The sequence below is a fragment of the Paenibacillus sp. Y301 genome (assembly GCF_059445505.1).
In genome coordinates this window covers 115344-230686 of the sequence record NZ_JCAIUL010000004.1, presented here as the reverse complement: position 1 = coordinate 230686, position 115343 = coordinate 115344, and the positions used below count along the sequence as shown (strand labels likewise).

The 115343-nt window shown below is 41.3% G+C and carries 105 protein-coding genes, 1 tRNA gene, 1 pseudogene and 4 riboswitches (2 of these 111 cut by a window edge); of the genes and pseudogenes, 41 read left to right on the top strand and 66 right to left on the bottom strand.

Annotated elements, in window-relative coordinates; genetic code table 11:
- The 3 genes and pseudogenes from AC1D69_RS09530 to AC1D69_RS09520 form a co-directional block, all read left to right on the top strand.
- Window positions 1-1542, top strand: the 3' portion of a protein-coding gene (locus tag AC1D69_RS09530; protein ID WP_495455906.1) for an ATP-dependent helicase. The gene continues 543 nt to the left of window position 1, outside the view; the window shows 1542 of its 2085 coding nt (coding positions 544-2085); the start codon falls outside the window, past its left edge; it ends in the stop codon at window positions 1540-1542.
- A gap of 174 nt (window positions 1543-1716) precedes the next feature.
- Window positions 1717-2067: a hypothetical protein gene (locus AC1D69_RS09525; RefSeq protein WP_495455905.1), complete on the top strand. Its 351-nt coding sequence runs from the start codon at window positions 1717-1719 to the stop codon at window positions 2065-2067.
- Between the two features lie 223 nt (window positions 2068-2290).
- Window positions 2291-3009, top strand: a pseudogene (locus tag AC1D69_RS09520) (GTP pyrophosphokinase).
- 355 nt (window positions 3010-3364) lie between these two features.
- On the opposite strand, the gene AC1D69_RS09515 reads toward AC1D69_RS09520, so the two are convergent.
- The 3 genes from AC1D69_RS09515 to AC1D69_RS09505 all read right to left on the bottom strand — a co-directional run bounded on the left by AC1D69_RS09515 (window position 3365) and on the right by AC1D69_RS09505 (window position 8164).
- The gene (locus tag AC1D69_RS09515; protein ID WP_495455904.1) at window positions 3365-4216 is read right to left on the bottom strand and encodes a M15 family metallopeptidase; all 852 of its coding nucleotides are present in this window, start codon (window positions 4214-4216) and stop codon (window positions 3365-3367) included.
- Window positions 4217-4291: 75 nt separating this feature from the next.
- On the bottom strand, window positions 4292-5014 hold the full coding sequence (locus AC1D69_RS09510) for a hypothetical protein (protein ID WP_495455903.1): 723 nt from the start codon (window positions 5012-5014) through the stop codon (window positions 4292-4294).
- Window positions 5015-5074: 60 nt separating this feature from the next.
- Window positions 5075-8164, bottom strand: a complete 3090-nt coding sequence (locus AC1D69_RS09505; RefSeq protein WP_495455902.1) for a DEAD/DEAH box helicase — start codon at window positions 8162-8164, stop codon at window positions 5075-5077.
- Between the two features lie 518 nt (window positions 8165-8682).
- Between AC1D69_RS09505 and AC1D69_RS09500 the strand changes: the two genes are divergently transcribed.
- A complete protein-coding gene (locus AC1D69_RS09500) occupies window positions 8683-9441 on the top strand; it encodes a TspO-related membrane protein (protein ID WP_495455901.1) in 759 nt (252 codons plus the stop codon).
- A 334-nt stretch (window positions 9442-9775) separates the two neighbouring features.
- On the opposite strand, the gene AC1D69_RS09495 is transcribed toward AC1D69_RS09500, so the two are convergent.
- The 4 genes from AC1D69_RS09495 to AC1D69_RS09480 all read right to left on the bottom strand — a co-directional run bounded on the left by AC1D69_RS09495 (window position 9776) and on the right by AC1D69_RS09480 (window position 13745).
- Complete coding sequence (locus AC1D69_RS09495) at window positions 9776-10156, bottom strand: RidA family protein (RefSeq protein WP_495455900.1); 381 nt, start codon at window positions 10154-10156, stop codon at window positions 9776-9778.
- A gap of 56 nt (window positions 10157-10212) precedes the next feature.
- Entirely contained in the window at window positions 10213-10881 is a 669-nt protein-coding gene (locus tag AC1D69_RS09490; RefSeq protein ID WP_495455899.1) for an NAD(P)H-binding protein, read from the bottom strand.
- A 127-nt stretch (window positions 10882-11008) separates the two neighbouring features.
- Entirely contained in the window at window positions 11009-12313 is a 1305-nt protein-coding gene (locus AC1D69_RS09485) for an MFS transporter (RefSeq protein WP_495456065.1), read from the bottom strand.
- A 31-nt stretch (window positions 12314-12344) separates the two neighbouring features.
- Window positions 12345-13745, bottom strand: coding sequence for a sensor histidine kinase (locus tag AC1D69_RS09480; RefSeq protein WP_495455898.1), 1401 nt, complete (start codon window positions 13743-13745; stop codon window positions 12345-12347).
- Window positions 13746-13975: 230 nt separating this feature from the next.
- On the opposite strand from AC1D69_RS09480, the gene AC1D69_RS09475 reads away from it, so the two are divergent.
- The 5 genes from AC1D69_RS09475 to AC1D69_RS09455 all read left to right on the top strand — a co-directional run bounded on the left by AC1D69_RS09475 (window position 13976) and on the right by AC1D69_RS09455 (window position 19455).
- Window positions 13976-14629 carry a phosphatase PAP2 family protein gene (locus AC1D69_RS09475; RefSeq protein WP_495455897.1) on the top strand — a complete coding sequence of 218 codons (654 nt, stop codon included), beginning with the start codon at window positions 13976-13978 and terminating at the stop codon, window positions 14627-14629.
- Window positions 14630-14931: 302 nt separating this feature from the next.
- A complete protein-coding gene (locus tag AC1D69_RS09470) occupies window positions 14932-15834 on the top strand; it encodes an FMN-binding protein (protein WP_495455896.1) in 903 nt (300 codons plus the stop codon).
- 78 nt (window positions 15835-15912) lie between these two features.
- Window positions 15913-17787 (top strand): NAD(P)/FAD-dependent oxidoreductase, encoded by a 1875-nt coding sequence (locus AC1D69_RS09465; protein WP_495455895.1) that lies wholly within the window; start codon window positions 15913-15915, stop codon window positions 17785-17787.
- A 224-nt stretch (window positions 17788-18011) separates the two neighbouring features.
- A complete protein-coding gene (locus tag AC1D69_RS09460) occupies window positions 18012-18470 on the top strand; it encodes a hypothetical protein (protein ID WP_495455894.1) in 459 nt (152 codons plus the stop codon).
- A 4-nt stretch (window positions 18471-18474) separates the two neighbouring features.
- On the top strand, window positions 18475-19455 hold the full coding sequence (locus AC1D69_RS09455) for a polyprenyl synthetase family protein (protein WP_495455893.1): 981 nt from the start codon (window positions 18475-18477) through the stop codon (window positions 19453-19455).
- Between the two features lie 172 nt (window positions 19456-19627).
- Here AC1D69_RS09455 and AC1D69_RS09450 read toward each other — a convergent pair whose 3' ends face one another.
- The 7 genes from AC1D69_RS09450 to AC1D69_RS09420 form a co-directional block, all read right to left on the bottom strand.
- On the bottom strand, window positions 19628-20500 hold the full coding sequence (locus tag AC1D69_RS09450) for a UbiA-like polyprenyltransferase (protein ID WP_495455892.1): 873 nt from the start codon (window positions 20498-20500) through the stop codon (window positions 19628-19630).
- Window positions 20501-20520: 20 nt separating this feature from the next.
- Entirely contained in the window at window positions 20521-21858 is a 1338-nt protein-coding gene (locus AC1D69_RS09445) for an aspartate aminotransferase family protein (RefSeq protein ID WP_495455891.1), read from the bottom strand.
- Between the two features lie 67 nt (window positions 21859-21925).
- Window positions 21926-23854 carry a peptidase U32 family protein gene (locus tag AC1D69_RS09440; RefSeq protein ID WP_495455890.1) on the bottom strand — a complete coding sequence of 643 codons (1929 nt, stop codon included), beginning with the start codon at window positions 23852-23854 and terminating at the stop codon, window positions 21926-21928.
- A gap of 33 nt (window positions 23855-23887) precedes the next feature.
- Window positions 23888-24718, bottom strand: a complete 831-nt coding sequence (locus tag AC1D69_RS09435) for an energy-coupling factor transporter transmembrane component T family protein (RefSeq protein WP_495455889.1) — start codon at window positions 24716-24718, stop codon at window positions 23888-23890.
- Complete coding sequence (locus AC1D69_RS09430; RefSeq protein WP_495456064.1) at window positions 24708-25601, bottom strand: energy-coupling factor transporter ATPase; 894 nt, start codon at window positions 25599-25601, stop codon at window positions 24708-24710. Before AC1D69_RS09430 ends, AC1D69_RS09435 begins: the two co-directional genes overlap by 11 nt.
- A complete protein-coding gene (locus tag AC1D69_RS09425) occupies window positions 25577-27022 on the bottom strand; it encodes a Gx transporter family protein (RefSeq protein ID WP_495455888.1) in 1446 nt (481 codons plus the stop codon). The genes AC1D69_RS09430 and AC1D69_RS09425 overlap by 25 nt, the downstream gene beginning before the upstream one ends.
- Window positions 27006-27398, bottom strand: a complete 393-nt coding sequence (locus AC1D69_RS09420; protein ID WP_495455887.1) for a NusG domain II-containing protein — start codon at window positions 27396-27398, stop codon at window positions 27006-27008. Before AC1D69_RS09420 ends, AC1D69_RS09425 begins: the two co-directional genes overlap by 17 nt.
- An 841-nt stretch (window positions 27399-28239) precedes the next feature.
- On the opposite strand from AC1D69_RS09420, the gene AC1D69_RS09415 reads away from it, so the two are divergent.
- Entirely contained in the window at window positions 28240-28578 is a 339-nt protein-coding gene (locus AC1D69_RS09415; RefSeq protein WP_495455886.1) for a L,D-transpeptidase, read from the top strand.
- Between the two features lie 24 nt (window positions 28579-28602).
- Here the strand turns inward: AC1D69_RS09415 and AC1D69_RS09410 are convergent, their stop codons facing one another.
- Complete coding sequence (locus AC1D69_RS09410) at window positions 28603-29418, bottom strand: squalene/phytoene synthase family protein (RefSeq protein WP_495455885.1); 816 nt, start codon at window positions 29416-29418, stop codon at window positions 28603-28605.
- Between the two features lie 317 nt (window positions 29419-29735).
- Between AC1D69_RS09410 and AC1D69_RS09405 the strand changes: the two genes are divergently transcribed.
- A complete protein-coding gene (locus AC1D69_RS09405; protein ID WP_495455884.1) occupies window positions 29736-30317 on the top strand; it encodes a YitT family protein in 582 nt (193 codons plus the stop codon).
- A 109-nt stretch (window positions 30318-30426) separates the two neighbouring features.
- On the opposite strand, the gene spoVAE is transcribed toward AC1D69_RS09405, so the two are convergent.
- Genes spoVAE through AC1D69_RS09385 form a run of 4 tightly spaced genes read right to left on the bottom strand, consistent with a single transcriptional unit; the run spans window position 30427 to window position 33161 of the window.
- A complete protein-coding gene (spoVAE, locus tag AC1D69_RS09400) occupies window positions 30427-30777 on the bottom strand; it encodes a stage V sporulation protein AE (RefSeq protein ID WP_495455883.1) in 351 nt (116 codons plus the stop codon).
- Window positions 30774-31793 carry a stage V sporulation protein AD gene (spoVAD, locus tag AC1D69_RS09395; protein ID WP_495455882.1) on the bottom strand — a complete coding sequence of 340 codons (1020 nt, stop codon included), beginning with the start codon at window positions 31791-31793 and terminating at the stop codon, window positions 30774-30776. The genes spoVAE and spoVAD overlap by 4 nt, the downstream gene beginning before the upstream one ends.
- Window position 31794: 1 nt before the next feature.
- A complete protein-coding gene (spoVAC, locus tag AC1D69_RS09390; protein ID WP_495455881.1) occupies window positions 31795-32274 on the bottom strand; it encodes a stage V sporulation protein AC in 480 nt (159 codons plus the stop codon).
- 26 nt (window positions 32275-32300) lie between these two features.
- Window positions 32301-33161, bottom strand: coding sequence for a DUF421 domain-containing protein (locus tag AC1D69_RS09385; RefSeq protein WP_495455880.1), 861 nt, complete (start codon window positions 33159-33161; stop codon window positions 32301-32303).
- Window positions 33162-33350: 189 nt separating this feature from the next.
- On the opposite strand from AC1D69_RS09385, the gene AC1D69_RS09380 reads away from it, so the two are divergent.
- Window positions 33351-33557 (top strand): DUF1657 domain-containing protein, encoded by a 207-nt coding sequence (locus AC1D69_RS09380; RefSeq protein WP_495455879.1) that lies wholly within the window; start codon window positions 33351-33353, stop codon window positions 33555-33557.
- A gap of 364 nt (window positions 33558-33921) precedes the next feature.
- Here the strand turns inward: AC1D69_RS09380 and AC1D69_RS09375 are convergent, their stop codons facing one another.
- From AC1D69_RS09375 to AC1D69_RS09330, 10 genes are all read right to left on the bottom strand, one after another.
- The gene (locus AC1D69_RS09375; protein ID WP_495455878.1) at window positions 33922-34107 is read right to left on the bottom strand and encodes a hypothetical protein; all 186 of its coding nucleotides are present in this window, start codon (window positions 34105-34107) and stop codon (window positions 33922-33924) included.
- A 194-nt stretch (window positions 34108-34301) separates the two neighbouring features.
- The gene (locus AC1D69_RS09370) at window positions 34302-36617 is read right to left on the bottom strand and encodes a histidine kinase (RefSeq protein WP_495455877.1); all 2316 of its coding nucleotides are present in this window, start codon (window positions 36615-36617) and stop codon (window positions 34302-34304) included.
- Window positions 36618-36725: 108 nt separating this feature from the next.
- Window positions 36726-37322 carry a potassium-transporting ATPase subunit KdpC gene (gene kdpC / locus AC1D69_RS09365; protein ID WP_495455876.1) on the bottom strand — a complete coding sequence of 199 codons (597 nt, stop codon included), beginning with the start codon at window positions 37320-37322 and terminating at the stop codon, window positions 36726-36728.
- Window positions 37323-37389: 67 nt separating this feature from the next.
- Window positions 37390-39420, bottom strand: a complete 2031-nt coding sequence (gene kdpB, locus AC1D69_RS09360; RefSeq protein WP_495455875.1) for a potassium-transporting ATPase subunit KdpB — start codon at window positions 39418-39420, stop codon at window positions 37390-37392.
- A 17-nt stretch (window positions 39421-39437) separates the two neighbouring features.
- Window positions 39438-41117 (bottom strand): potassium-transporting ATPase subunit KdpA, encoded by a 1680-nt coding sequence (gene kdpA / locus AC1D69_RS09355; RefSeq protein ID WP_495455874.1) that lies wholly within the window; start codon window positions 41115-41117, stop codon window positions 39438-39440.
- Between the two features lie 46 nt (window positions 41118-41163).
- Complete coding sequence (gene kdpF / locus AC1D69_RS09350) at window positions 41164-41241, bottom strand: K(+)-transporting ATPase subunit F (RefSeq protein ID WP_495456063.1); 78 nt, start codon at window positions 41239-41241, stop codon at window positions 41164-41166.
- Between the two features lie 152 nt (window positions 41242-41393).
- The gene (locus AC1D69_RS09345) at window positions 41394-41789 is read right to left on the bottom strand and encodes a hypothetical protein (RefSeq protein WP_495455873.1); all 396 of its coding nucleotides are present in this window, start codon (window positions 41787-41789) and stop codon (window positions 41394-41396) included.
- 123 nt (window positions 41790-41912) lie between these two features.
- Window positions 41913-42096: riboswitch (cyclic di-AMP (ydaO/yuaA leader) on the bottom strand.
- Between the two features lie 131 nt (window positions 42097-42227).
- Window positions 42228-42424, bottom strand: a riboswitch (cyclic di-AMP (ydaO/yuaA leader).
- A gap of 292 nt (window positions 42425-42716) precedes the next feature.
- The gene (locus tag AC1D69_RS09340) at window positions 42717-43634 is read right to left on the bottom strand and encodes a hypothetical protein (protein ID WP_495455872.1); all 918 of its coding nucleotides are present in this window, start codon (window positions 43632-43634) and stop codon (window positions 42717-42719) included.
- 246 nt (window positions 43635-43880) lie between these two features.
- A tRNA-Thr gene (locus AC1D69_RS09335) sits at window positions 43881-43952 on the bottom strand.
- A gap of 74 nt (window positions 43953-44026) precedes the next feature.
- Complete coding sequence (locus tag AC1D69_RS09330; RefSeq protein ID WP_495455871.1) at window positions 44027-44329, bottom strand: MTH1187 family thiamine-binding protein; 303 nt, start codon at window positions 44327-44329, stop codon at window positions 44027-44029.
- A gap of 225 nt (window positions 44330-44554) precedes the next feature.
- Window positions 44555-44814, top strand: a riboswitch (cobalamin riboswitch).
- Window positions 44815-44994: 180 nt separating this feature from the next.
- Here AC1D69_RS09330 and AC1D69_RS09325 point away from each other — a divergent pair.
- The 4 genes from AC1D69_RS09325 (at window position 44995) to AC1D69_RS09310 (ending at window position 51310) form a co-directional block, all read left to right on the top strand.
- Entirely contained in the window at window positions 44995-46968 is a 1974-nt protein-coding gene (locus AC1D69_RS09325; protein ID WP_495455870.1) for an anaerobic ribonucleoside triphosphate reductase, read from the top strand.
- Window positions 46965-47465 (top strand): anaerobic ribonucleoside-triphosphate reductase activating protein, encoded by a 501-nt coding sequence (gene nrdG, locus AC1D69_RS09320; RefSeq protein ID WP_495455869.1) that lies wholly within the window; start codon window positions 46965-46967, stop codon window positions 47463-47465. Before AC1D69_RS09325 ends, nrdG begins: the two co-directional genes overlap by 4 nt.
- A 51-nt stretch (window positions 47466-47516) precedes the next feature.
- Window positions 47517-49850 carry a ribonucleoside-diphosphate reductase subunit alpha gene (locus tag AC1D69_RS09315; RefSeq protein WP_495455868.1) on the top strand — a complete coding sequence of 778 codons (2334 nt, stop codon included), beginning with the start codon at window positions 47517-47519 and terminating at the stop codon, window positions 49848-49850.
- A 428-nt stretch (window positions 49851-50278) separates the two neighbouring features.
- Window positions 50279-51310, top strand: a complete 1032-nt coding sequence (locus tag AC1D69_RS09310; protein ID WP_495455867.1) for a ribonucleotide-diphosphate reductase subunit beta — start codon at window positions 50279-50281, stop codon at window positions 51308-51310.
- Window positions 51311-51591: 281 nt separating this feature from the next.
- Here the strand turns inward: AC1D69_RS09310 and AC1D69_RS09305 are convergent, their stop codons facing one another.
- From AC1D69_RS09305 to AC1D69_RS09295, 3 genes are all read right to left on the bottom strand, one after another.
- Window positions 51592-51993: a hypothetical protein gene (locus tag AC1D69_RS09305; protein ID WP_495455866.1), complete on the bottom strand. Its 402-nt coding sequence runs from the start codon at window positions 51991-51993 to the stop codon at window positions 51592-51594.
- 133 nt (window positions 51994-52126) lie between these two features.
- Window positions 52127-52696: an NADPH-dependent FMN reductase gene (ssuE, locus tag AC1D69_RS09300; protein ID WP_495455865.1), complete on the bottom strand. Its 570-nt coding sequence runs from the start codon at window positions 52694-52696 to the stop codon at window positions 52127-52129.
- A gap of 649 nt (window positions 52697-53345) precedes the next feature.
- Window positions 53346-54251: a hypothetical protein gene (locus tag AC1D69_RS09295; RefSeq protein ID WP_495455864.1), complete on the bottom strand. Its 906-nt coding sequence runs from the start codon at window positions 54249-54251 to the stop codon at window positions 53346-53348.
- A gap of 378 nt (window positions 54252-54629) precedes the next feature.
- On the opposite strand from AC1D69_RS09295, the gene serS reads away from it, so the two are divergent.
- Window positions 54630-55928, top strand: a complete 1299-nt coding sequence (gene serS, locus AC1D69_RS09290; protein WP_495455863.1) for a serine--tRNA ligase — start codon at window positions 54630-54632, stop codon at window positions 55926-55928.
- Window positions 55929-56192: 264 nt separating this feature from the next.
- On the opposite strand, the gene AC1D69_RS09285 is transcribed toward serS, so the two are convergent.
- Window positions 56193-56396, bottom strand: coding sequence for a hypothetical protein (locus tag AC1D69_RS09285; protein WP_495455862.1), 204 nt, complete (start codon window positions 56394-56396; stop codon window positions 56193-56195).
- Window positions 56397-56724: 328 nt separating this feature from the next.
- Between AC1D69_RS09285 and AC1D69_RS09280 the strand changes: the two genes are divergently transcribed.
- The gene (locus AC1D69_RS09280) at window positions 56725-57153 is read left to right on the top strand and encodes a hypothetical protein (protein WP_495455861.1); all 429 of its coding nucleotides are present in this window, start codon (window positions 56725-56727) and stop codon (window positions 57151-57153) included.
- 68 nt (window positions 57154-57221) lie between these two features.
- Here the strand turns inward: AC1D69_RS09280 and AC1D69_RS09275 are convergent, their stop codons facing one another.
- Window positions 57222-58847, bottom strand: a complete 1626-nt coding sequence (locus AC1D69_RS09275) for an NAD(P)H-hydrate dehydratase (protein WP_495455860.1) — start codon at window positions 58845-58847, stop codon at window positions 57222-57224.
- Window positions 58848-58883: 36 nt separating this feature from the next.
- Window positions 58884-59525: an NAD(P)-dependent oxidoreductase gene (locus AC1D69_RS09270; protein WP_495455859.1), complete on the bottom strand. Its 642-nt coding sequence runs from the start codon at window positions 59523-59525 to the stop codon at window positions 58884-58886.
- A 531-nt stretch (window positions 59526-60056) separates the two neighbouring features.
- Here AC1D69_RS09270 and AC1D69_RS09265 point away from each other — a divergent pair.
- Window positions 60057-60995, top strand: coding sequence for a hypothetical protein (locus AC1D69_RS09265; RefSeq protein ID WP_495455858.1), 939 nt, complete (start codon window positions 60057-60059; stop codon window positions 60993-60995).
- Window positions 60996-61113: 118 nt separating this feature from the next.
- Here the strand turns inward: AC1D69_RS09265 and AC1D69_RS09260 are convergent, their stop codons facing one another.
- From AC1D69_RS09260 to AC1D69_RS09245, 4 genes are all read right to left on the bottom strand, one after another.
- A complete protein-coding gene (locus AC1D69_RS09260) occupies window positions 61114-61338 on the bottom strand; it encodes a YezD family protein (RefSeq protein WP_495455857.1) in 225 nt (74 codons plus the stop codon).
- A 127-nt stretch (window positions 61339-61465) separates the two neighbouring features.
- Window positions 61466-62329 (bottom strand): sulfate ABC transporter permease subunit CysW, encoded by an 864-nt coding sequence (gene cysW / locus AC1D69_RS09255; protein ID WP_495455856.1) that lies wholly within the window; start codon window positions 62327-62329, stop codon window positions 61466-61468.
- A gap of 48 nt (window positions 62330-62377) precedes the next feature.
- Window positions 62378-63211, bottom strand: coding sequence for a sulfate ABC transporter permease subunit CysT (cysT, locus tag AC1D69_RS09250; protein ID WP_495455855.1), 834 nt, complete (start codon window positions 63209-63211; stop codon window positions 62378-62380).
- Between the two features lie 60 nt (window positions 63212-63271).
- Window positions 63272-64351, bottom strand: a complete 1080-nt coding sequence (locus tag AC1D69_RS09245; RefSeq protein ID WP_495455854.1) for a sulfate ABC transporter substrate-binding protein — start codon at window positions 64349-64351, stop codon at window positions 63272-63274.
- A 370-nt stretch (window positions 64352-64721) separates the two neighbouring features.
- On the opposite strand from AC1D69_RS09245, the gene AC1D69_RS09240 reads away from it, so the two are divergent.
- Window positions 64722-65657 carry an ArsR/SmtB family transcription factor gene (locus AC1D69_RS09240; protein ID WP_495455853.1) on the top strand — a complete coding sequence of 312 codons (936 nt, stop codon included), beginning with the start codon at window positions 64722-64724 and terminating at the stop codon, window positions 65655-65657.
- 127 nt (window positions 65658-65784) lie between these two features.
- Here AC1D69_RS09240 and arfA read toward each other — a convergent pair whose 3' ends face one another.
- The 3 genes from arfA to AC1D69_RS09225 all read right to left on the bottom strand — a co-directional run bounded on the left by arfA (window position 65785) and on the right by AC1D69_RS09225 (window position 69184).
- A complete protein-coding gene (arfA, locus tag AC1D69_RS09235; protein WP_495455852.1) occupies window positions 65785-67299 on the bottom strand; it encodes an arabinosylfuranosidase ArfA in 1515 nt (504 codons plus the stop codon).
- Between the two features lie 204 nt (window positions 67300-67503).
- The gene (locus AC1D69_RS09230) at window positions 67504-68565 is read right to left on the bottom strand and encodes a lactonase family protein (RefSeq protein WP_495455851.1); all 1062 of its coding nucleotides are present in this window, start codon (window positions 68563-68565) and stop codon (window positions 67504-67506) included.
- Window positions 68566-68758: 193 nt separating this feature from the next.
- Window positions 68759-69184, bottom strand: a complete 426-nt coding sequence (locus tag AC1D69_RS09225; protein WP_495455850.1) for an Rrf2 family transcriptional regulator — start codon at window positions 69182-69184, stop codon at window positions 68759-68761.
- Window positions 69185-69600: 416 nt separating this feature from the next.
- Between AC1D69_RS09225 and AC1D69_RS09220 the strand changes: the two genes are divergently transcribed.
- Window positions 69601-70092 (top strand): CcdC family protein, encoded by a 492-nt coding sequence (locus AC1D69_RS09220; RefSeq protein WP_495455849.1) that lies wholly within the window; start codon window positions 69601-69603, stop codon window positions 70090-70092.
- A 169-nt stretch (window positions 70093-70261) separates the two neighbouring features.
- On the top strand, window positions 70262-71215 hold the full coding sequence (locus tag AC1D69_RS09215; RefSeq protein ID WP_495455848.1) for an L-lactate dehydrogenase: 954 nt from the start codon (window positions 70262-70264) through the stop codon (window positions 71213-71215).
- A gap of 85 nt (window positions 71216-71300) precedes the next feature.
- Here the strand turns inward: AC1D69_RS09215 and AC1D69_RS09210 are convergent, their stop codons facing one another.
- The 5 genes from AC1D69_RS09210 to AC1D69_RS09190 all read right to left on the bottom strand — a co-directional run bounded on the left by AC1D69_RS09210 (window position 71301) and on the right by AC1D69_RS09190 (window position 75817).
- Entirely contained in the window at window positions 71301-72032 is a 732-nt protein-coding gene (locus tag AC1D69_RS09210; protein ID WP_495455847.1) for an ABC transporter permease, read from the bottom strand.
- Window positions 72033-72746 carry an ABC transporter permease gene (locus AC1D69_RS09205; protein WP_495456062.1) on the bottom strand — a complete coding sequence of 238 codons (714 nt, stop codon included), beginning with the start codon at window positions 72744-72746 and terminating at the stop codon, window positions 72033-72035.
- Window positions 72746-73663, bottom strand: coding sequence for an ABC transporter ATP-binding protein (locus AC1D69_RS09200; RefSeq protein ID WP_495455846.1), 918 nt, complete (start codon window positions 73661-73663; stop codon window positions 72746-72748). The genes AC1D69_RS09205 and AC1D69_RS09200 overlap by 1 nt, the downstream gene beginning before the upstream one ends.
- A gap of 82 nt (window positions 73664-73745) precedes the next feature.
- The gene (locus tag AC1D69_RS09195) at window positions 73746-75146 is read right to left on the bottom strand and encodes a sensor histidine kinase (RefSeq protein ID WP_495455845.1); all 1401 of its coding nucleotides are present in this window, start codon (window positions 75144-75146) and stop codon (window positions 73746-73748) included.
- Window positions 75143-75817, bottom strand: a complete 675-nt coding sequence (locus AC1D69_RS09190; RefSeq protein WP_495455844.1) for a response regulator transcription factor — start codon at window positions 75815-75817, stop codon at window positions 75143-75145. Before AC1D69_RS09190 ends, AC1D69_RS09195 begins: the two co-directional genes overlap by 4 nt.
- 241 nt (window positions 75818-76058) lie before the next feature.
- Between AC1D69_RS09190 and AC1D69_RS09185 the strand changes: the two genes are divergently transcribed.
- Window positions 76059-77807: an alpha-glycosidase gene (locus AC1D69_RS09185; protein ID WP_495456061.1), complete on the top strand. Its 1749-nt coding sequence runs from the start codon at window positions 76059-76061 to the stop codon at window positions 77805-77807.
- A 177-nt stretch (window positions 77808-77984) separates the two neighbouring features.
- On the opposite strand, the gene AC1D69_RS09180 is transcribed toward AC1D69_RS09185, so the two are convergent.
- The 4 genes from AC1D69_RS09180 to AC1D69_RS09165 all read right to left on the bottom strand — a co-directional run bounded on the left by AC1D69_RS09180 (window position 77985) and on the right by AC1D69_RS09165 (window position 83547).
- A complete protein-coding gene (locus AC1D69_RS09180) occupies window positions 77985-78830 on the bottom strand; it encodes a sugar ABC transporter permease (protein WP_495455843.1) in 846 nt (281 codons plus the stop codon).
- Window positions 78827-80128, bottom strand: coding sequence for a carbohydrate ABC transporter permease (locus AC1D69_RS09175; protein WP_495455842.1), 1302 nt, complete (start codon window positions 80126-80128; stop codon window positions 78827-78829). Before AC1D69_RS09175 ends, AC1D69_RS09180 begins: the two co-directional genes overlap by 4 nt.
- Window positions 80129-80221: 93 nt before the next feature.
- Entirely contained in the window at window positions 80222-81538 is a 1317-nt protein-coding gene (locus AC1D69_RS09170; RefSeq protein WP_495455841.1) for a sugar ABC transporter substrate-binding protein, read from the bottom strand.
- A 290-nt stretch (window positions 81539-81828) separates the two neighbouring features.
- Window positions 81829-83547, bottom strand: coding sequence for an alpha-amylase family glycosyl hydrolase (locus AC1D69_RS09165; protein WP_495455840.1), 1719 nt, complete (start codon window positions 83545-83547; stop codon window positions 81829-81831).
- Between the two features lie 321 nt (window positions 83548-83868).
- Between AC1D69_RS09165 and AC1D69_RS09160 the strand changes: the two genes are divergently transcribed.
- From AC1D69_RS09160 to AC1D69_RS09150, 3 genes are all read left to right on the top strand, one after another.
- Window positions 83869-84915, top strand: coding sequence for a LacI family DNA-binding transcriptional regulator (locus AC1D69_RS09160; protein ID WP_495455839.1), 1047 nt, complete (start codon window positions 83869-83871; stop codon window positions 84913-84915).
- A 128-nt stretch (window positions 84916-85043) separates the two neighbouring features.
- Window positions 85044-85718 carry a beta-phosphoglucomutase gene (gene pgmB / locus AC1D69_RS09155; protein ID WP_495455838.1) on the top strand — a complete coding sequence of 225 codons (675 nt, stop codon included), beginning with the start codon at window positions 85044-85046 and terminating at the stop codon, window positions 85716-85718.
- A gap of 82 nt (window positions 85719-85800) precedes the next feature.
- Entirely contained in the window at window positions 85801-88104 is a 2304-nt protein-coding gene (locus AC1D69_RS09150; protein WP_495455837.1) for a glycoside hydrolase family 65 protein, read from the top strand.
- Window positions 88105-88253: 149 nt separating this feature from the next.
- Here AC1D69_RS09150 and AC1D69_RS09145 read toward each other — a convergent pair whose 3' ends face one another.
- Window positions 88254-89288: an EAL domain-containing protein gene (locus tag AC1D69_RS09145; RefSeq protein WP_495455836.1), complete on the bottom strand. Its 1035-nt coding sequence runs from the start codon at window positions 89286-89288 to the stop codon at window positions 88254-88256.
- Window positions 89289-89436: 148 nt separating this feature from the next.
- Window positions 89437-89853 carry a pyridoxamine 5'-phosphate oxidase family protein gene (locus tag AC1D69_RS09140; protein ID WP_495455835.1) on the bottom strand — a complete coding sequence of 139 codons (417 nt, stop codon included), beginning with the start codon at window positions 89851-89853 and terminating at the stop codon, window positions 89437-89439.
- 176 nt (window positions 89854-90029) lie between these two features.
- Window positions 90030-90141: riboswitch (TPP riboswitch) on the top strand.
- A gap of 107 nt (window positions 90142-90248) precedes the next feature.
- Here AC1D69_RS09140 and AC1D69_RS09135 point away from each other — a divergent pair.
- The 4 genes from AC1D69_RS09135 to AC1D69_RS09120 are packed head-to-tail and all read left to right on the top strand — an operon-like array spanning window position 90249 to window position 93276.
- Window positions 90249-91298 (top strand): ABC transporter substrate-binding protein, encoded by a 1050-nt coding sequence (locus tag AC1D69_RS09135; protein WP_495455834.1) that lies wholly within the window; start codon window positions 90249-90251, stop codon window positions 91296-91298.
- Window positions 91299-91351: 53 nt separating this feature from the next.
- Window positions 91352-91645, top strand: coding sequence for a thiamine-binding protein (locus AC1D69_RS09130; protein WP_495455833.1), 294 nt, complete (start codon window positions 91352-91354; stop codon window positions 91643-91645).
- Window positions 91642-92403: an ABC transporter permease gene (locus tag AC1D69_RS09125; RefSeq protein ID WP_495455832.1), complete on the top strand. Its 762-nt coding sequence runs from the start codon at window positions 91642-91644 to the stop codon at window positions 92401-92403. Before AC1D69_RS09130 ends, AC1D69_RS09125 begins: the two co-directional genes overlap by 4 nt.
- Window positions 92404-92436: 33 nt before the next feature.
- A complete protein-coding gene (locus tag AC1D69_RS09120; RefSeq protein WP_495456060.1) occupies window positions 92437-93276 on the top strand; it encodes an ABC transporter ATP-binding protein in 840 nt (279 codons plus the stop codon).
- 20 nt (window positions 93277-93296) lie between these two features.
- On the opposite strand, the gene AC1D69_RS09115 is transcribed toward AC1D69_RS09120, so the two are convergent.
- The gene (locus tag AC1D69_RS09115) at window positions 93297-93896 is read right to left on the bottom strand and encodes a TVP38/TMEM64 family protein (protein WP_495455831.1); all 600 of its coding nucleotides are present in this window, start codon (window positions 93894-93896) and stop codon (window positions 93297-93299) included.
- Window positions 93897-93979: 83 nt separating this feature from the next.
- Here AC1D69_RS09115 and AC1D69_RS09110 point away from each other — a divergent pair, with 83 nt between their 5' ends.
- The gene (locus tag AC1D69_RS09110) at window positions 93980-94777 is read left to right on the top strand and encodes a TatD family hydrolase (protein ID WP_495455830.1); all 798 of its coding nucleotides are present in this window, start codon (window positions 93980-93982) and stop codon (window positions 94775-94777) included.
- Between the two features lie 11 nt (window positions 94778-94788).
- Here AC1D69_RS09110 and nfsA read toward each other — a convergent pair whose 3' ends face one another.
- From nfsA to AC1D69_RS09090, 4 genes are all read right to left on the bottom strand, one after another.
- On the bottom strand, window positions 94789-95544 hold the full coding sequence (gene nfsA, locus AC1D69_RS09105) for an oxygen-insensitive NADPH nitroreductase (protein WP_495455829.1): 756 nt from the start codon (window positions 95542-95544) through the stop codon (window positions 94789-94791).
- Window positions 95545-95608: 64 nt separating this feature from the next.
- On the bottom strand, window positions 95609-98047 hold the full coding sequence (locus AC1D69_RS09100) for a heavy metal translocating P-type ATPase (protein ID WP_495455828.1): 2439 nt from the start codon (window positions 98045-98047) through the stop codon (window positions 95609-95611).
- Window positions 98048-98225: 178 nt separating this feature from the next.
- Window positions 98226-98426, bottom strand: coding sequence for a copper ion binding protein (locus AC1D69_RS09095; protein ID WP_495455827.1), 201 nt, complete (start codon window positions 98424-98426; stop codon window positions 98226-98228).
- Between the two features lie 36 nt (window positions 98427-98462).
- Window positions 98463-98825, bottom strand: a complete 363-nt coding sequence (locus AC1D69_RS09090) for a metal-sensitive transcriptional regulator (RefSeq protein WP_495455826.1) — start codon at window positions 98823-98825, stop codon at window positions 98463-98465.
- Window positions 98826-99067: 242 nt separating this feature from the next.
- On the opposite strand from AC1D69_RS09090, the gene AC1D69_RS09085 reads away from it, so the two are divergent.
- Complete coding sequence (locus tag AC1D69_RS09085) at window positions 99068-100906, top strand: bifunctional diguanylate cyclase/phosphohydrolase (protein ID WP_495455825.1); 1839 nt, start codon at window positions 99068-99070, stop codon at window positions 100904-100906.
- Window positions 100907-100970: 64 nt separating this feature from the next.
- Here AC1D69_RS09085 and AC1D69_RS09080 read toward each other — a convergent pair whose 3' ends face one another.
- Complete coding sequence (locus AC1D69_RS09080) at window positions 100971-101141, bottom strand: hypothetical protein (RefSeq protein WP_495455824.1); 171 nt, start codon at window positions 101139-101141, stop codon at window positions 100971-100973.
- A 184-nt stretch (window positions 101142-101325) separates the two neighbouring features.
- Window positions 101326-102693, bottom strand: coding sequence for an MATE family efflux transporter (locus AC1D69_RS09075; RefSeq protein WP_495455823.1), 1368 nt, complete (start codon window positions 102691-102693; stop codon window positions 101326-101328).
- A gap of 222 nt (window positions 102694-102915) precedes the next feature.
- Here AC1D69_RS09075 and AC1D69_RS09070 point away from each other — a divergent pair, with 222 nt between their 5' ends.
- Window positions 102916-104553 (top strand): copper resistance CopC/CopD family protein, encoded by a 1638-nt coding sequence (locus AC1D69_RS09070; protein ID WP_495455822.1) that lies wholly within the window; start codon window positions 102916-102918, stop codon window positions 104551-104553.
- Window positions 104554-104604: 51 nt separating this feature from the next.
- Entirely contained in the window at window positions 104605-105309 is a 705-nt protein-coding gene (locus AC1D69_RS09065; protein WP_495455821.1) for a YcnI family copper-binding membrane protein, read from the top strand.
- Window positions 105310-105419: 110 nt separating this feature from the next.
- Here the strand turns inward: AC1D69_RS09065 and AC1D69_RS09060 are convergent, their stop codons facing one another.
- Together AC1D69_RS09060 and AC1D69_RS09055 are read right to left on the bottom strand one after the other, a co-directional pair.
- Window positions 105420-105650, bottom strand: coding sequence for a cold-shock protein (locus tag AC1D69_RS09060; RefSeq protein ID WP_495455820.1), 231 nt, complete (start codon window positions 105648-105650; stop codon window positions 105420-105422).
- Between the two features lie 156 nt (window positions 105651-105806).
- Window positions 105807-106007: a cold-shock protein gene (locus tag AC1D69_RS09055; RefSeq protein WP_036651712.1), complete on the bottom strand. Its 201-nt coding sequence runs from the start codon at window positions 106005-106007 to the stop codon at window positions 105807-105809.
- A 399-nt stretch (window positions 106008-106406) separates the two neighbouring features.
- Between AC1D69_RS09055 and AC1D69_RS09050 the strand changes: the two genes are divergently transcribed.
- The 6 genes from AC1D69_RS09050 (at window position 106407) to murG (ending at window position 111265) form a co-directional block, all read left to right on the top strand.
- Window positions 106407-107135 carry an amino acid ABC transporter ATP-binding protein gene (locus AC1D69_RS09050; RefSeq protein WP_495456059.1) on the top strand — a complete coding sequence of 243 codons (729 nt, stop codon included), beginning with the start codon at window positions 106407-106409 and terminating at the stop codon, window positions 107133-107135.
- A gap of 73 nt (window positions 107136-107208) precedes the next feature.
- Entirely contained in the window at window positions 107209-107970 is a 762-nt protein-coding gene (locus AC1D69_RS09045) for an ABC transporter substrate-binding protein (protein ID WP_495456058.1), read from the top strand.
- 82 nt (window positions 107971-108052) lie between these two features.
- Window positions 108053-108718, top strand: coding sequence for an amino acid ABC transporter permease (locus AC1D69_RS09040; protein WP_495455819.1), 666 nt, complete (start codon window positions 108053-108055; stop codon window positions 108716-108718).
- 33 nt (window positions 108719-108751) lie between these two features.
- Window positions 108752-109402 (top strand): amino acid ABC transporter permease, encoded by a 651-nt coding sequence (locus AC1D69_RS09035; protein WP_495455818.1) that lies wholly within the window; start codon window positions 108752-108754, stop codon window positions 109400-109402.
- A 197-nt stretch (window positions 109403-109599) separates the two neighbouring features.
- Window positions 109600-110085, top strand: coding sequence for a translation initiation factor IF-3 (gene infC, locus AC1D69_RS09030; RefSeq protein ID WP_495455817.1), 486 nt, complete (start codon window positions 109600-109602; stop codon window positions 110083-110085).
- A gap of 106 nt (window positions 110086-110191) precedes the next feature.
- On the top strand, window positions 110192-111265 hold the full coding sequence (murG, locus tag AC1D69_RS09025) for an undecaprenyldiphospho-muramoylpentapeptide beta-N-acetylglucosaminyltransferase (protein WP_495455816.1): 1074 nt from the start codon (window positions 110192-110194) through the stop codon (window positions 111263-111265).
- A 109-nt stretch (window positions 111266-111374) separates the two neighbouring features.
- Here murG and AC1D69_RS09020 read toward each other — a convergent pair whose 3' ends face one another.
- The 4 genes from AC1D69_RS09020 to AC1D69_RS09005 all read right to left on the bottom strand — a co-directional run bounded on the left by AC1D69_RS09020 (window position 111375) and on the right by AC1D69_RS09005 (window position 114618).
- Window positions 111375-112229: a YitT family protein gene (locus AC1D69_RS09020; protein WP_495455815.1), complete on the bottom strand. Its 855-nt coding sequence runs from the start codon at window positions 112227-112229 to the stop codon at window positions 111375-111377.
- 116 nt (window positions 112230-112345) lie between these two features.
- Complete coding sequence (locus AC1D69_RS09015) at window positions 112346-113593, bottom strand: cation:proton antiporter (protein ID WP_495455814.1); 1248 nt, start codon at window positions 113591-113593, stop codon at window positions 112346-112348.
- Window positions 113594-113597: 4 nt separating this feature from the next.
- Window positions 113598-114092, bottom strand: a complete 495-nt coding sequence (locus AC1D69_RS09010; RefSeq protein WP_495455813.1) for a cation:proton antiporter regulatory subunit — start codon at window positions 114090-114092, stop codon at window positions 113598-113600.
- Between the two features lie 154 nt (window positions 114093-114246).
- Window positions 114247-114618 carry a hypothetical protein gene (locus tag AC1D69_RS09005; protein WP_495455812.1) on the bottom strand — a complete coding sequence of 124 codons (372 nt, stop codon included), beginning with the start codon at window positions 114616-114618 and terminating at the stop codon, window positions 114247-114249.
- A 355-nt stretch (window positions 114619-114973) separates the two neighbouring features.
- Between AC1D69_RS09005 and AC1D69_RS09000 the strand changes: the two genes are divergently transcribed.
- Window positions 114974-115343: the 5' end (the start) of an LTA synthase family protein gene (locus AC1D69_RS09000; RefSeq protein WP_495455811.1), read on the top strand. It continues 1565 nt past the right edge of the window; the window shows 370 of its 1935 coding nt (coding positions 1-370); it begins with the start codon at window positions 114974-114976; its stop codon lies beyond the right edge, outside the window.

Here is a 115343-nt window from a genome sequence, read left to right as displayed (position 1 = left end):
CCTGAGACCCTCTTAGCCGCGTTATCCTCTTGGAAAATGAGCGGCGCTTGGCCATCTGATCTTCCATCCAACACCGAAGATGAAAGAAAGATCAAGAACATACTACTCACCTATGAGGAGTGGAAACAAGGACGCAACCAATGGGATTTCGATGATATTTTGTTACACACGTCTGAATTATTAAACAACTCTCATCGGTTGACGCAATTGCAATCGCGATTCACCTATATGATGGTCGATGAATTTCAAGATACCAATACAGTACAATACAACATGGTGCAGAAGTTATCTGAGGGACACCGCAACCTAATGGTTGTTGGAGATGATGATCAGACCATATACTCCTTTAACGGTGCACGTCAAGATTCCATTCTCGATTTCGATAAAGTCTATCCCGACGCCACGGTCATTTCGCTTCCCATTAACTATCGTAGTGATAGTCGCATTCTCGGTCTAGGTACAGCACTTATTACCCATAATGAATTCCGACGACCGAAACAACTTGTAGCTGCAGGATCTGTAGGGTTATCCCCCCACTACGCGTCGCCTGCTAATGTGGAGGAAGAAGCTGCTTTTGTAGCAGATCACATGGAAGAGCAAATACGACTTGGAGAAGTAGCCTACTCAGACATAGCTATCCTCCACCGTACAGCAGGTAGTAGCCGCGCCATGTTAGAACAACTGTTACTTCGTGGAATTCCTTTTGTCCAATATGGGAATAATACCGTATTCTATGATCAGAATCTGATCAAAACATTGATGGATCACCTAAGACTATCTTTAAATCCACGATGTAAAGAGGCCTATCAAAGCGCCCTTGGCCCACTCTATATTCCTCGTGAAGAGGGCATGAGTTATCTCACGGAACAAGAGCAGAGACAACCGAAGAAGTATCCTCTTATTCACCTATCGCGTTGGGATCGTCTTAAGCCCTTCCAACAAGATGCAGTCAAAGAAAGAATTCGATTAATTAAGAAACTTACGTCACTGAAGCCTGTGTATGCTATACAGGAGATGCGTAGACTGTTTTATGATAAGTATTTAGAAGCGGGAGATCCCTTGCTCCATACCCAATATAAAGAAACCATGACAGATGGTCTGGATGAACTTGAGAGTGCTGCTGCACGCTTTGATACCGTTGAGCAATTCATTGCTCATGCAGATGAATTAACATTAAGGCATCAACAAATGGAAGCTCTGCGTGACAGTGGTGGTGACACCGCTGTACAGCTAATGACCATTCATCGAGCCAAAGGAATGGAATTCCGCCAAGTTTATTGGATAGGCGCAAGCGAAGGAATTCTCCCGCATAGTACCGCATTAAAGGAACAAGTAACGCAAGAGATGAAGGCTACTCACCCACAGATGCTTGAATCGAAACTTGCTAAAGCAGCGCTTGAGGAAGAACGCCGACTAGCATACGTGGCCGTGACTCGTGCCAAAGAACGCCTGTATATTACATCACCCTTACATTACCATGGCAAAGCTGCCGAACCCTCACGTTTCTTGTTAGAGGCATTCGGTGTACTTCGTGCCAAGTAAACAAATATGCCTTCTATACGGTCTTATGAACTCATATATCACTACTTAGCTCTTGTTCAACATATGACGCGCTTGGTAGACGCTGTTTCAAATAGGCCGTGCATGTGTAAGACACAGTAAACCCATTCATAACGTTGTATTGTACAGCAGTATAGAATGAAGGAGGCTGTGTTTATGGAAACTTCCACTAAAACTTATTATGTATCTGTCCATCATCAGTTAATTCAGGATATTCCTAACGATTCCACAGAATTCACTGTGTTAATGAACAATGAAGAATTGGCACTACTACGCAATCAAATGAGTGAATTAGCTAAGGATGATGAATATTCCTTCAGACGTGCTTTCGTGCCCTATAAGTCAGCTGATCACGACGAGGCAACCCAACAGTTTGACGATAAAATATTAGAGGTCTATAAAGCCATTTATCGATATGGTGATCAGGTAACCAAGCAAACCATCACGGAGATGAATATACTGCCTAAGCTGAAGAATACGAATTATCACGATAAAGGATATGAATAATCTCCTTTTAACAAATAAAATGGATGTATCCAAATGAGGTTGAACATGTCCTATTTAAGGATGGCTCAGCCTTTTTTGGCTATAACTTTGCAGGAAATTCAGAGGATGATTTCTCTTTGTTTTTTTGCTAATCCCCTTCTTTTTCAGTTAAAATAGAATCATCACCATATTTTGAAGTATAGGAGAAGACCTATTGAAAGAACATGAAGGTAGTCAACTTGTGATGCGTCAGATCCATCTACAGGATATTGAAACAAGGGAATTAGACAACGAACTATTCCTCCAACTCGATGAATGGAACAAACTTCCTACGTTATATCAACTGGCTCTAGAAGAGCTACAGAATAAGATTAAGGTCATCAAGACAGAGCTGAAACAACTAGATGGTTACAGTCCTATTGAACATATTAAAGTGCGAATTAAAGAACCTAAGAGTATTCTTGAGAAAATGAAACGTAAGGGCTGTGACCTCACAGTTGATAATATGCTTAACTTAATCCATGACATTGCTGGTATGAGAATTGTATGCGCCTTCGTCAAAGATATTTATCTCCTTCTGGAGCACTTCAAACAACGTAGTGACATTCGTGTTCTAGAGGTCAAGGATTATATAGAACATCCGAAACCTAATGGTTATCAGAGTCTTCATATCATTCTAGCCGTGCCTCTCGTCCTATTAGAAGGAACCCGTTGGATGAAAGTAGAGATTCAGATGCGCACCTTGGCCATGGATTTCTGGGCAAGCATGGAACATATCTTATATTCTATAAGTATGACAAACAGGTACCTGAGCAGGTACACGTCGAGTTGAAAGAAGCTTCTGAAGCTGCCTATGCACTAGATCAGAAGATGCTTAGAATCCAGCAAGAGATTCTGTCAGATAAGAACAATCGGAGGTCCAAAGATATCATTCCTGTAGATAAACATTCTGACTTAACCTAACACGCATTATCTGTAAATAGTAGCAGCCATAAGTCATGAAAATGGCTAGGGGGCACCCCATTTTTCTGAGAGAACGCTCCGCGAACGGATCATTTCTCCAATCGCTGTGGTCTCCAAATTTCTGAATTGAAACGACTCAGCGGTTGAAATTCGGAGACCAAGGCGACCGCTACGCTTTTACGAAATGATTCCGTCCACTGCGCTAATTTATGTGGACCAAAGACGCCAAATAGCAGGTCAAGGACTACTACCTGCTATCTTTGTGTATCAGTATTTTTTTTAACAGTCGGCAACCTTATCAAAAGATTAATCTCTTTTGGGACAACCCCTTATTGAATATATGAATGGCTATTACTTAAAGTTTAATAAATGCATCATCGAAGTATTCTTCGATCGTTAATTCACTAGCGGCTAAATCAGGAGCTATATCTGTACCTACATATCGAATATGCCATGGTTCATATGCATAGCCTGTTTTCGCTTCATCACCTTCAGGATACCGGATCACGAATCCATACTCCGGAGCATGTTCTGCTAACCATTTGCCTTCTGAGGAGTCGCCAAAGTTCTCTTCTAACCCATTGCCAACACTTGGACTCGACACATCAATAGAAAGACCCGTCTGATGTTCGCTATTTCCAGGAATGGAAACAAGACGAGAGGCTTCTTCCTCTCCACTCTTACGAACCTTAGTATCATAAATAACCTTTTGTCGAGCATAAGAACGGTATCCCGATACAGCACGTAACTCAACACCCTCTGAATCTGCTCCAGCAAACAATTTCTCTAAAGCCTCAGCAGCTTCTTTACGCATAAATCGCTTCTCATTTGGTTCGTCAAAAGAGAAGGTAACATTCGGCTCTACCAAATCCTTCGGTTCATATCCTTCAGGCAGGGCCCGTTGTTTGTTCACGATAACCGTCATAGCTTCCGGATTCGTTACGACAGATTTCCCATCTGCCTCTTGAATCGTTGCCTGAAGCGAACTCTCACTTCGTAAGGCCATAACCGGGTCAGAGACTTGTCCCTCTGTAACTTCCTTTGAATCTCCCTGACCAGCCGGAGAAGCCTGGAGTGCTTGTCCTTCTTGTTGGGCGGATCCTCCTGTATCGGATTCGCATCCCGTTAGAAGTAGAATACCTGAAAGTATGAGCACCGGACCCAAAACGCGTATTCGACGTCTCTTTCTCCATGTCTGTATTTTCATTGATGATTCTCCTTTGATATCTTCTTGTCCTGTATATCATACATCACATGAACTTAATTCACACGTACTCTATTGTTATTTCTCCATTTGGCGACGGTGTTTTTCAGCTATGTCTGATGTCTTTTTCAAGATCATTCGAAGTGCCTTTTGGACGCCAGGAGACCCTGGCAACACGGAATTCCAGTCATCTGGATGAAGCTCAGAATCCTCAGGTGGGTTTAGATTTAACGTCACATCACGAAAGAGAGGACCCGGCTCATGCATGCGCCCTTGCTCAGCAGCCTCTGCTAACCATTCTCCTGGAGAAGGCCCACTCTTCCCCTTTTCCTCCATGAGGGATGCCTCCACTGCAGCAGTTTCCTTCGCATCCTGGAACGTTAACGATGACCAAGCACCAAACACACTAGACAGTAGCTCCTGACGTGGTAACCCCATTAAGCATAATCTCATGATTGGGTCCGTTAACAACTGTTGCCCAGCGTATTCACGCATGAACAATCCCTCTTCGCAGTTAGTTACACCACAAGTACAAGTCGTATCCTTCATCAATGTATCTGCTATTGAAGGCAGTATTCCGTTAAGCCATGAAGGAGTAATCCCTTTTATAAGATCATATAGATCATTAGGAGAATGCTGTAATTCAGCAAAGATCTCCTCTCGAATGAGGGGTGAACACAACGCTGTCGATATGTTCACCTCATGTGTGCTAGCTCCCTCTGATTCATCTTGTGCGTTAGCGATTGTCCCTTTCAACAAGCCTGGACGGGCATCTAGTACGACCTCTGCTATATCTGTCAAACCTATCCCCTCCTGCCGTTAATCACATTGTAGAGTAACTCTTCTTTAACTTGATCAGAGTTACATCCAGTCCTCACCCTGTAGAGCAATGAGATCCTTCAGATCTGAATCTGACATCTCTGTTAACCATGTCTCACCTGAACCTACCACTTGTTCAGAAAGAGCCTTCTTATTCTCAATAAGTTCATCAATCCGTTCTTCCAAAGTCCCCTGACAGATCAGCTTATGAACTTGCACATTCTTATGTTGTCCAATACGGAATACACGGTCTGTCGCTTGATTCTCTACCGCGGGATTCCACCAACGGTCATAATGAAGCACGTGGTTGGCGCGTGTCAGGTTAAGCCCTACGCCCCCTGCCTTCAACGAAAGCACGAAGAACGCAGGTCCTTCATCCTCTTGGAAAGCACGGACCATCTCATCTCGTTCTTGTTTCGGTACACCTCCGTGAAGAAATGAAGGTGCCTTACCATATCTTGCTGCTAGACGAGAAACAAGCAATTGTCCCATGGCGACATATTGAGTGAAGATTAGCGCAGATTCACCAATCTCTTCGATACTATCAAGCAACTCGAGTAGACGCTCCATTTTACCGGAAGCCTCCTGTTTGGTTACCCGACTCTCCTCTCTACCGAGAAGTTGTGGATGATCGCAGATTTGTTTCAACTTCGTAAGCGAAGATAACACTAAGCCTTTTCTAGCTATTCCTGTCTGCTGCTCAATCTGCACCAACATTTGATCAACGACCGCTTGATACATCGCTCCCTGAACATCTGTTAACGTACAGTAAGATTTAAGTTCAATCTTCTCAGGTAGATCCTTCGCAATATCCGGATCACTCTTGAGACGACGCAACATAAATGGTGCAACCAGTTTATGAAGTTCCTGTAAGTGTCCCTGCTCATCATCCCCCGTGTACCGATGCCGGAAGGACGACGATGTTCCTAGATAGCCAGGGTTTAAGAACTGAAAGATAGACCACAATTCACCCAATCGATTCTCCACAGGTGTACCCGTCATCGCAATCCGATGAGGAGCTGCCAATTTCATCACACTTTGAGCCTGCTTCGTCCGATAATTCTTAATGTACTGCGCTTCATCCAATACAATAGTTGACCACGATACCCGTGCCAAATCGCCGCCGTCTCTGCCGCATAAATGATATGTTGTCAGAATAACATCATGTTCTCCAGCCTCCCGAAGGAATTCATCTCCATGAAGCCGTCGATTTCCATGATGAATATAGATAGACAAATCCGGTGCGAAACGTTGTAACTCCCGCTGCCAGTTCCCAAGTAATGATGTAGGACAAACAATCAATACGGGATGCGTATGCTCAGCTATACGTTCTAGAAGGCAAGTAATGACCTGAACAGTCTTTCCTAATCCCATATCATCCGCTAGACATACTCCGAACCCTAGATCTCTCATCGCTGCTAGCCATTGGTATCCGCGCTCCTGATAAGGCCGTAAGACACCATGTAGTGACTCGGGTATGGGACGAACAGGTACACGGCGTGAACTGTTACTTTCTAGAAGAGAAGATAACATCCCCACTGTTTCCATACCCATGACGTTAAGACCCTTCCACATCCGATCATCGCCATCTTCAGCTGTGAGGTGCATCCAATCGGATATTTCCATCTGGCCTTTCTCATGTTTCTTAATATATCGCATAACTTGACGAATTTCTTTCAGATCCACTTCAATCCATTCGCCACGGAATTCTGCATAAGGAACATCAGACTCAGCTAATCTAGCCATTTCCTCAAGGGTAAGCGTTATTCCACCTAATGCAGCCTCTACTTCAAAAGAGACTAAATGCTCCATTCCTAATGAAACAGGAAGCCCTTCTCTGCTCTCCATCTCAGGCTGTACCATTTTGAGAGATAATCCTACACGACGACGTTCCCGGCTCCAACGTGAGGGTAGCTGAACAGTAACCCCTGCTGCAGTTAGTAACGGAACAGATTCCCGAACGAACACAAACAATTGTTCTGGCGTAAGTTCCATTCCGATTGGCGCTTGAACATGCAAGGCATTACGAATTTCGTCAGACACCAACGCGGCATCCCCAAGGGCCATGAGTAGTTGTTCCTGAACAGCTTCGTAATGTCTCCCACGAACTTCTAGATCTTTCTCTTTTCTACCCCAAATAAAACTTGAAGGTAGCCAAGTCCCGTAATCATCTTGAATCTCTGCCCAAAAGGAGACATACCATCGTTGCTCTTCCACAATACTTCTAGGCTCCATCCGTAATCCTAAATTTAGACGCCCCGTCTGTCGAGATTGCTCTTCTTCATTTCCGATCGCAGGAATGGAGGTTCCTCCAATTTTTGCAACAGTACTCGTTAATTCTTCGATTTCATCAGGTGATCCCTGCACGGATATATCGCGACTTACCGTCAATAATCCATCCCACCATAATTCAGACAGCGGTGAATGGCCTCTGCGGTAATTAGCCATATATCTTGTAAGTTTAGCTTCTAATCCTTGTACCACATCTTTAACCTCAATATGAATGATGGCACTAAGGAAGGAATGCAACACAGCAGCACCAGCTTCTTCTTTGGTTTCCGATCCCCCGAAAGCAGGCACACCAAATGCAAGTGGTGGCATCGAAGCAGCGAGTTGTAAGAAGATCTCTGCATCATGTTTATCCTTAAATTTAGGTTTCCATCGGGCCGTCACGACCTGTTCACCCGTCCGTCTGCGTGTGCCTGTTGTAACGAGTGGGGCTGTACCAGGGGCAATCCGACCATGAAGTATCAGATCCAGTGCGAACCGGGCTACTTTCACCCAGTAGCCCATTTCTGCGCCTGGTTGTATTCCCTGTGCCAAACAAGTTTCATCATCCCATGCAAGAAGCATAAAGAATGCATCCCGTGGAGAAAGAGCAAGACCCTCTAAAGTCCTACCCATTAACTGACGTCTTTCTCCCCGTTTATTGCTTGCTTTGGGGTTCGAATTCGAAGAAGGGTATCGGAGTTCTGCTAGGCGAAGTATTGCATTCGCAAATGGACGCGCTCCACCCTTCCATTCAAACTGTTTAACTACACGGCTCCAAGCATCTACTCTAGGTTCAGATACCTCACCGGAAAAACAAAAAAACACATCGCCTAGCCATACGCCATATAGCGGTTGATTCATCGTTGTCTCCTGTCGTTTCACTGCTCACATATTTTAATTACATCTTATACGAAAAAGGGAATATTTAAAAACTACTTCAAATCAGAACTAAGCAAATTATTCCCTTTTTCTTAAGATCTAATTACAATAATGCTACTTTTTATAAAAGAAATTCGTACGAGTTAAACTGACACTTACTTAGCGTTTTAAAAGTGTAAAAAAAAACACCCAAGTTTACTATCACAAAGGTGGATTTGTGGACTTTAGGTTCAAAACTGGAAATTAGCTATTTCAATTATGATTGTAATATAACCCCATTTACCACTGTTTATCATACCATACGCAAAGAAGCATTAACAACCGAACTTCGTTTCCTGCAGAAAATCTGTAACAAATGTTCCTCTATTTCATCTGTAAATATATATTTATATAATTTAGACAAGTTGAGTCTTATTATCCCTATTTAGGGTATATCTTAGAAGTAAGCAACGATACTACATATAACAATCCGTTGTTTATTAACAAGGAGGTTTATATTTATGCTCAAAAGAAATCCTTATAAGTGGTGGAACCTGATTGCATTTCTTGCCATGATTGTAATCAATGTTCTAGCTAACACCTCACTGCTGGGGGGCAAAACAACTGGCGAAATCTCAGATATGTATCCAACTTATATAACACCTGCTGGATACGCCTTTGCCATCTGGTCCGTCATTTATATCCTTTTAGCAGGATTCATTTATTATCAGTTCAGAAAAAATAATGAAAGCCGGGATTCGGTAAGGACCGTTGGTATATGGTTCATCATCAGTTGCATTCTTAATATCGTGTGGATTCTATTATGGCAGTATCTCTATATTGAACTATCCGTGATAGTCATGATACTCCTATTAATGACCCTTGGTGTCATATATCAACGCACACGGGGTATAGCTCATCCTACAAAAGGTGAATTCTGGTTCATTAAGTTGCCCTTCAGCCTATATTTAGGATGGATCAGTGTTGCAACGATATTAAATATTGCAATTTCTCTCACGAAACATAATTGGGGAGGATTCGGTCTAGACGATGTGACCTGGGCCATTATCATGTTATGTGTTGGAGGCATAATTGCTATACTCGTAAGCTATCCCTACCGTGACAGTGCTTTTCCTTTGGTCTTTGTATGGGCATATATCGCTATCGCGGTGAAACAACAAGATGTCGAATCAGTATTCCTCGCTGCATGTATTCTTGCTGGCATCCTGTTCTTGTATGCGATCTGGTTGTTCTTTATACGTAATCGGGATCGTGATTAGGGAAGATCGGGTTGTGCGATTACACCGCTGTTGGGAAGATCGGGTTGTGCGATTACACCGCTGTTGACATCGTATTCTCTTAATTAGACTAAAGTGGTTAGAATACGATCTCAAAGGCGGCCGCTCCGCTTTCCATCCCACAACCCTCTCTTCTTGCACGAGAACAACATCAACAGAACAACACCAACGGAACAACATCAACATCAAGGAACAACATCAACAGATATATTTGGCCGTTTCACTTGGCCATCATTAAATGCACAAAAAAAAGGCTGAATTACGCGGGAACACCAGCGTAATTCAGCTTTTTTAAACTACAGATACTATTTCAATACTATTTCTTTAATACTACTGCTTCGATCTCAACCAATGCATCTTTAGGAAGACGCGCAACCTCAACAGCACTACGTGCAGGGAACGGTTGTGAGAAGAATGAGCTATACACTTCGTTCATCGCAACAAAGTCATTCATATCTTTAAGGAAGACCGTTGTCTTCACGACTTGGTCCATTTCTGCTCCTGCAGCTTCTAGAATAGCCTTCAGGTTCTGAAGTGATTGACGTGTCTGTCCCTCAATACCCTGTCCAAATTCTCCAGTCGCTGGGTTAAGACCTAGTTGTCCTGATGTAAAAATAAATCCACCTGCTTCGATTGCTTGGCTATAAGGCCCGATTGCTCCTGGAGCAGATTCCGTTGAAATGGCTTGTTTACTCATAGTTGCATCCCCTCTCAATGTCGTTTATTTGTTAAGTGAAGATTACTTGATAATCTTTATTGTATCAGCCCAACTGTATAAATAACATCATTCGGATAAATATGTACTCCGGTCGGACCCGTTATCGCAATCCTCACCATCGCGTTTGCCACCACTTCTGCAGGTATTGCCCGATATTTAGCCGCTTTACCCCGGAAAAGAAAATCAAACGTTGTCATGAAGAATGCACCTACTCCTTCGCCCAACCTTTTCTCATCACGATTCCCTAGTAGCAAAGAGGGACGAAAAAAGTGAACCCCTGTCATTCCTACTGCCGATATAGCATTCTCTACTTCACCTTTGGTTCGGTTATAGAATACCCGAGATAAAGAGTCAGCCCCCATCGCAGTCACACACATAAATTGGTGAGCCCCTGCTGCATGTGCTAGTTCCGCTGCAACAAGTGGATATTCAAAATCCACCTTTCGAAATTGTTCTTGAGATCCAGCTTTCTTGATTGTTGTTCCCAAACAACAAAATACATCTCGCACATCCGTGAACAACTCCGGGCGTTGATCCAAGTGGTCCCAATCCACCACAACCTCCATCAGCTTGGGATGCTGTATACCTAGAGACTTTCGAACAAGTACCTTGACTACATCATATTCCTTTCGCTTTAACAATTCCTTAACTACAAATCCTCCGACTAATCCAGTGGCACCTAGTACCACGGCTTGAGCTCCCATGGGATCCTCCTTAAAGTTATTGCATTGTAAGGACTGCTTGTGATACTTCGCAATAACTAGCATCGTAAGCATAACCCTTAAAGTTATTAGAGCGCCGCATCTTGGGATACTTCGATAATAACTAGCTTCATAGTCTACTCGCTTTGTTTCCCTCTTTGAGAATTCGACGTCCGAATGTTAACGCTACAATTAGCATAGCAAAACCAACAACGGTCTGGAAGCCGTAATGCTGAACCCAGTCTGGGAAGCCTTCCATCATGTTATAGATTTGACCACCAAACACAGGTCCAAGGAAAGAAGTTACGCCCGTTATTGCAGCATACATAGCTATGAACATAGGTCGTTCGCCTTTCGGCGTATCTCCAATCGTGAAGTTAAATACTAATTGATTGAACCCACCAACGCCTACCCCTAGCAGAATATGTGAGATAATCAGCACGAGAAGCATAGGAAGAAAGGATAGAGATCCCCATACTAAACAGGATAGTGCAATAATCGGTAGTGTCCAGAATAGGAGTGTCTTATTGCTAAATCTAGCATTCAGGTTACCCCAAATATAGAAACTAACCATCATAGAGACCGTCTGGACGACAGTTAACAAGGATACGATCTGATAGCTTATATGTAATAAATCTAGCATAACGTAGGAAAATAGAGGCACCACTAGTGTCTGAAGAAATAACCAGATCGCTAGGAAAATAGTAGACTTCATAAATGGCCCATCACGGAGTGGTTTTCTCATCATAGGCAACATCCGATTCTCCGTTGAACGTTCAAAAGGGACATCCGGATAAAAAATGAACATCACAATATTAGATATAGCAAAAATCCATACCAATATGAATAAGATTAGAAATCCCGTACTTTCCGGGTTACTATCCAATATTTTTCCGCCAACAAACAACATAATACTTCCCAAAGCATTTAAAAATGTATTACGAATCCCAAAATATCTGCCCCTGATGCCCGCGGGTACGATATCACTGATCAATGATGCCCATAATACCCCCACTACGGTATTCGCCATAAATGCTGAGGTGTACAGAATAATAAAGACGGGGACCCACCATTCTTTATCGAATATAAAGGGAATAAGTCCTGTAGAACTCCAGAGTATCCTATGAAGTGTGACGAATATAACCAGTGTCCACTTTCGACTCTGTAATTTCTGAATCATGAATGCAATAAATAGTTGTGCAACGTTCACTAACGTCGTGATGGCAATTACGAATCCCACTACTCTCGAGTTAGCACCTAAGTACAATAAATATCCCGTGAGAAAGGGGCCTCCAAGTAATGTTTGAAAAATAGTAGAAGGTATTCCTTCTCCTGTTGCAATAAACAAATGTTTGCGTTGAAGCGAAGGTTTCCGCTTTCTCTTAGAAGCAGTAGGTATCGTGATGCACTCCTTTGCAAATCTCTCTTTTTTCATCATTCTACACTCAAGTAATAATCTGTCAATCTTATTTAAGAGGCAAAAATAATGAAAAGGTACTACCCTTCCCTTCTATGCTCTCCACGGTTAGGAATCCCCCTAATAAATAGGCTAAATTACGGCTAATAGACAACCCAAGTCCAGTTCCACCGTATTTGCGACTTATGGTACCATCTGCTTGTTGAAAAGCATCAAATATCACCTGGTGTTTATCTTGTGCAATACCAATCCCCGTATCCGTAACGGAGAACACCATCCATCCTAACTCACTACCCTGCTCAAGTTGTACCTGCTTATGAAGCTGGAGCGTAACAGCCCCTTCACGAGTGAATTTGAAAGCATTGGTTAACAAATTCAACAAGATTTGCTGTACTCGCTGTGGATCACAATAAATCGTCTCTGGTAAATTGTCACCCATTAAGATTTCAAATTGGATATTCTGCTTCTCTGCAATGACATCAAATTGCATCTGAAATAATTCTGGAATTTCACTTACATTCATATCTTCATTCGATATTTCAAGTTGTCCAGCTTCCACTTTAGACATGTCTAAAATATCATTTATTAACCTTAATAGATCATGCCCCGATTTATAAATAATGTTGCCATACATCGCTGTTTCATCCACTGTTCTGGACTCATCCTTTTCGCTAACCATCTCTGCAAGGTTAATAATGCTATTCAGGGGTGTACGTAGCTCATGCGACATGTTCGCGAGAAATTCCGTTTTATACTGTGATGAACGCAATAGCTCTTCTGCTCTATATTTCAGGATGATTTGAGCTTTACGTAACTCTTCAGCTTGATTAGACAATAATACGTTTGAATGTTTGACCTTAATCATACGCAATTGCTCTTGATAGAAATCAAGTAGGATAAGACCAAAGATCAAGCTAATTACAATACCTAATGACATCGTGATCGGAAGAATTTCTAGAATATACACGTTAAACGGAATGACTCCAAATATGGCGATATTAATTCCGTTCACTATATTAATAACGACAATTGCAATTAGACCTCTTTTTATCAAGCTAAACTGTTGTCTATTCATCCAAATGTACAATCCTGCCGCCACAATACCCAAGATAGTTAAATTCACAAATCCCGCAGTTGCTGCTTCGTTAACACCTAATGTATATCTGGAGAGTCCTATTCCCAAACCGATAACAATCAGAGAAAAGGGTTCTCTACACGACACAATCGCTACTACTAATGGTAAGAAACGAAGATCCATAATAACCGTATCCGATACATGGTACCCAAAAAACATGGTAAGCCATCCACAAAAAATCACCAACAGAACATAACTAACATTTTTGGTTAGTGCCGATGTGAAATTCAACAAGTATTTATATACCAGATTTGCTAGATAGGCAACTGTAATTAAAATTGATGTATTGATAAGAAATTGCTTTAGGTAATCCATTTACTCACTCCTATGATGTCACTCACAAAAAAAACCAACAAAATCATCATACCATTAATATCTTATATTGTTATTTAATCCAAATTGTATCATTAGGTTCCTATCATTATACTTCGTTTGTTTACAACGATTTATAGTAGTATAATAACTTTTCTTGTTATGCTTGTGTTGTATATGTTTTGATTAAAATTGTATTATTATCATTATTAACTAATAAAGGGGTTATTGACGTGTTATCTCGGTTAAATAAATCATATTTAGGATCTCTTAGTCTTCTTCTTTCACTCGGGATTATGGGTCTATTCTATAATGTTCTAAATGCATTCACGCACGATTCTTTCGTTCTTTCCTCACCTATCGATAATTTGATTCCACTAGTACCTGCAATGAGTCTACCTTACTTGGGATGGTATCCTTATATTTTTCTAACGATGGCCATTTTGTGTTGGAAAGATCGTCAACTTTATTTCAGAACACTTCTATCAATGAATATTAGTGTTACCATATGCTATTTGATATATTACTTTTTCCAAACAACGGTACCTCGTCCTATGGTCATGGGAGACGGCTTGGATATTCAAATGTTGCAGTGGATCTATGGACACGATGAACCGTTCAACTGCTTTCCGAGTATACACTCCTTGTACTCTTTTCTCGTAATGAGAGCTTCTTGGAATTCAAAAAAATTAAGACTCCGCACAAAGATCATTTTTTCTGTATGCTCTTTAACCATCATCTTGGCAACTTTTATGATAAAGCAACATGTCATTTATGACGCAATCGCTGCTATTTTCTTAGGAGAAGCCGTCTTCATTCTAATTACTTCTAGCTTAAAGGTCCGCAAAAAGGCTCGTACCAAATGGAATGAGCGGTATAGCGATTAAAATTCCCTTATATTTTTATGTTTTTTTCCCTCTTTCTCCCTCAAATCGACAGATATTGATAAAAAGAGACCGTTGAGGGAAAAAAAACATTTAAAATTAGTAATATATTTTGAATTATGTGATTTTTTTCACATATATTGAGACATTAATCATGGTAACATTTTCTTGTAAGTGAGGATTAACGCAATATCTCCTTATATTTTTCCAATATGGTGAGTTTCTCAGATAGCGAAGTGTGCTCTATTGTCACAATAGTTCACATTTTAATATATAAAATTCAATTATTACGGGGGTTAATACGAATGAAAAAGAAATGGTCTATCCTATTGTGCAGTTTGATGATGGTTGGTGTACTGGCAGCATGTGGGAACAACAATAATGAAGCAGCAACACCTGCTACTACTGAGCCAGCTACTTCTACAGAAGCTGTTACACCAGCGACAACAGAGACACAAGGTCAATATAAAGATGGAGCTTATTATGCAGAAGGAGAATTCGATGCTGAGAGCGGATGGAAGCCTTACATCGTTCTTACTGTGAAAGAAGGAAAAATCGCTACTGCAGATTGGAACTTCGTTAGTTCTAAAGGCGGACCAGATAAGAAAGCACTAGATAAAGCTGGTAAATACGGTATGAAGGCCAATGGTAAAGCTCAAGCCGAATGGTATGAACAAGCAGCTCTTGCTGAACAATTCTTAATTGAGAAACAAGATCCTACTGCAATTACTTTGGATGCTGAAGGTAAAACGGATGCCATCTCTGGGGTATCTATTCACGTTAGCGACATGACTACTTTAGCTAAAAAAGCATTAGATGCTGGTCCTGCTGAACCTGGAGCATACAAAGATGGATCCTATCATGCTGAAGCAGATGCATTCGAAGCTGATTCAGGTTGGAAGAGTACCGTTGATCTTACTGTTGCTAACGGAAAAATCATGTACGCATTCTTCAGTGGTGTAAATGAAGCAGGAGAAGATAAACAAACGAACTCTATAGAAGGAAAATATGGTATGAAAGCCAATGGTGGTTCGGTTGCTGAATGGCACGAAGAAGCTCAAGCTGCAGAAGCTTTCTTGATTGAGAAACAAGATCCAGCTGCAATTACTATGAATGCAGAAGGTAAAACAGATGCTATCTCTGGCGTAACCATTCACGTATCTGACTTTGTTACATTGTCCCAAAAAGCTCTTGAAGGTGCTAAATAATCTTTCTTATAAACACTAGAGAATTATAGGTACTATTAAGCGCTGGAACATATTAGATATATAACGAGGTGACTATCAGTGAAGAAAATTGTCCTGTTGGGCGGAGGTTACGGTGGCGTTCTCACAGCTAAGAAATTAGCTCGTAAATTTAAGAAGAACGAAGACGTTCAGATTCAATTGATTGATCGTAATCCATATCATACATTATTAACAGAACTTCATGAGGTAGCGGCTAATCGTACTCCTGAAGATGCCGTTAAGATCGATCTCAAGAAGATATTTGCCAATCAGAAGGTCGATGTTGTCCTTGATGATATTCAAAAAATTGATTTTGAAGCTAAAACATTATCATCAGAGAAAGCAAAATATGATTATGACTATTTAGTCATAGGTACAGGTAGTAAACCTACTTTCTTCGGAATTCCTGGAGCAGAAGAAAATGCATTCTCTCTATGGTCCTTCGAAGATGCAGTTCGATTGAAGGAACAGATTCGCAACATGTTCAGTGAAGCTGCCAAAGAATCGGATCCTATTATCCGTAAAACTAAGCTATCCTTCGTTGTCGTTGGAGCTGGATTCACAGGTGTGGAACTGATCGGTGAAATGGCTGAATTCCGCGATGAACTGTGTAAGGAGTTCTATATTAATACGCATGACGTTCGCTTGGTCGTTGCGGATATGGCTCCTAAGATTCTACCTATTCTTCCAGATAAGCTCATTGCTAAATCAGAGAAGCGTCTTCGTAAATTGGGTGTCGAGATCATTACGAATGCCAAAATTACGGGTGTTGATCCAACTGCTGTCCTACTTGGAGATAAAGAGATCGCAGCCAATACAATAGTATGGACGGCTGGGGTTGAAGGATCTGACCTTGTAGGTTCATTAGATGTGAAGCAACAAGGTCGCAGACGTATTGAAACTAACGACAAGTTACAAAGCTTGGATCATGAGAATGTATATGTTGTTGGAGATAATATTTTCTTCATTCCTGAAGGTGAGACTCGTCCTGTACCTCAAATGGTCGAGAATGCCGAACACGCAGCTCCACTCATTGCTCATAACATCCATGCCGATGTAATGGGTACAGAGAAGAAATCATACAAACCTGCATTTCATGGTACGATGGTCTCCATCGGAAGCCGTTATGGTGTGGCCAATGTAGGACTTCCTAATAAGATGTTCATGCTTACTGGATTTATGGCCATGGTATCTAAGCACTTTATTAATTTATTCTATCTTTCTACCGTTGCTGGATTTAATAAAATATGGACTTACCTGATGCATGAGTTCTTCCATGTTGAGAATCGCAGAAGTTTCCTTGGTGGTCATTTCTCCAAACGTTCGCCTAACTTCTGGCTCTTCCCACTCCGTATCTTTGTTGGGTTCATGTGGATTAAAGAAGGTTGGGATAAGGTTAGTAATCTGATCGAGGATCCATCTCGAATATTCCTGATTCCTGCCTCCCCATTGGCTGATGCTACATCCGCTGCGAGTGAAGCTGTCAATGCTGTTGCAGAAACAGTCGATGCTCAAGCTGCAGCTTCTGCTGTTGCTACAACTGGTGAGACCTTAACCGCTCTCCCTGTACCTGGATTTATTACTAGCATCATGAATACCTTTATGGATATATTCTTCTATACCTCAGATGGTGGTTACACCGTACTCGCTGAAATATTCCAAATTGGCATGGTTGTTGCCGAAATAACGTTGGGTGCATTACTTATCTTGGGTCTATTCTCAGCTATCTCATCGATTGCAACCATCGGTCTGGGCGTTATGATCTGGACTTCAGGTATGGCACCAACTGAAATGATATGGTATGTAACGGCTGCTATCGCCTTAATCGGCGGTTCAGGAAGCGTATTGGGTCTTGATTACTATGTACTTCCTTGGTTGAAACGCCATTGGAAGAAGATCCCGCTCGTCAGAAGATGGTACTTATTTACGGACTGATGTCCTTACCATTTCTTAAATTAGCAACGCTAGATAGTTTGAACCTAACTACCGACCTTAAATGATTGATTTTCTATTCAATCTGTAGAAATTTGGGGAGATCACTTTAGTTCAATCTATATAGATACATTAGAGTAATGTGCAATTCGCACATTACTCTCCTTATTTTATATGATCTAGAAGGGTTTATTGGCATAAGAAAACCGATCCAAGGGGTGAAGAATATGCACACACAACTTATGAATGAAACCTTCCTCTTACTCCAAGCTGAGTGTTCTCCAAAGGCGGGAATTGTGTTGGATATCGATCGTACAGAAATGCTGGTTACGGAAGCCTTATTGAATAGTTACGACTTACTTTATGAACGTAAAGTTCGTCTTCTCGCACTTTATACTATCCTTAAGATAGCGACAAGTCGGCATAAAGACTGCCATTATTCTGATCCTAACCTTACCCGTAAGGTATTAGATGGTGATTATTTATACAGTCTATATATTCAATTAGCCGTCCAGTATGATGAAATAGATCTGATAACCTACCTAGCACCCCACATCAAGAAGTGGCAAATTCGAGGGGCTGAGGGGCATTCTGAAGTTGAGTTCTTGTTCACCTGTTTGGAGCAGTTCTTAAATCATGAACTCAGACGAGATGTGGACTCCACAACCGTAGAACAGGTAGGGTAACAACATGAAACTACACGAGAGCCTGAATATTAATTTACGACGGATCAACAAAACCATTGAAGATATCGTTCGATTGGATCGAGATGTACCTGCTTCCTCTGTTATTTCTAAGAGTATCCTTGAGCTTGTTCGATCCGGTGGAAAAAGAGTACGCCCTTTGATGCTCATTGTAGGGAGTCGGTTCGGTACCCTTCCAACTGGCAAGCTACAAGTTCAATTAGCTGCTGCTGCAGAATTCATCCACGCTTCTTCTCTGATTCATGATGATATTATTGACCGATCAGATATGCGACGGGGGCAACCCTCTATGCATACAACGACAGGTGTATCTGAAGCTATTCATATTGGGGGCTATATGTCTGCCCGGGTGATAGAACTCCTCTCTGATTATTCTACAAAGAGACAGCATTATATTCATGACTTATCTGCTATCGCAACCACTCAACTCTGTCTTGGAGAGTATGAGCAACTTGAACACCGATATGATTATGATCTAACGTTAGATCAATATTTAGAGAAATCTATGAACAAAACAGCGCAATTAATGGCTACTTGTCTACGCGTAGGAGCTTTATCTACAGAAGCTGATCCTGAAATTGCAGACCAACTGTACAAGTTCGGCGAGTATCTAGGGATGTCGTTTCAGATTCAAGATGATCTTCTCGATTTCACCCAGACTCCTGATGTCCTTGGGAAACCTGCTGGAAGTGATCTTATTCAGGGACAAGTCACACTACCCGTCTTATATGCCCTACAGAAACCTGAACTAGCAGGCATCATTAGAGCGGTCTATGACGGTTCCACCCCTGAAGAAATTCAAGAGGCCATAGACGCGGTGCGTTCATCTGGAGCGCTAGAACAAACAGAAGAACTTAATCAGGAGTATTTAAATAAAGCTCAAGCTATTATTGATCAGCTATCCTCTTTCCCTGCACATCATGATCTTCAAACTTTACTTGATTATTTCGCAGGACGTGACCATTAATACAATAGATTCTCTGTAAGTGATGTCTTACAAAGTACATGGATTGGCGGAAGATGTAGCTGAATTTCACAATAAAATGATGTACAAGAAGACAGCAGGTCAAGGTGATTATCCTTGACCTGCTGTTTGGGCTTTCGGGTTCATTATAGTCCTTGTTTAGATGCTTAATTATTTATGCAATGAAGAAGAAATCGATTAACGTACAAATTACGATCACCATGCTAATCACTTGATTTAGATTATAGGCAGCAATCTTCATTAATTTAGGTTGATTCGGTCTGATAATACCATGCTCCGTCATGAGTAATATCGCTGCAATACCTAGTCCAATTAGATACATCCAACTTAAATCTCTGAAATAATAAAGAAATACTAAAAGGATAAGCATAACACCATGCATTCCTTTAGCCATCCATAGAGCCATCTTTAGCCCGAAGAAGCTAGGAATGGACCATAAGCCATACTTACGGTCAAACTCGATATCTTGTGTTCCATAGATAACATCAAAGCCCGCTATCCAGAGCATTACAATTGTCCCTAACACAAAGGGTGTAAAGGCAAACTGTCCAGTCACGGCAAACCATGCTCCTATGGGTGCAGACGCAATTACAAATCCTAGATAAAGGTGGCTAAGCCAAGTGAATCGTTTCGTGTAAGAATACACCGTGATCAGAACAATAGCCACCGGAGACAATACCATACACAATGGATTGAGCATAGAAGCCGCAATTACAAAAATAAAATAATTAATAATTACAAAAAGAGTCACTTCACGTGTCTTAAGTAGTTTCTGTGGAAGATGTCTTGTAGCCGTACGTGGATTCTGTTCATCAATCTTACGATCAGCTAATCGATTGAAGGCATTGGCTCCGTTACGTGCACCAATTAGGGCAATTAACCCCCAGATCATAATCCACCACGACGGCCAGCCACCCGCTGCCCATACCATTGAAATCACAGCGAAAGGTAAAGAGAATAACGTATGTGAGAACATTACGAGTTCACTAAATTGTTTACCTTTTTGAATTATTGTTTTCGTAGTCATAGGTTATACACCATTCATCCTCAATGATGATCCCTTTCTGGCAAGTCTTCTACCGCTCCAGATTGTTCTTGTTCTATTCTCGTTAATACGATATCCAGTTCCGTCAACATCTTCTGTACGTCCTTATGCTGAATCACTAGAGGTGGCTGAAATGCCAATACATTACGATGAATCCCGTTCTTCCCAATAAGGAATCCGTGATCCTTCATCTCCTCAAGCACCTGATCCACAAGCATAGCCCCAAGGTCTGGCTTGCCAGTCATGAGTTCCGCACCAATCATTAATCCTTTGCCACGAACTTCTGAGATTACAGCCCCATGCCTATCCATAAGCTCTTCTAGTCCCTGCATGAGAAGATCACCAAGTTCCGCGGAGCGTTCAACTAGGCTCTCTTCACGGATGTAATCTAGTACAGCCATTCCCGTAACAGAAGATACAGGATTACCTCCAAATGTGGATGCTGAAGGTCGATTTAAAGACGCTGCAATGTGATCGGTCGTAGCGAAAGCTCCAATAGGAACACCATTCCCCAGTGCTTTTGCCATCGATATGATATCAGGTACGACATTGAAATGTTCTATAGCAAACATCCGACCTGTACGGCCGAATCCTGTCTGAATTTCATCAGCGATCATCAGTACACCATATCGCTCAAGACGCGTCTTCACTTCCTGTAGGTAACCCTCTGGAGGAATGATGATCCCCCCATTGCCTTGAATGGGTTCTATGATCAATGCAGCAATGGTATCTCCCTTAGTCTCGAGTATCCGATCAAGCGCCTTAAGGGACTCTTGAGCGGCCTCTTCTGGAGTCACCCCTAAGCAGTAGGGACGTGGAATGAAATATACTTCATCCTCTAAGTAGGGGTCTGTACGCCACATGGACAACCCTGTAACACTCATCGTCAGATTACTTCGACCATGTAGGCCGTGTTCAAGAGCGATAAACCCTTTACGCCCCGTATGCATTCTAGCTAATAGAAGTGCTCCCTCATTGGCTTCGGTGCCACTGTTCACAAAAAATGTCCGTCGAAGATCTCCTGGCAACAATTGTGCAAGTCGTTCAGCTAAATTGACAATGGGTTGTGTTAAATAAATAGTAGACGTATGTTGTAGCTTCTGAAGCTGGTTCATTGTTGCACCTATAATAGAAGGATTGCAGTGTCCACAAGCTACAACAGAGACACCTGCAAAAAAGTCTATATATTCCTGTCCCTGTTCATCGTACAAGTGTTGCATCGATCCTTTAACAATCTGTGGAGGTCTCTGGTAAAAGTGTTGAGTACAAGGGTAAAAATAGGATGCTCGCTTAGCCTTGATTTCTTCGGGTCCAATATCATGTTCTGTCATAACCTTCATGCGAAATCTCCCTCTCATCTGATGCAGATGATTAAATAGTGTTATTTATTCCGTATTGTCCGTCCAATCAGTTAAATTGCAATGAGCCCAGTGTATATCCAGCATATACAGGATTAAGACGTTCAAACAGCTCGCCTGAAGAAGATTGTTCATGAATCGCTGCTTTGTAGGCACATATGATTGTACGTAACTCACTTACACTGTAGGTAGCACCTTCAATTCGGAAATGCGATAAGCCTGCCTCCGCTAGTTCCTTTACCATAGGTAGGTAACAGATTTCTTTAGCCAAGGTGAGATGATTGCGACCATGTTGGTCACGGTACACTGGGTTCTCTCCCTTATCCGTCATTAGAACAAGCACTGAATTATCGACATACCGATTATTTTCTTCTCCTACAGATTCATGTACCTCCGTGTTCTCATATAGATCATGTTCCATATACATAACCGTTGGAGACCCATGTACCACAGCTTCTAGAGGTACTGTAGATCTCTTAAGTAACTCTGTGAAATGTCCTGCTGTCATCTCTGGGGATATTGTCATTCTCTCTATGCCTAGATCAGCATACATCTCAGCTGCTAAGTGGTTGTATATATTCAAGCTGGTATCTCCAACCATCGGATACCCTTTATCGGCAAATGCATGAATAGCACCGATATTCGTTACTACAAGTCCATCTATACCTAATGGATCTCGGGAAAGTAACTCACTGTACTGTTCAAAGTGTAACTCCGTCATCATCCGAGGCAATCCAAGATACAGCTTGGTTGCACCTTTTATACTGCTTAGTTCCATCATATTATTCTTCGTGAACGGGACATCTGGCAAATACACATCGCCTGAAAGATATACATCATCAACACCTTCTTCTATCGCCATACGAGCTTGTTCCATATTATTCACACGAACACTTAAGCCTGGGCAAGAAGATGAATTCGTCTGTTGCACTTGTGCTAGTTGCTCCTGTAGCTCAGTCACACGCGCTTTCGTCATTGAACGTTCAGCCGTTGGTGTGCTGAATACCTTACCTGTACTATAGAACTTCCCTGTACCTTCATACCGTCGATTCATATTAGATAATCCTGGTTTACCGAAGGCATAAGCTGTGGAGAAGTCTCTTTTTCGACTCTCATACAATTTGCCACTATCCAATGTACGATCGTACCCGACCGGATCTTCAATATATCGATCTATGGCATCTCCATAACTGTTAATCAATAAAAGAATAAAGTTGACATCTCTCATCCGGCCTTCAATTTTGAACGAACAAATACCAGACTCTATAAGCTCCGGAATGTTCTCATACATATACATATCTTTCACCGCAAGGGGATAATCCGCTGGATAGACATTCCCATCTTTCTTCACACGATACTCCCATCGACATGGCTTCATACATTTACCACGACTTCCACTCATTCCAAAAACCGTAGAACTAAAATGACAGTTAGCACCATGAGCAACACACATATCACCATGAATGAAATACTCTAATTCCATTCCACTCTTAGTCCAAATATGTCGCGCTGTCTGTAGATCCATTTCTCTAGATGTCACAACACGAGTCACACCAAGTTCTTGTAACATGCGAACCGTCTCTAGATTATGGACATTCATCATGACTGAGGCATGGACGTTGAGATGAAGATTCATTTCCTGGATCAACATGATTACGGCATAGTCTTGAACGATCAATGCATCAACATGCGCTCCTTCAAGGAAACGCAGGTATTCTTTTGCCTCTTCAACATCTTCCTCACTCAGCAAGTTATTCACTGTGACATAGACTTTTTTATGTAATGCATGAGCTATTGCTGTTGCTTCAACAATCTCTTCAAGTGTGAAATTGTATCCTTTGCGCATCATACGCATATTTAGACTTGGTCCACCCAGGTAAACAGCATCACAAGGTGCCTGAATTACTTCCTTAAAAATTTCAAATGTACCGACAGGTGCAAGTAGTTCGATTTCTTTCCCATTAAAAAAACGTGCCATGATAGTCCCCTCCACCAAGAAGTAATGAATTCTTTAAAGCGTCCACAGTTCTCCCGTTCCATAACCCGACATCCACACCATAGCCATGAGCATGACAATAAAAAAGGTAATAAATACTGTGTCTCTCTTATTCCAGATGAGACGGTGAAACTTTGTTCGGGACTCTCCCATCCGGAATCCCCGAGATTCCATGGAATGGACCAGATCCTCTGCCCTTCGAAAAGCCCCCACCGTAACAGGAACAAGCAAAGATACAAGCATCTTTCCCTTCTCTTTCCATGGGAGTTCTCTTACATCGGCTCCCCTAGATGCTTGAGCTTTCATAATAATCTGAGTCTCTTCTAGAATTGAGGGTATAAACCGAAGCGCAATACTGACCATCAGCGTGAACCGATCCGGCGATACTCGGATAAGCTTAAGTGGCTTCAGAACCCCCTCTAGCCCTTGATTAAGGCGACCCGGCGTCGTTGTAAAAGTTAGAATGGCTGTAAAGGATACAAGAAACGCCATTCGTAACACGGAGAATAATCCAATCTTGAATCCTTCAACATAAAGATTCCAAGAACCCATACTCAAGAGGATGGGACCATTCTTGTCATCTACTTTTATAATTTGAACAATAAATATAAAGAGCATTAATACCCATAACGGCTTAGCAGCCCGAATGAAATACTTGATATGAATACGTGTTAACGCAATAATGGCTAAGGAAAATCCAACGACACAAGCCATTTCTAACCATGTATTGGACATAATAATAATCACTACATACAACATCATCGCTACCATCTTTGCACGAGGATCCAGACGATGTATCCATGAACCTGTATCAATCGTTCGACCGATCAGAAATTTATTGCTCATGATGATCCCTCTTCTCCATGAATTCCTCTGCATTGACAATTTGTGCAATTCGATTAGACATCGCTTCGGCACTCAAACAGGGCTCTTCGTTACTCAACCCGAATTTCTTGGATAGAGCTCGCCAATAACGTATCGATTGTGGAATCGCAATACCGTAAGCTTCCATTTGATCTGCTTGCTCAACTAAGGATTTAACCGAACCTTGAAATACAGTACTTCCTTCGTGTAGAACAATCCACTGGTTAGCAAAAGGAAGGAGCTCATCCATGCGATGTGTTACGATAATGACTGTTCTGCCTTCCTCTCGACATAGACGATGTAATAATTGAATTAATTCTGCCCTACTTACTGGATCTAGTGTTGCCGTCGGTTCATCAAGCACCAGCACTTCAGGATCCATAGCTAACACGGATGCAATGGCTACCTTTCGCATTTGTCCACCGCTAAGTTGAAATGGATTACGAGAAAGTAAGCTTAGGTCTAACCCCATCTTCTCCATGGCCGTACGCGCACGTTCTTTAGCTTCCTCTAGGCTAGCCCCGAAGTTCATCGGTCCGAAACATAGATCTTTCTCTACTGTATCTTCAAATAACTGCTGCTCAGGAAACTGGAAGACGAGTCCGACTTTTTTGCGTAATTGCTGAAGCTTGGGCGCCTTCTCTCCCCCTCTTATCGTAACGTCGAGTACCTGAACTGTGCCTGAAGTTGGCTTTAATATCCCATTGAACATCTGTAATAATGTAGACTTGCCAGAGCCGGTGGCCCCAGCTATACCTACCAGTATCCCTGAATCCAATTGTAAATCTACCCCTTGAAGCGCTGATTGTCTCCACATGCTGTTCGCGTCATACTCATAATTCACTTGATCAAATGTAATGGCCATAGTGCCTCCGTAAATTCCTTCTCGCATTTGGGAATCGAAATATCCAAACCATGCTTATGCAACTCTCTCGTAAGCTGATAAGCAAACGGCGCAGTCAGATGAGTCATTTCAAGAAGTTCTTCATTCTGGAACAGTTCCGTTGGTGTTAGATCCGCAATGAACTTGCCTTCATGTAACACGAGGACTCGCTCTGAAGCTGCAATCTCTTGTGCATCATGTGTAATAGACAGAATTGTGTACTTTCTACTCTGATGCATGTCTGACAGAATAACTTGAAGGTCATTACGCGTCTTCTCATCCAACATAGATGAAGCTTCATCAAAAATAACGACTTCTGGTTCCATGCTCAGAATGGATGCAATCGCTACTCGCTGTTTCTGTCCTCCGGACAACTCGCTTGGATGCTTATGTAGTAGATCTGAGATGCCAAGTTTAGATGCATACGTCCTAACTCTATCCTCCATTACATCTATCGGAAGGCATTGTCCCTCAAGACCAAATACGATGTCATCCTCAACCGTCGTTCCAATAAATTGATTGTCTGGATTCTGAAACACCATGCCGATCGTCTGCCTAATCTTCCCTATAGTATTGGGTTGTAACTCTATGCCCTTCACCCTAATTGAACCTGCACTTTTCGGAAGCAGGCCATTAACAAGCTTCACGAGAGTTGACTTACCACAACCATTTGCACCGACCAATGTCACCCATTGTCCTTGTAGAATATTTACGGATATATTATCGACCACTGGATGTTCCTTATCATAGGTATAAGCAACTCCGACAAGTTCAATCGCTGAGTCATACTCACCTGGATCCAGAACAGGAGGTATCTCCTCATCGCGCTGCTGCCTGTTGTCCCTCGCATCCTTAACCTGTGACTGAAACTCTTCAAATAAGGATAACTTCGTTAAAGTAGGTACTAAGTATTTGACAGCAATTCCAACGAGGATACCCGTTACTAGACCTGTTACTAAGAGCAATGGCATATAATAATAAATATTAGAGCTTTGGAAGACAATCGATGCTGCCGTGATTTGACCGAAGTTGTGTCCTACTCCCCCGATGATACTCACACCAATCAAACTAACTTGATTGCGACCTAATTTCATCACTAGATACATCACGATGAAGCTAAACAATGACCCAAATAGGCTGAACAGCATACTTGAGAACGTCCCGAAGATAAATGCTGTAATAATGGTCTTTAATACTACTAACATCAAGGCATCTCGACCTCGTAAGAAATAGAGACAGGTTAGAATCATAATGTTCGCAAGCCCTAATTTGGCACCTGGTATTTGTAAATTAACAGGAATAATGGATTCCACAATACTTAGAACAACGGCTACGGCAGCAAAGATTGCAATAATAACTGTTTTCTTCAACAATCGTGTAGATTGTTCAGTTGACAATAGCATCTGGCTCATCTCCTACATCCTGCAATCCATTGATTTCAACCATAACGCGGTGAGGCAAACAAATAATGGTCTGTTTCGGTTTCGTAATAAAGCCAAAAGTAAGACATACTTTATCAGGACAATCTGTATCGTACATTTCAACTCCATAGTCATGTACTTTGATTACATTGGATCCGCGCATCGACTTAATCTCGATAATTTGTTCCTCTTTAGTTAATTCAACCGTTTTATACAACTTTCCATTCAAAGTAATATCGACTGTAAGGATTTCATTGTGATTTTTTTCACTTTCATTCTCAGGCAACCATCTGGGAACCAGAAAAAATAATGCCACAGCAGCAATAACAACAATGATCAGCAGGTCTCCGCGTTTCATGGTTAAACTCCCTTATATTTTAATTGTCTAAATCTTAGACGCTTTAATTATACCTATCTTCTGGAAATGCATCAACGAAAATTACATAATATTGGTACTTTTTTACGATTGTCATAGAACGATCAATTTACAGCTAAAATACGTCAATATTAATTCAAAACATGATTTTTATCACAAATGAATCCGGAAAATTTTGATATAATTCATGTCCAAATTGAGCGGTGATTTAGTAAAATTCCTAAATTCCTTCAAAATTGTACTATTATGACTCCTGTTATCCCGATCTGTGGGTATAACCGATTATCACATTACCATTCACATACCTATAAATCTGTTGAAATGATCCATGTTGCGAAAATAGGTTGATATCTGAACTTATATGTGATATGATATTTAAAGTGTTTAAATATTTTAATCCCCTAGCGTTCCTCGCAATTAGAATAACCCTTCACCAAATGAAGTTGAAATTTCTATTTTATTAAACCCAAATCAAGTAGATTTTTAAAGACGTATCTGATTCACACTGGCGCGGTCATTGGAGCCGTAAGGACAAAAGAGAGGTAGGGCTTTTGTTGTGTTAGAAGTCATTTATTCTGTAACCCAACTGCTAAAGGGACCAGCTGTAGCCGTAACACAAATGGCTCACAGGGATTAAATATATAGCTTGTCATGCTGCAAGCCAAAGCACCCTGAATACATATTTCGGGTGCTTTTTCAATTCAAAAAGAAACGGCTGTACTATCCTCTTTGAAGGATGGCACAGCCGTTTTTGCACTTCATTTATCTATTCACACCCAGACACCTGATTACATATCCTTAAATGAAAGGAGTGATCATGTATATGCCCAATTATCGAATTATTGTAGATCTCTCAGATCGAAATTTATATTTACTTGATGCTAATCGTGTTGTTAGGTCTTTCCCCATAGCCATTGGAAAGATGCTAACCAGAACACCAACAGGTGAATTCACGATTATAAATAAACAACCGAACCCAGGAGGACCATTTGGTGCCTTTTGGATGGGTCTCTCCAAACCTCACTATGGTATTCATGGTACGGATGATCCTTCCTCCATTGGAAGAGACGTATCCCATGGTTGTATTCGAATGTACAATAGCGATGTCCTTGCTCTGTCTTCCTTAGTCCCTATAAATACACGTGTAACTATTCGACCTTAAACACATCTGTATCATGCTTATAAATTATCTAACCGCTCCACTCACAATTTTAAGTACAGAAATACGGTTGAGTTTAGATTTCCCAGAAACGATAGCATCTAGTGTTCCGTTGGCTAGTGCAAGGGGTATTTTGCAGAAATTATAAATGGGGTCAAGCTTAATCCGACTTGTATAAGATTCCGCGATCTTCAAGTTCTGACGAGCATAATCAAGCATTTCATCAAAACTCCAACCTGGTGGATGGAAGTTCACTCCACGCTCTGAATCTATAGAACGATTACTAATAATATTCACCAGTTGTAATCCTCGGCCAAAGGCAACACTTTGATCTTTGTTTACGTTACTCTCGCCGTACATAGCCCATAAGTCAGACAACATGATTCCTACTAATCCCGCAACATAATAAGTATAATCATCTAAATCCTCTTTATTCTGAATATTCCAGTTCTTAACCACCCAATCAGCCATTCCCTGTGCCATAACCGATGTATAATGACACACCAAATCTACTGTCTTCAAGGGCGCTAGCTTGAGCCAATCTGTTATTCGCAGAGTAACCTCAGGTAAATAATTGTTATACGATTCAAATAAAGATACGAAATCTTCATTTGTATAGTTCTCTTTTAATAAAGTAGAAATCGACTGTAATAGAAAAATTTTATCTTCCTTAGGAAGTGTCTCGTGATCTTCAATTTCATCAATAGCTCTCATACTCAGATATCCTGCCGTAACAGCTTCTTGAAGGCCTGATCCTAGATGACTTATGGGGATAATAAATGTCCGGCTAGTCTGACCTAATACTTTCTTCGCATCTTTAAGTAATGCAGCATTCCCTTGCACAACTCCACTTCCTCTCTCAACTTCTCAGTTGCATTTTTAATATACTCACTTGATCTATATTTAGTATTTGATTTATTTATCATACAATACATTTACCCCAGATGCACATGACGAATAACATTATAATAGTCCTAATTAATACTAGTAAACCATTTCCACGTGACAGTACTCTGACAAGTCTACCGAGAAGTGCGGCTTCCGTGTACTAATTCAAATTCTACATACCAAAAAGAGGTATCCACTACATATCATGTATTAGCTATAACTAGCATATATATTAGACAAGTTATCGGGAAGCTTTTTGGGGAGCTGTGAACATGAATTCATTTCGTAAATACGCGATTATTATATTTGGATGTTTACTTATCGCTATAGGCACAGACTTCTACCTCGTCCCCTATAAAGTATTAGATGGTGGAGTCATCGGTATAGCACTAATCATCAATTACATGTTCTCCTACAGAATCGGACTAGTTATCCTATTGTTCAGCATTCCAATCTTCATCGTTGCATGGAAGCAAGATCGCGACATTTTTTATAATAGCTTAACTGGAATGCTTGTCTCATCACTCTTTATTGAGTTAGTAGCACCCTTTCAGTACTACTTCCTCTATTATATTGAAATAGGACCCCTTACGAGCTCTATGTTAGGTGGATTTCTGCTCGGAACTGGACTTGGCTTGATGTTGCGATTTGAGACAAGTACCGGCGGAACAGACTTACTCGCTAAATTAATATCCAAATATGTTCATTTGAACGTAGGGGTAATTATATTCTTAATTGATGGGCTTATCATCGGAATGGGTGGACTTCTTATTTCTTGGGAAACCTTCTTCTACTCGGTTATTTCAATTGTTTCAGGGGGTCTTGCGACAAGTATTTGCACGTTTAAGCACTAATTACAAGTAGACCCGGCAATGCCCCTTTTACAAAGGATCCGTATAATTTAAAAAAATGCTGTGATCCAAGGACATGAATCATCCTTAATCACAGCCTAATAGGAATGGTTTATCCCTTGGGCTTCACAAATAAAGCAGCCAAGAATGAGAATATAATCGCTGATGATATCCCCGCACTTGTTACTTTAAAGATCCCAGTAATAATCCCAATCCATCCATTTTTGTTTAATTCAGTTATAGCACCATGCACTAGTGCATTACCAAAACTCGTAATGGGAACAGAAGCCCCAGCACCCGCAAATTCAATCAATGGTTCATACCACCCTAAACCATCTAAAGCCGCACCTATCACCACAAGCAAGGTCATTGTATGTGCAGGATCTAGCTTAAATACATCGAAACATATTTGTCCAAAAACACATATAGCTCCACCAACTAAAAATGCCCATAAGAATATCACGAAATGTTCCTCCCTGCTTCAATAGATACGGCATGAGCGATACAAGGAATCGTTTCTCCTTGTTGAAAGCTAAGTGGGGATAAAAGAGCCCCCGTTGCAACAACAAGAATTCGATTAAGTTCCCCACGTTGCATGCGATTAAGTAAATGACCATAGGTCACGACGGCAGAACATCCACATCCACTTGCACCTGATTGCACCATCTGTGTGTCATAGTCATATATCATCATTCCGCAGTCGCTGTATTCGGTTTGTTGCATCGGAATGTTATGCTTCTTCAACAATTCACAAGCAATTTCGTATCCAATCTTCGATAGGTCTCCTGTTACGATTAAATCGTAATAACTGGGCTGAATTTCTAAATCACGAAAATGAGCCTCTATAGTATCAACAGCAGCTGGAGCCATAGCCGCACCCATATTAAATGGATCCGTGATCCCCATATCGATAACTCTTCCGATCGTAGCTGAGGTTACAACGGGCCCTTCCCCTTTATCTGACACTATGGCTGCACCTGCTCCAGTTACGGTATATTGAGCGGTTGGTGGTTTCTGTGATCCATACTCCGTTGGGTAGCGAAATTGTTTCTCCACGCTTGCATTATGACTACAAGTACCTGCTAATGCATAATGAGCAGATCCGGAATTGACGATCATGGAAGCGAGAGCCAAACTCTCCATAGAAGTCGAACAAGCACCAAATACACCAAGATACGGGATAGATAAGGTGCGTGCCGCGAAGCTGCTACTAATGATCTGGTTCATGAGGTCCCCACCAACATAGAACTGGACCTGTTCTTTTGTCAGCCCTGCATTTTCTATCGCAAGTTTAGACGCCTCTTCAATCAATACCTTCTCGGCCTTCTCCCAACTTTTCTCTTCCAACATGGAATCTCCATGGATAATGTCAAAGTCCTCGGCTAGCGGCCCTCTTCCTTCGAAAGGTCCTACAACCGTTGCCTTTCCAAGAATCACCGGCTTATTCTCAAACACCCAACTTTGATGTCCCTTTAACATGTCATGAACCTCCTCCACCTTGAAATATCCACGTCAGTATACCAACGATAAAAGCGGCAACGGTACCGAACACAATGACTGGACCAGCAATTTTAAACATTTGTCCACCTATACCTAGCACAATGCCTTCACTTCGGTGCTCGATTGCCGCGGAAGCCATGGAGTTTGCAAATCCAGTAACTGGGACGGCCGTACCCGCTCCTGACCATTGAGCCAATTTATCGTATACTCCAAAACTGGTCAAAATAACAGAGATTAGGATCATGACGGCAACCGTTGGGTCGGCAGCTGTCTTTTCCGTAAATCCAGCCCAATGAACAAACATTTCTTGAACCGCTTGTCCTATTAAGCACAGTATGCCACCCGCGATAAAAGCCCGAAGACAATTTTTGAGAACAGGTCTTGGCGGTTCATTTCGCTTGGCTAGTTCCTGATATTCTTGTTGTGTGGGGGTTAAATTTTTCTTCTTGTTATTTGCCATGAGCATGGCCTCCATCCTTTTTCAAATTAACGAGTAAGCGAAGGTCTAACGTCTTTAATGATTTGATCCAAGTTTTTTGAGCATTCCTCATACATTTGCTTTCCTTCTTGATTATCCGTCGACAAACTGAACATTTCTAGATCAGCTTGGCATTTCTTCAATGTTGCAAATAACGCCGCTTTATTCTGGGGTTTCGGAACAATAATCTGATCATCGAACAGATCAACAAATAATTGCCCATATGAATCAACCTGACCAAGGAAGACGTTCTCGATCGCAACCCCTATTTTCTCCAACTCTGTATTTAACCATCTTCGGTTCAAGCCAATGGTAGCTAAGGGTTCATCCATAATCTCTCCATCCATGATGACAGCTTGTGGTTCTTGCTCTGGCGCGACTTGTATACCCAGATGGCTTGAGGTTAGAGGTTGATTTTCTTTGGTTAACAGCACATTAACTTCACCACTGGACTCCATCAGAGCAAATTCCACATCTGCAACTCTAAATACATTTTTACTTCTTAGCTGTTCCATTAGTTCATCTGTCGTAAGTCGCTCTTTTTTCAGATTTTCCTCGAGTATCTTTCCGTCTTTAATGAGAATGGTGGATTTACCATCTAGGAGATTTCTCGCCTTTTTACTCTTTATTGTTGAGAATTCAATTATTAAGGAACATAACACCCATACGACTAACGATATGAGACCTAAATGCCAAGTACCATCCATTTCAATAGGAATCGTTGCTGCTAGGCTTCCGATCGTAATACCCGTTATGTACTCAAATAAGGACAGCTGGGATACTTGCCTTTTACCGAGAAGTTTGGTCAAAAAGAAAAGAACAACAATAGTTAAGATGGTACGTAGAGCAACAACTAACCAATCCTGCATATTGGTATACCTCTTTCCTGTTCGTTTTTTTTAAAGTGATTACACATAAGATGTCCTCTAACTTATTGTTTTAACCAGCGTCGGCTTTATTTCTTGTTCCACATTTGATGTATGGGTTTATCAAAAATAGGATAAGATATCTTTCGTTACTTCCTTATCAGACTCCAAATAATTAAGGAGGTGAAACAGATGACCGTTGCTTCTCAAGTAAAAACATGCCTAGCATCATTAAAAGGTGCTCAAGCCAATCTTGAACAATTCGCTCTAGAAACACAGAATCAAGAAGCCAAAACAACATTTACAAATGCCGCAGAACAAGCTCAACAGATCGTTCAACAAGTAGAATCTCGTGTACAACAGTTAGAGAACGAAGAACCTCAATACAAAGGATTCTAAAATTTAAATTTATAAATAATCATCAAAAAACCACCGATCATCATAGCCACTTCAGGCTTAGATAATCGGTGGTTTTTTATGTTTTCGGATAGAGAAAATAGTTTCCTATCAAGCCTAAAAAGGGCAGAATTCTCATTTTTATGATAAACCCACACTAGAACATCGATTGATTAATATAGTGAGACTAGAAAGAGAGGTGATATTCCATGAGCAATAGACACCGGGAAGACCACAAAAGAACGATTGTTATTCGCATTAGACCAGGCAGAAAGGTTTTGGTTGTAGCAACTAGAAAGAGCCGTCGCCGTCACAGAAGAGACTTCTGTTAATCCCTTAAAATCGAACATTGTAAAACCAGGTCCGGTCAGCTAATCCATCTCCCCATTTTCTCTAGAAACCCACACCTGATAACAAAATGATTAATATATTGTACTAGAAAAGGAGGTGAAACTCCATGTGTGATAAATGTGATAAACACCGTAAGCACCGCAAACACTGTAAACACCGTAGACACCACAGACACGACAGACACGAAAGACACGAAAGACATGACAGACGCGTTGATGTTATCGTTCTTAGACCAGGCCAAAAGGTACTAGTTGAAGCAAAAAGACGTCGTCGTCATCACAGAGACTGTTAGTTCGTAGAACTTATATTCTTTGGAAGAAGGAGCATGTCTCCTTCTTCCCCCTATTATTGTTTAATAGGAGCATATTTTAATATATTTGCTAGTATCTATAAAGTTTAGAATCTCGCAACAACAAGTACATCTACATGCCGCCCTGCACGGAGTAGTCGTTTCACAACAGATCCTTTCCATAATACTTCAAATAGCGGAAGCTTGGACTGACCCACAATAATTTGGGTGGCCGTATGCTCATTGGCTTGAGTAATAAGCACCTTTGCAATGTCACTACGACATCTCGCGTGTTGTATGTTAAACTGACCACCCAACTGTTCTGTTAACTTTTTTAACGTCCCCATCCGTAACCTATCTTGTTCCGTACATCCTGATTTCTCAAGCTGAACATATGTCACATACCAGATTGCTTTGAGGCGATGCGCGATTCGGAATCCCCTTCGTATTAAACTTTCCGCATGAGCTGTTAATTCTACACATACATATATCACTTCTTGTCTCCGCCAAGGTCCTCTTAAAGAACTTGTTCGCTCCCAAGCTTCCAATCGTTCGTCTACATCGTCTGCAATTTCTCTTAGAGCCAGCTCACGCAATGCTATTAAATTACCTGTCTTAAAGAAGTGACCTAACGATTGTTCCACCTTATTGAGTGCATACACTTTCCCATCTCTTAATCTCTGTTGCAACGACTGAGGTGCTACATCTATTAATTGAACTTCATCAGCTAACCTTAAGATGTGATCAGGTACAGTTTCTCTAACACGGACGCCTGTTATTTGCGCAACGGCATCATTAAGACTTTCTAAATGTTGCACATTCATGGTCGTAATCACAGAGATACCTGCATTCAGAATTTCAATAACATCTTCATACCTCTTTTTATTCTTACTCCCAGGAACATTGGTATGTGCTAATTCATCAACCAAGATCACATCAGGTGCCTGCCTAATAATTTCTTTGGTATCCATCTCTTCTAGCCTTGCGCCACGATAATCTATGACTGCTCTCGGAATCGTTCCAAGTGCGCCTACCTGCGCTGCAGTTTCTTTTCGACCATGTGTTTCTAAAAGTCCGATCAACACATTCGTCCCTATACGTTGTAGATCATTTCCCTCTCGAAGCATCGTATAGGTTTTACCTACACCTGGTGCGGCTCCAATATATACCTTGAATTGTCCTCTTCTGATTCTTTCAATCTGCTTATCTACCTCTTCAGAGCTCAAGCGCCGATACATCGAGCTTGCTCTTGGACCTTCTACTTTTGTGGGTATAATACGTTCTCCCTCATGTTCTGCACGGTCAGCAATAACAAATACATCTATGTTCTGTATCTTTTTTAAGATGTCATGGATAATTGACCCTTGCCAGAATTCCTGCCAACGTGTTTGCTTCGAATGACCCAACACAATTCGTGTCGCTCGATGTTCCATAGCATATTTAACTAATACGTTAGGTAGCGACCGTCTAGAGCTAAAAGAAAGTTCCTCAAATTCACCATTTACCTTTTTAACTAATTTCACGAGTGAACGTTTAAATGTCTCCGCTTCTCTGCTCATTTTTTTGTGGGGATTCCTAAAGGTGATCACACACAGATCCCCATTTAGTCTTTTCGCAATTTGCTGACCACGCCGAACATAAATGGAACTGTTCCAATGATATTGTGCGGACACAAGAATTTTCTCGGTTACGCCTGTCGGACCGTAGTTCCCCATCTCCTCATTATGCTTCTCCAAGGAATCATTAACACCTTCAGCAACATGTCGTAGTGCCAATTCACGTAATATCGCTAAATTTCCTCTTTTAAAAACAGTATCTGTCTCTGCTCGGCTTAACTGCAGTTTCCCCGTGGCAATACGGCTCAATAACGTTTCTGGTGTCACATCAATAAGTCGAACTTCATCCGCTAACGCAAGCGTATTGGCAGGGACTGTTTCATCCACTTCAACACCCGTCATTCGACTAGCGACTTCCCTAACACCTTCTAGATCATATATGTTAACTGTGGTGATGACACTTATCCCACGGCTGAGCAAAAATTGAATATCTTCAAGCCTTGTGTGAAAGGGTGCACCCGGTCTATTTCGGTGAGCAATGGCATCTACAAGAACAACTTCTGGATTCCTCTCCAACAGCATATCTACATTCAAATCCTTCTGTTCCATCCCATTCTTAGTCCAATGAATACTGGGCACACGTTCCAAATCGGCAAGTTGTTCCACCGTTTCAGACCGCTGAGATGTGGTAACGGCACAGATCACGACATCGATTCCTTGCTCCTTAAGAAGTTGCCCTTCTCTGAGCATATGATATGTCTTTCCTGAACCACTTACAGCTCCGATGAGAATCTTTAATCGTCCTCGATGCAACTTGTAAATCGACATGAGTATTTCTTCAGGCGTTTTTCTTTTGAAAGTTTCCATCGTTCTTCCATCCTTTGCTAGACGTCAAGAATTAAAAAAGAAGCCAAAAACAAGCGGATTAAATCCGAAATGCCTTGGCTTTTTGTGAGTGAATGGATCGCATTTTTTTTATTTTATCATTTCTCCTAAAGCGAGGTTCAGCAGTAATACGTTGACTCTTGGATCCCCGAATACGCCTAAGTCACGTTCTTTGGTATGGTTGTTCACTAACTTCTGTAGTTCAGCCTGATCTAATCCCGTTAAATTGCTGATTCGTGGAATCTGGGCTGTAGCTGAGGCTGGTGAAATATCTGGATCTAATCCTGAACCAGAGTTCGTTACTAGATCAATGGGCAACTTCTCTAAAGGGACATCAGGATTAGCTGCTTCCCACGCAACCATGGATTCTTGGATCCGTTTCACCAAATCTGGGTTAGAGGGCGCATAGTTCATGGATCCAGAACCTGCTCCATTATTCTCAATACTTGAAACACGCCCTTGGAAGAATGCAGGATTAGTAAAGGTCTGTCCTATCAGCTCTGAACCTACGACCTTACCCTCCCCATCTTTCACCATACTTCCATTCGCTTGTTGTGGGAAAATGAACTGGGCTATCCCGGTACTAACCAATGGATATATTAAACCGCAAATCACAATCATCACGATACTGATGCGTGCGGCAACTCCTATCACTGAACTTTTATTGGATGACTCTACATTATTCATTGGTATTTCCTGCCTTTCCCTATTATAGTCTACGGCACATAACGCATGCCATCTTATTCCTTCGCACTTAAATCCACAAGTGTACAATTAGGTCAATCACTTTAATCCCGAGAAAGGGAGCAATAACCCCACCCACGCCATAGATAAGTAAATTCCGACTGAGTAACTTACTCGCACCCATAGGTTTGTATTTGACACCTTTCATGGCAAGCGGAATGAGCAGGGGAATAATCACAGCATTAAAGATGAGTGCTGAGAGTATTGCCGAGAGCGGTGACCCTAAACTCATCACGTTAAGCACATTCATCTCTGGAATAGCGACCATAAACATGGCTGGGATAATAGCAAAATATTTGGCTACGTCATTCGCAATACTAAAGGTCGTTAGTGCACCTCGTGTCATCAATAACTGTTTACCGATCGCAACTACCTCAATGATCTTGGAAGGATCGGAGTCCAAATCGACCATATTAGCTGCTTCCTTCGCAGCTGACGTTCCGCTATTCATGGCTAAGCCCACATCAGCTTGAGCGAGTGCCGGTGCATCATTGGTACCATCACCTGTCATGGCAACCAGTTTACCTTCGCTTTGTTCACGACGAATAACTTCAATCTTATCTTCTGGCGTACTTTCCGCAATGAAGCTATCAACGCCTGCTTCACGAGCAATGGTTGCTGCAGTCAAGGGATTATCACCCGTACACATGATGGTCTTGATCCCCATCTGTCTCAACTGGTCGAACCGCTCTTTCATACCTGGTTTTACTGTATCTTTTAAATAAATCAATCCATAGATAACGCCGTCGACTGCAACTGCAAGAGGCGTACCTCCATCAGAAGCAATCACATTCGCCTTATCCTCTAAATCTGCAGGAACAAGTCCCCCTTGGGATTGAACCCATTGTCTTACAGAGTCAACGGCTCCTTTACGTACATGGCGTCCATCTTTAAGATCGATACCGCTCATACGTGTCTGTGCTGTGAATTCAATGAATTCGCCACCTACTGCAAGCTGATCCTCTATGGAATAATCAAGTTTCCTCATAAGTTCAAGAACAGATCTTCCTTCAGGTGTCTCATCCTTCAAGGAACTTATGGCTGCCCAATAACCCAACTCTTTCTTAGTCATTTTACCTACAGGGATAAATTCACTTGCCATCCGATTACCGAATGTGATCGTTCCTGTCTTATCAAGAATCATCGTGTTGATATCACCCGAGGCCTCAACGGCTTTCCCGGACATCGCCAACACGTTGAATTGCGTCACACGGTCCATACCTGCAATACCAATAGCGGATAATAACCCACCAATGGTTGTTGGTATTAGACACACTAACAATGAGATCAGAACTGGAATCGGAAGATCAATATCGAAATATTTGGCTATAGGAGCCAAGGTAACCACTACGATTAGGAATATTAACGTCAAGCAAGTAAGTAATGTATTCAGTGCTATTTCATTAGGAGTCTTCTGTCTCTGTGCACCCTCTACGAGTGAGATCATCTTATCGATAAAAGACTCGCCCGGATCCGCCGTAATACGCACTGTGATCTCATCACTGACTACCCGAGTTCCACCAGTAACGGAGTTGAAATCTCCCCCAGCTTCTTTGATCACGGGAGCAGACTCACCGGTAATGGCCGATTCATCGACGGATGCCAATCCTTCAATGACTTCGCCATCTCCCGGAATCATCTCACCACTTGTGACAATGATGATATCACCTTTACGCAACTCCGTAGAATTAACTACTTTAATCTCGGATCCTACGCGTTTATTAGCTTTGATCTCCTGCTTACTTCTCTTCAAAGAGTCAGCTTGCGCCTTCCCCCGCCCTTCTGCTAATGATTCAGCAAAGTTAGCGAACAAGACCGTAAATAACAATATCAAGAACACCGTAATATTAAACCCCATCTGATCATTCGTTCCGAAATAGGTTGGGAATAGAATCATCATAAGTACTACAAACGTTCCCATCTCAACAACAAACATCACGGGGTTCTTCATCATAAATATCGGGTTCAATTTAATAAAGCTTTCTTTAACAGCATGTTTGGCTATTTCACCATCGAACATGCTCTTGCGTTTATCATTCATCGTTCAAGCACCTCATTCTAATGGAGTGTTAAAAATTCGGCCACAGGGCCTAAAACAATGACCGGAAGAAACGTTAACGCACCGATCAATAAGACAACACCGATCAATATTCCAATAAATAGCTTGTTATCTGTACGGAATGTACCGATTGTTTCAGCAACAGGTTTCTTAGCACTAAGCGAACCTGCCACCGCAAGCATCGCGATGATCGACATGTAACGACCAAAGAACATGACCAGTCCTGTTGAAACGTTCCAGAATACCGTATTATCTCCTAGTCCTTCGAAACCAGATCCGTTGTTGGCAGCGGATGAAGTGTATTCATATAAGGACTGGGTTAAACCATGGAATCCCGGATTACTTAATGAATCAAAACCCATCGATGTTATAAATGAGAGCGCCGTAGGCACTAAGATAATAAATGGATGTACCAGAATAACGAGTGCAATTAACTTCATTTCCCTGGCTTCAATCTTGCGTCCTAAGAACTCAGGCGTTCGTCCAACCATAAGTCCGCAAATAAAGACACCTAGTATGGCGTACATCAACATGTTAACCAGCCCGACACCTTTACCTCCAAAGACGACATTCAGCATCATTTCACCAAGTGCTGCCATTCCTCCAAGAGGTGTTAATGTATCATGCATATTGTTGACGGATCCCGTTGTCGCAGCCGTCGTGACAGTAGAGAAGAGTGTGGATTGTGCAATACCGAATCGAACCTCTTTTCCTTCCATACTTCCTTGAGAAGATTCAATACCTAACGTATTGATTACCGGGTTCCCAGCTTTCTCTGACGTATAACTAAGCGTAAGGAATATTAAGAATAGAATCATCATGCTTGAGAATATGACCCATCCTTGCTTCTTGTTTTTCGCAAATAGCCCAAACGTATAAGGTAGTGCAGCAGCAAGCATCCACATACTTAATATTTCAATAACATTGGTTAATGGACTTGGGTTCTCAAATGGATGTGCCGAGTTGGCCCCAAAGAATCCACCACCATTCGTTCCGAGATGTTTAATGGATTCCAATGAAGCGATAGGACCCATCGTTATCTGTTGTTCCACACCTTCAAACGTTGTTACTGCAGCCGTTGGATCGAACGTTTGGGGTACTTTTAAACCGACTAATACGATCGTAACGATAAATGCTAGAGGTAAGAAGATACGAATAATGGCTTTGGTGAAATCTTGAAAAAAGTTACCTAATCCTTCACCACGTCGAGTAATTCCGCGAATAAAGGCAATCGCAATCGATAAGCCTGACGCTGCCGAAGTAAACATCATCATCGTAACAAACGCCATTTGTGTTAAATACGTCACACCACTCTCGCCGCTATAATGCTGCAGATTGGTATTTGTCATAAAACTGATGATCGTATTAAAGGCGAGGGAAGCCTCCATATTCTCGTTCCCACTCGGATTCCCTGGTAGTGATCCTTGAAGACGTAGGAGTACGTAACTAATTACTAGTAATACCGCATTCGTCGCAATAAAACTTAGTACATACTTCTTCCAGTTCATACTATTACGATTTCTTAATCCGATCAGTTTGTAGATCACATTTTCCGTTGAACCAAAAATCTTATCCGTTCGGTTGGGTTCATTGGAGAATACATGAAACATATAGGTACCCAGTGGCTTCACCAGCAACAGTAGTACGACAATCACAATTCCTATTTGCAGTAAGTCCATACTTTATATCCTCCTTATAGGGATGAATTCTTAATTGGTATGTTAACTAGAATCTCTCTGGATTGATTAATGCATAGATCAGGTAAATGAAGATGACTAAGGTCAATGCAAGTATAACGATCATTGTTCCCCGCCCCCTCTATCTACCAACGTTCCGCACCAATGCGTGAACAATAACAATAATCCAAATCCAACTACTAACGTGATGATCATATAGACATCCATCATTATGGGAATGCCCCTCTCATGTAGATTTTTTGATGATTCATCTTCATGCTATTTATCGAGTAGAAATCCAACGTCCCCATTCTTCGTATAGATGACATGGTTTGCACCCATCCCTCTGTAAACTCCACGTGGGCTAGAATATCGAGTGATAATGTAAATCTCATGTGTCGTCCATGGGCGACAGATCTGGAGATAGCGACAACTTAAGTTAAGACTACTTTCAAAAATATAGATTCTACCTACCGCTACCTGCGGGACAATCCACTTTCTAGTCATACTTGTATCAATACGAACCACATGTTTTGCACCCATTTTTAGATAATCCAGTTCTTCCGTACGGCTATTCGTCAGTACCGCAAATGACTTTTTACTATAAATTAATTGGTTTACAAATTTCCGCCCGTCCTCATTAGGAGCGATAACCAAGGTGACTCCATCTTCCATTAATCAGGTCCTCCTATACGTTTAAAGACAACAAAAAAGAAGCTCAGCGAAAAAGTAGCTTTCCCAGAGCTTCTTTAGGATTCCATGACAAAATAAAGTCATGAACCAGCCAGAAGGCGGTTTGCTGCCTCTCCCTGCACGCTTACGAAGTTAGCTGTCGGATTCGGGCGAGAGAGTCGCCCTATTCTCGGCATGTCGATACATAACCGAAAAATTCACCCCATGGAAATATCCGGCGTTTACGCAGCAGACATCTCCGATTGGTTCCCCCGTTTCTGAATTACACAGAATTCAGCGTTCAAGACAATGGATCAAATTACTTTTATATAACGGATTATCGTTTCCTACCACACTTGATTGACAATCCATCACATTTAAAAATCACAGAGTAACATACGTACCCTATGATCGGTAGTTGCGATCACAAGCTTCATCATTCCTCTCTCAGACTTAAGCTTACGAGGTTAGCTGTCGGATTCGAGCGGTGAGAGTCGCTCTACCTAGTAAAGACATGAAATGCCTTGACCAGGATTCACCCCTGTAGCATCTAATTTCGACTCTCACACCGAAAAAAGTTGACTACATTTGGTTCCCCCGCTTCCCACGATAGAGTGGAAATTCAGCGAAATTATGAATTGAAAATAATAACAATTTATATTTCGTTATGAATCATACACCCGCTCCAAATGAGTGTAAAGGTGACTTGAACCCCACCTAGAAGGAAATAAGAAGCATCTAGGTTGATGGTAACGATTACAAAAATAACAATCAACTCCTTGCTCATTCATGCTCTCTATATCTCAATATTACGCAATTATTGTAATTACTTATTCTCAAAAACGAACAAAGCCATCCAAATGGATGACTTTGTAAATATATTTATATGTCTTTATTGATATATCCTTTAATGAATATCGATTTAAACGCCTAATTCACCGTAATTGAACCGACAGAGGACGTTAGTGACAACAGTGGACCGCCGCCATTGATGTCGCTTTTCCCTTTAGAAACTCCTGTGATGCTACCCACCTCAGTCTTCGTCTCCAGACTACATTGAAGGGATTCAGCCAGGTTCGCAACAATGGCACCTACTTCTGTCTTCACTTTGAGACTACTATCTTCTTTCATTTGATCAATACCCAGTTGAAGACTACCCGTTTCGGATACTATACTAGATTTCCCTTCAATGTGAGCTCCTTCGATACTTACTGAACCCACGTTATTATGAACATCATATACACCTCTCAGGTTACTTAAATTAATCTCACCAACTTCACTGAAGATGTCATAATTTTTAACCCGATCTGGTATCTCTATCACATAATCAATACTGAAGTTTGAGAATCCATACTCTTTCTTTGCCCACTTCCACATATTAAGCTTCTCATTCCCCTTAGGATGTGTAACGACCTCTAACTGATCTCCATTTACAACGACAGCAATTTCCGCGTGATCCATGATCTCTTGATATTTATCATCACGGGATGATTTGTCTAGAGACCAAATTGTAGCAGTCACGTTAATCTTATCACCAGAAGTTCCTTTCACCACAATGTTACCTACCTCATGGTCCACCTGAAGTGCCGATACTGAATTATCCACCTCTTGTGTGTATGAAATCTCTTGGTGAATGCCATTCCTCTTCAACTCATCACTCAAATCTAAGGCTGTATCTTGTACTTTATCCCTAATCCCTTCTACTGCTTCACCAATTCCGCTCTGAATCGTTTCGGTATTATTCGTACAGCCAGACAACAAACCTACGAATACGAATGCTGCAATCAGCATTGGCTTATAATGGATCCCCATATTAAATAATCGCTCCTTCATTTGATAGTCCTGCATTTCAGTCTCACGATGTTACGTTGTCATTATTATACAATATTAGGTAATTAATAACACCGGTCTGTGGACTAGTAAATTACTGGACTAGAGGCGGGGAAAGAGTGTTTAATATTAGTCAGAAAAGGGTTGTTCATTTATCCAATTGCTGTAGTCTCCAAACTCCTTATAGGGACATTATAAAAAGACATAAATAAAACGCGATCTCCGCACAACCGGAAAACCGCGCCCCGTAAGCCTTCTCAAAAATGCTGGTGAAGGGAATTGAACCCCCGGCCTACGCGTTACGAGTGCGTTGCTCTACCCCTGAGCTACACCAGCCTAAGAACCTAACTTGCCTTTACACAATGATTATTGTACCGCTAATTCACATTATATGCTCTGGTAGATAGATCCTACTTTAACTTATCCTGAACAGACTGTAATTTCTGTGCACTAGAAGAAAATTTATCACGACGATCATCCAATTTCACCGAAGTTGAGACCCGCTCTGCTCCCGCTAGGAATGGAGATTCATGTAATGTAGCTATAGCTTTCCATACTAATTCAAGAGGCCCCTCAATAATTGTACTCATGGATGTTAGTTCATACGTTATACCTTGCTGTTCCTTTAGAACCCGTTGCATATCCGCAACGTAAGCACTTAGGCTTGTCGTCTGCGTTCCAATCGGAATAATAGTAACTTCAGCTATTGCCATCTCATCATACCTCCTAAGCTATTTATAATTATTTATATGTTCTTATTCTAGCCAACTCGCAAATATTTAGCAAAATGAAGACACAAAAATTTCATATCGCAAATCAAAACACTCCAAAGGTTAGTGGTAGCGGGCTTGGGAAAAGTTTCACACTTTTTTATAGATATTATTTCATAATCGACTGTTTACAAACACAATATATTGGGTTAGATTTATATAACAATACTAAATATAGTAAAAACAGGTGATCCGGTTGGTACATCACATACGGATCTTAAAAGGGAAGAATGGTGCAAATCCATCACGGTCCCGCCACTGTAACTCAAGAATTGACCTGCATATTGCAGACCAATAGACACGGCAATTGCCACTGTGAGCACAAACTTATGGGAAGGCGCTAGTGTCGCTTAAACGAATACCCCCTAAATGGACAAGGGTCGTTTACTTGGGAGAGTCAGGAGACCTGCCTGTTCGACATAATTCAACAAATCCTACGAGGACATAGGAATTGTTACTTTTCACTTCGGTTTTGTAACCAGGAGAATATAGTAGCATGTCCTGAGCAACCTCCTAGGAGTGCTTTTTTTGTCTGATGGATTGTCAGATGGAATACAACATGACGCGACAATCATGGCATTTCTTAACCGAAGGGTGGAATCAGTTCAATGGTACTTATGGAATCAAGAAATCGCACCTCTGAAGCAGAGGTAATGTTACGAGAGGTAGCAAGTCTTGGGCACGATATTTCAGAGAGTCTTAATGTAGAGATGCTACGTGAGAACGCCAACCTGAATGGAGAAAGCTTTTCAGGGAAAATAGGTAAATTCGGTAGCGAATATGCTAAATGGTACGCCAGATATTACATATTACCTGAACAACTCATGGCTGCTGTGGATCATAATGATCTATATGTGCACGACCTTGATCAATATGCGGTAGGAAGTACGAATTGTATCTTCATCCCATTCGACAAACTCCTAGCGCGAGGCTTTAGTACAGGAAGCGGCAGCGTCCGTTCCCCGAAGTCGATCTCAACCGCTATGGCCTTAGTTGCGATAATATTTCAATGTCAGCAGAATTCTCAATATGGTGGAGTTTCAGGGAGCAAATTGGATCATGATTTGGCTCCATATGTCGCCATGTCATTTGCGAAGCATTTTAATAAAGGGGTACAATACTTCAATGAGAATCATTCCATAGAAGAACAAGACATCACTATAGATAATATAACGTTATCCGTTTCTCACCCCCATTCTTACGCTTTTGCCATGCAAGAGACGAAGACAGAATGCCTCCAAGCTGCTGAGAGTTTAATTCATAATCTAAATACGATGTCTAGTCGTGCTGGTGGGCAGATTCCATTCACTAGTATTAATTATGGCACCTGCACCTCCCCTGAGGGACACATGATTATTGACAGCTTACTCAGCGCAACAATGAACGGACTCGGTAATGGAGAAACACCTGTATTCCCTATTCAAATTTTCAAATGTAAACGGGGTATTAATCAATCGCTAGAAGATCCAAACTATCATCTTTTCTTAAAGGCAATCGAATGTTCAACGAAACGTTTGTATCCTAATTTCGCTAACATTGATGCTCCTTTCAACTTGCAGTATTATGATCCGACTGATCCTAACACCGAATTTGCTACAATGGGTTGTCGCACTCGCGTTCTTGCAGATCGACATGGGCGTAATCACTTGTCAGGTAAGGGCAATCTTTCCTTTAATACGATTAATCTTGTTAAATTAGGCATTCAACACGGTATGGTCAATGGCCGCACAACACCTAATGAAGAAGGGTTCTATCAAGATTTATATCATTTCTTAAATATTGCTCTTGATGGTCTTCTACACCGCTACAAGATTCAATCTCGACAACCTGCCAAAGCCTCCGACTTCATGATGCGTGAAGGAGTCTGGGAAGGTGGAGAACAGCTTAATCCTGACGATACCGTGGAAAATTGCCTGAAACATGGTAGCTTGTCCATAGGATTCATTGGTCTGGCCGAATGTATGAAATCTATGTATGGTAAACACCATGCTGAGAGCGATGAAGTGTATGCTAAGGCGTTAGCTCTGATCTCTTCGATGCGTCGTTATTGTGATGATAAGAGTGAGGAATATGACCTTAACATCACTTTGATGGCCACTCCAGCTGAAGGATTGTCAGGTAAATTCACTAAAAAGGATCGAGAAGTATTTGGTTCCATTCCGGGTGTAACGGATCGTGAATATTATACGAATTCTTTTCATGTTCCGGTGTATTATAAGCTACCGGCTGCACGTAAAATTTCACTTGAAGCTCCTTTTCATGAATTATGCAATGCAGGTGCCATCTCTTATGTTGAATTAGATGGAAATGTACGCAGCAACCCGAGTGCTTTTCTCAAAATAGTGCAATATGCATTACAACAGAATATCAGCTATTTCAGTATTAATCATCCAATTGATCGTTGCGGATCATGCCACTATGAAGGCATCATCGGAGATACTTGTCCGCAATGTGGAACTCATGAATCAGACATCCCTATGTATCGCTTACGCCGGGTAACCGGCTACCTAACGGGTGACTATCAGACTCGTTTTAACGCAGCTAAGCAAGCCGAAGTACAAGATCGGGTCAAACACCAATGAATATTTGTGGCTACTATCCTGAGTCCATTAATGAAGGTGATGGCCTACGCACCGTCATCTTTCTAAGTGGGTGTCGTCATCGATGTGCAGGTTGCTTCAATCCGGAAACGTGGAATTTCAACTACGGAGAACCTTTTACGGAACAACGTCAACAAGAGATCATTACTGAAATGGTTAATAATCCGTTACTTGAAGGCATGACATTAGCTGGAGGAGATCCTTTCTTCTCTGCTGATGAGGCTGCTCATTTTATCGATAAAGTTCGGGAGTCTCTTCCTAACTTCTCTGTGTGGATCTATACAGGCTATATATATGAGGATCTTATAGCACAACCTGAATCAGCAGAATACCGTCTACTTCGGAAATGCCAAGTCGTCATCGATGGTCCTTATATAGAATCTTTAAAAAATATCACTCTCCCCTATCGTGGAAGTTCAAATCAGCGTATTATAGATATTCAGGCAAATTTGAGCCACGAAGATGCTATGCAGTTGTAATTTTAAATATTCAAAATTGAAAAACATATATTGAAAGGAAGACCCCTACCTATGCCACAATCCGTCGTTAAACCAAATAATCGCCAACTTGCCTTTGATGAGCAACGTCTCTCCGTCTATGCAGATCGCCTGCTAGAAGGATTGGAAATGCTTAATAAGGAACAATTAATCCGAGGGGTACTATCTAAGCTACGCCGTGATGAAGTGACAGGAGAAGACATTAGCAATGCTTTTACGATGTCATCCTTAGAGCTTGTCACCAAAGAAGAACCGAATTGGAAGTTTGCTGCGGCTCGTTCCCTACTTACTTCTTTATATAAAAAAGCTGCACATCATCGTCGCTATAAATCATATGCAGATGAGCCATACGGCGCACTTTACCCGTTGATCACAGATTTAGTACAAAAAGGCATATACCGCGAAGAATTGCTTGAATACTATACAAAAGAACAGATCGAAGAACTTGCTGAACTTATTGACTACAAGCGCGATCTTCTATTCGATTATATTGGACTCTTAACATTAACAGAACGTTACCTTACAACAGACTTTGATGGACATGTGATGGAACTTCCGCAGGAAAGATACATGATCATTGCGATGTTCCTTATGCACAAAGAGCCTGCTGAGAGACGTATGGAGCTTGTCAAAGAATCTTATTGGGCTATGAGCAATCTCTATATGACTGCTGCCACACCAACCATGTCGAATGCAGGTAAAAAAGTAGCTGGACAACTATCCAGTTGTTTCATTGATACGGTAGATGACTCTTTAGAGGGAATCTTCGATTCTAACACAGATACAGCTCGTCTTAGCAAAATGGGCGGTGGGATCGGTGTCTACCTTGGTAAAGTTAGAGCACGTGGTTCAGATATTCGCGGACATAAGAACACAAGTTCAGGAATTATTCCTTGGATACGCCAATTAAACAATACGGCTGTTAGTGTAGATCAGTTAGGTACACGTAAAGGTGCAATCGCCGTCTATATCGATGTGTTCCATAAAGATATCCTAGCATTCCTTGACCTCAAATTAAATAACGGGGACGAGCGTATGAGAGCGCACGATGTATTCCACGGTATTTGTATTCCTGACTTGTTCATGAGTGCTGTAGAGAATCGCGGAATGTGGAACCTATTCTGTCCTCATGAAGTTAAGAAAGTGATGGGTTGGACAGACAACAACGGTCGCCCTCTTGGCCTTGAAGATTTCTATGATGAAAGTCTTGGACAAGGTTCGTTCAGTGATAAATATGAAGAAGCTGTGAATCATCCTTTATTGTCTCGTATTACCGTCCCTGCCATCGATATTATGAAACGTGTCATGAAATCGCAGCTTGAGACTGGTACGCCATATATGTTCTACCGTGATACCGTTAACCGGGCTAACCCCAATCGTGCACATGGTATGGTCTATTCCTCCAACCTATGTACAGAAATTATGCAGAATCAATCCGCTACGGTTGTGGAAAAGGAAGAATTGGTTACGAAAGACGGCCAGACTCGGATTATTATCTCCAAAATCCCTGGTGATTTCGTCGTTTGTAATCTGAACTCCATTCACTTGGCACGTGCTGTTCCAGCTGGTGTATTGGATCGACTCGTTCCTATTCAAGTACGTATGCTTGATAATGTCATCGACATCAATAATATTGAAGTCCTTCAAGCGCAATATACAAACAGTCAATATCGCGCCATTGGTCTAGGAACTTTCGGGCTTCATCATTTACTTGCACTCGAAGGTATTCGTTGGGAATCCGATGAAGCTGTCACTTATAACGATAATCTTTATGAGAAAATCAACTATTTACTTGTTCGTTCCAGCATGGAATTGTCTAAAGAAAAGGGTCATTATCCGAAATTCAAAGGTTCTGATTGGGAAAGTGGTCACTATTTCACACAACGTGGTTACACAGACGGACAACATGAAGGTCAGTTCGTAACGACTTCCCAATGGCAAGATCTACAACAAGAAGTACAACAGAATGGTGTACGTAATGCCTGGATGTTCGCGATTGCACCGAATGGTTCTACTTCTATTATTGCCGGCTCTACAGCCAGCATTGATCCATTGTATGAGTTGCTATCTTATGAAGAGAAAACAACGTACAAGATTGCTAATCCTGCACCAGACCTATCTGATAAGACGATGTGGTACTACAAAACAGCATTTAATATAGACCAACATTGGTCCATCAACATGGCTTCTGCACGCCAGCGTCATGTCGATCAAGGACAAAGCTTCAATCTATATGTTCGTCCAGATATTAAGGCAACGGACTTCCTATCCTTGCATATTCATGCTTGGAAAGCAGGAATGAAATCAACTTATTATGTAAGAAGCCGGGCGTTGACGATTGATGATTGTGAGAGTTGCTCATCGTAAGGGATTGGCTCCCTTGACCAACCCCTTTCGATCCCTCCCAAACCCTCCCTTGCCAAGGGAGGGCCCCAAGGGCTCTGCCCTCTGGACACCTGAAAATTTTTGGTGGAACGAGAGAATTAGGAGCATTGTGTGAGGATCGTTTCGTGGTAGGAGCGTTTGGTCCCCCTGTTCGCTTCGCGAATGCGTTAGCGGGGACCCGCTCTAATGCGAGAAGAGAGTGAGTAGCTCTCGGCATCCTCGAGCTACAGGTCCTGTTTGCTCCGCAAATGCGGGAAGTGATTAAACCCCTCCTGTTTGCTCCGCAAATGCGGGAAATCACACAGATAAGAGCGAGCCTATAGCGTTAACACTTAGCTCCATCCCTCCTGTTTGCTTCGCAAATGCGGAAAGGGGTCAACCCAGAAATATTTATGAAGGAGTATATAGATATGAAATTGCAACAAATTTTCAATACGGAAGCACCCAATCAATCTACACGGATTATCGAAGGTGAATGTTCAGGTATTCTGAACTGGAACGATATCCGTATGCCTCATATGTATAAACTTTATAAGGTACTATTATTGAATCACTGGATTGCAGATGAAATTCCGATGTCCAAGGATGCACAGCAATTCGCAAGATTGGATCCTGAAGAGCAACGCGTCTTCAAGATTAATATTTCACTACTTGCTGTGTTAGATTCTATGCAGACGATGTTTGTAGGAGATGTGAAACGTTATTTCACGGACTCATCTTTAGAAGCCATTTCGGCTATTATTGGTCAACAAGAAGTTGTCCATAATCAATCGTATTCCTATGTCCTTTCATCCATTGTGTCGGATCAAGAGCAGAAAGAAATTTTTGAATATTGGAAACATGATCCGGTTCTTCTTGAACGCAATCGTTTCATTTCAGATATTTATCAAAGCTTCCGCAATGAACAGACGCCACAGACATTTTTCCATGCTATGGTAGCGGATTTGATTCTTGAAGGTATTTTCTTTTACAGTACATTTGCCTTCTTCTACAACTTGGCACGTGATCAGAAAATGATGGGTACAAGCCAGATGATCTCCTATATTCAACGCGATGAGAATCAACACTGCTATTTCTTCGCAGAGGTGTTCAAACAGCTGCTCGTTGATTTCCCAGAGCTCAACACCAAAGAAAACATGGACTATGTCTACAAGACTATTGATGAAGCTGTTCAATTAGAGACCAATTGGGCACATTACACACTCGTTAACGTAGCTGGTATCGATCTAAATGAGCTTGAGGATTATATCAAATATACAGCGAACAAACGTCTTACATTAATGGGAATGGACAAAGCTTATCAAGGTGTGGATGTAAACTGTATGCCTTGGATTAAGCCTTTCTCAGACGATGCTTTGAATTCAACGAAGACGGATTTCTTCGAAGCGAAGTCCCGTAACTACGGTAAGGTCGGAGACGATAACGGGTTTGATGATTTGTAATTCTTAATTTCATGGGTAACGTTAAAAAAGGGAGGTAGCCTGTTCTTATAGGCTACCTCCCTTTTAGTTATTATGATGCTTCAACGGCCTGGATACCTCCGTTTTCCATTCCTATAAAAATGGATAATCCCAATCCAATAGCTAAGTAAGTTCTCTTTTTCATCATCCCACTCCTTTATTCATATTCCCCTTCTTCATTAACTCCCAGCGCGGAGTCGCGTAACATGATGGCGGCCAAACACATGTAGGAACCACCATTCATGGTTCTCATATATCTCCTGTCATTCTTCGCCCAAAAACCCTTTATCATTATCCTTGAATACTTTCCATACATCATTCTCTTTAACCACTGTCATGTTTCCTGTCTTGGTTACAACACTTGTTCCTCTAGAGGAAGTCAGTTCTGAAGGACTTAGTTCGATATCTATACTGTATCTAAAAGAAAAAGTGTCCTTTTCCATGTTTGCTTGGTTCATATTTTCAAAATCAATTTTATTTATCTTCATATTCACCTTATTCTTAACTGCGTATATTGTGGCTATGGCGTTTTGCCTATTTACTGCGAATGCTTCATAACCTTTTTCTGTTAAGAATGGCTTATACTCTTCTTGTTCCTTCAGTATATCTTGAATCTCCTGCTCGACCGTAGTATTTTCCTTTTCAATAGCAGGAACCTGAATCACGTTTAGCGTTGAAATATAAGACTATTTATAAGCAGAAACACTTATAAATTCTTATATTTTAAAAAAAGACGGAGCAGAACTGTTACCAGTCCCAACTCCGCCTCATTCTAACAGCACGGGCAGCAATTATTTTTTACAACTTGTATTCGTTCTCTGTATGTTTATACTCGCTTCTTAAACTTGTTTCCTTTACCAATTCCTCTAACGCATCGTGCAGACGTGAGCGTAATTCTTCAGCGATGTCCATACCCCCATCTTCTGTACGTACCACTTGGGAATCTACCGTGTAGACCCCACCAAGAATGTGACGGCCGCCAAGCGCGGAGAGTACAGGCTTTAAGGAATAATCAATGGCAAGTAAGTGTGCAAGACTCCCACCGATAAACAAAGGTAACATAATCTTACCTGCTAGACCCTTTTCAGGAATAAGGTCCAAGAATGTCTTAAGGACGCCCGTAAAAGATGCCTTATACACTGGACTTGCAATAATAACCGCATCTGCTTCGGCTACGAGCCCATTCGCTTTGACGATATATTCACTTTCAAACTTTGTATGAATAAGATCCTCTGGCGGAAGCTTAGCCACATCAATACGACTTACCTCGAATCCTGATGTTTCGAGAATTTTCTCTACATATTCAATGATTGCCGTAAGTCTTGAAGTCAGACTTGGATTTCCATTTATGATAACAATTTTAGCCATGATTTCATTCTCCTTTTCCATATAGATATCATGCTCTATTTATAATATTTATAACGATTTAAACCTAAAGATATTCCAATTCCGATATAATCACTATGCTTAAATGATCGTACCAATCCATGTACCTATTGTCAATTATTCGAGGGTAAAGGCCCTCTACCTTAAGTTCTCCATCTCAGAGTGCACTTTTTGGATGCCTAGCCGTGGACCTATATATCTATAAATAAAGTACTGAACTACGAACAACAATGAATAGTACAACAGGGTTACAACCAATACAATGAATACCATCAATCCACACAATACGACCGAAAAAGCATATAGATTGATTTAAAAGTGACCCCACGGCGCGAAGTGTTGAATAAGAACAGCGTTATACTATATATGATTAACCTCTTCCAAGAAATAATCGGTAAACCAAACATCACATTCTCTAGTGCCAGATATAGCATCGCTATGAAGAGACAATACATGCCAATCTTGATACCTGCTCCGTACCTATACCATTCGATCATAAAAGGAGTGAGCAAGACCAACAACCCACCTATGAATAATATGTTTTCTATGACTTGCGAAATACCAACCTGTACATAATCCACCGACGTGGATATGAATTTATAAATGACTCCTTTAACACTGTAACGGGTGCTCAATATGAGATTCCCCTCTTTAAACCCGATGGAGCACCATGCGCAAAAATGTTGATATACGAGGCCTTCTCGAGCCAATGAAGATCTATGCCTGCCCTTTCGCCTTGAGTAATTCGAATCCAATCTCCTTCCTTCTCGGTATTCGTGTCTACCCAATTGGAATCACTATAACGATATAAAAGTTTGTTAACCTGCAGATCATCATAATAAAAGGATCTATTCAGTAGCAAATTGACTTCACCTGGTGTGGAAGCCATCAGAACACCTATCCCACGTACCTGGTCAAATCTATGGAACATCGCAGCATACTTCTCCCCACTAAATTGCTTCGGAGTGACGAACCATGCCAAATAGGTCTTATGATTTGGAATCTCTCCTAAATCAAAAATGAGCCTTCCTTTGCGGAGTACCGCCATATACAGTGCTTCGTTACGATACTCCTTACTCTCCACACACACGTATAAGTCAGGAGAAGGTAGCAATTCATTATATAAATCTCGTATTTCTTGTTCGGTTACATATCTCTTTACATATTTCTGTCCAACGACATTCACATTACCAATGATTAATACATCCTCATATGGATGTTCCTTCGGAAGATCCGGATACATATATATATCATAATGTTTCATCAAAGCGATATGTTCGGCAATCAGTCTCAACTCTTCCGAATCAGTAGCGATCACAATAGCCCCAACGCTAGGTCGCTTATCAGCTGAATTCAGTGATTGGTTATGGTTATTATTATTGTTTATGTAGAGGTCTTCAAATTGTTGTATCTGCTCTGCGCCAAGTTGAGTGACGAAATCCTGCTCATCCGCAGTCACAATGGCAGAAGCTTGCACATAACTAGGTGCGAAAAAAATAATTACAGATAATGGGCCGAATAATAACACTTTTTTCATAAGTGCTCCTTTTTAAAACACTAATTTATTACATTTAATCTTATATGTACCGGGTTATATCGTAAGTGATTTCTTTCTCTTTGAACGCTCTTTGAACTGGTTGTTGAATTTATGTTTTGTATAAGCTATACTGAACGACAACGAATTGAACAGTGATATTACGCCTATGATCAGAATCCAACTGGGAGGCGTTTGCGACCGGAGAAGGTGTTCCCTCTCCCTAAGTTAACCGGCATCCGACCGTTATAACGGAACCAAGAGGATTCAAGACTGTATAAACAGCTTGAATCAAGTTGGGTGGCACCGCGAGCAGACGCTCCTCGTCCCAAAGGATGAGGGCGTTTTTTGTATTTTTTTAGACAAAGGAGCTCGTGAGATATGTTAGATATTCAATTTATTCGTAACCATCCAGACTTGGTACAAAGAACTGCCGAACAGAAAAAGATAACACTCTCGGTAACGGATTTACTCTACTGGGATCAGCAAAGACGCGACCTTTTGAAACAGATAGAGGATTTAAGAGCCGAGCGTAATCGCATGACAACTACCATCGCTACAATCATTCATGAAGGAAATCCCGCAGATTCAGAACCTCTTAAAGCACAAGTCAAACAGATTAATCAACAACTAACGATTCAGGAATCGGCTTTAACGCAAGCAAATGATCAATATGAACAAAGGATGATATTGGCCCCTAACATTGTATCTCCTGACACCCCTGTAGGAAGAGATGATGATGACAATGTCGAGATTAGACGAGTTGGGACTCCCCCAGTGTTCGCCTTTGAGACGTTAGATCATGTGCAACTAGGTGAACTCCATGATCTTATTGATATTCCCCGTGGCGTCAAGGCTGCCGGAAGTCGGAACTATTTTCTCAAGGGATCTGGTCTATATTTACATCTAGCGGTTCAACGCTTAGCACTGGATTTACTTACTAGCTATGGATTTACCGCCATGGATGTTCCGGTTATGGTCCGTCCGGAAGCACTCACAAGAACGGGATTTTTCCCAACGGGAGCCGATCAGACTTTTGAAATAACGGGTGAAGATAAATGGTTAGTTGGTACATCAGAGGTATCGTTAGTATCGTATTACAGCGATGAAATCATTGACGTATCCGAACCCATTAAATTAGCTGGCATGTCTGCCTGTTTCCGTAAAGAAATTGGATCGGCTGGACGGGATGTGCGAGGTCTATACCGAGTTCATCAGTTCGCCAAAGTCGAACAAGTGGTTCTTTGTAAGAATAATGCGGAGGTATCAGAGGCAATACTGCAGGAAATTACAGGACATGCAGAGGAGATCCTTCAACTATTAGAGCTTCCCTATCGTCTGATGTCGGTATGTACAGGAGATATGTCTCAAAAAACGTACAAACAATATGATATCGAGACATGGATGCCTAGCCGACAGGCATATGGTGAGACACATTCGTCTTCTAATGTCCTAGATTTCCAAGCTCGACGTTCTAATATTAGATACCGAGATGCTGAGGGTAAGCTTCAATTCTGCCATACGCTAAACAATACGGCCGTTGCCTCACCACGTATTCTAATTCCTTTGCTTGAGAATCATCAACAAGAGGATGGATCTATCTATATTCCCAAGGCACTACGCCCTTATATGGGAGGAATGGAACGATTAATCTCACCACAGGGTAATACATTCGAATAAAGCTACCCCTATTAATTTCACGGAAGGTATCTCTAGCCATTTCTTAGGTCTAGGAGACTTTAACATTCATTAATATGATTAGCCATCCATATATTCATAAATAATAATGATCGAACCAAAAAGGCTATCTACCACGTCATTCATGGTAAATAGCCTTTCTCCGTATTTCCCCTTTTTATATAAATATTGTTCCAAAATGATCCCACTAGCTTAACATTTCGTGAGCATTCAAATTTAGCAATCTATGATGATGAATGGTACAGATTAATGCTGCCACCATTTTTTTGCTTTAGTTGTTTCGTTAGACACTTCGGAATCTTCTCTGGATCCTAAAAGTTCTGGTGTGTGAAGATTGTTACGTTCATATCCAAATTCAATTCTATGATATTCATCCAATCCTTGACCTTCATTTCTTAAATACTGAACCCGTGTTACCACATGTTGCATTTCAATAAATCCTTCATACATATCCTTCAACCTCCTGAATGGTTGCAAGCCTCGCCCTGCCGTTATGAATCCATCCTCAGTCACTGAAGGAATACAGCAAGGTCTTGCTTGCTATACAATTTTGTTTACGCTTTCATGATAACACAGATACACGCCATTGTTAACTATGTAAGCGCTTAATATGTGTCTAAAAGGTTACTCTTCTATGCTCTAAACATGGCTTGTATCTGGGCATACGCCTAGAACCTTAAGATGGGCAGATGACTATACTATTGGGAAGGAATTGATACTTATATTATTGTACGTATGTAGAGAGGATGACATGATGCAAACCAAAAATTACACACCTATGATGTGGCGCATACGCATTGGGTTTTACGTGATCAATAAGCTTGCTTGTGGAGCGATTGCCTTTCTATTATTGAATCTTATAGCGACCGTAACGGATGATTACATCACAACTCGGATCATTTCAATCTCTCTTGAACAATGGATCTATAGCATAATTATGATAGCATCCGTTACTTGGGATGCCGTATATGCTCTAATTCCTCCACTCAACAGAACGAAATCCCTTTTTTTGTTGTCTATTTGGGGATATGTTATAGGTTCCTTCTCCACCGTGTATGGAAGCGGAAGCTTATGGTTCAGTGGTGTACTAGGAATAGGAATCCTTCTCTTGTTCTACTATGGTAGAACGATATTGCGGGAGCGCTATTTCACCTCAGTCATGTTAGCGTGGCTACTCCCTATCGTATGTTTATGGCTATTTGTGTAATGAGAACCACAGATGTATTGAACCCTTAGAAAAGATATTTGAGATAATATTTGAGATGTAAACCCCTATCATAATGCTTCAATCAGATCACTTGCGATCAGAGAAGCTTGATTCCCTCGTTGACTTGATACGATCTCACCTGCAAGTCCATGCAAATATACCCCAAATGCGGCTGCCTGTGGACCATTAAATCCTTGTGCGAGTAATCCGGCTATAATACCTGTAAGTACGTCTCCAGCTCCACCTGTTGCCATACCGGCATGTCCTGTTGTATTGATGTAGGCATTGCCATCAGGTGTAGCAATGACGGTTCTCGCCCCTTTAAGGACGAGCGTAACGCCATGCAATACCGCATAGTTCACGGCAACCTCGATTCGATCATTCTGTATCTCTTTCGTAGATTTGCCCACTAAGCGGGCCATTTCTCCGGGATGAGGTGTGAGTACCGTACTCGTACTTCGAGGCTTCCAGAATGGGACATCCGTAGCTGCTGCAAGCATATTTAGTGCATCTGCGTCCACCACCATAGGACAAGTCGCCTCTTCCCATAGTGTGCGTAGCCAATTGAAGTCCCCATTGAAACGACCCAGCCCAGGACCTACAGCCAATACATCACGACTACTTGCAAGCTTCAGCACGTTTCTAGCTGATGCTTCATCCCACTCAGTTGATGCGGCTTCAGCCAGCATCACTTCTGGGGCGGCGCCCACCATATGCGGGAGCACGCTCCCGGGTAGCGCCCAAGTGACCAACGCGCCGCCAGACCGAAGGACGGCGCGAGCGGACAGCAAGCCTGCTCCGCTCATCGGCAGGCTGCCTGCGGCAAGAAGCACATGCCCAAATGTGCCCTTATGGGCATCGGGCGTGCGTCTCCGCGTGATGTCCACTTGCAGGACATCACGCAGAACTTCCTTCGTTAATAAGTAGGTAGCAATCCCTTGCTTCCTACATAAATCCGAAGGAATACCAATCGAGCGGACAGCGATGTCCCCGGCTGCCTCAGCACCGGGATACTGCACAAGTCCGCGCTTTAGAAAAGCAAGACAAACCGTTCTAACCACTCTCATACACGGATCATAGAGTTCGCCCGTATTGACGTTCAATCCACTTGGAATATCTGCCGCTACAATGTCTTTTCCACTCTGATTAGCCGCATGAATCAACTCCGCGTAATGCGCACGGGGCGCACCTTTTGAACCTGTACCTAGCAATGCATCTACGATGCCCGTGCAATCGCTGAAATCGACCTCATCTACTCCGAAGATACGGGAAGATAGCCCCATTGCAGTTGCCGCATCGCGTTGTATAGCTGCTTCTGCTTGTAACCGATCAGGATGATCTGCATAGATTAGGGTGACCTTGAATCCAGATTCATGAAGATGACGGGCCGCTACCAATCCATCACCACCGTTGTTCCCTTTGCCAATGATAATGAACCAATGCTCCCTCTTCGCATTTTCTAGATAGAGTGACTCATCAGCCGAAATCATATGATTATTGGAAGTCAGTGTAGGTGCCTGTTGATGATGCCCTTGATATCCATGATCCTGCTGATGTCGATGACGACACCAAGCGATAACTTCCTCCGCAATGGCTCTACCTGCATTCTCCATTAGCGCAACAGCAGGAATGCCAACCGAACATATCGTATCGTGATCTAGCTCTCTCATCTGTTCTGATGTGACTACATACATCAAGCATCTCTCCTTTACCTACACAAGGTATTAAAGCTAGTATGCCACCGTGAATCGAGCGCGTACGAAGTATGGATCTTCCACTTCATCAATAATCGCAGCAGCATAGTCCTCTGCTGAAATAGCACTTCTGTCACTCTCATCTAGAATAAGCTTGTCCGTTCCAATACGGAAATGACCCGAACGTCGTCCAAAAATGACTTCCGCTGGTGGACTACAATATGTCCACTCCAAGTCAGATTGACTAATGATCTCATACGCTTTGGCATGGGCTACAGCAACTGGTTTATTCTCTAGAGGATATTCATCCGTATCCATCCATAGGACTCCTGGTGCCGCTTCAAGACTTCCAGCGTCACCCACCACCATAAGACGAGATACGCCTGAACGACGCGCGCCCTCAACGAGTGAATGAGCTACAGTCAGTAATTCCTCTTCTGCTCCAAGGGATGCACCTACTGCGCTGATGATGAGTTGATGCCCTTCACAAATGGAAGCTACATCGTCTACGTTCATGACATTGGCTTCCACCACATTCAGATTCTCATATTGCTCTTGCATACGGGTCAGATCACGCACCACAGCAGTGACTTGATACCCTCGATCTAAAGCCTCTTTCATAATAAGTTGCCCTATCCTTCCATTTGCACTGAACAATACCATTTTAACATCCAACATTTCTATTCCTTCTTTCTATATATTCAGGCTTACAAGCCATAAGTTATGTTAATTCGTCCTGTTATCTTACCACCTTGAGCTCATCGTTACACCCCTAATATGCATATCTGTTCCTAAAAAGTAAAGACTGGGTTATATATATATAATTATACGTCAATCATATAATTACATTAGGGAGGTAATATCAACGGAATGATTATATAAGCTGATTAGCTTAGAATCCCCTATTCAATAAAGAATGAAACGGTTGGTTCCATTAAATGCAAACTATATCTAAGCTTTTAAAATGGATCACGTTTGCACTGAAGCCTTCTTCGCTAATCCACTTATAGTGGGACGTACATTCTCCCTCACGGCTAGTCACCGCTAGATCTTGCTCTGATCTTGCATGTCATTGCTATTGTCTTCCTCTTGAGAGATCGAGCCTCTACCGTAGGAAATGGGTTGGGAGTTGTCCCATGCCTTCATCTCCTTGATATATTAATGTCCTTGTGCAATAGTGAAAGTAGAATAATGAAGGGGGGATCAAGGTTGCTCCTTACCGTGACTGATTTCATCAACACGCTCTCTACAATAGAAAGATTTATCATGGCTGGTCTAGCGGTTGTATTGTTTATATGGATGTACATACGCACAGCTCTGCAACTCCAAAGTACCGGCAAGGAACAATTAAAACGTCTACAGCATTCTTTAAGACTATATAGTCGTGTAACGGCTCCCCTTGGTGAAATGATGGAACATGAGGGCCATAGCCCAGAGGAAGTAAGTCAACTTATTACGCTTCTGGAGGAATGCAAGGCCGCACCCCTACTAACAAGAGGTCTTCATGAACAGATTGATGCTTATATAAGAGAACGAGATCAATCTCGTTTGTCGATACTCTATAAGTCTTGGGTATATGAGGTTAATCAAAGGATTGGGGAGCAAAGCACCCTTTTGCGCAAATGGGATCGCCCTAACTGGGGGGTTAGCTTCTGGGTATTATTGAAACCAGCTCTACCCTTTATGGCCGTCGTTGCAATTCTTGTATGGAGTTTACAGCTATATCAGACTCTTATAGAACTACCAAGCTTCGCTTCTTCTCCGTGGGGGATTGTGAATGCATGGGCTCGCTTTATCTCTTGTATGTTCGCAACGGGTTCACTTTACCTCGTCTTTATGTACACTCACCGATTTCTACATCATCTTATTCATACAACTCTGTATGTATTGATCTCGGCTGTCGCCGTATTCCATGGGTTAGGATTAAATGTGGCACTTTATATTATCGGTGTTCAGGTACTTCTTTATATAGCGGGATTCAGCCTCACTACAAAACGCACACGTCGTGAACGCCCTTATGCAGGTCGTGATCTTATGCCCGATAAATCCTCGTTGATAGAAGAAGAGACGTTATTCTATCCTTCGTCCACTCAGGAACCAGAATTATCAAAATTACCAACACGTTCCAGACGAAAGCACAATAAATAATGATGTCTAGAAGACACATTGATTCTCTAATCGAAATAGCCCCGCTGCCGTACGAACGCTTCTATCATGAAGGAAACGTTCGTTCTAAACAGCGGGGCTATTCTTTTTAACTCATCGTCTAATGAGAACTTGATTCTCTAAAATGTCGTGTGCCTGAGCGAGGAGCAGAACTGGCCTTGGCGACTCCTGAGGGCTTATTCTCAAATCGCTTCCGCTCTGTTCGTTCCATCTGAACGATCTGTCCTTCGTGTACCACGATTTGAAGTGAGCCAAATTCCATATTATTCAAGAGCTCTGCAATTCGCCCCAACCATACTTCATCCACTTGAAGTGGTTTTGCCACAGTATCGCCTCCTTCGCCAGGATAATGATTATGTCTCAAGACTGGACTTATATTAAGTTTCATTTTAAAGCAACCTTATCCAACCTGATTAGTATGAATTAACCTTAGCACGAACTGGAAAGAGATGTCAATGGGCATTTTTCCTTGTGAACCAGCTCTTTAAAAGCAACGTTACCATCGCTAATAGAAGCAATAGAGAGGCGACTGCAAAGGAGGCTGAAAACTGATATTCGTTATATAGAATCTCGACATGAAGTGGCAACGTATTTGTCTCTCCTCGAATATGACCCGATACAACAGATACCGCTCCGAACTCCCCCATCGCTCTAGCGTTACATAGAATAATCCCGTAAAGTAAGCCCCATTTAATATTAGGCAATGTCACTTTGAAAAAGATGGTCCAACCCCGAGCACCTAAAGTTACCGCAGCCTCCTCCTCTTGTACGCCCTGATCCTCCATCAATGGAATAAGTTCTCTGGCTACGAAGGGGAACGTTATAAATAATGTAGCGATCACAATACCAGGTACGGCGAATATAATCTTGATATTATGAGCGTCGAGCCAAGGGCCGAACCAACCATGAGCTCCAAATACCAAGACATAAATCAATCCTCCAATTACGGGTGAGACTGCGAAGGGAAGATCAATTAAGGTAATTAATAATCCTTTACCACGGAATTTAAATTTCGTGACTGCCCATGCAGCGATTACACCAAACACAGTATTCAACGGAACCGTGATAAGTGCAACAAGTAACGTTAGCTTTAAGGCGGACATGGCATCCGGATCACTTAGTGCGGCGGCATACACCGACCAACCTTTTTTCAAAGCTTCTGTTAATACAATGACGAGTGGAAGTACAATCAACCACAGTAACACCACAGCCGCTGTACCGATGAGTAGCCATTTCACCCATCCCGCTTCGGTTGTTGCTGGAGAGACGACTCCTTTTCCAATTGGTGAAGCTATGATATGCTCAGTTTCCGCCATCTGTCCTTCCCCCCCTTTTACCCAAAGTGGTTGCAATGAATCCCTTGGTTAACGGGAGGTTCGGCGCACCCAGCGTTGTAGTGAATTAATCATCAGTAATAATAAGAAAGATATTAGCAATAAAAGAATAGCGACAGCTGTGGCACCTGCGTAATCGAACTGTTCGAGCTTCGACATAATCAATAGTGGGGCGATCTCGGTTCTCATTGGCATATTACCAGAGATAAATACAACAGAACCGTACTCCCCAATCCCCCTTGCAAAAGCTAGAGCAAATCCAGTTAGAAGTGGTGGCAGCATAGCAGGCAATATGATTTTGCAAAATGTACGTAAGCGTCCTGCTCCCAAAGTAGCTGCCGCTTCTTCCGCATCTCTTTCCATATCCTCTAGTACTGGTTGCACAGTTCGAACTACGAAAGGAATACCGATAAACATCAGTGCTAAAGTTATACCTAAGGGTGTAAAGGCTACTTTAATTCCAAGAGGTTCCAACAAGGAACCTATCCAACCATTTTGCGAGTACAGAGCCGTTAATGATACACCCGCAACGGCAGTAGGCAACGCAAAGGGTAGATCAATCAAAGCATCAAACAATGCTTTACCAGGAAAGTTATATCGTACTAGTACCCATGCAAGAAGGAGTCCCAACACAGTATCTAGCAATGCTGCTACTGCCGCAGTCATGAAGCTAATACGATAAGAAGCTAACACACGTGGATCTGTAGCTACTTGCCAGAACTTATCCCAAGTTAATCCTGTAGAGTTAAAGAGCAACGCAGCTAAAGGAATGAGAACAACCACACTTAGATAAAAAACACTAAACCCCATCGTAAGTCCAAACCCGGGTATGACTTTACGCTGGACCGTTCTAACTTGACTCATAGCCTTGTGTCCTTTCCTTGCCTTCGACCTCAACGAGTCGATCAGCTAATAGCGATCTATCTATTTACCAGGTACATATATTTGATCAAATATGCCGCCATCATTGAAATGCTTCGCTTGTGTATCTTTCCATGTGCCGAACACATCTTTTAAAGTAAATAATTCAATACTTGGGAAGGAATCTTTAAATTTCTCTTTCACACTGTCGAGTGTTGGACGGTAAAAGTTCTCAGCAGCAATGGTCTGGCCTTCTTCTGAGTACAAATACTTCAGATAAGCTTCGGATACTTCACGTGTTCCCCGCTTATCTACCACTTTATCCACGACAGCTACTGGAGGCTCCGCAAGAATACTTACCGATGGATACACAATATCGAACTTATCAGGACCTAATTCCTTCACGGATAGGATCGCTTCATTCTCCCAAGCGATCAGAACATCACCAATACCACGCTCTACAAAAGTCGTTGTCGCACCACGTGCACCTGTATCTAAAACAGGCACATGTGTGAATAGATTCTTAACGAACTCTTGAGCTTTTGCCTCATCATTTCCGTTCTCTTTCAAAGCATATCCCCAAGCTGCAAGGTAGTTCCAACGTGCCCCTCCCGAAGTCTTTGGATTAGGTGTGATGACTTCCACATCATCCTTGATTAGATCAGACCACTCTTTAATGTTCTTAGGATTTCCCTTCTTCACTAAGAATACGATCGTTGATGTGTAGGGCGAGCTATTAAGCTCATATTTGCTTTCCCAACCTTCGTTAATGAGGCCATCCTCTTGAAGTGCATCAATATCATATCCAAGTGCCAATGTGACTACATCTGCCTCTAATCCATCAATAACCGATCTACTCTGTTTGCCTGAACCCCCATGGGATTGCTTAATCGTAACCTTTTGTCCCTTTTCTTTCTCCCAGTAGGCAGCGAACGCTTTATTGTAATTTTCGTACAGCTCACGTGTCGGGTCATAGGATACGTTCAGAATTTCAACATCCTTCAGTTTTTCTGTCACCTTTGTATCGGTAGTAGCTGGAGCCGCATTCTCTTTCTCTGTCGTTTTATTTCCACATGCAGCTATCACCGCTGTCATTAGTAATGCACAACCTACGAGAACCCCTTGCTTCAACACCTTTTTCATAATCATTATCACTCCTAATTGTTCTACTCACCTATGACTAAAGGAACGCAAAACAGACGCAGGAAAATCACCCTATCGCTGCTGTCAAACCAGCTCTCAAAGAACTGTGTCTGCAATGCATGCGCGTGACTTCCTCCGTCTGTACGGTAAGAAATATATTTAATTATTCCTACCCGTTTAGTGAGGTATAATGATATTGTAATAAGCATGTAGGAAAGTGTCAAACCTTTTTTTTGTTAAAGCAGGATAAATATATTATATATTAGACCTACTACTTGTCGATGTCGTTGTTATCAATCCATAGATCAGTGTATAATCTTTATATATTTGTTAATCAATTATATTCTATTAGTGGAGGTTAGCGTTTCACATGGAATTAGACATATCGGAGCATTCCCTACCTGTCTATGAAGCTTTAGCAAGTCAGGTCAGATTAAATATGATTCAACTATTAGCCAAACAACATATGAACATTCGCGAATTAGCAGAAGCACTAGGACTCAGTAGTGCCATTATGACGATGCATGTCAAGAAGCTGGAAAAGGCAAAACTGATCACAACCCGTATGGTTCCTGGTAAAGGTGGCGTACAAAAAATTTGTTCCCTTGCCGCTGATAAAATAGAAATAATGATGCCCAGTGCATTAGATGAAGTTCGTGAATTTCATCAGATGGAAGTATCTGTTGGACATTACACAGACTTCAAGATTACACCTACCTGTGGTCTTGCTACAATCGATCATGTCATTGGCGAATTTGACGAACCTCGCTATTTCTTGGATTCGAAACGGGTTCAAGCCAAAATATTATGGTTCGGACAAGGCTTCATTGAATACAAAGTGCCTAATTTTCTACTCTCGAGTCAAAAGGCACAAGAACTTGAAATTTCACTAGAAATAGCATCTGAGGCCCCTTTCACGAATGATAATTGGCCTTCTGATCTTTCTTTTTATATAAATAACATCCACCTTGGAACATGGACTAGCCCAGGAGATTTCGGCGATAAGCGAGGGAAACACACGCCTGCCTGGTGGCCAAGTATTGTGAACCAATACGGTCTCTTAAAGCGCATCCGAATTACAGATGAAGGTACCTTCATGGATGGTCATCTTATTTCCAATGTGAGATTAGATCAGCTATCCATAGAAGACAAACAATGGACGTTCCGCATTGCCGTTCTGGATGACGCTCAACACATTGGTGGCCTAACCTTATTCGGCACAGGGTTCGGCAACTACAATCAGGACATTATATTCAAGCTCTTCTACACCCAAGAAACACATCACACAAAAGAGATAGAAGCGTAGTCTCTAGTAGTCTCCAGTTCTCCCCAACCTTTTCCTACAATAAAAAGGGCCTTCCCTAGTCATCTTCATGACATTTGGGACAGCCCTTTTTGTATTGTTCAAGACATAAATAGTTCATGAAATGAAATTAAGCTTTTGCTAAGCGGATCACATTCCATGAAGCTTTCGGTAAGATGGCTTCTAACGACCCATTATCGATCTTCGATTGACCATGATGATGTGGTATAACCGCTTCATGATCCGCTGTGTTCACAGCCTTAAGGTCACCATCATTCTCAAGCACAATATGTTCTACGATGACATATCCCTCGAAGCTACGTACGTCTGCACATAGAGTCAGTGATTGTTCTAAATGGCGATTGACTGCAAATACCGTCACCTGATCTTCTTCATCGTTATATACTGCTGTTGCATCTAAATAAGGGACATCTGTGTAGTCTTTACTGTCATATTTCGGAGAAGAATTAACGGTATGTAACGAGATTCCACGTCCAAATACAGATGTGTGCATATATGGATAGAAGATCGTCTGTTTCCATGAACGGCCACCATTCTCCGTCATGATCGGTGCAATAACATTCACAAGTTGTGCTAAGCACGCCATTTTGACACGATCAGCGAACTTAAGAAACGTAATTAACATACTTCCAACAAGTAACGCATCCTCGAAATTATACACATCTTCCAGCTGCGGTGGCGCCACGGTCCATGGGTCTATCTTTGAATCGGAATCGTGGGAGTGATACCATACATTCCACTCATCGAAGCTTAGATACATTGTTTTTTTACTACGTTTCTTAGCCTTAATATAATCGCATGTAGATATAATTGTCCGAATGAAATGGTCCGTCTCCATACTCTTTGCCAAAAAGTTAGCGGAATCATTCTCTGCATTCCCATGGTATTGGTGAAGAGACACAAAATCTACGGCATCATAAGTATGTGTCAACGTCGTTGCTTCCCACTCGGGGAACGTCGGCATCATCGTATTCGAACTACCACATGAAACAAGTTCTATAGAAGGGTCTACTAACCGCATAGCTTTCGCTGTCTCTACTGCTAGACGACCATATTCTTCTGCTGTCTTATGTCCAATCTGCCATGGACCATCCATTTCATTACCTAGACACCAAGTCTTAATCTTATGCGGTAGCTCATACCCATGTTTACGTCGCAAATCGCTATAATACGAACCACTTGGATGATTGCAATATTCAATTAGGTTACGTGCATCATCAATACCTCTAGTGCCCAGATTGACCGCCATCATAACGTCAGCCCCGACCGCTTTGCCCCAATCCATAAATTCGTTCGTACCCACTTGGTTATTCTCAATTGTCCGCCATGCTAGTTCAAGCCGTCTAGGACGCTCACTCTTCGGGCCCACGCCATCTTCCCAGTTGTATGCAGACACCATATTCCCACCCGGATATCGGATGATAGGTACTTGAAGTTCTTGTACTAACGCAATGACATCTTTGCGGAACCCCTGCTCATTCGCAAGTGGGTGGTCTGGTTCATATAATCCCCCATATACCGCTCGTCCTAAATGTTCAATAAAAGATCCATAGATACGTTTATCCACACGTCCAATTTGAAAATCTTTGTCGATGACCATTTTTGCCCGAAGTTGTGCGCTCATAGATTAACATCCTTTCACATGACATTCATTAATATATTTATTAATATATTTGTAATACATTTATAATTATATTATGAATATAACGACGTTATGCCTGTTTGTCAACGAGATATCGAACAACTTCTAGTCATTCTTCACGATTGATAAAATGCATAAAAAAGACCTGATGCAAACATTCTGCATCAGGTCTACTTCAACTTATTTTTACTCTTCAATAGCTGCTAGAGGTTGAATGCACATTGGTTTGGGAACCTCTAATAGAAATCCTGTTCCAGTTAGGCGACCCGTGTCAGGATCCATAAAGTAAGAAATAATATTTCCACTCTCTTGATTCGCAACAAGAAGGTATCCACTATCCAGAAGGGAGAAGTTGCGCGGACAGACCCCATAGGTCGTAATCCACTCCTCCGCGGTTAATTTACCCGTGTCCTGATCTATCGAATATAATACGATACTGTCATGCCCTCGATTGGAAGCATATAAGAACCGTCCACAAGGTGATACGTGAATATCAGCCGATGTATTCTCTTCATGATAATCATCAGGAAGTGTTGAAATACACTGTATGATCTGAAGATCAGCTGTGCGCACATCATAATTGAACACCGTGATATCATTACTTAGCTCATTTAGCCCATATGCCCATTTATTCGTTGGGTGAAAGTCAAAATGGCGTGGTCCTGATGCTGGTGGTAGATCCACTTCACGATGGGTTACTAATTCCCCCTCTTTGAGACGATAGATTACGATCTGGTCCAAACCCAGATCACACACCATGACGTAATCCCCCGATGAATCGGAGAAGACAGAATGGGGATGCGCGGCATCCTGCCTTTCTGAATGAGTACCACTGCCCTTATGGGTTACCATACTTGTCTGCTCACTTAATGTCCCATTATCGCCAATTCTGAATACATTGACATTCCCACCTGAATAATTCGATACGAATACATATTGATCATCTAAGGATAAGCTTATATAACATGGATCGGCTCCATCTGTAGGCACGCGATCCAATAAGTGCAATTCTTCAGTCTCCTTATCAATAGCATAGACAAAGACTTCGCCCTCTGACTTTTCACTAACCGCATATAATCGATCACCTACTGAGTTCACAGCTAGATATGATGAATTCTCTATACCACCGATACTACTCACAACCCGCATTGATCCGTCCAATTGGTTAAGAGAGCATCGAAAAATACCGTTTTCTGTTTCCTCTGTTTGTGTTCCTGTGTAAAAGATCGTTTCGTTTTGAGTATTCATGAAGATACTCCCTCCTTATAACTGTCTCTACATCATTACCCATTTACTAAGCTTTTACATCACAATTGCCGTAAATTCTCCTCATAACGCTACTTTAAGTTCTCCATATGTATTCTTTATCCCTATACAAAAATAGTCCTGCGTATTATGCAGGACTCGTCCAATTTAGTAGTTAATCAAGCTAAGTTCATTTTTAATGATGGTTCTCTGACTGGATATCACGAGTAACATCTAATAATGTGATGGTATCGTAATGAAGTTCAAGTGCCAATTCTCCACCTTTATAAATCCGTTCCATAACCTCTTGTATATGTCCGGATACGACACATGTTGACTCTCCGCCTCCAGAACACCAACTCGGTTGTAACGAACCACGTGCAAGCAGACGATATAAGTCGCCTAATGTCAATTTCGCACTATCTACATTCAGTAGATACCCGCCACCGACACCTTCCTTCGTGGTTACATAACCTTGTTTCCGAAGTAATCCCAATACCTTACGAACACGTGCAGGATGTGTACATACACTCTTAGCAATTTCATCACTATTAGCCATATGGTCTTTCTTTAAGCTAAGAAGGGTTAAACAATGGACGGCAATATTAAACTCACTATTCATTTCATCGCTCCCTCTCATCTGTAATTATATACATAACAGTTTTTAAATGTCAAGTTTAGCGCTTATCTACTAGAAGAATCACGCTTAAATGAACAAAAAGTGAGCCCCTTCGATTGAAAGGGCCCCATACAGATTAGACATATGAAAGGGTTTACATTTATCATTATAGTATGAAATCCCATTTTTGAAAACGCTTTTTTTATATACTTGTTTATCATCCATTTTACCTTGTCTTAAAATGAACCGTATCTCCATATATAGGTCTTGTCCCCCATCTCTATTGTGGCATAATCTCAAGTATAATCATTCTCGTGTAAGGTAAAGACTAGTAAAGAAACATACTGAAATTGAATGTCATAAACCATGTGCTATAATAAATGTAACAGATTATAAAAAAATAGAGAGGGGTACTTGAATTGTCTCATATCAGTCCCTCATATCTTCAAATTGGAACAACGATCGGTGCTATTATTATGGCTTTACTCACCATATTTATTAGGCTCAAGGCAAGTAGTTCCCCTGTTACAATTAAGAAAATCATCATTCCACCCTTAGGTATGTCAACGGGATTCTTCATGTTCGTAGCCCCAATTACGCATATCCCACTATGGTGGGCTTTAGTATCCTTTGTAATCGGTTGGTTTGTATTCTCATACCCACTTATCCGTAGTACTCATTTCAAAGTCATTGAAGGTCAAGTGTTCGCCGAACGCTCTAAAAGCTTCATTGTGATCTTGTTTGCACTACTTGCGGTTCGTATGCTCCTTCACCAAGTGATTGAGCAGTATGTCTCCATTGGACAGACGGGTGCTTTATTCTTCCTATTAGCTTTCGGGATGATCGTTCATTGGCGCGTATTCATGTACAAAGAATACAACCGTATCATTCGATTGAATGATAACTTGTAATCGAATATGTTTGCGTAAATAACCGTCCAGATCATCTGTTGGGCGGTTTATCGCGTTATTTTATCTACCACAAATTACAACATTATTGCTGTGATATGTTATTTTAAGTAACATAGAGGTCAAATCCCCATATTATATATAATAATCAACGTTAAAAGGAGCACCAACTATGAAATTAAAATCAAGAAAAGTAGCCATCATTGGATCCGGTATGGTAGGCTCAAGCTGCGCCTATTCTATGATTAACCAATCCATATGTGATGAGATTATGATGGTAGATCGGACCTATGATCGTGCTTTAGCACAAGCACTTGATCTGTCACACTGTATGGACTTCTCGCATACTCGTACCAAAGTATACGCAGGATCTTATGAAGACTGTGGTTCTATGGATGTCATCATCCTTACGGCAGGGGCTAACCCTAAAGCGGGTCAAAGTCGGCTAGATGTATTAGAAGAAGCTGCAGCCATCACCAAAGAAATTGTCACACCGATTATTAACAGCGGATTCGACGGTATCTTTGTCATTGCCGCTAATCCAGTAGATATCGTCACTTATATGGTATGCCAAATATCGGGCTTCCCTCGACACAAGGTTATTGGTACTGGAACTTCCATTGATTCCTCGCGCCTCAAGACGCTATTATCAGATGTGTTCTCTATCGATCCTCGGAGTGTCAATGGGTACGCTATGGGCGAACATGGTGATTCTCAATTCGTAGCTTGGTCCCATGTTACAATTGGAGGCAAGCCCATTCTACACATTCTTTCTCAACATAGAGAAAGATTTAAGGACTTAGATCTTGCCGACATCGCTCGCAAGACGAAAGATGCTGGCTGGGAAATATTCACTCGTAAAGGTTCTACTCATTTCGGTATTGGTAGCGCCCTCGCCTTCATCACTCATTCCATTCTTAACGACGACCGCAAAATTATTGCTGTATCTGCCGTACTCGACGGGGAATATGGACAATCGGATATATGTATCGGTGTTCCCGCTATTATTGGAAGTGCGGGAATCCAAGAAATTATCGAACTAAACTTAAGTGATGAGGAAACGTCATTATTTAATGCTTCTTGCGATATTATACGCACCAACATTATGGGGTTAGCTAACGCTTAACCCTTTTTTTCTATTCCGACAAAACAAGAAAGACGCCTCCATAACTGGAGACGCCTTAACTTCAATTAACCTAATGACATAAGGATCAAACTTCTTTCATCCTGAACACAAGCCATCCTGCGACAAAAAACACGATGAAACTGCCTAAAACAACAATCATGATGTTAGCTATCGGCAGATTAAATGCTCCAAAATCCTTAGAATTAGGAAGCATCGACAGCAGGGGTTGTGCCCATGGATAATAGGGGCCAATTTTAACAGAATTAATAACCAGCATATTCGGAATGGTAAACACAACATTAAGGGCAAGCGGTGCGGCAAAGCTGTTCCACATGACAGAGACAGCAAGCTGGAGTGCAGCAAGTGGCAAGCAAGCTACCCATCCTCCCAAGATGCTCTTCATCAAGAATTCCCAAGGAATAGGTGTCCCAACGCCCTGCATCCACCCAACGAAGAACACGCCTACTAAGAATAGCAATTGTGTTATAGCAAGCAGAGCTGTGATAACCGTAAACTTAGCCATGTATACACTCGAACGAGTTACAGGCATCACTAATAGTTGCTTCCAACCTCCTCCGCTATGCTCGTAGCGACATATAAAGGCCGCGAACAATCCACTTAAGATCGGTAGGAAAAACGAACCGTGAACCATGCCCATTTCGAGTTGTAACCTCTCCCAAAGTTCGATATTGCCCGACAGATCGACATCGAAGCCGATCAGTACTGCAAGGATTGGACTGAGTAGGACAAGAAGCCAGATTTGAATATTAGCTATTTTCACTCGTTCAGCTGATAGTAATCTTAGATATCCCTTCATTTATACCACGTCCTTTCTACCGAAGTGAGCCATTCCGAGTAGTAGGATAACCAAACCAACGCATAGAGACGCTCCTATGGCTTCCATTTGGTTCGGTCCATCTAAAGCCATGTTAGGCCATTTCAAAGGCACCCATTCAGCGTATTTACCTGCAAATAGAGATCCAATCGCTATCGTTATGCCGATCGAGACAGAAATCGCTTGATTCGAATAGGTTAATGATAACCAGAGTTGTAGCGCTAATATCGGTAGCGTCCCTATAAAGGGAAGCAAACATATTTGTACAATATGAAGGTAAGGTATGTCCGCATCGAACTTTAAGGCAAGTCCTAAGCCTATTATTCCGAGTACAAGTAACACACAGGACACTAACAATACAATACCCGTAAGGCAGAACTTCGCGCTAAAGACCGTCGTCCTCGAAACAGGCAGTGCAAGCAATTGCTTCCACGAACTCACCTGATGCTCCACATTCGCCATAAGTGAACATATTAAGGTTATTCCTAGAAGAATTGTCAGGGGAACGAAATCCAGAAAGTTATCAATAAGTCCTCCCCACACATCTTCCTTGTATAACTTCATCAGGTAATCATAACGCAGCCCGAAGTTAAGTGCCTGCATCGCTGTAAGACCAAGAGGGCCCAAGAACACGAGGAACCAAATCCCTTTTTTGCGTATCTTCATGAAGTCTGTAGATAGTACACGCCCCATCATCATGAGACGCCACCCTCTCCAATCACCTGTAGGAAAATATCCTCCAGTGACTTCTTCTTCTCCTCAACGCGATAAATAGCATGATGATGATCCACTAACCTCTTCACCAACAATGCCACTTGAATATCATCATTGAGCTTAGGAAAATGTAACATGCCTTGTTGCAGTGTTCCTTCATACCCTTGTCCATTCGCCAGACGAATGGCTTCCTCCGGATCAGATACGACAATCCGTATCCCTTCAGATGCTTGATCCTTCAGGTTTTGAATTGTATTTTGAAATACCATCTCACCTTCACGGATGATTCCCACTCTACTGGCCGTTTGCTCAACTTCACTCAATAAGTGGCTCGATACTAGCACTGTGATTCCATGCCGCTGGGGCATCTCTCTAATCAATTCACGTATCTCCTGAATACCTGCGGGGTCAAGGCCATTGGTAGGTTCATCTAGAATCAGTAATTCAGGATTACCTAAGAGAGCACTAGCAATACCTAGTCGTTGCTTCATGCCTAAAGAATAGCCTTTCACGGCACGCTTAGATTCTTTCGTCAGAGCGACGATGTCCAGAACTTCATCAATCCTTGATTTGGGAACATCTAGAATGCGTCGAACCGTCTCCAAATTCTGAACAGCTGTTAAATGCCCATAATAGGAGGGGTATTCTACTAATGAACCGACACGTCGGAGAATACTTAGCTTCTCCTTTTTTAAATCTTTACCGAATATTTGAACGGATCCTTCTGTCGGACGAATTAACCCCAGTAACATACGAATGGTTGTCGTTTTGCCCGCTCCATTAGGTCCTAAGAAACCATAGATTTCACCTTTAGCTATCTCTAGGTTCAGATTACTTACAGCCGAACGGCCGCGATATCTCTTATTCAAATTCCTCGTCTGTATTACGAGTTCGCTCATTAAGATCACCTCTAGAACTAACAATACATTCTGAAGTTTAAAATCACGCGACGCTCTTGTTTAAATTTCGTTTAAGTTTTGTTTAAGATTGGTGATTAGGTTCCGATTCTCGATAGAGATATACGGTCGTACCTTCGGGTGAACTAATCGTTTCTAATCTTAAACCCATCTCCTTCGTTAGAAACTCCACGATGGCCAGTCCTATTCCCACACCTTTCGTAACTGATGGAGAAGACATCCCTTCCCCATGGTCAGCAATTACAATGGCTACCTCACCATGTCGCACTTCATTATATATTCCGATAAATTGTCCATTACGCGCATGACGGACCACATTTTGAAATAAATTATCAAGAATACGTCTGAACCATCCCTCATCCACGTTCCAGAATAAAGGCTCCTCTTGTACATTCACATCGACTTCGAAATTCTCCTTCTCCCATAGGGGATACCAAGCCGCAGCACTTTCTCGAACTATTCTTAGAACATCATGGTTCTGAGTATTTAAAGTATACCGACCACTCGTTAGCAGGTTATAAGATAATAAGTTGTCAATCAATCCAGATAAATCATGAATTTTAGCATCAATGAGCTGAAGGAATTCCTCCCCTTGGACAGATAGCCTTTCTTTCTGTAACGAATAAATATGACTTCGAATAACCGTTAGCGGTGTGCGCAAATCATGAGATAAATGAGCTATTAATTGCTTGCGCAGATTCTCTTCTTCACGCTCACGATGCATACTATCTCGAAGTTGAACAACCATGTGATTAAATGATTCTTCCAATTGACCAATCTCATCATGTTTCTTAACCATGACAGGCTCAGGAATACCATCTTCTCCTACCAAAGTCATGGAGGACTGCAAATGAAGTAACCTTTTTCGAAACCTAGAAAAAAACATCCAGGACATGACAATAAAAAGAACAAACCAGATTACACTAAACGTCGCATAGTAGGAAATATTGATTCCTCCGTATGGCTCGTTAAGCAAAGATCGAGAAACCATTAGACACATGAACCCTTGCCCTTGATCCTCTTTTCCTCCACCAATAAAAGAGACAACTGTAAATGGGTCTGATGATATACTGTTCTTCATAAACATGACAGCATCCGATGCATTCCAATGTGTAGGGATGAATTCCTGATGTGGAAGTTCCAATTGCGTATTCCCTTGTTCATCTACCCAGAACATCGAAGCATCAGGATACTTCTTTTTTAATTCTTTTAAACTCGCATCCATCGTTACGTTAGAAACACCATTCAGACTTCGTGCTTCATGATGCCAGTTCTCCTCTAGTTCAGTCCAAGTCTCATAGAGGGAAGTATCCGATGACTTATCTGTTGGGGCCTCAGAGAAGACCATAAAGGCTAAGGTAGGTAATATAGATAAGATAGGTATAAATAGGAGCGCCATGAGTACAACTAGTAAATACCTAGACAACAATGAACGTCCGAATCGAAAGATAAGCCAATTCTTCATGATTTCACACGATAACCGAGGCCTCGGACGGTTTCAATGATTTCGGGATTAGCCGGGTCGCGCTCGATCTTTTCACGAAGATAACGAATATGAACCATTAATGACTTATCCCCTTCCATATATGGATCACCCCAGACTGCTTCGTAAATCTGCTCCTTCGTCAGAATATGATCTACATGCTGCAACAAGTATGTGAATATCTGAAACTGTTTACCTGTTAACATGATTTCTTCACCGGATTCACGATTCATTATGCGATTCTCTTTCTCGTATATCTGTAAATGCTTTATTTCCATCGGTTCAGATGAATGTGCACCCGAACGTCTAAGCAATACTTCTATTCGTGCAGCTAATTCATCCGGGTGGAATGGCTTCGTTACATAATCATCTGCAAATTCTAAGCCTTGTAGTTTATCATCAATCGAGGTTCGTGCAGACAACATAAGGATAGGTAATGCAGGATAGGATTTCTTCAGTCGCTGACCGATTGTGAATCCATCGAGACCCGGGAGCATAACATCCAAGATAACTAATCTACAAAGTGCTGCCTTCTCAATGGCACCCTCTCCATTTAATAGCCATATCACATCATATCCGCGTTCCATCAAGTCTTGACTCGCCCATTTACCAATATCTCGATCATCTTCTATGTATAAAATTTGTACACTCATGCACCCATCGATCCTCTCATTCATATACCGTCATTATAGCATGCAGTTATGTTCCCCTGATTAGGTTAACCGATTAAGAACAATGTACACTCCTTGAATTTTATGGTATATTCGAATGGAAAGACCATAATAATGCAAACAAAAAGGCAATGCTACCCTATATAAAAAGGTACAACCTCGGCTATTTCCTAGTCTTGAGTTGTGCTTTTTTTGTGTGTAGCGTAAACAGGAGGAGATCATGATGTTATTAGAAGCTATATATCATCGCCCGAAACAAAACTGGTGTTATGCTTATGATGGGAACACGATACATATTAGAATTCGCACCAAAAGGAATGATGTCACCTCAGTTGAAGCAATGACAGGTGATAAATATGCTTGGGATCAGACGATAACGTATATTCCCATGACTATCCTAGCATCAGATGAATTATTTGATTACTGGGAGTGCGAAGTTATCCCACCTTACCGCCGCTTGAAATATGGCTTCTTACTCCACAAAGATGAGCAGAAGTTATGGATGACAGAATATACTTTCTTGGATGAACAACCTGCCGATCCAAATCGACTATTCGAGTTCCCATATATCAACATGGTTGATGTATTCATGACTCCTGATTGGGTCAAAGACGCTGTGTTCTATCAAATTTTCCCTGAACGATTCGGAAATGGAGACCCTAGCATAGATCCCCCAGGTACGCTTCCATGGGGTGGAGCACCAGAACGAGATAATTTCTTTGGAGGAGACTTACAAGGAGTCATTGATCACATAGATCATCTCAGCGATTTAGGTATTAATGCACTCTATTTCACCCCTTTATTTATCGCAACGACTAACCATAAATATGATACTGAGGATTATCTACAGATCGACCCCCAGTTCGGCGATATCACTTTATTGAAGAAGTTAGTGAAGCTCTGCCATGAACGAGGAATACGTGTCCTTATGGATGCTGTATTTAATCATTCCGGAAGAACATTTGCACCATTCGTTGATGTACAGAAGAATGGTGCATCATCTAAATACAAAGATTGGTTCCACGTCTCTGAATTTCCTATCCGTATCGAGAATGGGATTCCAACGTATGATACCTTTGCCTTTGAACCGTTGATGCCAAAACTAAATACTGAGAATCCAGAGGTTAAGTCCTACCTTCTTCATGTCGCTGAATATTGGATTAAAGAAGTTGGCATCGATGGATGGAGACTAGATGTAGCTAACGAAGTCGATCATCAGTTCTGGAGAGAGTTCAGACAAGTGGTTAAGAAGGCCAATCCTGAGGCCTATATTCTAGGTGAAATATGGCATGAGTCCTCCAATTGGCTGCAAGGTGATCAATTTGATGCGGTCATGAATTATCCTTTTACCCATGCAACGCATGATTTCTTTGTAGATGGATCAACCGATGCCGAAGGATTCTCACATGCCATCGGCAAACAAGTAGCCCGCTACCCACGTCAAGCGAATGAAGTTGCCTTCAACTTACTCGATAGCCATGACACAGCCCGCCTAATTACACTCTGTAAAGACGATCAACGTAAAATGAAGCTTGCCGTGGTATTTATGCTCACATTTACGGGAACCCCATGTATTTATTATGGTGATGAAATTGGTCTAACCGGTGGGCATGATCCGGAGTGCCGGAAGTGTATGGAATGGGATCCTTCTAAGCAAGATCATGAATTATTTAAGTTCTACCAAGACCTCATTAAGTTACGTCTGAACCACCGAGCACTTCGTACGGGTACATTCACGTTCCTATCTTCTGAAGCAGGTGGTACAACACTAGCATATGCTCGTGAAGACGAACAAGATAAATTTATCATCGTTATGAATAACGATCCTAAGAAACAACCCATCACGGTTTCCTTAGCAGAATCTAGATTGAAGGAAGTTCACTCTGAAGAGACATATATGATCAAGAACGGAGTCCTGAATGTAGAACTACTCCCTTACAGTTATATGATCTTCCAGGTGATCGCAGAGTAGCATTCATCGATTCCTGTACTTCAGACCACTGTTTCGCACACAACAAAGCGGCTAAGGATCTCATCCTTGGCCGCTTTGTCATTCCTATGTGACTCCGACATTCCTTCCAATCTATTCGATAGGCCTACCAAGAACGAATAATCCTTTCGATCATTCGTTGTTATTCGTTGTATGAATCTATCCCTTACTTGCACCCGATGTTAGGCCTTCCACGAGAAGGCGTTGAAGGAACATGAATAGAAGTGTAATTGGAACAGCAATCAATACAGCACCTGCTGCAAATAACGTGAAATTACTATTTGTATTCGAATTTACCATCTCGTACAATCCAACAGCCACCGTCCATTGTTCCTTAGAGCGAAGTACCATCTTAGCAAAGATAAAGTCTACCCATGGACCCACAAATTGAGTTAGAGCCATATAGGTGATCATCGGCCTAGATAGCGGAAGGATAATACGGGTGAAGATTCTAAAGTTACTTGCTCCATCAATTTTCGCTGCCTCATCCAAGGATCGTGGGATCGTATCCAAGAATCCCTTAGCAACAAAGGTCCCTAATAAGGGGGCACCTGCTGCATATACAATGATCAGTGCAAGATGTGTATCAAGCATACGGAATTCTTTCAGTAATAGGAAGATCGCTATCATACTCATGAATCCAGGAAACATCCCTAGAATCAATACGATCGAAAGCGCGGTCTGCCGTCCGCGGAAACGGAACCGTGACACTGCGTAGCTAGTCAATAGGGTTAATGCAATCCCAATCAACATCGATGCAATGGATATTTTCAACGTATTCATATACCATTGTCCGAACAGATAACTTTTAGATGTGAATAGCTCGCGATAATGATCTAGCGTGAACTGATCCGGAATCAAATTTTTACTATACAGTGACTTTCCTGGCCGAACAGATCCCATGATGACCCACAAGGCTGGATATATAGCACCAATCACCATAATAATCAGCGTAATGTAACTTAGCGTTAATTGAATTCTTTTCTTTACTTTGCGTTTACTCATTGGATCATATCCTCCTCTTTAAACGACTTCGTTCGACGATAGTTATAAATCGAGAACGAGGCAATAATTAGGAAAATAATGATACCTATAGCAGAAGCCATATTGTACTTATTCTGATCCAGTGTTAATTTGTACAGCCAGGTAACTAGTAGATCCGTAGCTCCTGCATACTGGTAGTCACCTACAACTGGATTTCCATTCGTGAGCAGGAAGATAGCGTTAAAGTTATTAATATTACCTGCGAACTGCATGATAAGTATAGGTGCAGTCGAGAAAAGTACCATCGGCAATGTCACAATTCGAAATTTCTGATAACTACTTGCGCCGTCTACCTCAGCAGCTTCATACATATCACGTGGAATCGTTGTTAAGACGCCCATAATCAATATCATGGAGACTGGAATACCAACCCACATATTGACGACAATAACGGTAACTTTTGCCCAGAATGGATCAGTTAACCACGGAAGTCCATCTAGCCCGAAGTACTTGAGATACTGGTTAATGGGTCCGAACTGACCATTGAACATATTTCTCATAACAAGTAGCGAAATCAACTGCGGTATAGCGTATGGAATAATTAACAGCGTTCTCCACAACCCCTTAAATCGAATTCCCTGTTGATTAATAAGCAATGCAACAAGCAATCCTCCAAAATAAGTGGTTATGGTAGAAAGAATCGCCCAGATGAACGTCCAGATGAGAACCCCAAAGAATGTATGACTCCATGTCTTGAGCGTTAGCAATTCTTTAAAAGTATTAAAACCAACCCAATCGACTAGTTTAGCCGGTGGAATATGGTTCGGCGAAGAATAGTTTGTGAAGGCAAGCATAATCATGAAAATAATAGGCAGAACCGTGAAGAATAGAATACCTATAGCAGGTAAAGTCAAAAATGCTTGTGCGAATTTGTAATCTAACGTATATCGAATCGTTTGTTTGAAACTATTCGGTTCTTTTCCCTGTTCTCTATTCATTGCAATTTTACGTGCATCACGGATATTCATAATATAAAGAAGGATAAATAGTACGAAAAATAGCATTATAATCAAACTTTGAATTAAGATAATAATCGAATTATCCCCGACAATCACCGGTTTAGCTGCAGTGTTTCTAACTGTTTCCCCTAATGTGACAACACCCCATACCGCTCTATACAGATTACTACCGAAATAAATAATCCCATAAGCTTCGATCAACAGAAATATGAAGCCTTTAATAAACTGGCGGTTATATATTTGTCCCAGTCCCATGATTATAACTGACAGTAGGGTGGCTTTATTTCGATGTCTGTCCACAGTGCTCTCTCCTCTCCCTAGGAAACCAAGGAATTACCCGCCACAACCTGCGGCGGGTGATTTCTAATCAATACTCCTCGAACATTTTAAAGATTATTTCGTAACACCATTATTCAAATCTTTAATTTGTTGCGCTGCTTTATCCATCATTTCTTTAGGGTCTTTATTGTTATCCCAGATTTCAGTCAAGGCTGCACCAACAGGTGTCCAAGTGTTACCCATTTCTGGAAGGATAGGCATAGGGTTAGAGTTAATAACTTGTAAAGCAAATCCAGCTACCATTGGATCATTCTTAACCTGATCTGCCTCTAATGCCTCTAAATTCGTTGGAACAGAACCGACCTTTTCATTTAGCATCAATTGTGCATCCTTCGAAGATGCAAAGTTAGCGAATAGTTTAGCTGCATTTGGATATTTCGTGAAGGAGTTTACATAGAATGCTTTGATCCCCGAGAATGAAATGGCAGGCTTACCATCAATCGTTGGAATTGGAGCAATACCAAGGTTATCTCCTAATGCTTCTTTGTAACCTGTAATTTCCCAAGGGCCATTAATATCCATAGCTACATCACCCGAATTGAATAAACTACGTTTAATGTCTGGTGTGATATCACCACTCTTAATAGGCAGTGCTTCTTTAAGTTTCACGTACGTTTGTAATCCGGCAACAGAGCCATCATTATTAATCCCGATATCATCTTTTTTCGTGCCATTATCACCGAAGATGTATCCACCACCCGTTGCGATAAACGGATAATTGAAATACATATTACCTGTTTCCCACATGATTCCGTATCTGTTCTTAGATTTATCTGTGAATGTTTTACTAAAAGCGATAACATCATCAAACGACTTAGGAGCTTCTTTTACTAATTCCTTGTTATAAAAAAGGGCATACGTTTCAGCTGCTCTTGGGTATCCGTACAATGTGCCATCTGCAGTTACACCTTGAATCGATGCTTCAGTGTTATTCTTGACTGTGTCTTCCCCGAACTCATCATTAGGTAATAGCAACCCTGCAGCTACTGCTCTACCCAAGTTATCATGTGGGAACATAACCACATCGGCGCCTAATCCTGAAGGTCCATCTTGCGTTAATTTGGTAACTTGATCAGTAGCAGGTACTTCTTCTACTTTGACAGTAACATTATATTTTTCCTCAAATTGCTTCGCAATTTCATCTGTGAATGCCCGTTCTTCTCTACTTTCCCATACGATCAAGGTCGCGCCATCTTCCGGTTGAAGCCCTGGTTCAGCCACCACTTCTGGTGTCGCCGCGGGTTCAGTCGTCGTATTGGTGCTTGGAGCAGGCTCTGCATTTTGTGGCGCATTGTTGTTGGAACCACATGCCGTAATCGATGTAACCATCGTTAAAGCCGCAACTAAGGTCATTACTTTGTTCATTTTCATTTCTAAACTAACCCCTCTCTAATTGGTATACCGGTTAAATCGACATAAAGGCTTGAATATTGCGCAAACGATTTCATAATAGTTGTTGAATTGCCGCTTACATGCGTAAATATCTGGTTATATGAAGTTATGGAGCGAAGTAAGCGCTTTATTCATGGGTTTATCATACACAATAGAATTTGTTTTGTAAAAACGTTTGCACATGGAGATTATGCCTAAATTTTACCGTTTTATAAATATAATCTATCTCAATCTTCCATTTTCACAATATGTCTCCCCATTACTTCCACTTACTTCAAAACTGTTGAGGAATATGGGTGGATTACCAATAAACCCGGAGTGAGATTTGTATTTTTATTTGTTGTTTTTAAAATACTTGTGTATTCATACTCCGTTCCTTCAAGTGCCACATGTTGCACTTGATCGGATAAATTATGTACAACCAACACTTGTTCTGATTGCGTACGACGAACATAGGATAAAATTTGTGCAATCCCCGTATCATAATATTGGATATCCCCATCATGAAGCGCTACGATTTCAGTTCTCCATCTCACCCACTCCCGATAATGAGAGAACAAGGAATCTTGCTTGTTGATTTGTTCCTCCACATTCGCTACCCCTTCTCCACGATTTAGAGTAGGTTCTTCCCATGTCGTCTGTCCCGTTCCTTGCGTTCCACCTTCATACCAGATCATAGGTTCACGGATCTGTTCATCCGGCTTCGCACCTAACATTCCAATCTCTTCTCCGTAATAAATGAATGGGTTCCCTGGTAACGTGAGAAGAATAGAAGCCGCCATCTTCGCATGATCTACATTGCCATTTAATTGACTCATCACCCGATTCTGGTCATGATTCGTTAAGAATATGGCATCAACATAATTCCCTTCAGATTTATCATTGAATAACTTATAGGTTCGTTCTAGCGTAAATGCCATATTGTTGTCTCTCTCCGTCATAACACTACCTATGATGGATTCCGCTAGACCAAAATTAAAAGTAGAGTCAAATGCCTTATTCAGATAAGGAGCCACAGAAGCAGCCGAATTCTCCCACACTTCCCCGACAATATAAGCTTCTGGATTAATCTCATTCATACCACTTCGGAATTCCTGCCACCATGCTATATTCTTGTCTTCCGTCTCCTTATTACGATCTGATTGTAAATCCTCGTATATGTGTTTGGCTGCATCTAACCGAAACCCATCCATTCCTAGGGATAACCAGAATCGCCCAATATCTTTCATTTCTGTTCGCACCGCTACATTATCGAAATTAAGATCAGGCATTCCCTCCCAAAATGTACCTAGATAATGAGTATCCTTCATTGGATACCAAGGGTTTTCACCTGATGCGGCACTAGTCCCACTTGTATCTCTTCCGTGATCTTCTGCCCATACGTACCAATCCCGATAAGGACTCTCCTTATCTTGAGCGGACTCCATGAACCACGGATGTTCATTACTCGAATGATTAACAACCAAATCCATAATAATATTAATACCACGTTTATGAGCCTCTTCGATCAACATCTCCATATCTTCCATAGTCCCATAATCAGGATTCACGCTTCTATAATCTGTTACATCATATCCATGATAGCTTGGCGAAGGTTGAATGGGCATGAGCCAGATTCCACCTATACCCAGATCATTTGTCGTCGCTTCATTTCCATCATTTAAGTAATCCAATTTCTCCATTATGCCACGTATATCACCAATACCATCTCCGTCTGAATCATAGAAAGAACGCACAAAAATCTCGTAATAGACGGTTGAGTGCTGTTCATCAATTAGTTGACTTGATTTCGAAACAGATGGTGCTTTCTTCTGTGAACTTGTCGTAGATGTGGTCGTATTTTGTTTATTCTGTTCTGTTTGTGTCACATGAGTGTTATCTTTAGAAGTACAGCCTACCAATAATGTACTTAGCATCGAAACTCCTATAAATCCAAGAGCTAGATGCTTCACACGAATATCTGCCTTTACTGGTTTTATAACTTTCACATTATCCCTCCCTTAATTGACTTTTTATAGTCGTTTATGGGTACCATCATAACGGAGGAACACTTGAAGTCAAAACGATGGTAGCGTTATATATCCTTATATTCATTGATTTAGTGAATATAAACAGATTAGATCTATTTATTTCTCCGTTTTTCTCACGAATGATCTAATTTTATATCATTTATGGTATACTTACTATCATTATGAAAGGTTTGTTATTTACAAGCCGTAGACATTAGATTAAGATATCAATTGTAAAAACGAATATCACGTTTGTTTGATTTAGGTATTTACGCAAACGGTATCATCCGGGAGGTCATTATGTCTGTAACGATTAAAGATGTTGCTAAAAAAGCTGGCGTATCTCCCTCCACGGTATCCCGAGTGCTATCAAATCACCCAAGAATTAGCCGTGAAACTTCTCGGAAGGTAAAGGTCATTCTAGAGGAAATGGGATATCACCCCAATATCATGGCTCAGAGCCTCGTGTCTAAGACAACGAACAGCATTTGCGTTATACTTCCTAAATCTGCTGAAGAACTATTCTTGAATTCATTTTTCATGGAGTTAGTACGTGGGATTGTGACACAAGCTAACCGTTCCGGCTATGATGTTGTACTTAGTTCTGGAGGTAGTGAGCAAGAAGAAGTCGATGTTGTATCTCGTTTAATTAACGGGAAAAGAGTCGACGGTGCTATTCTACTCTATTCGCGTAAAGATGATCCTGTGGTCGAATTTCTACATTCCAATAATCACCCCTTTGTCTTAATTGGGCGCAGTGAGAAATATCCCGACCTACTATCCGTCGATAATGATAATGCTCAAGCCGCATATGATGCTACCAAGCATTTGATTTCCTTTGGACATAGAAGAATTGGATTTGTCAGTGGACCTCCGAATCACGTCGTTTCATTGGATCGACTTAAGGGTTACCAAAGAGCTCTTGAAGAAAGTGGTCTTGAAATGCGCAAGGACTGGATTGTTGAAGGAGAATTCTTACAAGAAAGTGGATACCGAGCAATGTCGTTCTTCATGAACTTGCCTGAGCGTCCGACAGCCTTAGTTGTGGTGGATGATCTTGTATCGTTTGGTGTACTACGTGGTTTACATGAACTGGGATATAAAGTTCCTGATGATCTAAGTATCGTCAGCTTTAATAATATATCAATTGCTGAACTCTCAACACCACCGATAAGTAGCATCGATATTGGTATTTATAATCTAGGCTATACCGCTTCACAAGCTTTAATTCAATGTATTCAACACGACGGAGAAAAGCAGTTTCAGAAGAGACATATTATCCCGCATCGCCTTATGGTAAGGGAATCCTCTATGATCTCCGTAACGGATAAAAGCCATCAAAACTAACATATGGGTCTTTCTGCATTGACTTTTAAGTAGATATTCCCTCATATTAGAGATAAATGAAGCAGCTACTGCTTCATTATATTTTTACTCATGATACAAACGTTTGCACAATAAGGAGGAACCCTATAATGAACGCTACAAATTCCCCTATTCAAGCTTGCTTATTCGACTTAGATGGTGTGCTTGTTGACACTGCGAAATATCACTTTTTAGCATGGAAACGTCTAGCTGATGAGCTAGGATTTGAGTTTACGGAGCAAGACAATGAAAGACTAAAAGGCGTCAGCCGTATGGCTTCCTTAGACATTCTACTTGAGGTTGGTAACGTTCAACTCGATGATGATACAAAGATTGCGCTCGCTGAGAAGAAGAATGCTTGGTACGTCGACTACATTTCATCCATGGATGAATCAGAGATCTTACCTGGCTCACTCTCCTTTCTGAAAGAATTGAAGCAACACGGAATTAAAGTAGCCTTAGGATCTGCTAGCAAAAATGCTATGACTATACTGAATAATGCTAACATCGTTCCTTATTTCGATGCCATCATTGATGGAACCAAGACATCCAATGCCAAACCTGATCCCGAAGTGTTCTTACTCGGTGCAGAAGCTGTTCAAGTAGCACCTGAACATTGTGTCGTATTCGAGGATGCTGAAGCTGGTATAGAAGCAGCGGTTCGTGCAGGAATGCGTTCGATTGGTATTGGATCTCCTGGTACACTGACTCAAGCAGAACTTGTCGTATCTTCACTTAAAGAAATGTCTGTTGAGAAATTACAACGTATGATGTCAGCACAATAGTCGTTTAAACACTTATTCTATCTTTTTTTCTAGAAATGTATTAATCATACTTATATCACAACTTCTGAAGGAGACGATTCATGTGAAGCAATATTTAAAGTTAGATCCGTGGAGCATTATTGAAGAAGGATTCGATCCTCATAATCATGAAATATCAGAAAGTATTTTCAGTATTGGTAATGGATATATGGGACAACGTGCTAATTTCGAAGAAGCATACAGCGGTAGCTCACTTCAAGGTAGTTACATGGCTGGTGTATATTATCCAGATAAAACACGTGTAGGCTGGTGGAAGAACGGTTACCCAGAATACTTCGCAAAAGTGTTGAATTCAACCAACTGGATTGGTATAGATGTTGTTATTGACGGTGAAACACTTGATCTAGCTGTGTGCAAGGTTAAGGATTTCGTACGTGTCCTTAATATGAAAGAAGGAACCCTTTCACGGAGCTTTATCGCTGAGACTCCTGAAGGTAAAGAAGTAAAGATTGAGGCTTTACGCTTCATCAGCATTGCACAGAAAGAGATCGGCGCAATTCGATACGCAGTAACACCACTGAACTTCAGTGGTTCCATTTCTTTGACTCCGTACTTGGATGGCGATGTATCTAATAAAGATTCCAACTATGATGAGAAGTTCTGGTTAGAAGTGTTGAAAGAAGCTACTCCTGAAGATGCTGCTCTAACGATCAAGACAAAGAAGCTAGACTTCCACGTTACATCTGTTATGGCTTACACGCTGCTTAAGAATGGCGAACCTGTCACAGTAACACCTGAATTAATCCATGAGGATAAATATGTCGCTCATCAGATCCAACTTGATGTTCAAGAAAAGGAACAGGTTGTTCTGTACAAATATGTTGCGAATGTGACATCACGTGATCATGGTTTTGGGCAATTATTAGCGGCAGGACGTACACTTCTTACATCAGCTATGGAACTAGGTTTCCAAGAGCTACTTAAAGAACATGTTACGGCATGGGCTGAGAAATGGCGTGAAAGTGATATCGTCATTGAAGGCGATGTAGCCGCACAACAGGCGATTCGTTTCAACATTTTCCAACTTGATCAGACCTATACGGGTGAGGATGACCGTCTTAATATCGGACCTAAAGGGTTTACAGGAGAGAAATACGGCGGAAGTACTTATTGGGATACAGAGGCCTATTGCCTACCCTTCTATTTAAGTACAGCGGATGCATCCATTGCACGCAACCTCTTAATCTATCGTTATAAGCACCTTGAAAAAGCGAAGGAAAATGCTAAGAAGCTTGGATTTAGCAAAGGCGCATTATATCCAATGGTTACGATGAATGGGGAAGAATGTCATAACGAATGGGAAATTACGTTTGAAGAAATTCACCGTAACGGTGCCATTGCTTATGCCATTTATAACTATGTTAATTATACAGGGGATTCAGCTTATCTGGGTCAATATGGCCTTGAAGTTCTCGCAGAAATTTCACGATTCTGGGAAGAGCGCGTTAATTATGTTCCTGCCAAAGATCAATATATGATGCTAGGTGTCACCGGGCCTAATGAATACGAGAACAACGTAAATAACAACTGGTATACAAATAGTATGGCGGTATGGACTATGAAGTACACTTTGGAAGTACTTGATCTTCTACAGAAGAATGAAACAAGTGTATACGAAGAACTTATCGTGAAGTTACATCTTACGGAAGAAGAAACATCCAAATGGAAAGATATCATTGCTAAAATGTACTATCCTTACGATGAAGAACGTCAAGTGTTCTTACAACAAGATGGATTCTTAGATAAAGATCTAACCCCAGTGAAAGAACTAGATCCTTCCAACTTACCTTTGAATCAACAATGGTCCTGGGATCGTATCCTTCGTTCTGCTTACATTAAGCAAGCGGATGTATTGCAAGGCATATTTACATTAAGAGATCAGTTCGACCTAGATACAGTTAAGCGTAACTTCGACTTTTATGAGCCACTTACAGTACATGAGTCATCCCTTTCACCATGTGTCCATTCCATTCTAGCTTGTGAATTGGGATATAAAGAGAAAGCTTATGAGATGTATCTACGTACTTCTCGTCTAGATCTCGACAATTATAACAATGATACAGAAGACGGCTGTCACACAACGAGTATGGCAGGAACTTGGATGTCGGTTGTACACGGATTTGGAGGACTTCGAGTGAAGAATGGCGTGTTATGCTTGAACCCATTCAACCCTGGACACTGGAATTCATTCTCCTTCAAAGTCATGTTCCGTAATTCTCGTCTTAAAGTTACGGTTGGTGAACACGATGTAACCGTTAGTAATGAGACTGAAGCATCTGTTAACGTGAATGTATACGGCAATGATTATACTGTTGGTGGATTAAGTCACATTAAAGTTAGTCTGTAATTACACACAAATAGAACGGGTGCCGTCCTCTCTCAAAGACGGCACCATTGTCTTATATTTATACAAAGGGGCTCTCCCAGAAGGTCAACATTTGACCTGTGGGATAAGCCCCTTTCTTATATAGGTATTCCATCATTCTAGAACATAATTTATATCATCATATCAAGTGGTGGCCGCTCAGCAGGTTTACCAAACAGGTATCCTTGGGCCAGATTAATACCTACGTCCTTACAGAATTGGAAGTCTTCATATCGTTCTATTCCCTCTGCTAATACTTGACCTTTGAACTGTAATGCAGCTTCGGTTATTCTATTGATTTCCCGCTGTTTTACTGGATCTTGATCACAGTGATCAACTAAACTACGGTCGATCTTCACATAATCAGGCTTTAATTCCGACATGAGTTCAATTGTAGAATACCCTGATCCTACATCATCTAATGCAACGGACATGCCCTTTTCTCGATACAGATCAAATATATGTAATAACTGTGGTAAATGTTCTATATTCTCCGTCTCTACAACTTCAAAAACAAAGTCCCCAGGAATTAAATTCAAACGATCAATCGCCTGAAATGTATGACTAAGACAATGTTTAGGGTTGTATATAGATGACGGCAGAAAGTTAATAAATCTCTTAAGTCCATTAGGGACCCACTGTGCACTCGTCTCAATAGCGGTAATTCGTGCTACGCGATCAAGAAAGGAATGTAACCCCGTTTGTCTTGCTACCTCAAATAACTGATAAGGCTGGAATGATTGATACCCTGGTGCCGATCGTAACAAGAACTCAAAACCTATAATCTGTTCATTTGTATCTACAATAGGTTGCATATGGCTTGCAAATTTATCATGACTAATCATATCTACAACGCTTTGATTCTCTAATCTTGCTTCCAACTGAACTAATGGAATCCAGCTATGCTTGTCTTCCGTATGTATTCCCAGTCCTGTGATGAAGATTTTTATATGCGTACGCTCTTCTTGAGGAAGCGTCTTCAAGACATGCAACAGGTCGAATATCTCTTCTTTCTGGTTGTAAGGAACAACTGTACAATCAGCGATCACTTCGGCACCTATTCCTTGTTGTAGTAGCATATGTGTCAGTGAGTTATTAAGGGGCTTGATACGTACAATTCCTTGGTCTTCTATTGGTCGTATGACAGAACATCCGCTGCAACTCATGAATTTCCTCCTTACATATATTGGCGAAAAATGTTGAGTTAATTATACCACGCTAATCTGTTATTAGATGATACATTTGTTATCACGAACTCTTGCTATCGACAAAAAATGGCCTGAGACCTTGTCTCAGACCACACGACTCTCCCCTCTATGCAAACCATTGTCTTTGTTTGTCATCCTTATCCGTGTAATAAATATGTTTAGGGAAGATATCAAGAATGACATAATTAGGATCTTCAGGACCATCAAACCACTTTTTCAAATCATCATTCCATACTTTCTCTTTTAGACTTTCGTCCGTGCAGATGGTACAAGTTCCCTCTATTTCAATAACCTCTTTACTTCCACCTATCTCATATCCAATAAGCAATGAAACGTAAGGGTTTTCCTTCAACTCTTCAACTTTATGTGTTTTTTTGTTGGTAGCTAAATGAATACTCAATCCTTCATTATATAACACCATATATCTCTGCTTTGGCTTATTGCCTTCTATTGTTGCGAGAGAACAAATCTTATTATGGTCTAGTGCTTTCGATATTTCCTGCTCAGTTAAGGTTCTTTCCATAGAAAATCATTCCCTTTCCTCATGTTGTATGAAAAAGACTCACATATGCTTATTGTACCCACCTTTTAAACATAAGAACCGCAACCATGTACACAATTCACAATATCCATTTATTCTCTAGGTTACTGGACACTTATACCGTATTGGATTATAATTCTTGTAGAAATACCCTAACTTCATATGTACAGGGGTGCTGGAATTGGCCGGCTGAGAGTGTGTCCCACAAGACACTGACCCTTATACCTGATCTGGGTAATGCCAGCGTAGGAACGTAACCCGATATGTGATCTATCATATCTATCTTGCGCCCACATGCGTCCCGATTACGGGGCGCTTTTTTGTTGAATACTAACGGGACTTGGAACATACCAAGCTCAACAGAGGAGAGAAATCAGATGAGAAAGAAACACCCCCTGACACTACTTCTAATGTGCCTACTATTGATCGTAATAGCTGGCTGCGGAGGTAACAAGAATGATCCAACAACACAAGCAAGTAATCAGTCTACAGAATCACCTAATGACGGATCATCAACAGAACCTAAGAAATTAAGAGATGTAAAGATTGTGCTGGACTGGACTCCTAACACCAATCATACCGGGCTCTACGTTGCGAAGGATCAAGGCTACTATGAAGAAGAGGGTCTGAACGTAGATATTGTCCAACCAGGATCGGGTGGTGCCGATACGATGGTTGCATCAGGCGCAGTTCCTTTTGGAATTAGCTACCAAGAGAGCGTAACGCAAGCAAGAACGCAGGATGTACCTCTCGTGTCTATTGCGGCAGTGATCCAACACAATACCTCAGGCTTCGCTGCACCTGTAGATCGGAACATTACATCACCGAAGGATTTCGAAGGTAAATCATACGGCGGATGGGGTTCTCCTGTAGAAGAAGCCATCATGAGTTCAATCATGGAGAAAGAAAATTCGGATGTTAAGAAAGTGAAGAGTATCAATATGGGTGATGCTGATTACTTTACGGCAGTTAAGCGTGACATCGATTTCGCATGGATATTCTATGCATGGACCGGTATAGAAGCTGAACTACGTAAAGAGCCGCTCGATATGTTATATGTGAAGGATTATGCTCCAGAGTTAGACTATTACACACCTGTTATTGTGACCAATGAGCAGCAGATCAAAGACGACCCTGAGCTAGTAAAAGCTTTCCTTAAAGCTACAGCCAAAGGATACCAACTTGCCATTGATAACCCTGAAGAAGCTGCTGGGATCCTTAGTAAATCAGTTCCTGAGCTGGATAAAGGTTTAGTTCTAGCAAGCCAAAAGTGGCTTAGTCCCCGCTATACCGACGACGCACCTCGTTGGGGTGAACAAAAGGAAGAAGTATGGCAAGGTTATGCCGATTGGATGTTCAGCCATAAGCTTCTTGATAAACAAATGGATATGAAGCAAGCATATACTAATGATTTTTTAGCTGAGTGATATATATCAACCGTTAATCCCATATTAAATATTGAAAGGGTGAATTATGAATTATGGCAAACACACTATTAAGTATTCAAGTTATTCCGAAGACCCCTGGAAATGAGGATTCTATTCCTTATGTAGATCGTGCTATTGAGGTTATCCAACAATCCGGTGTGAAACACGAGGTTCATTCCCTTGAGACCACCATGGAAGGTGAGCTTAGTCAGTTACTAGACATCGTAAAGAACATGCATAAGGCTCTTGTTGAAGCAGGGAGTCCAAGTGTTATTTCTCAGATCAAAATCGCCCACAATCCAAACGGGATCAGCATGGATAAGTTAACGGAGAAATATCGTCCATGAGATTGGGGTGGAACAAAATCTGGCCGCCCCTTGTGGCGGTCATCTGTTTGTTAGGGTTATGGCAACTATGTACTTCACTTTTTGAGATTGAGAAGTGGATTCTACCCTCTCCGATAGATATTACTCGTGAAGCTTCAGCTCAATCATCTGGATTATGGGAACATACTTTGGCTACAGTAGAATTAACAGGTGTCGGATTCATCATTGGAACCTCCGTAGGCCTTATGATCGCCGTTGTGTTACACCTTATTCCTTTTCTTAAATCGGCCTTGTACCCCCTACTGATTCTCAGTCAAAATATACCTACCATAGCTCTTGCACCACTCCTTATGATCTGGTTCGGTTTCGGTCTTTTGCCTAAAATCATCGTCATTACCCTTGTTTGTTTCTTTCCGGTAGCTGTTGCTATGATGGGAGGACTCAGACAGACGGACCGTATGATGCTTAACTATATGCACATGATTGGAGCAAGTAAGAGACAAATTTTTATTAAATTAGAGCTTCCTCATGCCCTACCCTCACTCTTCTCAGGAATTAAGATTGCAGCTACCTATAGCGTGATGGGTGCCGTCATTGCTGAATGGATCGGTTCGGATAAAGGTATTGGTTATTATATGATGCTTCAAAAAGCTAGTTATCGTACGGACCGTATGTTTATTGCGATTTCCATCATTGTTATTCTTAGTCTTATCATGTTTGCCATCATTGCTCTGATTGAGAAATGGCTTGTTCGGTGGAATCGACAGCAACAAAGATAATCCTATGACATCATAAAGGGCGTGTTACTATTGTTGAAATCCCTTATACAGCAAGAAGAACGTAACTCTCAACATGAAGTTACCTCGACATATCCTGTATTAAAGGTTACCGATATTCATAAGAGTTTTAAAAGGGGACGCCAAAGTCTACCTGTACTGGATGGGGTCTCACTCACGGTGGAGCAAGGAGAGTTTGTCTCGATCGTGGGACCTTCTGGGTGTGGAAAAAGCACACTATTCCAAATTGTTGGTGGATTAGTCCAACCCGATGCAGGGGAAGTATGGATGAATGGACAACAAGTAACGGGTGAGAGAGGTCATATAAGCTTCATGCCTCAACAACCGGCACTGTTTCCATGGCGGACTATTGAGGATAATGTGATTCTCGCGCAGGAAGTGAAGGGAATGTCCAAAAGAGAAGCTCGAGCAGAGGCTCGAGAGTGGATCACTAGAGTTGGTCTATCTGGATTTGAGCAAGCTTACCCACATATGTTATCCGGTGGGATGCAACAGCGAGCTGCTTTCCTGCGCGCCCTACTCAGTCCTGAGGAATTGATGTGCCTAGACGAGCCTTTCAGTGCACTAGATACACTCACAAGAAGTGATATGCAACGCTGGTTACTCGATATTTGGGAAGAAAACCGACGCTCTATCTTACTAATCACACATAATATTGAAGAAGCATTACTGCTCTCCAATCGGATCTATGTGTTCTCAAGCCGGCCTGGTTCAGTATTAGAGGTCATTGATGTGCCTTTTCCTCGACCACGTAAAGAGGAGATAACGGAGGATCCTACCTTCTTAAGATTAAGACGTGAACTATCGGAATGGATGAAAGAAGAACAGCGCAAAACCCAAGTTCAAGCTAAATAAGGACGCTAATGATATACCATTTAGCCGTGGCTTTTACGATAACCTCTATATTGACTCGCTCCGAACATGACAATAAGAGCAATACAAAACAAGATATATGATATTGTCAGTCCCTTGATGTTCATATCCGGCATAATGATGGACGAACTTATAATACCAAACAACCAAATGTGTGATAGTGTACCTATAATCGATGCCCATGCATATGTTGAATTCTTTATTGGAGATAAAGCAGACATAAAGGAGATTAGATTATTAGGCATAATGGGTAAGGTTCGTAGAAATATAATCGACCATGCGCCGTATTTGTCCATGCCATGTTGCCATTTCTCATAACGTTCTAATTTTTTACCCCATCTTCGATTGAACCATTCGTAAAAGAAATATCTACAAATGGTAAACACTACAATGGAAGCTACGGTTGCTACAAACCAGCTAGCTATTAATCCAACCGTTAATCCTAAAGTGGAAATGTGCAGTACTATTAATGTTGCAAATGGAAAGAATCCTAGAATACCTTGAATAATCGCCAAGAAAGTCGTAAGAAATAGAATTGAAATACCTTCCAATCCAGTAAAATTCAAAAGCCATTCAATGGCTTGGTCTATCATATTTGTCATATATCCCAACCGACTCCATTTCAATACTTCCTAAAAAAGTGTACAAGGTTCTACCGAATCCAGAATAGGAGTAAACGTCACCTATGAACAATTCCATAAACATACCACTAATTGATGCCCATATCCATCTTGATACTTATAACTCACCGTTGCACATTGAACATTTGCCCAGCGAAGGCATAACGGGAGTCATTGCTGTATCCATGAACCTTGCATCGAGTAAAACGAACCTAGCGTTGTCACAATTGTATCCCAAACTCGTTCACCCTGCCTTCGGTTATCATCCTGAACAACCCTTGCCGACAGAAGAGGAGACCCAGCAATTATTCTCCTGGATGGAGCTCCATATTCAAGACATGGTTGCTGTTGGTGAGGTAGGACTACCCTATTACTCTCAACTTGAGGCAGAAGAGAATGATTTTTCATTTGACCAAACACCTTATATTAACCTACTGGAGAAGTTTATTTCTTTTGCAGCTATCCATAATAAGCCTATCGTACTCCATGCTGTGTATCAAGACGCCAACATCGTATGTAACTTACTTGAACAATATCACGTAACACGTGCACATTTTCATTGGTTTAAGGGTTCTCCAGATACCATTGAAAGAATGGCCCGTAATGGATATTATATCTCTTTCACACCTGATCTTCTATATGAAGCCGAGATTCAAGAGCTAGCCCGTATTTATCCTACACATCAGATCATGGTGGAGACGGATGGTCCATGGCCTTTTGAAGGACCCTTTACTGGACAGATGACCCATCCCCGCATGATCTCAGATGTGATAGAAGAATGGAGTAGAATACACCATATGAGTGTAGAGGAAGCTCGTGAATTGATCTACGACAATACTCAAAGATTCTATGGAATTAAATGAACCTTTATGAATTACTTTTTCATAAATCCTTTGCGATCTAGAAACTCCTTCATGTGAAGACGAGTAGGTTGGGATAAGCGAGTAGCCATGATCTCTGACCATGGGTTATCTTTCTTTCCCTCTGTTCGTTCCAGCATATATTGTTTCGTCGTAACGTCGTACTTTCCAGCTTGTTCTACGCTCTGTTCCTTATTGTAACTATTCTTGTGGAGTACTGCTTCCATTGGTAATCGAGGTCTTAGACCGTTCTCCTGATCGGGGTATCCAACACACATACCGAATACGGGATAGACTAATTCCGGTAACTCAAGGAGTTCGGAGACCTCTGCAATACGATTGCGAATGCCACCAATATATACAATGCCAAGACCTAACGATTCCGCAGCTATCGCTGTATTCTGAGCTGCTAGAGCTACATCTGTTGTCGCAACGATGAAGTTCTCCATCGTATCCTCATAGGAAGGCTGATCCCCCAAATGGGGTGTAGTTACTTGCTGCAGACGGTATAAATCCGCACACCAGACTAGGAAAACGGAGCATTGTTCTACGTAAGCCTGATTTCCGGCGAGTACAGCTAACTTTCCTCTGAGTTCTGGTTCCGTTATAGCTATAACACTGTAAGCTTGCACATTACTAGAGGTTGAAGCCATTTGTCCCGCAGCTATAATTGAAGCAAGCTGATCATCGCTAACTTGTGTATCTTTAAAAGAGCGGACAGATCGATGATTCATTAATAGTGAAATGGTTTCGTTTGTTGTATTGTTCATAGCACTACCACTCCTAATCTTTTTGGATATCTCGTTAGATTTTTTGATTAGTATTCGAAGAAACTCATAGCTTCACCCGTTGTAGACGTAAGGCGTTTAGCACAACGGAAACAGAACTGAAAGCCATCGCTGCCCCGGCAACCCAAGGAGCTAAGAAACCTGAAGCAGCTATTGGAATACCTATAGCGTTGTATGCTAGCGCCCAGAATAGATTCTGTTTGATGTTACTCATCGTTCTTCGACTCATCATAACAGCGTCCGCAACAGCGTTCAGATCGCCTCTCATCAAAGTAACGTCGGCTGCTTCCATAGCAACATCTGTTCCAGTTCCAACCGCCATACCGATATCTGCAGTGGCTAAAGCAGGTGCATCATTAATGCCATCACCTACCATAGCAATGACTTTTCCAGATTGCTGTAACTTCTTCACTTCTTCCGCTTTACCTTCAGGAAGAACTTCAGCTAACACTGTAGTGATCCCCGCCTGCTTAGCAATCGCTTTAGCTGTGCGTTCGTTATCTCCTGTAATCATAACGACGTCAATGCCCATATTTATCAAACGATTAACGGCTTCTTTAGATGTTTCCTTAATGGTATCTGCAACAGCCACAATTCCTGCATATTTTCCATCAACAGCAACAAGCATAGCCGTTTTACCGGATTCCTCAAGTTGATTCATGTCCTCATGGGCTGTACCAATATCAAGTCCATTCTCAGACATCAGCTTTCGTGTACCCACCAGCATTTTTCTACCATCTACCCAAGCTGTTACACCATAACCTGGTATATTCTCGAACTGTTTCGCAACAGGAAGGGGTAATCCCTTACTTCGATCAATCGCCTCACTCACAATAGCATCTGCTAGTGGATGCTCGGAGTGCTTCTCAACAGCAGCTGTCATTCGCAACAATGAACTTTCCGTCATTGGCGCAATCGGAAGAACATCGGTCAATACTGGCTTACCGTTCGTCACTGTACCTGTCTTATCTAAGACTACAACACCTATTCGCTGTGCCGATTCTAAATGTTCTCCGCCTTTGAACAGAATTCCGAATTCAGCGGCACGACCTGACCCTGCCATAATAGACGTAGGTGTCGCAAGACCAAGTGCACAAGGACACGCAATAACGAGTACAGCAATAGCTTTTTCCAATGCACTAGCAAATTGCCCCTGTTCTATTCCAAAATACCATACTAAGAATGTGATGAGAGCAATCCCTACTACGACAGGAACAAAGATCCCTGAGATCACATCTGCAATTCGTTGAATGGGTGCTTTGGATCCTTGTGCAGCTTCTACCACTTGTATAATCTGTGCTAATGTTGTATCTTTACCAATCTTCGTCGCTTCGATACGAAGAACACCATTCTTGTTCAGAGTTGCCCCAATAACCTTATCGCCCTCATGTTTCTCAATGGGAATACTCTCCCCTGTCAACATGGACTCATCTACAGAAGATATTCCTTCAAGAACTCGGCCGTCCACAGGGATCTTCTCCCCTGGTTTGACAATAATGATCTCCCCAACGATGACCTCTTCCATCGGGATACTAACTTCTTCTCCATTACGCACGACAAGTGCAGTTTTGGCTTGTAGTCCCATTAAACTTTTGATAGCTTCTGACGAACGCCCTTTTGCCAGAGCCTCAAACCATTTACCCACAAGGATTAATGTGATCAATACGCTACTTGTCTCGTAGTACATCTCAACCGTATGTTCCATATTACCCATACCCAGAGACTGAATCGTGAGATATACACTGTAAAAATACGCTGCTGATGTTCCTAACGCGACCAGCACATCCATATTGGCGCTACCATTACGCAATGCTTTATAGGCTCCAACGTAGAATTGTCCCCCAATAATAAACTGTACTGGCGTCGCTAAGATCAGTTGAAACCATGGGTTCATAAACAAAACTGGAACAGGAATCCACGAGGTAAAGGAGAAGTGTCCTACCATCGCCCATAGAAGGGGCAGAGAAAGAATAGCGGAGATCACCCACATCCATTTTTTTCGATCAATTTCTCGTTTTCGAAGATCAGCTGTATCTTGTGCTTCCTGCTTCGGTATAGCTTTATAGCCAAGTTGCTCTACTTTTCGAATAATCTCCTTTACATTCGTGTGCATTGGAGAATATTCCACATGAGCTGTCTCCAGAGCAAGATTTACATTTGCATGAGAAATTCCCTCTAACCTATTTAACCCTTTTTCAATGCGTGTAGAACAAGCGGCACATGTCATTCCTGTAATCTCAAAGTCCATGGATTGTTTCACTGTCCCGTAACCAAGAGATGTAATCTTTTGTTCAATTGTATCCACATTCATCTGCATTGGGTCATAGGTAACAGATGCCTGCTCCAAGGCAAGATTAACATTGGCCTTGGTTACACCTTCCAACCGTGATAGTCCCTTTTCAATCCGTGTAGCACATGCAGAGCACGTCATACCGGTAATCTGTAACGTTGTTTGCTGTTCTCCAGAGGTATTAGATGACAACATGGTCACCTCCCTTTCGTTTATTCATCATTTTCTATACCCAGGTAGGGTATCGATTACTTCAAAAAAATGCGAGGCGTGGAAATGACCTATCCCCTGCCCCGCTCCTCATTTAACGTTCTGACAGAAGCTCTTGTGAACCATAGCTTTTCATTCCGTTATTTAAAAATATGAAATCCTTTTATACGATGTCGTAACCTTGATCAACAATAGCTTGTTTAATTGCTTCTAGACTAACCTTGTTCTCATCGAAATCAACGGTAACCTTCTTTGTTGGCAGATCTACCTTGCCTGTTGCTCCTACACTCTTAACTGCACCTTCGACAGCGTTCAAACAATGATTACAAGACATACCTTCTACGTTTAATGTTACATGTTGCATGTTATATTCCTCCTATTGGTTAAGCTTATTTTGACTTTATCTCATTAATTTGTTCACGGTAACTAATAATTCATCAATAACTTCATGATCTCCTGCTTCAATGCGTTCCACTACACAACTTCTCATATGTCCTTCTAACAACAATTTCCCTACACCATTCATAGCTGACTGAATTGCTGCGATCTGATTTAACACGTCGTCGCAATATATATCTTTCTCGATCATCCCTTTAACGCCTCGGATCTGACCTTCAATACGATTCAATCGCGCGACCAACTTACTCTTTGTCTGTTCAGAGTGATGACTTTTTCGTGTATTTGAATCCGTATGACATACATCAGGTCCTGCCTCAGAAGTTTTCAGTCCTTCTATAAGGCGGTCTGACTTGTGATCTTCCATAGGCTTTCCTCCTACTTCTTTCGAAAATCTCTGTATTTCTTCTACCCCTTAACAATACCATACCCCCCTTGGGTATTCAATAGGTATAATAAGATTGCCCGATCACTTTTTTCTTCCATGATGATTATTTTCATAAATATCATTTATGATAGCAGGAATTACCAATTAATTGCCGAATTTATATATTATGGTCATATTTCATTTGCAAGATTATGACACCTTAATTAGGAAGAAGGTTAACCATGTTTACCCCTCGCTTATGGATTAAAGGTATGACATGGAGTCAGATCTTTACCTGTTTACTATTCCTCGCTAGCATTTATCTATTCATTACAACCTACAGACCAACACCTTTCCAGCACTCCATATCTACTTGGGTCTTATTACTATCTATGGTGGGTACAACCTTTGTTCTTGATTTCTTCACTTTTCAATTACCACCCACAGGAAGCAAACAGTCCATGGATTCAGCAGTATATTTGGCATGTGTATTTATGTATGACATTTCATTTGCTTTATCCGTGTTACTTGTTAATACATTATTCTTTGCAATCTGCGAACGAGAATTAACGCTTAAGAAACATCTAATTAATTTCTCGATATACGCTATTACGCTCATCTGTTCTTCGTCCGTATATTACTGGGCAGGCGGGACCACTGGAGCTTTTGAGAACCGACATTTATTTGCTTATGCACTCTCACTAACGATCTACTTCACGGTAAACACTTTGAGTATTGGTATGTACTATTATCTGCAACGCGGAATCCATCTTCGGATCACCCTCAAGAGTCTGTTTAAAGAATCGTTAAAAGTATATGCTTGCACGATGATTCTATCTGTCGTCCTTACCGTACTGGTTGTCCATAACGGCATTATAGGACTATTATTATTTACTGGTCTAAGTATACTCCTCTCACGTTCATATATTCAAATGTTCAATCTCTATCTTCAAACAGAGGAACGAACCCATCAAGATCAACGCACAGGGCTTTATAACCATAGCTTTTTTGAGGACAGTCTCGAGAAGGAACTAGCCCATTCCATCAAGAATGATACAATCCTTTCCATCGCCATGATCGACATCGATGATTTCAAAATATATAACAATCATTACGGGCATCTTATTGGCGATAAGTTACTCGCTTTTGTTGGACAATATCTGAAAAAAGAATGTAACGCCGTCTCCGCTATAGCTTCTCGTTATGGAGGTGAGGAATTCACCATTCTTTTGCCAGGTTATGATTCACATCGAGCCTTCCTCTTTATCAACAGTCTTCGTAAAAAGTTAAACGATATTTATATCGAAGGTGTTGAGTTACTCCCTCATCATTGTCTCTCTTTCTCTGCGGGTATCGCCTCTGTCCACATGGATATACATCATAAATCTGATCTCGTTGATCGAGCTGTACAAGCTCTAGTCTATGCAAAGAATCAAGGTAAGAACAGCGTCCACATCCATGGTAATATACCGAAAATGAAACCTGAAATCGATATTTCTCAAGATGTACGAGATATCGAACAGCAGCTGAGTCTTTTTATGTACAAAGATATTACAACGTATACTCATTCTAAGCGTGTGTTCCAATATGCCATCGATATGAGTGACATTCTACAGCTTGATTCCACCCTTTATAGAAAATTTGTATTAGGTGCCCTCATTCATGATATTGGCAAAATAGAAATTCCTCGCGAATTGCTTCACAGAGCGGAGAAACTCACTTCAAATGAATGGAACCAAATTAAAAGCCATGTCACTTGGGGGAAAGAAATCATATTAAGCCAAGAGAAATTCAAAGATTTAGCCCCATTTGCAGACCTTCACCATGAGCATTACGATGGTAAAGGTTACCCCCACGGGTTTAAAAATGAGGAGATTCCTTGGTTATGCCGTATGTTAACCATTATAGATTCCTTTGATGCGATGACATCCGAAAGACCATACCAAAGAACGAAGACCATACCAGAAGCTATCTCAGAACTTCGTATGTGTGCTGGTTCTCAATTCGATCCTGTTCTGACGGAGCTATTCATCGGTTACATTGAAAGTAAGAACGATTTCACTCTCATAAATAATAAATAACCCGTTGTACGGATAGCTCCGAGCAACGGGTTATTATTATTGTAATGTGTAATCAGTTGTTATCTCAAGCTTTTTCTGAATTCATCTCATGAGAAGTTTGGTGAAGCTCTTTAATCATATGTTGCATTAACATATTTTGCTGATTACTAATACCGAACTGGTTATCCCGAATGAGCAATTGGTGAATATTCTTCTTCAATATTTCGCTTCGACGTTCCAACATAGCATGGTTCATTAACTAAATCACTCCAGACTTGTTTTTGAACTTGCAGTTAAAAGTTCTCCCTTTATTATAAAGAACATTGAAGGATAGTGAAAACTTACTGAAAATGATTCATTACTTGAAAACCAGGGTCAGCAAGGAAGAGAGTCCCTGACCAAACTGAGTCATAGATATCCTCCCTCATGCTCCATCTTCCTTACATAACTACGCCATCTGCACTTTGCAATTGGACATCCTTCATATGTCCCCTCCATTTTCGCCATCTTAAGGAAACAAGAACTCCACGCAGATATTCATCTACAATCATGGCAATATACACACCAAACAGTCCCATATCCAGCACAATTCCTAATAGGTACGCTAATCCTACCGACACGATCCACATCGAAATAATACTAGTCGTCATAACATACTTCGTCTGTCCAATCGCATTCAGAGCATTACCCATTGTCATATTAATCATTTTACCGGGTTGAAGAACGATATTTACGAGCAATAGGAAGACTCCCATAGCTATAATTGATTCATCGCTTGTAAACCAATTCAATATATATTTACCAAATATAACGAGAATAATTGTGTTTACTTCTACAAGGATAACCCCCCACTTCAGAGCCTTCCATGCACCTGAGTATGCATCCATGCGTTTCCCAGATCCATATAAATGTGCTGTACGAATCTGCACTGCCATCGCAACCGACATCCCAAGTAGAAAGGCAAAGGATTCCACGGTCGTCATATAGGAACGCGTTGCTAATTCTACGGCACCCATAGTCCCAATAAGTGATGCGATCACTAACTGCGTAATCGAATAGGATCCACCACTTAGCGAAAGCGGAATACCAATCTTTGCGATTTCCTTAACGATTTTCTTATTCCATCTCACAAACTCTCCAAAGGTCAGTCTTGAACTAAAGCTATTAAGCAGAATTACGAATAGCACTGCTGTAGCAATCGATCTGCTTAGAACGGTTGAGATACTTACTCCTACCATTCCCATTTCCGGGAAACCAAGCTTCCCAAAAATAAATATGTAATTAAACAAAATATGAATGAAGTTCATGCCTATAGCAATCATCATCGTAGCTTTTGTATTCCCCGTATTCCTGATAATCGTACTACACGCCTGAAGAAGCGCCATCATTATTGCACCACTACCCACAATCTGAAGATACTGTTGAGCCAAAGGACGGATCTCCATCGGCACATGCATTAAAGTGAGTATGGCGTCCGTATAGAAGTGAAGTCCGATGCTGACTCCAACCCCAATAACTACATTAAAGGAGAACGCTAGAGATGCCGCTTTACGTGCTTCTAGTTCATTACCTGCTCCAAGTTTCTGAGCTACTAATATCCCCGCCCCACCGCTAATCATCGTAAATAATACAAACAAAGCCGCAAAAAATTGATTACATATCCCCACAGCCGCCACTGCCTCATCTGATATCTTACTAACCATGATTGTATCGACAGTCCCAATCATAAATTGCAGAGACATTTCCAGCATAATTGGCCATGCTAAGTTGTACAGAGAATAGGTGTCCTTCGATCTTAAAGATGTCAAATATCTCTACTCCTAAATGTCAATTGAACGAATTTCTCTAACCACAGCTTAGACGTTCGCCGCCTATAATAACATTCATTACAGGGACCTACAACAACTTATTTCACCTGTATAGCCCATTAGAGTCATTACAATTCCATGAACAGCACGATAGAATAGATCTATACATCAAGCGAGTAGGTGAAAACAGTGCACTTTTATAAAAGAGTATGGGGACTTGGTTTGGCATTAACATTGGTATGTATGTTATTTCCTTCATTTAGTTATGCACATGCATATCTTCAGCAGTCTATGCCCTCTGCGAACGATATCCTTACACAATCTCCAACAAAGATTACCCTTCAGTTCAATGAGACCATTCAGCCTGCTTTCCATTCAATTCAGGTCATGAATGCTTCAGGAGAACGAGTGGATCTAGATGACAGCTATATACCTGATCAACAACCGAAGACACTTGAAGGTAGCGTCAGACCTAATCTACCCGATGGGCTCTACACTATTTCATGGTACATCATTTCAGGAGATGGCCATCCGATTGATGGAAGTTTTTCTTTTCAAATTGGACAGTCCAGCAGCTCCATTAACGCACCGCCTGCTAGTTCTTCAGATAGATTACCTGGACTAGATCTGATTGTTACCCGATGGTTACTGTACTTAAGCATGTCTTTGTTTATCGGTATTCTCTGTTTCTACCTCTTTATGTATCGCCCAGATTCGAGCAAAAAGGGGATATCCCCCTTGTCACCACGTAGTCGTACGTTATGTTGGATATCTTACGGTGGTATAGCTACAAGCATTATCCTAAGCCTACCATTACAGGCTACCATTGATGCACGTTTACCTTGGACTAAGTTAGGGTCAACACCATGGTTCTTTCCATTGATGAATACAAACTTCGGTACGATATGGTTAATTCAGTTCATTATAGTGATTGTACTAGGTGGCTTCTTGTATATAGCTAATCGTACTTCAAAGAAACAGAGCTATGCTGGAAATATCTATTACTATATCTCATTAATCCTAGGTCTTGGCATTCTCTTAACGAAGTCATTCATTGGTCATGCAGCTGCTTCTGAATCCGAAGTATTATCTATAACGATGAACTTTCTTCACCTAACTGCTATATGTATCTGGATCGGTTCATTACTTGTAATAGCTGCTATTCTTCCAGGTGAAGCCTCACTCCCTTCTGAACCAGAGGATCGAAAGAGGACTATCTTTGGTGTCATTCGTACGTTCTCCATCTGGGGAACCGGCCTTGTGGCCATTCTTATACTTAGTGGGACGTATGCCAGTCTGAAGTATGTACCCACAATGTATTCCTTATTTAATACGTTATATGGGCAAATACTACTGACTAAATGTGGTCTTGTACTCATCATGCTAGGTTTCGCTGCCAACAACACCTTACGCGGAAGACGCAACAAACTACTGGGTAAGAGTGTATGGATTGAATTAAGTATCGGTGTGGTTACCCTTGTCCTTGCTGCAATCCTTACCAATATACCAACAGCCATGTCATCGCCAGGTCCCGTTGACCTTAGTCAAACTTTAGAGAACGGGAACACCATTTCACTACAAATTAGCCCAAATGTAATCGGTAATAATCAATTTGAAATCCATGTACAAGATCCTAGTGGCTATGACATCACTAATATTGACCAAATTAAACTTACTCTAATTAACTTAGATATGGACATGAACCCATACGAAATCCTTATTCCACATCAAGCAGATTCCAACTTTATAGCCGAAGATCTCATCAGCATGGCTGGACAGTGGAATGTTCAAGTCCATATCTTAACTTCTACACTTGATAGTTGGGATACGGAATTTAAGATCAGGGTGGGAACCAAGTAACCATCGCTTAGCAAAAGAAAATACAAATCACCATTGAAAAGAGGTATTACTTTGTTTAAAAAGTCCAAATTAACCATCCTATTCATGTCAGCCGCTACAAGCTTATTACTCTTCTCCGGCATCGCAAGTGCTCATGTATCCGTCAATCCATCCACATCTACTCCGGGAGCTTGGGAGACATATACGATTAAAGTACCGGTTGAAAAAGACATTCCCACCACGAAAGTTTCTTTAAAAATCCCGGATGTTGTAGACTTCAAGCAATATCAACCTGTACCTGATTGGCAGGTCAGTACAGAGAAAGATAGTTCAGGTAAAGTCAGCTCTATTACGTGGACGGCTGTAGGGGAAGGAATCTCTGCTGGAGAATTCCAAATATTTAACTTCGTAGTCCAGAATCCCAAAGAAGATGCATCTTTAGCTTGGGACGCTTACCAATACTATAATGATGGAAGCATTGTAGAATGGACGGGAGCCGAGGACTCCGCAACCCCTCATTCTATTACCCAGATTACCACTGCACCCGCACCATTACCCTCTGAAGGTGGAGCTGTGAATAATGAAGCACATGGGGATCATGACACTTCAACAGGTACACCATCTGTAGAGAATCAGCCAACTAATACATCGGGTCATTCCGAATCAAGCGAAACTTCCCCAACCTTAAATATTGTCACTATGATCATATCTATTGTAGCTTTAATCCTTTCTATAATTGCACTCATCATAGCCCTAAATAATCGAAGAAAACTCTAGTTCATCCTTATTACGCAAAAGAAAGAGACCGTAATCTTAAAGATTACGGTCTCTTTCTTTACATATCAGAAGGGTCACATTCACTAATGAAGTCTCCCTAGACGTATTACTTAGTCAATTTGAACGCCCTTCTTGATTGCCTTCAAGTCACCATTGGAATTGTTAAGTATAGGAAGCATCTTGGTAGCACGAACCATAGGGGCATTGCATAACCGACAAGTCGGTTCATGTTCAAACGCGAAGTTATCACGCATCCATCCCTTACAGCCCTCATCCGTACAGGACCAAATCGAAGTATTTTCCTCTGGAATTTCCTCTAACGATTTTTTGCGATAGTTCATACTCAACCTCCTTAAAAGACTTTAAAAACCAACAAGTATAGACGGATACCCAACCTAGAAAAGCGGCATCCGCAAGATAGATCATACCTTTACGTTCTAAACTTATAGTATAGAAAAAACTGCCCTTAACAGACGTTAAGGGCAGTCTTGTGTTAATTAAAGTTTTACTACGTTTTCTGCTTGTGGTCCACGGTTTCCTTCAACTACGTTGAACTGTACGCGTTGGCCTTCGTCCAAAGTTTTGAATCCGTCGCCAGTGATAGCGGAGAAGTGAACGAAAACGTCGCTTCCACCTTCAACTTCGATGAAACCGAAACCTTTGTCTGCGTTAAACCATTTTACTGTACCTGTTTGCATTTGTAATTCCTCCAAAAAATATAATTTAATGCTGATCTTTTTTTACACTTACATATAAAAAAGTTTCACACATTGAAAAGTGTTCCAATGACCTATGGTTGAATCAACTTTTCAATAAGTGAAAGTCATCAATATTTTCTAACTGAGATAAGTGTACCACACGGATATACTAAACGCAAGGCTGTGCTAAAAGCATTTGCTAAATTCAAGGTATTTTTTTTCGATATTGCATAAAAATGGCATGCGACTAACGAGGCATTCACTCTCACTCTATATATTATACCCACTTTATTCTGATTTATAACAATGTGGCATGGTATTATTTCCTTCCTCATATAATATGAAAATACACGCTTATCCTACTTTTATTTCAATTCTAATTGGCGAGGGGGCTTAACACTGATTGAATTCAAAAAGGTAAATAAGTACTTCGGGCCTTTTCACGTACTTAAGAACATTGACCTCCAGATCAAAGAAGGCGAAGTTGTGGTCATCATCGGTCCATCCGGTTCAGGAAAAAGCACCCTACTTCGATGTATTAATCGACTTGAGACGATATCAGATGGTGAATTGGTCGTCAATGAGGTTCCTCTACACGACAAGAAAATTGATATTAATTATTTCCGTCGTGATATCGGTATCGTGTTTCAACATTTCAATCTTTATCCCCATAAGAGAGTAATCGATAATATTATTCTCGCTCCTATGAAAGTTCAACGGCTTACTAAAGAAGATGCTAAGAAAACAGCCATGTCCTATCTAACTCGAGTTGGTATCGAAGATAAGGCAGACAGCTTTCCCTCCCAACTCTCTGGCGGACAACAACAACGTGTGGCTATTGCTCGCGGACTCGCGATGAATCCTAAGATCATGTTATTTGATGAACCTACCTCCGCTCTCGACCCTGAAATGATTGGTGAAGTACTCGATGTCATGCGTTCTCTAGCTCATAAGGGCATGACCATGGTTATTGTTACACATGAAATGGGATTCGCACGCGAAGTTGCAGATGTCGTTGTATTCATGGATGAAGGTCAGATTCTAGAGATTGCAACATCATCAGAGTTCTTCTCTAACCCACGTGAAGAACGCGCGCGTACTTTTCTAAGTCGTCTGATCAATCATTAATATTCTATAGAAATGAAAGGGGAACATGAAAACAATGAACAAACTAAAGAGGTCTCATTTACTTCTTATTCTCATGGTGGTGGCGGTTACCGTCGTATTGGCAGGTTGTAGTGACAAGAAAGATACTACATTAGAAGCCATTAAGGATCGTGGAAAGGTCATAGTAGGTGTTAAATATGATACGAAACTATTCGGTCTTAAGGACCCTGCAACAGGGAATGTTGAAGGCTTCGATATCGATATAGCCAAAGCTTTGGCCAAAAAGGTATTAGGTGATGAGACGAAAGTTGAGCTGAAAGAGGTCACGTCCAAGACTCGTATTCCCTTACTCCAGAATGGAGAGATTGACCTGATCATTGCCACAATGACCGTCACAGAGGAACGTAAAGAACAGGTTGATTTCAGTGATGTCTATTTTAAAGCGGGCCAGTCTCTTCTAGTTAAAAAAGGAAGTGCCATTCAAGGCTTAGATGGCCTGACAAAGGGAATCAAAGTGCTTGCGGTGAAGGGTTCCACCTCTGCCACTAACATTCGCGAGAAGGCACCTGATGCAGAAGTGCTTGAATTTGAAAATTACCAGGATGCCTTTACGGCTCTTAAAGCAGGTAAGGGTGATGCTCTTACAACAGACAATGCCATTCTGCTTGGGATGCAGAAACAAGACCCTGATTACGTACTTGTCGGTGGTACTTTTACAGATGAGCCGTACGGGATAGCTATACGTAAAGGAGATACCGCGTTTGTATCTACCGTGAACGAGTTACTGAAAGAAATGAAAGATAGCGGCAATTACGATAAGCTCTATGAGCAATGGATGGGTGTTAAACCTGAATAGCTGAACAGACTGGAGGAGTGGGCTATCCGCGCCTCTCCTCTTTTTCATATACAGGAGGAAAAGGAGGATCTAAAGAGCAGCCATGGGGAATTTCGATGTCATGCTGGTATTCGACCATTGGGATCGTTATATCGAAGGATTCATCAATACCATTCAGATTAGCATCTTTGCTCTCATTGGAAGCTTCATTCTAGGAGCGATCATTGCTATATTCCGAATTGCTCCTGTTAAACCTCTGAATTGGTTGGGTACGGCTTATGTTGAAGTCATACGAAATATCCCACTTTTGATCGTTGTATTCTTTTTCTATCTAGGATTACCTTCCCTCGGAATTGAATTAGATGGATTCGTATCCGGCACATTGGGATTGACAGTATATACGGCATCATTCATAGCAGAGGCTATACGCGCAGGAATCCAAGCTGTCCCCACAGGTCAGACAGAAGCAGCGAGAGCCACCGGTCTATCTTATATTCAAACGATGATCCATATCACACTGCCTCAAGCAATTAAAGTTGTTCTCCCTGCCATCGGTAATCAGTTCATTAATTTGGTGAAAAATTCGTCTATTCTAGCAGTCGTAGCAGGGATGGATCTCATGTATTATGCGGATCTCATCAATTCGGATACATTCTTACCCTTAACGGTGTATACATTTGTTGCACTCTTTTACTTAGTGCTCACGGTCCCACTCAGCTTCGCTGTTCTTTATATGGAGAAACGTTTTAACATTGCTGACAACAAATGATGCCTATTCCATCGGAAAGGGAGCGAGTAATGTATGGATTTTATAGGCGCGTACTCCATTCCAAATCTATCATTTATTCTAAAGGGTTTCCTGATCACCTTGGAAGTTGCCTTTATTTCAATTATTTTAAGTTTCTTATTAGGGACTCTATTGGGAACTGTGAGATATACCCGTTTCCCAGTGGTAGCACGCCTTACTGCCATAGTCGTTGATATCATACGTAATCTACCTTTACTACTCATTATTTTCTTTATGAAGATTGTACTTCCTCAAATAGGGATTAACATGTCCCCTTTCTGGTCGACCGTTGTGGGGTTAACGTTATTTGAAGGAGCCATGATCTCGGAGATTGTTAGAAGTGGATTGAATTCAATAGATAAAGGACAGATTGAAGCTGCACGATCGTCAGGACTCAGTTATATGCAGACCTTCTGGCACATTGTACTCCCTCAAGGGTTACGCCGTATGTCACCACCTATGGTTAGCCAATTCATCTCCTTGCTCAAGGATACGTCACTTGCAATCATTATTTCCCTCCCTGAGATCATGCACAATGTTCAAATTCTTGGAGGACAAAACTTCAACTATGTCATTCCAGCCCTTATACTCGCAGCTACCCTGTACTTCATTGTCAATTACACCCTTTCTATTATCGCTCGACGTCTCGAGTCAAAGATCAATTAGGAATACTGTCCGTGTCCGTGAGACTTTCCTTTTCTCTAGCATGAGAAGGATATTCCCTCGGACTTTTCCTTATGGGATAGGACGATAGGATAAATTTATGATCTAAGCCGTATTTTCCACAGTGGAAGGTTGATATTTCTCCTCCTACACGCTAACATGGGGTCATTATCCCAAGCGAAAGTCTAGGTGTATATAACATGATCAAAAATGAAAAAATTAAAGCCTCCGAGGTTCAGCTAACTGGCGTTCACGGTGAAGACTTGGGTGTCGTCTCAACTACTGAAGCTCTATCTATGGCCAAGCAACTAAAAGTTGATCTGATCTGTACCTCTCTCTTAAGTAGCCCTCCACCCTGTAAACTAATGAAGGCTGGTGCTGCTAAACAAGAAGTTCAGCAATCCAGACCAAAGAGTGGCAAACAAGAACAGAACACCAAGGTGAAAGAAATTCGACTAACTCCTCAAATCGAAGACCATGATTACGATACGAAGAAGAATCAGGCTCATAAGCTTTTGAAATCGGGCAAAGCCGTCTTACTCGTGGTACGCATTCAAGGAAAAGAAGGCCCTAAAGCGAAGGAATTGCTAGAGCAATTACTGAAGGATCTTGTGGATGTTGGAAGTAAACAAACCGGGATACAGCTCAGCGGTAAACAAGCCATGGTTCAAGTGATTCCCTTATAAAAGATAGTTTATCTTCTATAGAAGATATCGAGATATCGTTCGTTACAAACGTCAAGTTAGAATAACTGGAGCACGTAAGTGACCAGAATAATGTGAGGTTTAACAAATGTCCAAACGTATTTTATTTACAGGTGGCGGATCAGCAGGTCATGTCACAGTTAATGTTGCTCTCATTCCAAGATTCGTGCAATCGGGATGGGATGTATCATATATAGGTTCTGTTAAAGGTATTGAGTCTGACCTCATTAAGAATATCGATTCTGTCGATTATTATGGTATTTCAACAGGCAAACTTCGACGTTATATGAGTGTCGAGAATTTCAAAGATCCTTTTCGCATCGTTAAGGGCGTATTTGAGGCTTATAATTTAATTCGCAAAATAAAACCTGATGTCGTGTTCTCTAAAGGCGGATTCGTATCCGTTCCCGTCGTCATTGGTGCCAAATTAAACAAAGTACCCATTATCATTCATGAATCGGATATCACTCCAGGTCTCGCTAATCGAATCTCTCTTCCTTTAGCTACTAACATTTGCGTAACTTTTCCTGAGACGTTAGACCATATCAAGAATGATAAGGCAACTTATGTTGGAGCTATTATTCGAGATGAACTCCGATCTGGTAATGCTTCTAATGGATTAGAATTACTTCAGTTCACTAACAATAAACCCATCATTCTAGTCATGGGAGGAAGTCTAGGTTCCAAAAAAATAAACGGTACGATTCGTAATAACCTACCTAAACTCTTGGCTCAATACCAAGTGGTACATATCTGCGGAAAAGGCCAAATTGATCCATCCATTGATCTCGATGGGTATCAACAATTTGAATATATCCATGATGAACTCCCAGATGTCATCGCTTCTGCTGACATTGTCGTGACAAGAGCAGGCTCTAACTCAATTTTTGAATTCTTAGCGCTTCACAAACCTATGCTGTTAATCCCACTATCCAGAGCAGCAAGCCGGGGAGACCAAATATTAAATGCGGAATCATTTCGAAAAGCTGGATATGCAGAAGTTCTGATGGAAGAGAATCTGACTGATGAATCCTTTATGCAATCTCTAGAGTTATTAATCTCGAGACGAGATCAAATGACAGAGACTATGACTAAACATGATCAAGCAAGTACTATAGATCAGGTTATAGAGCTGATCCAGAAAGCAGCCAATAAAAAATAATGTATCTCGCGTCACTAGTATAAGTGGCATGGAGAACTTAATAAACTGTAGATCTCACAAAAGAAGCCGAAAGCAAGGATATATCCCTGCTTTCGGCTTTTGTATACAACTATCTTCTATTACGATCAAAAAAGGTTACTCCTGTAGCATGGCTTGAAATGTTAGCTTGAGGGTCAATGGACCTGACTAAAGCTCTAAATCGTGCCTTCTCTGCCATATGAACCTTGTAGACTAACGGTTTAGCTATAACATGAGGGGTATCACATTCATTCGATATCGAGATATCCTTAAGACTTAGACTTCGTGATAACATCTGCTTAATCTCTTCATGTCGGGCACTCTGAACATACGTAGTCCTATATAAGGCAAATCCTCTGATCGTTAAGTGCACCATCTCATAAGCTAATAGGTAGGCGATAATAGAATACATCGCTTGATCCCATCCATATACAAAACCAGCGCCTGTTAGCACCATACAGTTGATCAGCATGATGATGTTATCTAATGGAACGGGCACTCCGTTTCTCCATAAAGAACGATCAGCTAGTTCAAGGGTATCCAGCGCTCCTCCATATCGGATAACTGTACCTATTCCAAGTCCCAACGATAGCCCCCCTACCATCGCGGCAGTTAAAGCATGTTCGATTAAGGCAGGAATCGGATGAAGAAAGATCGCACTCAACGAAAATACGATCAATCCCAATACCGTTAAGATGACAAACTCTTTTCGAATATGTCTATAGCTCATAACCATAAATGGCACATTCAATAAGAAAAGAAATAATCCTAGCCTCATCTCCGTTAGATGGGCAAAAATAGCGGAAACCCCTGTCATTCCACCGACAATAATCTGATTAGGAATTAAAAACAATTCTAATCCCACAGATGCTAATACACTTCCTACAACGATAAAGAATATGTGAACAAACCAGTGTTTAAAGGCAATACACTCATAAGAATGCATCGCTTCTAATGAAGCCCTAAGTAGTTTCAGTGCAAATCCTCCTCTTCTGAATATAGACTCAGCCTATAATGACAGATGGTTCGGGACAGCAATTTAGGTATGGATCTTAAAGATTGTTAAGTTCCACTTTCCTCTGGCAGCTCAGGTTTCACCTTCGTGTTATTCCTTCTCTTGGAATCTTTGAATTTAAATATATTATCCATAAAGTTATAAATATGTTTAGACTCCTTAGATAATAAGGGTCCTAGAATAGCCATAATTAATACATATAATGCTGTAAAGGATTGTAACACAGGCATAAGTCCCCCTGCTTTTCCTAAGTTAGCCATGATAATGGAGAATTCTCCCCGTCCCATAATGGTGAATCCAATATTAAATGATGCCTTGGTAGACAATCCTGCACTTCGTCCAGCTAATAACCCTGATACGAAGTTACCAATCAAAGTCAGAAGGACGGCAGCAAGTGATAACCATAACGCACCGAACATTTCCAGTGGGTTAATAGATAATCCAAAGCTAAAGAAGAAGATAGCTCCAAAAAAGTCCCTAAAGGGTAAAATAAGATGCTCAATCCGTTTCGCATGTTCTGTATCTGCGAGTACCAGTCCAAAGAGTAACGCTCCTATGGCTTCCGCCACATGAATCGTTTCTGAAAAGCCCGCTACTAGAAATAATGAACCAAATACAACAAGTACAAATATTTCATTTGAGCGAATATTGAGCAGCTTATTTAACAGTGGGACCGCCTTCCGCCCAACAATAATCATCATCAACATGAAAACGAGTGCTATGGATGCGGTCAGTAATACACCCCATACGCTTGAAGAATCACTAAGAACAATTCCAGAGAGTATGGATAAATATACGGCAAGGAATACATCTTCAAACATCGTAATTCCTAGAACCATTTCCGTTTCTGCATTAGCCGTACGTTTTAAATCCACTAGTACCTTAGCCACTATAGCACTAGATGATATCGTCGTAATTCCAGCAATAACAAGAATCTCCTCAATAGGGAATCCTGCGATCCAACCCAGAATCAGACCTAGAACAAAGTTGATCCCGATATAGATGGACCCACCCTTCACGATGGACTTACCTGACTTAATCAACCTGCCAATTGAGAATTCAATTCCTAGGTAGAATAATAGAAACAATACGCCAATCCGGCCTAAAAGATCAATGAAGGGGGCACTCTCTATGAACCTGAAATCAAAATGCCAAAAGTTCATTGCATGAGGCCCTACTGCCATTCCAATTAATATATAGAAAGGTATAACCGAAAGTCTAATCTTAGTCGCTAACAGGCCTACTGCAGCAATTAAGGCAATAGCCAGCCCTATTTCAAAAATGATATGATCCATCTATTTAACCACTTCCGTTCAGTAAAATTTGTTTGAATAATTTCTGTTGCTCACGTTCGCCCACTACAACAAGTGTAGCCTCCCCAGGAATGACGAATTCTGGACCTGGATTTACGTGTTTAGAATGATTCTTCTCAATCACAGCAATAATCATAGCTCCCGAATTCTGACGCACATCAAGTTTACCAATGGTTTGGCCAATGGCTTTATAACTGTTTTCCATTTTGTACCATTCTATAATAAGCTCATCGAATGCCATATCTACTTTCTCTAACGCCTTAGGAACGTATGTCATTCCACCTACGATCGCAGCAATGACACGTGCTTCATCATCATCCATAGAAATCATTGAGATGCTGTCATCGGGATCCTCATATTCAAAATGATACATTTCTCTTCTTCCATCATCATGGATAATGACAACCAACTTATCCCCGTTACGTGTAGTTATTTGGAATTTCTTACCAATACCTGGCAATTCTGTTTCGCGTACATTCATTATTCAAATACCTCCAATTATTCTAAATATATTTAAATAGAACGTTTACATTGTTCGTTTAAAAAGAACAGTAATCGCCTCTACTTTTCAGGGATAATATTACATGATTAAATTGTGTTATGGGAGTTATTAACATCAAAAAGGGTAAATTAAATTAGAGCACAGACAAAGTAGCTTTGCTCACGAAAGTGGAGGTGTACTTAATGGGGTCTAGAAATAAACGACGTAATAATAACATGATACAGTGTTTAAAGGGTAGCCAATATGAGGGTAACTGCAGACTTTCTAAGAGGTAAACCATAAACAATAAGGATAATAATTGAGTAGACAACATAGGCTTTAGCATGTTTGGAGCATGCTGTCGAATATGAGGTCTCATCAAGGTGATTCCTTCTTCAATAGCTCCTTGAGAACTCTTACTCTCATGTGACTGTGCTTCATTAGAAGACACAGGAAAGGAGAATGACAAGACCATAACCATGCCAAGCATCATGACGAAGCGAAATAACGGATGTATTCTGATCATAGTTCATGTCTCCTTTCGCATACTGTTACTAAAATGATAACACATTATCAAACCGATCTCAAATTGAGATGGAATAAAAAACAAGCTGACGCTCCCAGTACACTGAACTATCGGCTGTTTCCCTTGCTGTGATAGGTATTTGGACGATAAGATGTAGATTCTAAAGGAGTGTGAGAAAGCCATATTACACACCTAGAAAGACATACAAATAGAAGAAATTACAACTTTCTGACTTTGTTTTTTTTTATTTTTTACGTTACACTGAAGATTACTTTTCTTACGTCTTGTCAGGTTAAACAAGATGATAGGAAGCTGGACAACCGTCTATAATATAAACGAAAAGAAGTGAAATAAAATGTCTAGGAATCAAAAAATAAACAACCTACCCACACTGATTAGTATTACTCTACTACTAGTCGCCAAATTATGCCTTCTCCGATATTTCATTTTCGGTGAAATTACAGGGGATGGATTAGTAGCGGATACCTTATCTGTCCTTGTATTCATCTCGTTAATTGACCTTATCATGCCTACTAAAGCCAAACGTGTCGCATTTTGGAGTTTTAATGTTATTTTTTCTGTCATCCTTTTTGCCGCAACGATATATCAAGCACACTTCGGTTCAGTTCCCACCTATACAACTCTTGGAGAAATGGGACAAGTAGGACAAATTCGCTCAAGTATTCAATCTTTAATCAACCCTACTCATTTCTTATTCTTTGTAG

Coding starts and splice junctions, on each gene's coding strand:
- AC1D69_RS09525 (WP_495455905.1), top strand. CDS start 1,717: ATGGAAACTTCCACTAAAACTTATTATGTATCTGTCCATCATCAGTTA.
- AC1D69_RS09515 (WP_495455904.1), bottom strand. CDS start 4,216: ATGAAAATACAGACATGGAGAAAGAGACGTCGAATACGCGTTTTGGGT.
- AC1D69_RS09505 (WP_495455902.1), bottom strand. CDS start 8,164: ATGAATCAACCGCTATATGGCGTATGGCTAGGCGATGTGTTTTTTTGT.
- AC1D69_RS09500 (WP_495455901.1), top strand. CDS start 8,683: ATGCTCAAAAGAAATCCTTATAAGTGGTGGAACCTGATTGCATTTCTT.
- AC1D69_RS09495 (WP_495455900.1), bottom strand. CDS start 10,156: ATGAGTAAACAAGCCATTTCAACGGAATCTGCTCCAGGAGCAATCGGG.
- AC1D69_RS09490 (WP_495455899.1), bottom strand. CDS start 10,881: ATGGGAGCTCAAGCCGTGGTACTAGGTGCCACTGGATTAGTCGGAGGA.
- AC1D69_RS09485 (WP_495456065.1), bottom strand. CDS start 12,313: ATGAAAAAAGAGAGATTTGCAAAGGAGTGCATCACGATACCTACTGCT.
- AC1D69_RS09480 (WP_495455898.1), bottom strand. CDS start 13,745: ATGGATTACCTAAAGCAATTTCTTATCAATACATCAATTTTAATTACA.
- AC1D69_RS09470 (WP_495455896.1), top strand. CDS start 14,932: ATGAAAAAGAAATGGTCTATCCTATTGTGCAGTTTGATGATGGTTGGT.
- AC1D69_RS09460 (WP_495455894.1), top strand. CDS start 18,012: ATGCACACACAACTTATGAATGAAACCTTCCTCTTACTCCAAGCTGAG.
- AC1D69_RS09455 (WP_495455893.1), top strand. CDS start 18,475: ATGAAACTACACGAGAGCCTGAATATTAATTTACGACGGATCAACAAA.
- AC1D69_RS09450 (WP_495455892.1), bottom strand. CDS start 20,500: ATGACTACGAAAACAATAATTCAAAAAGGTAAACAATTTAGTGAACTC.
- AC1D69_RS09445 (WP_495455891.1), bottom strand. CDS start 21,858: ATGAAGGTTATGACAGAACATGATATTGGACCCGAAGAAATCAAGGCT.
- AC1D69_RS09440 (WP_495455890.1), bottom strand. CDS start 23,854: ATGGCACGTTTTTTTAATGGGAAAGAAATCGAACTACTTGCACCTGTC.
- AC1D69_RS09435 (WP_495455889.1), bottom strand. CDS start 24,718: ATGAGCAATAAATTTCTGATCGGTCGAACGATTGATACAGGTTCATGG.
- AC1D69_RS09430 (WP_495456064.1), bottom strand. CDS start 25,601: ATGGCCATTACATTTGATCAAGTGAATTATGAGTATGACGCGAACAGC.
- AC1D69_RS09425 (WP_495455888.1), bottom strand. CDS start 27,022: ATGCTATTGTCAACTGAACAATCTACACGATTGTTGAAGAAAACAGTT.
- AC1D69_RS09420 (WP_495455887.1), bottom strand. CDS start 27,398: ATGAAACGCGGAGACCTGCTGATCATTGTTGTTATTGCTGCTGTGGCA.
- AC1D69_RS09415 (WP_495455886.1), top strand. CDS start 28,240: ATGCCCAATTATCGAATTATTGTAGATCTCTCAGATCGAAATTTATAT.
- AC1D69_RS09405 (WP_495455884.1), top strand. CDS start 29,736: ATGAATTCATTTCGTAAATACGCGATTATTATATTTGGATGTTTACTT.
- spoVAD (WP_495455882.1), bottom strand. CDS start 31,793: ATGTTAAAGGGACATCAAAGTTGGGTGTTTGAGAATAAGCCGGTGATT.
- spoVAC (WP_495455881.1), bottom strand. CDS start 32,274: ATGGCAAATAACAAGAAGAAAAATTTAACCCCCACACAACAAGAATAT.
- AC1D69_RS09385 (WP_495455880.1), bottom strand. CDS start 33,161: ATGCAGGATTGGTTAGTTGTTGCTCTACGTACCATCTTAACTATTGTT.
- AC1D69_RS09380 (WP_495455879.1), top strand. CDS start 33,351: ATGACCGTTGCTTCTCAAGTAAAAACATGCCTAGCATCATTAAAAGGT.
- AC1D69_RS09375 (WP_495455878.1), bottom strand. CDS start 34,107: ATGTCTTTCGTGTCTTTCGTGTCTGTCGTGTCTGTGGTGTCTACGGTG.
- AC1D69_RS09370 (WP_495455877.1), bottom strand. CDS start 36,617: ATGGAAACTTTCAAAAGAAAAACGCCTGAAGAAATACTCATGTCGATT.
- kdpC (WP_495455876.1), bottom strand. CDS start 37,322: ATGAATAATGTAGAGTCATCCAATAAAAGTTCAGTGATAGGAGTTGCC.
- kdpB (WP_495455875.1), bottom strand. CDS start 39,420: ATGAATGATAAACGCAAGAGCATGTTCGATGGTGAAATAGCCAAACAT.
- kdpA (WP_495455874.1), bottom strand. CDS start 41,117: ATGGACTTACTGCAAATAGGAATTGTGATTGTCGTACTACTGTTGCTG.
- kdpF (WP_495456063.1), bottom strand. CDS start 41,241: ATGATCGTTATACTTGCATTGACCTTAGTCATCTTCATTTACCTGATC.
- AC1D69_RS09345 (WP_495455873.1), bottom strand. CDS start 41,789: ATGGAAGATGGAGTCACCTTGGTTATCGCTCCTAATGAGGACGGGCGG.
- AC1D69_RS09340 (WP_495455872.1), bottom strand. CDS start 43,634: ATGCAGGACTATCAAATGAAGGAGCGATTATTTAATATGGGGATCCAT.
- AC1D69_RS09330 (WP_495455871.1), bottom strand. CDS start 44,329: ATGGCAATAGCTGAAGTTACTATTATTCCGATTGGAACGCAGACGACA.
- AC1D69_RS09325 (WP_495455870.1), top strand. CDS start 44,995: ATGGTACTTATGGAATCAAGAAATCGCACCTCTGAAGCAGAGGTAATG.
- nrdG (WP_495455869.1), top strand. CDS start 46,965: ATGAATATTTGTGGCTACTATCCTGAGTCCATTAATGAAGGTGATGGC.
- AC1D69_RS09315 (WP_495455868.1), top strand. CDS start 47,517: ATGCCACAATCCGTCGTTAAACCAAATAATCGCCAACTTGCCTTTGAT.
- AC1D69_RS09310 (WP_495455867.1), top strand. CDS start 50,279: ATGAAATTGCAACAAATTTTCAATACGGAAGCACCCAATCAATCTACA.
- ssuE (WP_495455865.1), bottom strand. CDS start 52,696: ATGGCTAAAATTGTTATCATAAATGGAAATCCAAGTCTGACTTCAAGA.
- AC1D69_RS09295 (WP_495455864.1), bottom strand. CDS start 54,251: ATGAAAAAAGTGTTATTATTCGGCCCATTATCTGTAATTATTTTTTTC.
- serS (WP_495455863.1), top strand. CDS start 54,630: ATGTTAGATATTCAATTTATTCGTAACCATCCAGACTTGGTACAAAGA.
- AC1D69_RS09285 (WP_495455862.1), bottom strand. CDS start 56,396: ATGTATGAAGGATTTATTGAAATGCAACATGTGGTAACACGGGTTCAG.
- AC1D69_RS09280 (WP_495455861.1), top strand. CDS start 56,725: ATGATGTGGCGCATACGCATTGGGTTTTACGTGATCAATAAGCTTGCT.
- AC1D69_RS09275 (WP_495455860.1), bottom strand. CDS start 58,847: ATGTATGTAGTCACATCAGAACAGATGAGAGAGCTAGATCACGATACG.
- AC1D69_RS09270 (WP_495455859.1), bottom strand. CDS start 59,525: ATGTTGGATGTTAAAATGGTATTGTTCAGTGCAAATGGAAGGATAGGG.
- cysW (WP_495455856.1), bottom strand. CDS start 62,329: ATGGCGGAAACTGAGCATATCATAGCTTCACCAATTGGAAAAGGAGTC.
- cysT (WP_495455855.1), bottom strand. CDS start 63,211: ATGAGTCAAGTTAGAACGGTCCAGCGTAAAGTCATACCCGGGTTTGGA.
- AC1D69_RS09245 (WP_495455854.1), bottom strand. CDS start 64,351: ATGAAAAAGGTGTTGAAGCAAGGGGTTCTCGTAGGTTGTGCATTACTA.
- AC1D69_RS09240 (WP_495455853.1), top strand. CDS start 64,722: ATGGAATTAGACATATCGGAGCATTCCCTACCTGTCTATGAAGCTTTA.
- arfA (WP_495455852.1), bottom strand. CDS start 67,299: ATGAGCGCACAACTTCGGGCAAAAATGGTCATCGACAAAGATTTTCAA.
- AC1D69_RS09230 (WP_495455851.1), bottom strand. CDS start 68,565: ATGAATACTCAAAACGAAACGATCTTTTACACAGGAACACAAACAGAG.
- AC1D69_RS09225 (WP_495455850.1), bottom strand. CDS start 69,184: ATGAATAGTGAGTTTAATATTGCCGTCCATTGTTTAACCCTTCTTAGC.
- AC1D69_RS09215 (WP_495455848.1), top strand. CDS start 70,262: ATGAAATTAAAATCAAGAAAAGTAGCCATCATTGGATCCGGTATGGTA.
- AC1D69_RS09210 (WP_495455847.1), bottom strand. CDS start 72,032: ATGAAGGGATATCTAAGATTACTATCAGCTGAACGAGTGAAAATAGCT.
- AC1D69_RS09205 (WP_495456062.1), bottom strand. CDS start 72,746: ATGATGGGGCGTGTACTATCTACAGACTTCATGAAGATACGCAAAAAA.
- AC1D69_RS09200 (WP_495455846.1), bottom strand. CDS start 73,663: ATGAGCGAACTCGTAATACAGACGAGGAATTTGAATAAGAGATATCGC.
- AC1D69_RS09195 (WP_495455845.1), bottom strand. CDS start 75,146: ATGAAGAATTGGCTTATCTTTCGATTCGGACGTTCATTGTTGTCTAGG.
- AC1D69_RS09190 (WP_495455844.1), bottom strand. CDS start 75,817: ATGAGTGTACAAATTTTATACATAGAAGATGATCGAGATATTGGTAAA.
- AC1D69_RS09185 (WP_495456061.1), top strand. CDS start 76,059: ATGTTATTAGAAGCTATATATCATCGCCCGAAACAAAACTGGTGTTAT.
- AC1D69_RS09180 (WP_495455843.1), bottom strand. CDS start 78,830: ATGAGTAAACGCAAAGTAAAGAAAAGAATTCAATTAACGCTAAGTTAC.
- AC1D69_RS09170 (WP_495455841.1), bottom strand. CDS start 81,538: ATGAAAATGAACAAAGTAATGACCTTAGTTGCGGCTTTAACGATGGTT.
- AC1D69_RS09160 (WP_495455839.1), top strand. CDS start 83,869: ATGTCTGTAACGATTAAAGATGTTGCTAAAAAAGCTGGCGTATCTCCC.
- pgmB (WP_495455838.1), top strand. CDS start 85,044: ATGAACGCTACAAATTCCCCTATTCAAGCTTGCTTATTCGACTTAGAT.
- AC1D69_RS09145 (WP_495455836.1), bottom strand. CDS start 89,288: ATGAGTTGCAGCGGATGTTCTGTCATACGACCAATAGAAGACCAAGGA.
- AC1D69_RS09140 (WP_495455835.1), bottom strand. CDS start 89,853: ATGGAAAGAACCTTAACTGAGCAGGAAATATCGAAAGCACTAGACCAT.
- AC1D69_RS09135 (WP_495455834.1), top strand. CDS start 90,249: ATGAGAAAGAAACACCCCCTGACACTACTTCTAATGTGCCTACTATTG.
- AC1D69_RS09130 (WP_495455833.1), top strand. CDS start 91,352: ATGGCAAACACACTATTAAGTATTCAAGTTATTCCGAAGACCCCTGGA.
- AC1D69_RS09125 (WP_495455832.1), top strand. CDS start 91,642: ATGAGATTGGGGTGGAACAAAATCTGGCCGCCCCTTGTGGCGGTCATC.
- AC1D69_RS09115 (WP_495455831.1), bottom strand. CDS start 93,896: ATGACAAATATGATAGACCAAGCCATTGAATGGCTTTTGAATTTTACT.
- AC1D69_RS09110 (WP_495455830.1), top strand. CDS start 93,980: ATGAACAATTCCATAAACATACCACTAATTGATGCCCATATCCATCTT.
- nfsA (WP_495455829.1), bottom strand. CDS start 95,544: ATGAACAATACAACAAACGAAACCATTTCACTATTAATGAATCATCGA.
- AC1D69_RS09100 (WP_495455828.1), bottom strand. CDS start 98,047: ATGTTGTCATCTAATACCTCTGGAGAACAGCAAACAACGTTACAGATT.
- AC1D69_RS09095 (WP_495455827.1), bottom strand. CDS start 98,426: ATGCAACATGTAACATTAAACGTAGAAGGTATGTCTTGTAATCATTGT.
- AC1D69_RS09090 (WP_495455826.1), bottom strand. CDS start 98,825: ATGGAAGATCACAAGTCAGACCGCCTTATAGAAGGACTGAAAACTTCT.
- AC1D69_RS09085 (WP_495455825.1), top strand. CDS start 99,068: ATGTTTACCCCTCGCTTATGGATTAAAGGTATGACATGGAGTCAGATC.
- AC1D69_RS09080 (WP_495455824.1), bottom strand. CDS start 101,141: ATGAACCATGCTATGTTGGAACGTCGAAGCGAAATATTGAAGAAGAAT.
- AC1D69_RS09060 (WP_495455820.1), bottom strand. CDS start 105,650: ATGAACTATCGCAAAAAATCGTTAGAGGAAATTCCAGAGGAAAATACT.
- AC1D69_RS09055 (WP_036651712.1), bottom strand. CDS start 106,007: ATGCAAACAGGTACAGTAAAATGGTTTAACGCAGACAAAGGTTTCGGT.
- AC1D69_RS09045 (WP_495456058.1), top strand. CDS start 107,209: ATGGTGGTGGCGGTTACCGTCGTATTGGCAGGTTGTAGTGACAAGAAA.
- AC1D69_RS09040 (WP_495455819.1), top strand. CDS start 108,053: ATGGGGAATTTCGATGTCATGCTGGTATTCGACCATTGGGATCGTTAT.
- AC1D69_RS09035 (WP_495455818.1), top strand. CDS start 108,752: ATGGATTTTATAGGCGCGTACTCCATTCCAAATCTATCATTTATTCTA.
- infC (WP_495455817.1), top strand. CDS start 109,600: ATGATCAAAAATGAAAAAATTAAAGCCTCCGAGGTTCAGCTAACTGGC.
- murG (WP_495455816.1), top strand. CDS start 110,192: ATGTCCAAACGTATTTTATTTACAGGTGGCGGATCAGCAGGTCATGTC.
- AC1D69_RS09020 (WP_495455815.1), bottom strand. CDS start 112,229: ATGCATTCTTATGAGTGTATTGCCTTTAAACACTGGTTTGTTCACATA.
- AC1D69_RS09015 (WP_495455814.1), bottom strand. CDS start 113,593: ATGGATCATATCATTTTTGAAATAGGGCTGGCTATTGCCTTAATTGCT.
- AC1D69_RS09010 (WP_495455813.1), bottom strand. CDS start 114,092: ATGAATGTACGCGAAACAGAATTGCCAGGTATTGGTAAGAAATTCCAA.
- AC1D69_RS09005 (WP_495455812.1), bottom strand. CDS start 114,618: ATGATCAGAATACATCCGTTATTTCGCTTCGTCATGATGCTTGGCATG.